This is a genomic window from Planococcus dechangensis, assembly GCF_042654465.1.
Lineage (GTDB): Bacteria > Bacillota > Bacilli > Bacillales_A > Planococcaceae > Planococcus > Planococcus dechangensis.
The window spans coordinates 681720-795822 of the sequence record NZ_JBHSGL010000005.1 but is presented as its reverse complement, the minus strand read 5'-3'; the positions used below and the strand labels follow the sequence as shown (position 1 = coordinate 795822).

At 46.3% G+C, this 114103-nt stretch carries 119 protein-coding genes and 1 tRNA gene (1 of these 120 running past the window's edge); 86 read left to right on the top strand and 34 right to left on the bottom strand.

What is annotated here, in order from left to right; translation table 11 throughout:
- Positions 1-55: 55 nt before the first annotated feature.
- Positions 56-625 (bottom strand): CYTH domain-containing protein, encoded by a 570-nt coding sequence (locus ACFO5U_RS07225; protein ID WP_377277959.1) that lies wholly within the window; start codon positions 623-625, stop codon positions 56-58.
- A gap of 264 nt (positions 626-889) precedes the next feature.
- On the opposite strand from ACFO5U_RS07225, the gene yjbM reads away from it, so the two are divergent.
- Genes yjbM through ACFO5U_RS07210 form a run of 3 tightly spaced genes read left to right on the top strand, consistent with a single transcriptional unit; the run spans position 890 to position 3253 of the window.
- Positions 890-1567, top strand: coding sequence for a GTP diphosphokinase (yjbM, locus tag ACFO5U_RS07220; protein ID WP_377277958.1), 678 nt, complete (start codon positions 890-892; stop codon positions 1565-1567).
- Entirely contained in the window at positions 1564-2373 is an 810-nt protein-coding gene (locus ACFO5U_RS07215) for an NAD kinase (protein ID WP_377277956.1), read from the top strand. Before yjbM ends, ACFO5U_RS07215 begins: the two co-directional genes overlap by 4 nt.
- A gap of 4 nt (positions 2374-2377) precedes the next feature.
- On the top strand, positions 2378-3253 hold the full coding sequence (locus ACFO5U_RS07210; protein ID WP_377277954.1) for an RluA family pseudouridine synthase: 876 nt from the start codon (positions 2378-2380) through the stop codon (positions 3251-3253).
- On the opposite strand, the gene prpE is transcribed toward ACFO5U_RS07210, so the two are convergent.
- A complete protein-coding gene (gene prpE / locus ACFO5U_RS07205; protein ID WP_377277952.1) occupies positions 3250-3987 on the bottom strand; it encodes a bis(5'-nucleosyl)-tetraphosphatase PrpE in 738 nt (245 codons plus the stop codon). The two genes, ACFO5U_RS07210 and prpE, sit on opposite strands and share 4 nt — an antisense overlap.
- Positions 3988-4125: 138 nt before the next feature.
- Here prpE and mgtE point away from each other — a divergent pair, with 138 nt between their 5' ends.
- Complete coding sequence (gene mgtE, locus ACFO5U_RS07200) at positions 4126-5448, top strand: magnesium transporter (protein WP_377279472.1); 1323 nt, start codon at positions 4126-4128, stop codon at positions 5446-5448.
- 106 nt (positions 5449-5554) lie between these two features.
- A complete protein-coding gene (gene fabI, locus ACFO5U_RS07195; RefSeq protein ID WP_377277950.1) occupies positions 5555-6325 on the top strand; it encodes an enoyl-ACP reductase FabI in 771 nt (256 codons plus the stop codon).
- 52 nt (positions 6326-6377) lie between these two features.
- Here the strand turns inward: fabI and ACFO5U_RS07190 are convergent, their stop codons facing one another.
- From ACFO5U_RS07190 to ACFO5U_RS07180, 3 genes are all read right to left on the bottom strand, one after another.
- The gene (locus tag ACFO5U_RS07190; protein ID WP_377277948.1) at positions 6378-6806 is read right to left on the bottom strand and encodes a GNAT family N-acetyltransferase; all 429 of its coding nucleotides are present in this window, start codon (positions 6804-6806) and stop codon (positions 6378-6380) included.
- Entirely contained in the window at positions 6807-7325 is a 519-nt protein-coding gene (locus ACFO5U_RS07185) for a YjcG family protein (RefSeq protein WP_377277946.1), read from the bottom strand. It lies immediately after the preceding gene.
- Between the two features lie 76 nt (positions 7326-7401).
- On the bottom strand, positions 7402-8124 hold the full coding sequence (locus ACFO5U_RS07180) for an alpha/beta hydrolase (RefSeq protein ID WP_377277945.1): 723 nt from the start codon (positions 8122-8124) through the stop codon (positions 7402-7404).
- Between the two features lie 103 nt (positions 8125-8227).
- Between ACFO5U_RS07180 and ACFO5U_RS07175 the strand changes: the two genes are divergently transcribed.
- From ACFO5U_RS07175 to ACFO5U_RS07160, 4 genes are all read left to right on the top strand, one after another.
- Entirely contained in the window at positions 8228-8812 is a 585-nt protein-coding gene (locus ACFO5U_RS07175) for a phosphatidylglycerophosphatase A family protein (protein WP_377277943.1), read from the top strand.
- 128 nt (positions 8813-8940) lie between these two features.
- Positions 8941-9921 (top strand): TAXI family TRAP transporter solute-binding subunit, encoded by a 981-nt coding sequence (locus ACFO5U_RS07170; RefSeq protein WP_377277941.1) that lies wholly within the window; start codon positions 8941-8943, stop codon positions 9919-9921.
- 76 nt (positions 9922-9997) lie between these two features.
- The gene (locus ACFO5U_RS07165) at positions 9998-10519 is read left to right on the top strand and encodes a DUF1850 domain-containing protein (protein WP_377277940.1); all 522 of its coding nucleotides are present in this window, start codon (positions 9998-10000) and stop codon (positions 10517-10519) included.
- Positions 10512-12545 (top strand): TRAP transporter permease, encoded by a 2034-nt coding sequence (locus tag ACFO5U_RS07160; protein WP_377277938.1) that lies wholly within the window; start codon positions 10512-10514, stop codon positions 12543-12545. Before ACFO5U_RS07165 ends, ACFO5U_RS07160 begins: the two co-directional genes overlap by 8 nt.
- A 101-nt stretch (positions 12546-12646) precedes the next feature.
- On the opposite strand, the gene ACFO5U_RS07155 is transcribed toward ACFO5U_RS07160, so the two are convergent.
- The 4 genes from ACFO5U_RS07155 to ACFO5U_RS07140 form a co-directional block, all read right to left on the bottom strand.
- Positions 12647-12719, bottom strand: a tRNA-Val gene (locus tag ACFO5U_RS07155).
- Positions 12720-12812: 93 nt separating this feature from the next.
- Complete coding sequence (locus tag ACFO5U_RS07150) at positions 12813-13325, bottom strand: hypothetical protein (RefSeq protein WP_377277936.1); 513 nt, start codon at positions 13323-13325, stop codon at positions 12813-12815.
- 14 nt (positions 13326-13339) lie between these two features.
- Positions 13340-14050, bottom strand: coding sequence for a thermonuclease family protein (locus ACFO5U_RS07145; protein ID WP_377277935.1), 711 nt, complete (start codon positions 14048-14050; stop codon positions 13340-13342).
- A gap of 135 nt (positions 14051-14185) precedes the next feature.
- Positions 14186-14335 (bottom strand): hypothetical protein, encoded by a 150-nt coding sequence (locus ACFO5U_RS07140; protein WP_377277933.1) that lies wholly within the window; start codon positions 14333-14335, stop codon positions 14186-14188.
- Between the two features lie 101 nt (positions 14336-14436).
- On the opposite strand from ACFO5U_RS07140, the gene ACFO5U_RS07135 reads away from it, so the two are divergent.
- From ACFO5U_RS07135 to ACFO5U_RS07110, 6 genes are all read left to right on the top strand, one after another.
- On the top strand, positions 14437-15360 hold the full coding sequence (locus tag ACFO5U_RS07135) for a Gfo/Idh/MocA family protein (protein WP_377277931.1): 924 nt from the start codon (positions 14437-14439) through the stop codon (positions 15358-15360).
- A 17-nt stretch (positions 15361-15377) separates the two neighbouring features.
- Positions 15378-16766, top strand: a complete 1389-nt coding sequence (locus ACFO5U_RS07130) for an aldehyde dehydrogenase (protein ID WP_377277930.1) — start codon at positions 15378-15380, stop codon at positions 16764-16766.
- A 67-nt stretch (positions 16767-16833) separates the two neighbouring features.
- Complete coding sequence (locus tag ACFO5U_RS07125) at positions 16834-17529, top strand: response regulator transcription factor (protein WP_377277928.1); 696 nt, start codon at positions 16834-16836, stop codon at positions 17527-17529.
- On the top strand, positions 17513-18880 hold the full coding sequence (locus tag ACFO5U_RS07120) for a sensor histidine kinase (protein ID WP_377277926.1): 1368 nt from the start codon (positions 17513-17515) through the stop codon (positions 18878-18880). Before ACFO5U_RS07125 ends, ACFO5U_RS07120 begins: the two co-directional genes overlap by 17 nt.
- Positions 18881-18882: 2 nt before the next feature.
- Complete coding sequence (locus tag ACFO5U_RS07115; RefSeq protein ID WP_377277924.1) at positions 18883-19608, top strand: PepSY domain-containing protein; 726 nt, start codon at positions 18883-18885, stop codon at positions 19606-19608.
- Positions 19609-19820: 212 nt separating this feature from the next.
- The gene (locus ACFO5U_RS07110; RefSeq protein ID WP_377277922.1) at positions 19821-20405 is read left to right on the top strand and encodes a PepSY domain-containing protein; all 585 of its coding nucleotides are present in this window, start codon (positions 19821-19823) and stop codon (positions 20403-20405) included.
- Positions 20406-20442: 37 nt separating this feature from the next.
- On the opposite strand, the gene ACFO5U_RS07105 is transcribed toward ACFO5U_RS07110, so the two are convergent.
- A complete protein-coding gene (locus tag ACFO5U_RS07105; protein WP_377277920.1) occupies positions 20443-22017 on the bottom strand; it encodes an ATP-binding protein in 1575 nt (524 codons plus the stop codon).
- Between the two features lie 103 nt (positions 22018-22120).
- Here ACFO5U_RS07105 and ACFO5U_RS07100 point away from each other — a divergent pair, with 103 nt between their 5' ends.
- The 9 genes from ACFO5U_RS07100 to ACFO5U_RS07060 all read left to right on the top strand — a co-directional run bounded on the left by ACFO5U_RS07100 (position 22121) and on the right by ACFO5U_RS07060 (position 35518).
- Positions 22121-23170 (top strand): M42 family metallopeptidase, encoded by a 1050-nt coding sequence (locus tag ACFO5U_RS07100; protein WP_377277919.1) that lies wholly within the window; start codon positions 22121-22123, stop codon positions 23168-23170.
- 17 nt (positions 23171-23187) lie between these two features.
- On the top strand, positions 23188-24651 hold the full coding sequence (locus ACFO5U_RS07095; RefSeq protein WP_377277917.1) for a UDP-N-acetylmuramoyl-L-alanyl-D-glutamate--2,6-diaminopimelate ligase: 1464 nt from the start codon (positions 23188-23190) through the stop codon (positions 24649-24651).
- A 175-nt stretch (positions 24652-24826) separates the two neighbouring features.
- A complete protein-coding gene (locus ACFO5U_RS07090; protein WP_377277915.1) occupies positions 24827-26395 on the top strand; it encodes a peptide chain release factor 3 in 1569 nt (522 codons plus the stop codon).
- Between the two features lie 168 nt (positions 26396-26563).
- Positions 26564-29650 (top strand): efflux RND transporter permease subunit, encoded by a 3087-nt coding sequence (locus tag ACFO5U_RS07085; RefSeq protein WP_377277913.1) that lies wholly within the window; start codon positions 26564-26566, stop codon positions 29648-29650.
- Between the two features lie 96 nt (positions 29651-29746).
- The gene (locus ACFO5U_RS07080; RefSeq protein ID WP_377277911.1) at positions 29747-30826 is read left to right on the top strand and encodes an SDR family oxidoreductase; all 1080 of its coding nucleotides are present in this window, start codon (positions 29747-29749) and stop codon (positions 30824-30826) included.
- Positions 30827-31275: 449 nt separating this feature from the next.
- A complete protein-coding gene (gene sigI, locus ACFO5U_RS07075; protein ID WP_377277909.1) occupies positions 31276-32016 on the top strand; it encodes an RNA polymerase sigma-I factor in 741 nt (246 codons plus the stop codon).
- Positions 32016-33389, top strand: a complete 1374-nt coding sequence (locus ACFO5U_RS07070; protein ID WP_377277908.1) for an anti-sigma-I factor RsgI family protein — start codon at positions 32016-32018, stop codon at positions 33387-33389. The genes sigI and ACFO5U_RS07070 overlap by 1 nt, the downstream gene beginning before the upstream one ends.
- Positions 33390-33643: 254 nt before the next feature.
- Positions 33644-34993, top strand: coding sequence for a TrkH family potassium uptake protein (locus tag ACFO5U_RS07065; protein ID WP_377277906.1), 1350 nt, complete (start codon positions 33644-33646; stop codon positions 34991-34993).
- Positions 34994-35074: 81 nt separating this feature from the next.
- On the top strand, positions 35075-35518 hold the full coding sequence (locus tag ACFO5U_RS07060) for a MarR family winged helix-turn-helix transcriptional regulator (protein WP_377277901.1): 444 nt from the start codon (positions 35075-35077) through the stop codon (positions 35516-35518).
- 302 nt (positions 35519-35820) lie between these two features.
- On the opposite strand, the gene ACFO5U_RS07055 is transcribed toward ACFO5U_RS07060, so the two are convergent.
- Positions 35821-36456 (bottom strand): hypothetical protein, encoded by a 636-nt coding sequence (locus ACFO5U_RS07055; protein ID WP_377277899.1) that lies wholly within the window; start codon positions 36454-36456, stop codon positions 35821-35823.
- 103 nt (positions 36457-36559) lie between these two features.
- Entirely contained in the window at positions 36560-37174 is a 615-nt protein-coding gene (locus ACFO5U_RS07050) for a CPBP family intramembrane glutamic endopeptidase (RefSeq protein WP_377277898.1), read from the bottom strand.
- Between the two features lie 137 nt (positions 37175-37311).
- On the opposite strand from ACFO5U_RS07050, the gene ACFO5U_RS07045 reads away from it, so the two are divergent.
- Both ACFO5U_RS07045 and ACFO5U_RS07040 read left to right on the top strand, forming a co-directional pair.
- Positions 37312-37500: a hypothetical protein gene (locus ACFO5U_RS07045; protein ID WP_377277896.1), complete on the top strand. Its 189-nt coding sequence runs from the start codon at positions 37312-37314 to the stop codon at positions 37498-37500.
- A gap of 181 nt (positions 37501-37681) precedes the next feature.
- Positions 37682-38551: an NAD(P)-dependent oxidoreductase gene (locus tag ACFO5U_RS07040; protein ID WP_377277894.1), complete on the top strand. Its 870-nt coding sequence runs from the start codon at positions 37682-37684 to the stop codon at positions 38549-38551.
- Positions 38552-38588: 37 nt separating this feature from the next.
- On the opposite strand, the gene ACFO5U_RS07035 is transcribed toward ACFO5U_RS07040, so the two are convergent.
- Positions 38589-39050, bottom strand: coding sequence for a YkyB family protein (locus ACFO5U_RS07035; RefSeq protein WP_377277892.1), 462 nt, complete (start codon positions 39048-39050; stop codon positions 38589-38591).
- A gap of 126 nt (positions 39051-39176) precedes the next feature.
- Here ACFO5U_RS07035 and fadH point away from each other — a divergent pair, with 126 nt between their 5' ends.
- The 6 genes from fadH (at position 39177) to ACFO5U_RS07005 (ending at position 44798) form a co-directional block, all read left to right on the top strand.
- Positions 39177-39944 (top strand): 2,4-dienoyl-CoA reductase, encoded by a 768-nt coding sequence (fadH, locus tag ACFO5U_RS07030; RefSeq protein WP_377277890.1) that lies wholly within the window; start codon positions 39177-39179, stop codon positions 39942-39944.
- A gap of 100 nt (positions 39945-40044) precedes the next feature.
- Positions 40045-40488 (top strand): cyclic-di-AMP-binding protein CbpB, encoded by a 444-nt coding sequence (gene cbpB / locus ACFO5U_RS07025; RefSeq protein WP_377277888.1) that lies wholly within the window; start codon positions 40045-40047, stop codon positions 40486-40488.
- A gap of 63 nt (positions 40489-40551) precedes the next feature.
- Positions 40552-42030, top strand: coding sequence for an MDR family MFS transporter (locus ACFO5U_RS07020; protein WP_377277887.1), 1479 nt, complete (start codon positions 40552-40554; stop codon positions 42028-42030).
- Complete coding sequence (locus ACFO5U_RS07015) at positions 42020-42895, top strand: LysR family transcriptional regulator (protein ID WP_377277885.1); 876 nt, start codon at positions 42020-42022, stop codon at positions 42893-42895. The genes ACFO5U_RS07020 and ACFO5U_RS07015 overlap by 11 nt, the downstream gene beginning before the upstream one ends.
- Positions 42896-42961: 66 nt before the next feature.
- Positions 42962-43675 carry a 2,3,4,5-tetrahydropyridine-2,6-dicarboxylate N-acetyltransferase gene (gene dapD / locus ACFO5U_RS07010; protein ID WP_377277884.1) on the top strand — a complete coding sequence of 238 codons (714 nt, stop codon included), beginning with the start codon at positions 42962-42964 and terminating at the stop codon, positions 43673-43675.
- 4 nt (positions 43676-43679) lie between these two features.
- Positions 43680-44798 (top strand): N-acetyldiaminopimelate deacetylase, encoded by a 1119-nt coding sequence (locus ACFO5U_RS07005; protein WP_377277882.1) that lies wholly within the window; start codon positions 43680-43682, stop codon positions 44796-44798.
- A gap of 53 nt (positions 44799-44851) precedes the next feature.
- On the opposite strand, the gene ACFO5U_RS07000 is transcribed toward ACFO5U_RS07005, so the two are convergent.
- The 6 genes from ACFO5U_RS07000 to ACFO5U_RS06975 form a co-directional block, all read right to left on the bottom strand.
- Complete coding sequence (locus tag ACFO5U_RS07000; RefSeq protein WP_377277880.1) at positions 44852-46042, bottom strand: MFS transporter; 1191 nt, start codon at positions 46040-46042, stop codon at positions 44852-44854.
- A gap of 107 nt (positions 46043-46149) precedes the next feature.
- Entirely contained in the window at positions 46150-47226 is a 1077-nt protein-coding gene (locus ACFO5U_RS06995; protein ID WP_377277879.1) for an ABC transporter substrate-binding protein, read from the bottom strand.
- Positions 47223-48029, bottom strand: a complete 807-nt coding sequence (locus ACFO5U_RS06990) for an ABC transporter permease (protein WP_377277877.1) — start codon at positions 48027-48029, stop codon at positions 47223-47225. Before ACFO5U_RS06990 ends, ACFO5U_RS06995 begins: the two co-directional genes overlap by 4 nt.
- Positions 48013-48837 carry an ABC transporter permease gene (locus tag ACFO5U_RS06985; protein ID WP_377277875.1) on the bottom strand — a complete coding sequence of 275 codons (825 nt, stop codon included), beginning with the start codon at positions 48835-48837 and terminating at the stop codon, positions 48013-48015. Before ACFO5U_RS06985 ends, ACFO5U_RS06990 begins: the two co-directional genes overlap by 17 nt.
- Complete coding sequence (locus tag ACFO5U_RS06980) at positions 48830-49933, bottom strand: ABC transporter ATP-binding protein (protein ID WP_377277873.1); 1104 nt, start codon at positions 49931-49933, stop codon at positions 48830-48832. The genes ACFO5U_RS06985 and ACFO5U_RS06980 overlap by 8 nt, the downstream gene beginning before the upstream one ends.
- 15 nt (positions 49934-49948) lie before the next feature.
- Complete coding sequence (locus tag ACFO5U_RS06975; protein WP_377277871.1) at positions 49949-50488, bottom strand: helix-turn-helix domain-containing protein; 540 nt, start codon at positions 50486-50488, stop codon at positions 49949-49951.
- Between the two features lie 319 nt (positions 50489-50807).
- On the opposite strand from ACFO5U_RS06975, the gene ACFO5U_RS06970 reads away from it, so the two are divergent.
- Together ACFO5U_RS06970 and ACFO5U_RS06965 are read left to right on the top strand one after the other, a co-directional pair.
- On the top strand, positions 50808-51104 hold the full coding sequence (locus ACFO5U_RS06970; RefSeq protein WP_377277869.1) for a hypothetical protein: 297 nt from the start codon (positions 50808-50810) through the stop codon (positions 51102-51104).
- Positions 51105-51172: 68 nt separating this feature from the next.
- On the top strand, positions 51173-51832 hold the full coding sequence (locus ACFO5U_RS06965) for a potassium channel family protein (RefSeq protein WP_377277868.1): 660 nt from the start codon (positions 51173-51175) through the stop codon (positions 51830-51832).
- A gap of 69 nt (positions 51833-51901) precedes the next feature.
- Here the strand turns inward: ACFO5U_RS06965 and rnjA are convergent, their stop codons facing one another.
- Together rnjA and ACFO5U_RS06955 are read right to left on the bottom strand one after the other, a co-directional pair.
- A complete protein-coding gene (rnjA, locus tag ACFO5U_RS06960) occupies positions 51902-53569 on the bottom strand; it encodes a ribonuclease J1 (protein ID WP_377277866.1) in 1668 nt (555 codons plus the stop codon).
- Positions 53566-53784, bottom strand: a complete 219-nt coding sequence (locus ACFO5U_RS06955) for a DNA-dependent RNA polymerase subunit epsilon (protein ID WP_377277864.1) — start codon at positions 53782-53784, stop codon at positions 53566-53568. The genes rnjA and ACFO5U_RS06955 overlap by 4 nt, the downstream gene beginning before the upstream one ends.
- Before the next feature lie 276 nt (positions 53785-54060).
- Between ACFO5U_RS06955 and ACFO5U_RS06950 the strand changes: the two genes are divergently transcribed.
- Positions 54061-54834 carry a Cof-type HAD-IIB family hydrolase gene (locus ACFO5U_RS06950; protein ID WP_377277862.1) on the top strand — a complete coding sequence of 258 codons (774 nt, stop codon included), beginning with the start codon at positions 54061-54063 and terminating at the stop codon, positions 54832-54834.
- Between the two features lie 77 nt (positions 54835-54911).
- On the opposite strand, the gene def is transcribed toward ACFO5U_RS06950, so the two are convergent.
- Positions 54912-55478 (bottom strand): peptide deformylase, encoded by a 567-nt coding sequence (gene def / locus ACFO5U_RS06945; RefSeq protein ID WP_377277860.1) that lies wholly within the window; start codon positions 55476-55478, stop codon positions 54912-54914.
- A 146-nt stretch (positions 55479-55624) separates the two neighbouring features.
- Here def and ACFO5U_RS06940 point away from each other — a divergent pair, with 146 nt between their 5' ends.
- From ACFO5U_RS06940 to ACFO5U_RS06915, 6 genes are all read left to right on the top strand, one after another.
- Positions 55625-56269, top strand: a complete 645-nt coding sequence (locus ACFO5U_RS06940) for a YkyA family protein (protein WP_377277858.1) — start codon at positions 55625-55627, stop codon at positions 56267-56269.
- Between the two features lie 254 nt (positions 56270-56523).
- Positions 56524-57636: a pyruvate dehydrogenase (acetyl-transferring) E1 component subunit alpha gene (gene pdhA / locus ACFO5U_RS06935; protein ID WP_377277857.1), complete on the top strand. Its 1113-nt coding sequence runs from the start codon at positions 56524-56526 to the stop codon at positions 57634-57636.
- A 3-nt stretch (positions 57637-57639) separates the two neighbouring features.
- The gene (locus ACFO5U_RS06930) at positions 57640-58617 is read left to right on the top strand and encodes an alpha-ketoacid dehydrogenase subunit beta (protein WP_377277855.1); all 978 of its coding nucleotides are present in this window, start codon (positions 57640-57642) and stop codon (positions 58615-58617) included.
- A 204-nt stretch (positions 58618-58821) separates the two neighbouring features.
- Positions 58822-60222: a dihydrolipoamide acetyltransferase family protein gene (locus ACFO5U_RS06925; protein WP_377277853.1), complete on the top strand. Its 1401-nt coding sequence runs from the start codon at positions 58822-58824 to the stop codon at positions 60220-60222.
- A gap of 5 nt (positions 60223-60227) precedes the next feature.
- Positions 60228-61637 carry a dihydrolipoyl dehydrogenase gene (gene lpdA / locus ACFO5U_RS06920; RefSeq protein ID WP_377277851.1) on the top strand — a complete coding sequence of 470 codons (1410 nt, stop codon included), beginning with the start codon at positions 60228-60230 and terminating at the stop codon, positions 61635-61637.
- Positions 61638-61730: 93 nt separating this feature from the next.
- A complete protein-coding gene (locus tag ACFO5U_RS06915) occupies positions 61731-62561 on the top strand; it encodes a polysaccharide deacetylase family protein (RefSeq protein ID WP_377277849.1) in 831 nt (276 codons plus the stop codon).
- 366 nt (positions 62562-62927) lie between these two features.
- Here ACFO5U_RS06915 and ACFO5U_RS06910 read toward each other — a convergent pair whose 3' ends face one another.
- Positions 62928-64397, bottom strand: coding sequence for an aminotransferase class I/II-fold pyridoxal phosphate-dependent enzyme (locus tag ACFO5U_RS06910; protein ID WP_377277847.1), 1470 nt, complete (start codon positions 64395-64397; stop codon positions 62928-62930).
- 191 nt (positions 64398-64588) lie between these two features.
- On the opposite strand from ACFO5U_RS06910, the gene ACFO5U_RS06905 reads away from it, so the two are divergent.
- Both ACFO5U_RS06905 and ACFO5U_RS06900 read left to right on the top strand, forming a co-directional pair.
- Complete coding sequence (locus ACFO5U_RS06905; protein WP_377277845.1) at positions 64589-65560, top strand: NAD(P)H-dependent flavin oxidoreductase; 972 nt, start codon at positions 64589-64591, stop codon at positions 65558-65560.
- Positions 65561-65569: 9 nt separating this feature from the next.
- Positions 65570-65842, top strand: a complete 273-nt coding sequence (locus tag ACFO5U_RS06900; RefSeq protein WP_377279471.1) for a UPF0223 family protein — start codon at positions 65570-65572, stop codon at positions 65840-65842.
- Positions 65843-65866: 24 nt separating this feature from the next.
- Here the strand turns inward: ACFO5U_RS06900 and ACFO5U_RS06895 are convergent, their stop codons facing one another.
- Positions 65867-66511 carry a YktB family protein gene (locus tag ACFO5U_RS06895; RefSeq protein ID WP_377277844.1) on the bottom strand — a complete coding sequence of 215 codons (645 nt, stop codon included), beginning with the start codon at positions 66509-66511 and terminating at the stop codon, positions 65867-65869.
- 156 nt (positions 66512-66667) lie between these two features.
- Between ACFO5U_RS06895 and ACFO5U_RS06890 the strand changes: the two genes are divergently transcribed.
- Positions 66668-66862 (top strand): hypothetical protein, encoded by a 195-nt coding sequence (locus ACFO5U_RS06890; RefSeq protein ID WP_377277843.1) that lies wholly within the window; start codon positions 66668-66670, stop codon positions 66860-66862.
- 90 nt (positions 66863-66952) lie between these two features.
- The gene (locus ACFO5U_RS06885) at positions 66953-67750 is read left to right on the top strand and encodes an inositol monophosphatase family protein (protein ID WP_377277841.1); all 798 of its coding nucleotides are present in this window, start codon (positions 66953-66955) and stop codon (positions 67748-67750) included.
- A 44-nt stretch (positions 67751-67794) separates the two neighbouring features.
- Here ACFO5U_RS06885 and ACFO5U_RS06880 read toward each other — a convergent pair whose 3' ends face one another.
- Positions 67795-68004 (bottom strand): YlaF family protein, encoded by a 210-nt coding sequence (locus tag ACFO5U_RS06880; protein ID WP_377277840.1) that lies wholly within the window; start codon positions 68002-68004, stop codon positions 67795-67797.
- Between the two features lie 107 nt (positions 68005-68111).
- On the opposite strand from ACFO5U_RS06880, the gene typA reads away from it, so the two are divergent.
- Positions 68112-69959, top strand: a complete 1848-nt coding sequence (gene typA / locus ACFO5U_RS06875; protein WP_377277838.1) for a translational GTPase TypA — start codon at positions 68112-68114, stop codon at positions 69957-69959.
- Positions 69960-69982: 23 nt separating this feature from the next.
- Complete coding sequence (locus tag ACFO5U_RS06870) at positions 69983-70312, top strand: YlaH-like family protein (protein ID WP_377277836.1); 330 nt, start codon at positions 69983-69985, stop codon at positions 70310-70312.
- Here ACFO5U_RS06870 and ACFO5U_RS06865 read toward each other — a convergent pair.
- From ACFO5U_RS06865 to ACFO5U_RS06855, 3 genes are read right to left on the bottom strand one after another with little or no spacing between them, the layout of a single operon-like run.
- A complete protein-coding gene (locus ACFO5U_RS06865) occupies positions 70306-70755 on the bottom strand; it encodes a hypothetical protein (RefSeq protein ID WP_377277834.1) in 450 nt (149 codons plus the stop codon). The genes ACFO5U_RS06870 and ACFO5U_RS06865 overlap by 7 nt on opposite strands.
- The gene (locus ACFO5U_RS06860) at positions 70755-70958 is read right to left on the bottom strand and encodes a YlaI family protein (protein ID WP_377277833.1); all 204 of its coding nucleotides are present in this window, start codon (positions 70956-70958) and stop codon (positions 70755-70757) included. The genes ACFO5U_RS06865 and ACFO5U_RS06860 overlap by 1 nt, the downstream gene beginning before the upstream one ends.
- Before the next feature lie 11 nt (positions 70959-70969).
- The gene (locus tag ACFO5U_RS06855; RefSeq protein ID WP_377277831.1) at positions 70970-71476 is read right to left on the bottom strand and encodes a peptidyl-prolyl cis-trans isomerase; all 507 of its coding nucleotides are present in this window, start codon (positions 71474-71476) and stop codon (positions 70970-70972) included.
- Between the two features lie 164 nt (positions 71477-71640).
- Here ACFO5U_RS06855 and ACFO5U_RS06850 point away from each other — a divergent pair, with 164 nt between their 5' ends.
- The 3 genes from ACFO5U_RS06850 (at position 71641) to pyc (ending at position 76614) form a co-directional block, all read left to right on the top strand.
- Positions 71641-71922: an Fpa/YlaN family protein gene (locus tag ACFO5U_RS06850; RefSeq protein WP_377277829.1), complete on the top strand. Its 282-nt coding sequence runs from the start codon at positions 71641-71643 to the stop codon at positions 71920-71922.
- Positions 71923-71991: 69 nt separating this feature from the next.
- Positions 71992-73158, top strand: coding sequence for an FtsW/RodA/SpoVE family cell cycle protein (locus ACFO5U_RS06845; RefSeq protein ID WP_377277827.1), 1167 nt, complete (start codon positions 71992-71994; stop codon positions 73156-73158).
- Positions 73159-73173: 15 nt separating this feature from the next.
- Positions 73174-76614 (top strand): pyruvate carboxylase, encoded by a 3441-nt coding sequence (gene pyc, locus ACFO5U_RS06840; RefSeq protein ID WP_377277825.1) that lies wholly within the window; start codon positions 73174-73176, stop codon positions 76612-76614.
- A 35-nt stretch (positions 76615-76649) separates the two neighbouring features.
- On the opposite strand, the gene ACFO5U_RS06835 is transcribed toward pyc, so the two are convergent.
- Positions 76650-77567, bottom strand: a complete 918-nt coding sequence (locus ACFO5U_RS06835) for a COX15/CtaA family protein (protein ID WP_377277824.1) — start codon at positions 77565-77567, stop codon at positions 76650-76652.
- Between the two features lie 347 nt (positions 77568-77914).
- On the opposite strand from ACFO5U_RS06835, the gene cyoE reads away from it, so the two are divergent.
- From cyoE to ACFO5U_RS06800, 7 genes are all read left to right on the top strand, one after another.
- Entirely contained in the window at positions 77915-78832 is a 918-nt protein-coding gene (gene cyoE, locus ACFO5U_RS06830) for a heme o synthase (RefSeq protein ID WP_377277823.1), read from the top strand.
- Positions 78833-78888: 56 nt separating this feature from the next.
- A complete protein-coding gene (gene coxB, locus ACFO5U_RS06825) occupies positions 78889-79983 on the top strand; it encodes a cytochrome c oxidase subunit II (protein WP_377277821.1) in 1095 nt (364 codons plus the stop codon).
- A 34-nt stretch (positions 79984-80017) separates the two neighbouring features.
- Positions 80018-81934, top strand: a complete 1917-nt coding sequence (locus ACFO5U_RS06820; protein ID WP_377277819.1) for a cytochrome c oxidase subunit I — start codon at positions 80018-80020, stop codon at positions 81932-81934.
- Positions 81921-82547 carry a cytochrome c oxidase subunit 3 gene (locus ACFO5U_RS06815; protein ID WP_377277817.1) on the top strand — a complete coding sequence of 209 codons (627 nt, stop codon included), beginning with the start codon at positions 81921-81923 and terminating at the stop codon, positions 82545-82547. Before ACFO5U_RS06820 ends, ACFO5U_RS06815 begins: the two co-directional genes overlap by 14 nt.
- A 1-nt stretch (position 82548) precedes the next feature.
- A complete protein-coding gene (ctaF, locus tag ACFO5U_RS06810; RefSeq protein WP_377277815.1) occupies positions 82549-82881 on the top strand; it encodes a cytochrome c oxidase subunit IVB in 333 nt (110 codons plus the stop codon).
- Positions 82882-83019: 138 nt separating this feature from the next.
- Entirely contained in the window at positions 83020-83943 is a 924-nt protein-coding gene (gene ctaG / locus ACFO5U_RS06805; RefSeq protein ID WP_377277813.1) for a cytochrome c oxidase assembly factor CtaG, read from the top strand.
- 24 nt (positions 83944-83967) lie between these two features.
- Positions 83968-84429, top strand: a complete 462-nt coding sequence (locus ACFO5U_RS06800; RefSeq protein WP_377277811.1) for a DUF420 domain-containing protein — start codon at positions 83968-83970, stop codon at positions 84427-84429.
- A gap of 55 nt (positions 84430-84484) precedes the next feature.
- On the opposite strand, the gene ytvI is transcribed toward ACFO5U_RS06800, so the two are convergent.
- Together ytvI and ACFO5U_RS06790 are read right to left on the bottom strand one after the other, a co-directional pair.
- Positions 84485-85543: a sporulation integral membrane protein YtvI gene (ytvI, locus tag ACFO5U_RS06795; protein ID WP_377277809.1), complete on the bottom strand. Its 1059-nt coding sequence runs from the start codon at positions 85541-85543 to the stop codon at positions 84485-84487.
- 92 nt (positions 85544-85635) lie between these two features.
- Positions 85636-86001 (bottom strand): YugN family protein, encoded by a 366-nt coding sequence (locus ACFO5U_RS06790; RefSeq protein WP_377277808.1) that lies wholly within the window; start codon positions 85999-86001, stop codon positions 85636-85638.
- A gap of 140 nt (positions 86002-86141) precedes the next feature.
- On the opposite strand from ACFO5U_RS06790, the gene ACFO5U_RS06785 reads away from it, so the two are divergent.
- Both ACFO5U_RS06785 and ACFO5U_RS06780 read left to right on the top strand, forming a co-directional pair.
- On the top strand, positions 86142-87206 hold the full coding sequence (locus tag ACFO5U_RS06785; RefSeq protein WP_377277806.1) for a CAP domain-containing protein: 1065 nt from the start codon (positions 86142-86144) through the stop codon (positions 87204-87206).
- Between the two features lie 110 nt (positions 87207-87316).
- A complete protein-coding gene (locus tag ACFO5U_RS06780) occupies positions 87317-87763 on the top strand; it encodes a YlbF/YmcA family competence regulator (RefSeq protein ID WP_377277804.1) in 447 nt (148 codons plus the stop codon).
- A 98-nt stretch (positions 87764-87861) separates the two neighbouring features.
- On the opposite strand, the gene ACFO5U_RS06775 is transcribed toward ACFO5U_RS06780, so the two are convergent.
- The gene (locus ACFO5U_RS06775) at positions 87862-88779 is read right to left on the bottom strand and encodes a glycerophosphodiester phosphodiesterase (protein WP_377277803.1); all 918 of its coding nucleotides are present in this window, start codon (positions 88777-88779) and stop codon (positions 87862-87864) included.
- A 127-nt stretch (positions 88780-88906) separates the two neighbouring features.
- Here ACFO5U_RS06775 and ACFO5U_RS06770 point away from each other — a divergent pair, with 127 nt between their 5' ends.
- The gene (locus tag ACFO5U_RS06770) at positions 88907-89179 is read left to right on the top strand and encodes a YlbG family protein (protein ID WP_215104733.1); all 273 of its coding nucleotides are present in this window, start codon (positions 88907-88909) and stop codon (positions 89177-89179) included.
- On the opposite strand, the gene ACFO5U_RS06765 is transcribed toward ACFO5U_RS06770, so the two are convergent.
- Complete coding sequence (locus tag ACFO5U_RS06765; protein ID WP_377277801.1) at positions 89180-89560, bottom strand: DUF7147 family protein; 381 nt, start codon at positions 89558-89560, stop codon at positions 89180-89182.
- Between the two features lie 84 nt (positions 89561-89644).
- Here ACFO5U_RS06765 and rsmD point away from each other — a divergent pair, with 84 nt between their 5' ends.
- The 3 genes from rsmD to ACFO5U_RS06750 are packed head-to-tail and all read left to right on the top strand — an operon-like array spanning position 89645 to position 91773.
- Positions 89645-90220: a 16S rRNA (guanine(966)-N(2))-methyltransferase RsmD gene (gene rsmD / locus ACFO5U_RS06760; protein WP_377277799.1), complete on the top strand. Its 576-nt coding sequence runs from the start codon at positions 89645-89647 to the stop codon at positions 90218-90220.
- Entirely contained in the window at positions 90213-90692 is a 480-nt protein-coding gene (gene coaD / locus ACFO5U_RS06755; protein WP_377277797.1) for a pantetheine-phosphate adenylyltransferase, read from the top strand. The genes rsmD and coaD overlap by 8 nt, the downstream gene beginning before the upstream one ends.
- Positions 90693-90747: 55 nt before the next feature.
- A complete protein-coding gene (locus ACFO5U_RS06750) occupies positions 90748-91773 on the top strand; it encodes a SepM family pheromone-processing serine protease (protein ID WP_377277795.1) in 1026 nt (341 codons plus the stop codon).
- On the opposite strand, the gene ACFO5U_RS06745 is transcribed toward ACFO5U_RS06750, so the two are convergent.
- Complete coding sequence (locus ACFO5U_RS06745; RefSeq protein ID WP_377277793.1) at positions 91746-92957, bottom strand: nucleotidyltransferase; 1212 nt, start codon at positions 92955-92957, stop codon at positions 91746-91748. The two genes, ACFO5U_RS06750 and ACFO5U_RS06745, sit on opposite strands and share 28 nt — an antisense overlap.
- A gap of 126 nt (positions 92958-93083) precedes the next feature.
- On the opposite strand from ACFO5U_RS06745, the gene ACFO5U_RS06740 reads away from it, so the two are divergent.
- The 23 genes from ACFO5U_RS06740 to ACFO5U_RS06630 form a co-directional block, all read left to right on the top strand.
- Positions 93084-93620 (top strand): YceD family protein, encoded by a 537-nt coding sequence (locus tag ACFO5U_RS06740; protein WP_377277791.1) that lies wholly within the window; start codon positions 93084-93086, stop codon positions 93618-93620.
- Between the two features lie 24 nt (positions 93621-93644).
- Positions 93645-93821 carry a 50S ribosomal protein L32 gene (rpmF, locus tag ACFO5U_RS06735; protein WP_377277789.1) on the top strand — a complete coding sequence of 59 codons (177 nt, stop codon included), beginning with the start codon at positions 93645-93647 and terminating at the stop codon, positions 93819-93821.
- Between the two features lie 99 nt (positions 93822-93920).
- Positions 93921-94673 (top strand): enoyl-CoA hydratase/isomerase family protein, encoded by a 753-nt coding sequence (locus tag ACFO5U_RS06730; protein WP_377277788.1) that lies wholly within the window; start codon positions 93921-93923, stop codon positions 94671-94673.
- Between the two features lie 166 nt (positions 94674-94839).
- Positions 94840-96189, top strand: a complete 1350-nt coding sequence (locus ACFO5U_RS06725) for an acetyl-CoA carboxylase biotin carboxylase subunit (RefSeq protein ID WP_377277786.1) — start codon at positions 94840-94842, stop codon at positions 96187-96189.
- On the top strand, positions 96186-96401 hold the full coding sequence (locus tag ACFO5U_RS06720) for a biotin/lipoyl-containing protein (protein ID WP_377277785.1): 216 nt from the start codon (positions 96186-96188) through the stop codon (positions 96399-96401). The genes ACFO5U_RS06725 and ACFO5U_RS06720 overlap by 4 nt, the downstream gene beginning before the upstream one ends.
- 28 nt (positions 96402-96429) lie before the next feature.
- Complete coding sequence (locus tag ACFO5U_RS06715) at positions 96430-97980, top strand: acyl-CoA carboxylase subunit beta (protein WP_377277783.1); 1551 nt, start codon at positions 96430-96432, stop codon at positions 97978-97980.
- Between the two features lie 108 nt (positions 97981-98088).
- Positions 98089-98946 carry a ketopantoate reductase family protein gene (locus tag ACFO5U_RS06710; protein WP_377277781.1) on the top strand — a complete coding sequence of 286 codons (858 nt, stop codon included), beginning with the start codon at positions 98089-98091 and terminating at the stop codon, positions 98944-98946.
- On the top strand, positions 98946-99326 hold the full coding sequence (locus ACFO5U_RS06705; RefSeq protein ID WP_377277780.1) for a DUF3397 family protein: 381 nt from the start codon (positions 98946-98948) through the stop codon (positions 99324-99326). The genes ACFO5U_RS06710 and ACFO5U_RS06705 overlap by 1 nt, the downstream gene beginning before the upstream one ends.
- A gap of 75 nt (positions 99327-99401) precedes the next feature.
- Entirely contained in the window at positions 99402-101021 is a 1620-nt protein-coding gene (bshC, locus tag ACFO5U_RS06700) for a bacillithiol biosynthesis cysteine-adding enzyme BshC (RefSeq protein ID WP_377277778.1), read from the top strand.
- A gap of 147 nt (positions 101022-101168) precedes the next feature.
- Positions 101169-101600 (top strand): division/cell wall cluster transcriptional repressor MraZ, encoded by a 432-nt coding sequence (mraZ, locus tag ACFO5U_RS06695; protein ID WP_377277777.1) that lies wholly within the window; start codon positions 101169-101171, stop codon positions 101598-101600.
- 21 nt (positions 101601-101621) lie between these two features.
- Positions 101622-102560 (top strand): 16S rRNA (cytosine(1402)-N(4))-methyltransferase RsmH, encoded by a 939-nt coding sequence (gene rsmH, locus ACFO5U_RS06690; RefSeq protein WP_377277775.1) that lies wholly within the window; start codon positions 101622-101624, stop codon positions 102558-102560.
- A gap of 12 nt (positions 102561-102572) precedes the next feature.
- Positions 102573-102932 (top strand): cell division protein FtsL, encoded by a 360-nt coding sequence (gene ftsL, locus ACFO5U_RS06685; protein ID WP_377277773.1) that lies wholly within the window; start codon positions 102573-102575, stop codon positions 102930-102932.
- Positions 102933-103003: 71 nt separating this feature from the next.
- Positions 103004-105289, top strand: coding sequence for a penicillin-binding transpeptidase domain-containing protein (locus ACFO5U_RS06680; protein WP_465264073.1), 2286 nt, complete (start codon positions 103004-103006; stop codon positions 105287-105289).
- 37 nt (positions 105290-105326) lie between these two features.
- Positions 105327-106295 (top strand): phospho-N-acetylmuramoyl-pentapeptide-transferase, encoded by a 969-nt coding sequence (gene mraY / locus ACFO5U_RS06675; protein WP_377277769.1) that lies wholly within the window; start codon positions 105327-105329, stop codon positions 106293-106295.
- A complete protein-coding gene (murD, locus tag ACFO5U_RS06670; RefSeq protein WP_377277767.1) occupies positions 106296-107657 on the top strand; it encodes a UDP-N-acetylmuramoyl-L-alanine--D-glutamate ligase in 1362 nt (453 codons plus the stop codon).
- A gap of 18 nt (positions 107658-107675) precedes the next feature.
- A complete protein-coding gene (locus ACFO5U_RS06665; RefSeq protein ID WP_377277765.1) occupies positions 107676-108458 on the top strand; it encodes a cell division protein FtsQ/DivIB in 783 nt (260 codons plus the stop codon).
- A complete protein-coding gene (locus ACFO5U_RS06660; RefSeq protein WP_377277764.1) occupies positions 108436-109158 on the top strand; it encodes a DUF881 domain-containing protein in 723 nt (240 codons plus the stop codon). The genes ACFO5U_RS06665 and ACFO5U_RS06660 overlap by 23 nt, the downstream gene beginning before the upstream one ends.
- An 18-nt stretch (positions 109159-109176) precedes the next feature.
- Positions 109177-109893, top strand: coding sequence for a DUF881 domain-containing protein (locus ACFO5U_RS06655; RefSeq protein WP_377277762.1), 717 nt, complete (start codon positions 109177-109179; stop codon positions 109891-109893).
- A 4-nt stretch (positions 109894-109897) separates the two neighbouring features.
- Entirely contained in the window at positions 109898-110260 is a 363-nt protein-coding gene (locus ACFO5U_RS06650; protein WP_377277760.1) for a small basic family protein, read from the top strand.
- A 104-nt stretch (positions 110261-110364) separates the two neighbouring features.
- On the top strand, positions 110365-111654 hold the full coding sequence (gene ftsA / locus ACFO5U_RS06645; protein ID WP_377277759.1) for a cell division protein FtsA: 1290 nt from the start codon (positions 110365-110367) through the stop codon (positions 111652-111654).
- A 59-nt stretch (positions 111655-111713) separates the two neighbouring features.
- On the top strand, positions 111714-112904 hold the full coding sequence (ftsZ, locus tag ACFO5U_RS06640; protein WP_377277758.1) for a cell division protein FtsZ: 1191 nt from the start codon (positions 111714-111716) through the stop codon (positions 112902-112904).
- A 202-nt stretch (positions 112905-113106) separates the two neighbouring features.
- The gene (locus ACFO5U_RS06635) at positions 113107-113778 is read left to right on the top strand and encodes a YggS family pyridoxal phosphate-dependent enzyme (RefSeq protein ID WP_377277756.1); all 672 of its coding nucleotides are present in this window, start codon (positions 113107-113109) and stop codon (positions 113776-113778) included.
- Positions 113775-114103, top strand: partial view of a cell division protein SepF gene (locus ACFO5U_RS06630; RefSeq protein WP_377277754.1) — the 5' portion only. The gene runs 199 nt beyond the window's last position; the window shows 329 of its 528 coding nt (coding positions 1-329); its start codon is at positions 113775-113777; the stop codon falls past the right edge of the window. Before ACFO5U_RS06635 ends, ACFO5U_RS06630 begins: the two co-directional genes overlap by 4 nt.

Here is a 114103-nt window from a genome sequence, read left to right as displayed (position 1 = left end):
CAACGCATGGTAAATATCTCAAACAAATCGCATATTGGACGTTTGGGTTGCTGCCTTAATATTGTTGTGCAGCCGCCATAAAACGGGCAATTTTTTTATCCGCAGGGCGAATGGGAATCGCCTTTTCTTTCAACAGCGTGAAAAAAGCTTCTTTGCCGGACGCTTCATCTGTAACTTCGTATTCCAGCTCGAAATCTTCAATGCCGCAATATTGAGAATGGTCGAGCACGAGGAGCCCGCCTGCATATTCAATTTCGGCGCGATAGGTAGTCAGCGATCCGATCAATTTCAGTGCAGCGGGAGATACGTTCAATTGTTCCAGTTCTGCACGGACCTCCGGGGCATCAAATTGCTTCCCTTTTAGAATGTCCTCAGCTTGTGCGGAAGTCAATTTATCGGTCGTTTCATAATTGCCGGCAGGAGCCGGAGTTTTAAGTGTGCATTCGTAATGTTCTTCTATCTGGCGGATACGTAATGCCGATTTTTTACCCCGCAGCTGAAAATCTGGTGTATCGAAATAATGGTTGGTTTGGCTGATCGGTGTTTTTTGCGTATCCGCTAGCAACTTCACATATTCTTCTTTTGTCAGCATGTTTTTAAATTCGATTTCGAGTTCTTTTGACATATGTTTACCCCTTTAATTCCGCTTTAACGAAGCGCAAAGATCCCACTTCAAATGTAAGTTCGAAAAAGCTTGATTGGTTTAGCCGAAGACCTATAGAGAACCAAAACACAAATATATATTCAAGATTAATTTCATTATCGGTTAGTTGGATGCAATCTGCAACGCATGGGCTTGCTGTGGTAAAATAACGGTATGAGAATTGAGACCCTGTAACGGGCAAGATTGCTTGATCGATACGGATCGGGTAGTAGGGGGGGATGGGGCATGGGGCAATGGAATCGGTTTTTAGCGCCTTATAAACAAGCTGTTGATGAAATGAAAGTGAAGTTCAAAGGAATGCGCAAGCAATTTGAAACGAATAATACCAATTCACCGATCGAGTTTGTCACCGGGCGCGTCAAGCCGCTGGCAAGCATATATGATAAAACTTTGGAAAAAGGCTTGCTGTTCGAACCCTCAGAAGAGTTAGCGCGCAATTTGCAAGATATTGCTGGATTGCGCATGATGTGCCAGTTTGTGGGGGATATTGAAACCGTAGTGGAGCTCCTGCGTCAGCGCAATGACTTGAGGATTGTAGAGGAAAAAGATTATATATCACAAGAGAAACAAAGCGGTTACCGGTCGTACCATGTCATCGTCGAATATCCGGTACAAACAATAGACGGCGAACAGCTGATTCTCGCCGAAATTCAAATCCGAACATTGGCAATGAATTTTTGGGCATCGATTGAGCATTCATTGAACTATAAATACAAAGGCGTGTTCCCGGAAGAAATCAAGCTCCGGCTGCAGCGTGCGGCAGAAGCGGCATTCCAATTAGATGAGGAGATGTCGCAGATCCGGGATGAAATCCAAGAAGCGCAGGCATATTTCTCAGAGTTTAAGGAGTCGCCTGGGACGAGGTTCCCGAACGATATGGAAGGAGGGCGAAAAAAATCATGAAATACTATATCATTTCCAGAAGTGATAAATTATCCGATCGATTAATGGCCGATGCCCGTACATACTTAGAGGATTTTGGAATGGAATGGGACGAAGAAAATCCACGGATCGTTTTGTCCATCGGCGGCGACGGCACCTTGCTTCACGCCTTCCACAAATATAAAGATCGCTTGGATTCAGTAGCTTTTGTCGGGATCCACACAGGTCATCTTGGTTTTTATGCAGACTGGAAACCGGTGGAAATGGAAAAGCTTGTCTTAGCGATTGCCAAAAAAGACTTTGAAGTCATCGATTATCCATTGCTTGAAGTCACGGTCAATTACCGCAATGACCAAGAGCCGTCGGTTTATTTGGCATTGAATGAGTCGACGGTCAAATCTCCAGATGTCACACTTGTCATGGATGTGTTTTTAAACGACAGTCATTTTGAGCGGTTCCGGGGAGATGGGCTGTGCATGTCGACCCCTTCAGGCAGCACTGCGTACAATAAAGCCCTTGGGGGAGCGATCATTCATCCCTCTTTGCCTGCCATGCAGTTGACGGAGATGGCATCAATTAACAACCGCGTGTTCCGGACGGTAGGTTCTCCGCTCGTATTGCCATCGCATCACCGCTGTACCTTGCTTCCTGTAAAAGCCCCTGATTTCATGGTGACAATTGATCATCTTCAAGTACTCGTGAAAGATGTAGAGTCTATTGAATACCGAGTGGCTAAAGAAAAAGTGCAATTTGCGCGTTTCCGTGCTTTTCCATTCTGGCGCCGCGTGCATGATTCATTCATTGACAGTGACTTATCGGAGGATTGACAGCATGAAAGCTTTTCAAGTTGACTTTACGGCAACAGAGCGCGTCCTTTTGCGAGACGCGCTCAAATCTTATGGCATTTCCAAAAGAACTTTGGCTTCTGTGAAATACAGCGGAGGCCATTTATTGGTCAATGGTTCGGAAGTGACGGTCAGGCATCCGCTTGAAATTGGGGATGCCGTGACCGTTGTTTTTCCGAAAGAAGCGAACGGCAAAGGATTAACTCCTGAGAAAGGCCCACTGTCGATCGTTTATGAGGATGAGGCGTTGCTGATTGTAGAAAAACCATCAGGCCAAAATACGATTCCTTCGCGCGACCAGCCGCTCGGCAGCCTGGCAAACTTTGTGGCAGGCCATTTCGAACGGCATGGCGTACCTTCTACGCTGCATATCGCCACACGTCTCGACAAAGACACCTCTGGGCTGGTGTGCATCGCCAAAAATCGCCATATTCATCATTTGCTCTCTATGCAGCAGCAGGAAAAGCGGATGAACCGTGGCTATGAAGCGCTCGTACACGGTGAAGTTGCCGAAAAAAAGGCGACCATTACGGCACCTATCGGACGTAAGGAAGGAAGCATCATCGAACGGGAAGTGAGGGCCGATGGGAAATTTGCGGAAACCGAAATGAAGCTAGTTGAGACAATAACGGGCGCAAGCCATATCCGCCTCAAACTGAATACAGGCAGAACCCATCAAATCCGCGTCCACATGGCCCATATCGGCCACCCGCTGCTAGGCGATGATCTTTACGGTGGTGGAGTAGATGTAATTGCAAGGCAAGCCCTGCATTGCACAGAACTGCAGCTGGATCATCCGATAACGGGTGAGCGCATGGCTTTCTCGTCTGCTTTGGCCGAAGACATGCAGAGATTGATTTAGTCGTATTGATGGAAGCGGTCTTCCTGGTAGGGCTGCTTTGACTCTACACTGAACAGTTGCACTTCCGGAAACCGCACTGCGCTTAGAGCACCCCCGAACACACAACCAGTATCGATATTTACGGTATTGTTTTTGAAATATGCTTTTTTGACGGGTGTATGGCCGTAAACAATCCATTGTTTGCCTTTATAGCTGCGAGCCCAATTGCCACGCACCGGCCGGCCATCCGGATGGTAGTTTCCGGTGATTTCCCCGTACAGCGCAAAAGTGATGATATGGCGGTTCAGCGTTTTGCCGATCATATCATGGCGAAGCCCGGCATGGACCACAATCAAGTCATGGGATAGCTGATGATAGAGTGGGAGTTCTTCGTAAAAACGGATATAGCGATCCCGAAACTTTTTCTGATCGGCGTTATCCAATTGGCGCCATTGCCCAACAGTGATTTCGAGCCCGTGCAGCAGTTCAACGCGGTTGCCTTTAAAAAAACGATATAGTTTATTGCAATGATTTCCGGGGGAATAGTAAAGGATGTTTTCATCTTGCATTTTAAACAGCAGCCGCAAGACAGCAAGTGAATCCGGTCCACGGTCCATGGCATCTCCGACAAAGGCGAGATGACGGCCATCTGGATGCAGCGGAATGCCGTTGTGGAATCGGTATCCGAGTTGGGCGATCAAGTCGATCAGCTCTTCAAAACACCCATGAATATCACCAATAACATCATATTTCAACTTTATCAGCTCCTATATATGCTTTGCTATGTTAATTGTAACGCATCGGTGAAAGGAAAAATGCTGAGAAGATTGAAAGGAGGGAGACGCAAGATGGAAGAAACTTTGATCCGCGACGAAGAACTAAACGAAGAATTGATGATCGAATTACTGCAACAAGGAAACGTCGAAGCATTCCGCGAAGAATTTTTGTCACACCATCCATATGACCAAGCAAGTTTTTATGAAAAAGCGGATGAAGGCACGAGGCAATTGCTCTATCAGTATCTCTCTCCGAAAGAAATGGCCGATATTTTTGAGGCCATCGAAGTGGATGATGACGAATACGAAGACATATTCAAAGAGATGGATACCCGCTATGCAGCGGATATTCTCGCGTATATGTTTACGGATGATGCAGTTGACGTACTCAATGAATTGAATAAAGATCAAGTCGCTAGCTATTTGACCATCATGGACAAGGAATCCTCCAAGCAAATTAAAGACTTGCTGCATTATGAGGAATATACTGCAGGGTCAATTATGACTACAGAGTATGTGGCGATACCGATGAATTCGACAGTTCGTTCAGCGATGAACATTTTGCGCAATGCAGCACCTAATGCAGAAACGATTTATTATGTTTTCGTCGTCGATGAAGATCGCCGTTTATCGGGCATTGTGACACTTCGCGATTTGATTGTCGCCGATGAAGATACCTTGATCGAGTCGATCATGAACGACCGTGTTGTCAGTGTTCAAGTGAGTGAAGATCAAGAAGAAGTCGCCCGCATGATCAAGGATTATGACTTTCTCGCTTTGCCGGTCGTCGATTTTCAGAATCATCTGCTCGGGATCATTACGGTAGATGACATCATCGATGTATTGGATGAAGAAGCATCTGATGACTACTCCAAGCTGGCTGCCGTGTCAGATATGGATACCTTTGACCGCGGCCCACTGACGGCGGCGAAAAAGCGTTTGCCTTGGTTAATTTTGCTGACATTTCTTGGGATGTTGACGGCGAATTTGATGGGCATGTTCGAAGCGACGCTCGACCAGGTGGCACTGCTTGCCGTATTTATCCCCTTAATTGCCGGAATGGCCGGCAACAGCGGGACACAAGCGCTTGCGGTTGCTGTTCGCGGGATTGCGACAGGTGATATAGAAGAAGAAAGCAAAATGAAACTATTGTTCCGTGAAGCGGGGACTGGCTTGATCACAGGCGTAGTATGCGGAATCGTCGTCATCGGTCTCGTCTATTTCTGGAAATCGGAACTGCTCATCGGCGTTCTAGTCGGCACTGCTGTTGCGAGCTCGATTTTTGTGGCTACACTTGCCGGTTCATTTATCCCATTGTTGATTCACCGGATGAAGATTGACCCGGCCGTCGCATCAGGACCATTTATCACCACTTTGAATGACATCATTTCCATTCTGATTTATTTAGGATTGGCGACTACATTTTTGTCGCAATTATAAACATCCACTCAATATTATTCTGAATGTAAATCAAGAAAGTGCAATTGCACTTTCTTTTTTTATGGGGTATTATTAGTACCAGGTAATAATAATAGGAGGTTGGAATATGTCGATTTCAATGAAAGATAAAACGTATGTCATTATGGGTGTGGCCAATAAACGGAGCATCGCATGGGGAATCGCTCGTGCACTTGATGAAGCAGGGGCAAATTTAATCTTTACATACGCAGGCGAGCGTTTCGAAAAATCCGTTCGCGATTTAGTCGCTACATTAGAGGGCAATCACGAGCAGATTTTGCCATGTGATGTGACAAGTGATGAAGATGTTGAAAAATGCTTTAACAACATTAAGGAAAGTGTCGGCAAAATCGACGGACTTGCGCATTGCATCGCATTCGCGAAAACGGAAGAACTATCCGGCGACTTTTCCGATACATCTCGCGACGGCTTTTTGCTCGCACATAATATCAGCTCGTATTCACTGACGATCGTTGCGAAACATGCTAAGCCGTTGATGGCAGAAGGCGGCAGCATCGTTGCGTTGACATACATCGGAGGCGAGCGCGTCATGCCGAACTATAATGTCATGGGTGTTGCAAAAGCATCACTTGAAATGTCCGTTCGTTATTTAGCGGCAGACCTCGGCAAGCACGGAATTCGTGTCAATGCGATTTCATCCGGTCCGATCCGTACATTGTCTTCTAAAGGCGTCAGTGATTTCAATTCGATTTTACGTGAAATCGAAGAAAAAGCACCTTTGCGACGCAACACGACACCTGAAGAAGTCGGCGACACGGCTGTCTTCCTATTCAGCAATATGTCGCGCGGCATCACAGGAGAAGTTCTCCACGTAGACAGCGGCTACCACGTCTTATAATTAGCAATCGAACGAAGAAAACCCTACTGAGCAAAGCTCAGTAGGGTTTTTGTTATAGCGTTTTTTCCATTTGGTGATGAGGGATGCCAGCGTCCATGAATTCTGGAGAAGTCACTTCATAACCCAGCTGCTCATAAAATGGAAGTGCGTGAGTTTGAGAATTCAGCTTGAGTCGGAAATAGCCGATCAAGCGAGCGTAGTCCTCGAGTTGTGTCATTAAGTCTGCACCGAAATTTTGGCCGCGGTACTCGGGTAGAACGCATACGCGTTCGACTTTTCCGACACCTTGTTCGTATTCGCGGATTCTAGCGGCGGCAATCGGCTGTTCTAATTCGTAGCCGACAAAATGCGTTGCGCTGTCATCATGCTCATCCATTTCGATATGCAATGGGACGCCTTGCTCATCGACAAAAACTTTCCGGCGAATATCAAAAGCCTGTTCTTTTTCCAGTTCGGTTTCAGCAATTTTGACTTTCTGCACTTATGATTCATCCCCTGTCAAACGGAATGTATCATAGACCGTCCAAGAACCATCTTCCAATTGATACAGCAAGTGGATGCGGTCGATGATTTCTTCATGGTCGATGCCTGCCATCTTCAGCTGGCCGTAAACATCGGCGTGCTCTGAATCGGACAGTTTTTGTGCAATCGTAATGTGCGGCACGAATGGGTGATTTGGCATCCCGCCTAAAAAATCAGAATGGAGGTCTTCATGGAGAGCCATCAATTCTTTTGATTGCTCGATTTTAAAGTACAATGCGTTTGTCACTGGAGAAAACGTGCTGACGCGTGTTGCATGGATGCGGAAGGGCTTTTGGCGCTTGGCGATTTTACTTAGCTCTTCGGCCATCACTTTCACTTCGTTGTCATCCGCTTCGAAAGGCCCTTTTAATGTAATATGGGGCGTAATCAATTCATAATGCGGATCGTAACGTTTCCGGTAAGAGTTCGCTAAATCTTGTAGTTTTTTGGATGGAAATGCTGCAATACCATATTTCATAATCAATAGACCTCCTCATCTAATAAATACTTTCCTCATTAATTATATCAAAATGTGTACCATGTTTCCTTAAGCCTTACATACCGAAATTCATCAGCAACGCACGCTTGAAATCGGGCTGCCAGTATTTCCAGGTATGGTCTCCGTTAAATTCTTCATAAAACAAGGAAAACCCTTTATTTTTCATCATTTCGTTCAATTCACGATTCGGGGTAAGGAAATCCGCCGTTTCTCCGTTCGTCAATTTAACCGCCGTTTCTTCGCTGCCGATCACATGATATACGGTGAATGAATTGGTCATCGGGAATTTCTCGACAGCTTCCATCATTTCCGGACCTACTTTCGGAGACTGCAAGATGACGCGCCCGAATATATTCGGGTATTTAAGTGCCGCCATCAAGGAAACTGTGGCTGCTAGCGAGTCTCCGATTAATGTACGGCCCATGCCTACTTGGTAGGTGGGATATTTTTCGTCGAGATAAGGCACCAGTTCATGAGCTAAAAAGCGTAAATAAGCGTGGTGTTGGTCTCCAGCCGGTTCGTATTTGCGGTTGCGGTCAGCTACACTTTTATAAGGAATACCGACAAAGATGATATTTTCAATTTCCTGGTTTTCGAGTAATTCGTCGATGACTCGCGGAGCTCTGCCCAACTGAAAATAATCTTTTCCGTCGCTGGCTATGACCAAGCTGTATTTATATAGTGGAGAATAATTTACCGGTAAATGAACCAGCAATTGCATTTCTTCTTGCAAGGCTTCGCTGTAGAGCGTGAAATCTTCTACGCTTCCTTTATTCATGATGTTGCCTCCTTCAAGATATTGTACAAAAATTGTAACATATTCCCCCCTGCAAGGTATAATAGGCAAGAAGACAATTTCAATAGAGAGAGGGGATCGCATAATGGATGGAGGACATTTCCGTGTGCATTCAGAAGAGGTCAATAAAGCGACACACGAAGCTTTAGAGAGAAGAGGCGTCACGAAAGAAGATATTGCTGAGATTGTTCTTGAGATGCAGCTGCCTTTTAATGAAGGGTTGACCTTGGCGCATTGTGTTGAGTCGGTCGAAAGTGTTTTGCGCAAACGCGAAATGCAGCATGCCTTGCTTGTCGGCATCGAATTGGATGAACTGGCAGAGCAAGGAAAACTATCCCAACCGCTTCAGCAAATTGTCGGTTCGGACGAAGGCTTGTTTGGTGTTGATGAAATGATCGGTTTAGGAGCAGTATTGACTTACGGCAGCATTGCGGTCACGACATTCGGCCATTTGGATAAAAACAAAACAGGAATCATTCATAAATTGGATACCAAATATGGCGAGCATGTCCATACGTTTTTGGATGACCTCGTTTCTAGTGTGGCTGCCTGTGCATCGGCACGTATTGCCCATAGAACCCGTGATTTGGAAGAAGAAGGAAGAAGCTTCGAAGATTTGAAACCAGAAGACACAACGCCGGAAACTCATGTCCCTGGAGCTGAGACTTAATAATTGGATTTCATTCCCATTATATTGATTTGAAAACGATTCCAATCCCAAAATTAAATTGACAGCTGGACAGAAAGTCATGGTATTATGAAGATTGAAAGAAAACAAAGATAAAGGGAGGCCGATTTATGTTAAACAAAAAGTTTGGATTCTACGCGACTGTCGCCTTGGCCGGATCCGTATTTCTAGCAGGTTGTGGAGATGACACTGCGACTGAAGGAGAAGGCGGCGGCGAAGCAAACGATCCTGAATTCATCAGTATTCTAACTGGCGGAACAACAGGAACGTACTATCCGCTAGGTGGAGCAATGGCGACGATCATCGAAAACGAAACAGGAGTCGACACAACAGCTGAAGTGTCTCAAGCTTCTGCGGCGAATATGACGGCCCTTGCTGATGGCACGGGGGAAATCGCTTTTGTGCAAACAGATACGGCTTTCTACGCATCTGAAGGTTCTAATATGTTCGAAGGTGAAGTAATCGACACCGTATCCGCTATCGGGGCTCTTTACCCAGAAACGATCCAAATCGTCACGACTGAAGGATCTGGTATTACTTCATTTGAAGATTTGGCAGGGAAATCAGTATCGGTTGGGGCACCTGGGTCAGGTACTTACATCAATGCTGAACAATTGCTTGAAATCCATGGCATGACGATGGATGATATCAATGCCCAAAACTTGGATTTTGGTGAATCTCAAGAGAGCTTACAGTCTGGCCAAGTACAAGCAGCATTCATCACTGCCGGTACGCCAACTGGTGCTGTTGAAAGTTTGAGTGCGACTGCTGATGTCAACATCGTGCCAGTAGAAGCAGAAAAAGCGGCTGAATTGATTGAAAAATACCCGTATTATGCTGAAGATGTCGTACCATCTGGTACATACGGCTTGACGGAAGATGTATCGACGGTTTCGGTGCTTGCTATGCTAGTCGTTCAAAATGATATTTCAGAAGATCTCGTTTATGATATTACAAAAGCAATCTATGAAAACACAGATCAAATCCAACATGCTAAGGCTGAATTCATCCAAGCAGAAACGGCTCTTGATGGAATCGGAATCGATATCCATCCTGGCGCACAACGTTACTTCGATGAAGTAAACCAATAAGATCTGATCAGAATAACTGGCGATAAAGCGCAAGCTTTATCGTCGTTATTTATTTTCCATCACTAGGAGGATCGACTTGCAGAACACATCCATTCGCAAAATCCTTCTCACAATAGCCGTCCTCATCCTTATCTGCTCCGCAATTATCTTTATCCCATACCAGAGACATTTTGTTTTCATCGATTCGGAAACAGGCGTGCTGGCAGCCCGGATTCCGGTCGTTGAAGAGCGTTTCAAAATTCGCTATACGCATTCTATCCATTTATCGGATGTTATCGAAAGCTATGAACTTAGTGCTGACGGGCAATTAATACTGACGGAACTGGAGTACGAAGATTTCAATATTGGTATGCCGTCGAATGCAGGAGAAGGAGAGCGCTTTGTCGAAAAAGACGGGAAATACTTTATACAGAACATGAAACGCGAGCTGCCTGAATTCCGATTGCTTATCGGTGATGTAGACGCAGAACTCGTTTTCCTAATCGCAGGACAGGAATTCGATTTAAAACAGAGCTTGGAAAGAGGCAAAATCTATACCTTCCGTGCAGAGCGCCTTTCCATTTATCAGCAATCAGAAGGAGTGAACATCTATGAGTGATAAACTATCGCCAGAAGAAAGAGAAGAGAAAAAACTTCCGCCAGAAGATGAGGGCTATATTTCTGAAGAGCAGCAAAAAGAAGTGCTTCAGAAGTATGATCCGGAGTCGAATACGCGGGATTTGTCCGGAATCATTAAGCATGTCGTATTTTATGGGCTTCTGGCTTTTGCGTTGTTTCAGCTATACACCGCCATATTCGGCCAGTATACGGCCTATATTCAACGTTCAATCCACCTAGGGTTCGCTTTGTCATTGATCTTCCTGCTGTTTCCGATGCGCCGCCGCAAAGGAGCCCGCCACAAAGTTGCCTGGTACGATTACTTACTTGCCTTATTGTCAGTCGGGGTCGGTGCTTATTGGCCGATCATGTACGATGATTTGGTCTTCCGCATTGGACGTGTCACTGACCTTGATTTGGCAGTGGGCATTCTAGCGGTTCTCTTAACTTTAGAGGCGACACGGCGTGCGGTCGGTATGCCAATTACGGTTATCGGCGTGCTGTTCCTGACTTATGGCTTTTTCGGTCCATATTTCCCGGGCTTTATGAGGCATCGGGGGCAGGATTTGGATTCGCTTATTCAATTGATGTTCTTTACGACAGATGGAATTCTGGGGACGCCGATTGGTGTCTCTGCGACCTTTATCTTTACATTCCTATTATTCGGTTCATTCCTTGTAAAAACAGGTGTCGGTCAGTATTTCAATGATCTTGCCGTCACCTTGGCAGGAAACTTGACCGGCGGGCCTGCAAAAGTAGCGATTTTCTCAAGTGCTTTGCAAGGGACCATTTCCGGAAGTTCGGTAGCGAACGTAGTAACATCCGGTTCCTACACGATTCCAATGATGAAAAAATTAGGATACAAAAAAGAATTTGCCGGTGGGGTTGAGGCAGCAGCTTCAACAGGCGGCCAGCTGATGCCACCGATTATGGGGGCGGCAGCGTTCTTGATGGTCGAATTTATCGGCGGTGTCACATATTGGGAAATCGCCAAAGCGGCGACAATACCGGCCTTGCTTTATTTCACTGGGGTTTGGATTATGACTCATTTCGAAGCAAAGCGCATCGGATTGAAAGGCCTTTCGAAAGAAGAGATGCCGAACCGCAAAGAGGTCTTGAAAAAGATTTATCTGTTAACACCGATTTTAGCAATCATCGTATTCTTGTTAATCGGTATTCCAACTATGCAAGCTGCTCTTTACGGTATTTTGTTGACTATTTTTGTCAGTGCTTTCAACAAAGAGACGCGACTCAGCTTTAAAGATATGATCCATGCGCTTGTGGATGGAGCTCGTACCGCACTAGCTGTTGCAGCTGCTACTGCAACGGCTGGTATCATCGTGGGTGTGGTCGTCAAAACAGGATTGGGCCTTGCGTTGGCGAACGGGCTAGTATCCGCTTCTGGCGGAAATGTACTATTAACCTTGTTCTTTACGATGCTAGCTGCGATCGTACTCGGAATGGGTTCACCGACGACAGCAAACTATGTTATTACTTCTACTATTGCGGCGCCAGCGATTATCACTTTATTGATGATCGATGAGCCGGCAGGTGCAGCAGTGCCGATCGTAGTCGCTTTGTCTGCCCACTTGTTCGTTTTCTACTTTGGTATCATTGCAGATATTACACCACCTGTTGCACTCGCGGCATTCGCAGCTTCCGGGATTTCCGGAGGGGAACCGATACGGACCGGGTTCAATGCAGCAAAACTTGCCATTGCGGCGTTCATCATTCCGTATATGTTTGTCTTATCACCAGAACTGTTGATGATCGATACGACTTGGCCTCAGATTATTTGGGTAGTGATCACCGCTGTGACCGGCATGATCGCTATCGGTGCGGGACTCATCGGTTATTGGTACCGCAAACTCAATTGGTTCGAGCGGATCATCACTTTCGTCACCGGTATTGCGTTGATCTACCCTGAAGGTTTTACAGATCTGATCGGTGCTGGAGTATTCATCGTATTGTTCGTCCTTCAGTGGCTGTCCAGAGATAAAAAGGCGCCAAAAGCACAAACTGCATAAAAAAGATGGGAGCCTATTGGCTTCCATCTTTTTTTATCCAAAAAAAAACCAGCCGGTGTAAACCGGCTGGTTTTTAGGAGCAATTCGCGATTGCTCTCGTATGATTCCTACTGGGCTCGAACCAGCGACCTCTACCCTGTCAAGGTAGCGCTCTCCCAGCTGAGCTAAGGAATCGCAATCTCAAGGACATTTATTATTATATATGGCACATGAGAAAAAGACAATAGCTTTTGTAAAAAAACTTTCGGTTTATCGAATAGAGTATTTTCAACTGTCCAAAAAAATGCTCCATTCAATAGTCGTCCTGCCACCTGCAACTGACCAGCATTCGATTGCGGCAATCGTTCCTTTGACTGGGGTAGCTTCCAATGCCAGCCTGGCGAATAACGGTCCCCAAAATGGAGCCTGGACCTGGTCGATCAACGGAATGTATGGTCTCCATAAAGCGGTAGGAGAAGAGGCGGTCAAAAATTGCCGACTGGCTAATTGCAATGCCTGAAATAGTTCTATCAATGCATGATCCGGATGCACCTGGAAATAAAAAAGACCCTGTTCTTTAGAAAATCCGATATCGGTAGCAGTGAAAAGGGGGTATCCGCTAATCTGCGCGACCGGTTGGATGGCTTGTTTCAAATGCAATGGAGAAGTTTTTTCATAAGCAATCAACGGGATATGGGGCAATTGCATTGCATTTTTGGGGTTTGGCACATAAAGTTGCTTCTGCAGTTTTTCAAGTTCGGACGAGCTATGATAATCAAGCCGTAATACGAGCAGTTGCATCCAATCCCTCCTCTTTATTGTCCTGCACTGAGGAATCCGGCATCGCGCGCTTGCTGCTCAGTACAGAACCATTGTTCCGGATTGGTCTGTTCATAGGAAGCAGTACCGGGCAAATGATAAATCTTATTGCCGCTTCTGTTGATATTGCCTTTAATTTGGCAGTCTTGGCTTGGAGCCACGGCATTGCCCGGCTGATAAGCATCTGAATTGAACCCGCGGTCAGTCGAATAGTTTTCAAACTCCCAAATGCCGATTTGTTGTTGTCTGGCATCAGCTTCCGCATCACGGAACTCGTCGACATAGCGGGTATTCGGGGGATAAATATAGGCGACGCGTGCAAATCCCTCTTCTAACAACTGTTCTTGGACACTTTCTCCATCTGCATAGAAATAACCGAGTAGACGGTCGTAATCATCGAAACGGCCGCCGACATCAAATTCGATTTCGACTTGGTTGGCGCTTTCGAGCAGTTGACGGTTGCGCTCTGTCGCCTCCTGGCCTAGCGGCTGTTCACCGTAACGCGGATGATTTGTTTCAGGTGTATCGACTAATAAATAACGCACTGTTGTTTCTTTTCCCTCGTATATGATTCTGACGGTATCACCGTCAATTACTTGGGTCACTTCGACAGGAATGCGGTCTTGTGTGCCGCTAGTGTCGGTTGCCCCAGGAATCGCACATCCCGACAACAATAATAAGCCGAGGAAAAGTAAAAATGCTTTCATAAGGATCCCTGCTTTCTAATTCGAATTATAGCGAAATGTCAACCAAGCAGCAATGCATTGTCCGCTGGCAAGTCAAAATAAAAACGCCTGTTCCGGCTGCTGCGGATCAAGCGTTTTGCTTATGTAACTGGACATTCACGAGGTTTGTGCTGCTTGGTCGGGCGTGGCTGCTGCGCCTAAATACAAAATGCTTTCCTCATTAGCGGTTCCAAGCTTTTCTTTATTGACGCCCAATTCAAGTGTTCCGGTAAAAATGGGTTCCCACCAGTGTGATTGTTCGTTCATGAAAATGCCTCCTCTATTTTTTTCCGAATGTAATTGTTTGACTATTCTATACCCTGGAAGGTTACACTTATAAACAAGGAATTAAAAAAGGGGCGATTGCTTTGATCACACTCGGAATTATTGGTGCCGGCATTGTTGGGGAACGAATCATCAAACAAACGATAGAAGAAGGCGGCGTAAACATTCAAGCGGTTTACGATACCGATACAAAAAGACTGAAATATATTGAAGATAAGTATAATTTGCCTGTGACAAACTCTTTGGATGAGCTGTTTCAAGCACCGATTGATTGGGTTTATATCGGTACGCCGCCGAAAAGTCACGCAGAATTGGCAGAAACCGCCGCAAGGAGAGGTTTACATGTGTTATGTGAAAAACCATTGGCGCATGACGCCGCAGCTGCAGAGGAAATGGCTGAATCGGCTATCAATAACCGAATCCAGACCGCAATGCATTTTCCGCTTATGTACTCTCCCATAGTCCGTGAAATGGCGCTGCTCATCAAAAGCGGCGCTATCGGCAAAATCCGCCGCGTCGAACTGCTTACCGTGTTTCCGGTATGGCCGAGAGCTTGGCAGCAAAATCCGTGGATCGCTTCACGCAGCCAAGGGGGCTTTGTACGTGAAGTGTTTCCGCATTATTTGCAATTGATGCACCGTCTGTTCGGTACATTAGAGATAGACTCGCATCAAGTAGATTATCCTGAAGATCCGGATAAATGTGAAACGGGCATTATCGCACACGGCAAAACTCAGCAAGGATCGCCATTTTTACTATCAGGATTGAGCGGAGTCGGCCAGCAAGAATCACTGCAATTCAAGGTGTATGGTGAAGAAGGCGTTCTGACGCTTGAAAATTGGTCGCGTTTGTATAAGGAAGATCAAGAGATAACACGTGAAGAAGTGAAAACGGAAAAAATTGTGCCATCGCTTTTTGCTGAAATGAAAGACCAATCGACGTTCCTTGTTGGATTTGATGAAGGGCTGGTCGTTCAGCGTTATATTGACCAATTACTAACAGACTAACATTAGGGGGATTACCTGTGAATTTCACTGCAAACGATGTTGAAGAAATGATCCATGAACAACACGGCTATTATTATACAGGAGCAACAAAATCGGTTGAGTTTCGCCAAACGCAGCTGGTGCGATTAAAATCAACCATCCAAAAACATGAAGATGACATCATCGAAGCGCTGCAATTGGATCTCGGGAAAAGCGAGTTTGAAGCATACGCGACGGAAGTCGGATTTGTACTTGATAGCATCGGCTATATGGCAAAGCATTTGGAAACATGGATGAAGCCTGAACAAGTAAAGACCCCGCTCCATCTACAGCCGGCCAAAAGCTTCGTCATGCGTGAACCATACGGCTCCGTCCTGGTTATCGGTCCTTTCAACTATCCTTTCCAACTAGTGATGGAACCGTTGGTCGGCGCACTGGCAGCCGGCAATTGCGCAATCGTCAAACCATCCGAAGCGACACCGAATGTCGCGCACGTCATTCGTAGGATACTAGAAGAAAGCTTTCCGCCGTATTACGTCAAAGTGGTCGAAGGGGAGCGTGAAGAAGTGAGCGCGTTGATCCATGCTTCTTTCGATTACATTTTCTTTACTGGCAGTGTACCAGTTGGAAAAGTGGTCATGAAAGCTGCATCAGAGCGTCTCACGCCGATTACGCTAGAACTAGGCGGCAAAAGCCCTGCAATCGTCGACCAGACCGCTAACTTGGAGCTTGCCGCCAAACGCATCGCCTGGGGAAAATTCATGAATACGGGACAAACGTGTGTGGCACCTGATTACCTCTGTGTGCACGAAGCGGTCAAAGAGCCGTTCATGAATATTCTCAAACAAACGATTGGCGATTTTTATGGGGAAAATGCACAAGACAGTCCAGATTACGGGCGCATCGTCAATGTGAAGCATCACGACCGCTTAACGGATATTTTGTTGAAAGAGCGTGACCATATCGTTTATGGCGGCGATTTTGACCGTTCAGACCGCTATATCGAACCAACCTTGCTGGACGGAATCCAGTGGGATAATCCATCGATGGAAGACGAATTATTCGGTCCTGTTTTGCCGGTAATCACGTACAATGATTTGCCCCTATTGATGCGCCAAATCCGTCAGCTGCCAAAACCGCTGTCTGCCTATCTGTTCTCGGAAAACGAGCGTGCCATCCGGTTCTTCTTGGATCAATTGCCGTTCGGCGGAGGATGTATCAATGATACGGTGTCGCATGTAGGCAGTGTTTACTTGCCGTTTGGCGGCGTCGGCCCATCCGGCATGAGTGCTTATCACGGAAAGACTAGCTTTGAGACATTCACACACGCCAAATCCATTGTCCGGAAATCGACGAAATTATCGACCAGCCTGACATTCCCGCCTTATAAAAACAAAGCGAAATGGGTGAGGACAGTATTGAAGTAAAAGCGGCCTTTAGGTCGCTTTTTTCTTTTGAGACCTGCTATTATAAGAAAAAAGGGGAGGGGCCCATATGACGGATCGCATATTGATCGTGGAAGATGAAAAAAGCATTGCTCGTGTTCTCGAGCTGGAACTCAAATTCGAGGGGTATGAAACCGCTGTCGCTTTGACGGGGTCGGAAGGTTTGATTAAATTCCGCGAACAGCAATGGGATTTGGTTTTATTGGATTTAATGTTGCCCGAAATCCATGGATTGGATGTGTTGAAGCGTATCCGTGCGGCGAACGCCACTTTGCCGGTCATTTTGCTGACAGCGAAAAACGATGTAAAAGACAAGGTCGCGGGCCTTGATCTGGGGGCAAATGACTATGTCACAAAACCGTTCGAAATCGAGGAATTGTTAGCGAGAATCCGCGCCAACTTACGGCCAAAGAGCCCGACTGACCAATATGTTCACCGTTTCGAACAACTTGAACTGAACGAAACCACACGGGAAGTGACACGCGGCACAAGGCATATTGAATTGACGCCGCGGGAATTCGATTTGCTGCTATATTTGATGCGCCACCCCAAGCAAGTGCTAGACCGCGAACAATTACTGAATGCGGTTTGGGGTTATGATTATTATGGGGATACGAATGTCATCGATGTTTATATCCGTTATTTACGCAAAAAAGTCGATTTCGGTGAAAATGAAACATATTTACAAACGGTTCGTGGCGTCGGCTATGTTCTAAAGGAGCAGCAGCATGAAGCTCAAAAATAAAATCCACTTATCTTCCACATTATTGATGTTCTTCGTATTGGCTATACTTGCGCTGGTCATTTATTTTTCATTCAGCAATTTGTCCTATAATACGGAAGTTGAACGCTTAAAATCGGAAGTGGAAGTGATGGTCACAACCTTCAATACAAACACAAGCCAAACACCAGACGATGTCTTGCGTGCGTATGTGCCGATAGACGGCTTGATCCAAGAAAAAAACCCCAGTGCGAATACTTTCAACCCCATTCAACGTCCCACTGTACAAGTCCAGTTTCCTTACGACGTTGAGGGAACCTCCGGAAGGTTGGCAATCGCTGGTGAGCAATTCGCTTATGTGACGACCCCTGTCATCTGGCCGAATGGCGAAGTGGTGGAATTGATCGTCGCACAATCGTTGAGGGAAGTAACGGCAAATCTTGCCACACTAAGGATTGTTCTTATATCGGTCAGTTTACTCGCAATGATTCCAATTTTTCTGTCGAGCGCTTTGCTTGGTCGCGTTTTGACGCGCCCGATCGAAGGGTTGACCGGAACGATGCAACGTATCCAGCGCGACGGCTCGTTCGAGAAGCTACCGGTGTCAGGCGATTACCGCGATGAATTGAGCCAAATGGGCGTTGCGTTTAATGAGATGATCGAATTGCTTGAAGAAAATTACAAGAAACAAGAAGAGTTTGTCTCCAATGCCTCCCACGAATTGAGAACACCGCTAACCGTTATTAGCAGCTCTGCCGATTTAATGCAGCGCAGAGGTGCGCAGGAGCCGGAGCTGCAGGAAGAGGCATTGAGTGCTATCCGCAATGAGAGCGAACGCATGCGGCAATTGATCGAACAATTGCTGCATATTGCCAGACGCAGTGAAGCGCAAATGGAATGGCAAAAAGTCAATTTATCACTTGTGCTCGATCAAGTCATGACCGCTATGAACGCTTCATACAACCGGGAATTCAAGCTGCAATTGGATGATAGTTCGTTGCCGGTGACGACCGATGTCCAGAAATTAAAACAGCTATTGTATATACTGTTGGATAATGCAAGAAAGTATAGCGAGGCATCGATCGAAATGCAGGCTGGAAAAAATGGTCAAGTGTTTGTGAAAATCAAAGATTACGGCGTCGGAATCCCGAAACAATCATTGCCTCATGTCTTTGAGCGCTTTTATCGTGTCGACAAGGCGAGGAGCCGTGAAACAGGTGGGTTCGGGCTCGGCCTTGCACTCGCAAAGGAACTGGCGGATTCGCTTCATATCGAACTGGAAATTGAAAGCATCGAACAATTAGGCACGACGGTTACCGTTGTTTTCTCAGAGAATTTTAATGTTCCCGAGTTACAATCGGAACAGGAGGGATGATCATGCGAAAATCTTGGGCTCTCAGCGCTGCAGCCATTGTCTTTTTGCTTATCGCCTTGACTTTTCTGTTGTTCCCGAAAACATCTGCAGAATCGGTAACGATCGAAGAAGCACAGGCTTCCATCGAACAGTTGTATGGGGGACAAGTCGATAAAGCCACGGCAACGGAAGAGTTTTATCAAATTGAATTTAATCGTAACGACGGCCGATATTTAGCGGCGGTCAATAGGGCGGACGGACAAGTCGCTTCATTGGAGTTAATAGAATCACAGGCTCCATCAAAAGTATTGACGGAAACGGAAGCGGTAGAGTTTGCGCAGGCTGCTGAATCCGGGGAAGTGGATGAAGTTCGCTATGTGCAGGAAAGCAATGCATATAATATTGAGCTGTTAAGCGATACGGAGAAGAAAATGATTATTGTCTCTGCTGTGGATGGGCAGATTATGGATGTCCAAAAAGAGGCGCGTGACATTGCGGCTGCACCTGAAAAACCGGCTGAACAACCTGAAGAGCCGGCTTCTGAACCCGAGCGCATCATCAGCCAAAACGCGGCGATTGCCATAGCCAAAGAAACCTTGAACGGCGAAGTGGACGATGTGGAATTTGTCCAGACGGATGATGGTGGTTATTATCTGGTGGAAATTGATGATGACGCGACAGATCGGGAAGCAAAAATCCAAATCCATGCGATTCGTGGAGAGACGATGACCGTGGAATGGGACGACTGAACGGATAGTGGTGAAAAGGACGGCGTTGAGAGCTCAAGAAACTGGCTTTCGGCACCGTCTTTTTTTGATCTTAAGCAGTCAATTCCAACTAGGCTTGTTGTAGGATTTATTGTGAAATGGAGTTATTCTCAGGAATTTCTCATCTTCGCTTAACGTTGCTTTAAGCTGCGCTGGATATGATAAATCCAATAAGAAAACAGGAGGAGAGAGGCATGAAAAAATTGATTTACATTCCAGCAGCAGCTATTTTGGCATTCGGAGGCATTGTGTTAGCAGATACAGGGGATTCGCCAGAGAGTTCACAAGCCGCGCCGGAATCAACAGTAAAGGCAGCCCCGCAAAATGAATTGCAGCGCTTTATCAGCTTTGAAGAAGCAAAAGAGATAGCCAAAACAAAAGCGCAAGGAAATGCAGTGGAGCTCAAACTCAGCGGCGATGACGAAGATCCACATTATTCTGTCGAGGTGAAGAAAAAAGAGACAGTGGACCAATTCCGAATCGATGCAAAGGACGGCGCGATTAGAAACGGGGAGTTACAACCGGAAGCAGCGAACAACAAGATACAACCGCAGCAGCATCGTGGAACGGTTTCCAAAAGCCAATTGATCGGAAAACAACAAGCTGTGGCAATAGCTCGGACAGTCGCCTCTGGAAAAGTCGATGATATAGAATTGGAGAAAGAACATGGCATGTTTATCTATGAGGTGGAATTCGAAGACGGAGATACCGATTACGAGGTGTATGTGGATGCCATCAACGGCACCGTTCATCATGTCGAAACCGACTTTGATGATTGAGAAAACCCTCCCGTTGGATCAAACGGGAGGGTTTCTGCTATTTATTGGTGAGAGGCAATGTAATAATAACGCGAGCACCCTGCTCTGGCCGATTTTCCACTGCTAAACTTCCTTCGTGCTCTTGGATGATTTTTTGAGAAATCAATAAACCGAGGCCAGTTCCGGTTGGTTTGGTTGTGTAAAACGGTTCGAACACACGCTCAATTAATTCCTCCGAAATGCCGTCACCTTCATCTTCAAAGCTGATGGTCAGCTTGTCTGCATCTAATAGCGTCGCATTGATCCAGATAGTGCCGCCATCATCCATAGCTTCGATCGCGTTTTTCAATACATTGATAAACACTTGTTTGAGGTGGTGTTCTTCTCCCACAGCATGGAACGGGCCGCCGTTGAAATCTGTTTTGACTACAATATTATGGACAGTGAATTCCGGCCCAAACAGGAAAATGCATTCATCGAGAATTTTTCCGACTTCGAGCGGTTTTCGTTCTGGCGCTTGCGGTTTTGCGAGTATGAGAAATTCGCTGATAATCAAATTGATGCGGTCGAGTTCTGATTGCATCAACGACGTATAGCTTGGATAGCGATGATTCGGGTCGTTGTGCATCATTTGCACAAAACCGGAAATGACAGTCATCGGGTTGCGGATTTCGTGAGCCACCCCAGCCGCAATTTCGCCAGCCATTTTAAGTTTTTCCGTTTGCAACAGCATCCGCTCGGTTTCCTTCCGGTAGCTGATATCCCTTGAGATAACGGATGTGGCAATCACTTTTCCACTGGCATCGAAAATCGGAGACAATGTAATTTGGGCCGGGAAGCGGGTGCCGTCTTTTTGGATATCTTCTGTTTCGAGTGTGAAACTTTCCCCGAGACGGACTTGCTCCGCGCGATGCTCAGCTGCTTGTGCGTGTTCAGGAGGATAGAGGGCAATTTTTTTGCCGAGACAGTCATCAGCAGCCCATCCGTATAATTGCTCGAAAGCCGGGTTGATTGCGATGATTCGGCCGTTAAAGTCAAAAACCGCGATCGCGTCTTTCGCTGCCTGGAAAAACAGGTCCAGATAGCCTTCTTTTGAAACGAGCGCTTTTTTCATGGAGGCATTGCGCAGTTCCAATTGCCGCCAATAATTGCTGAAGTATACACTGTGCAGAACAGCCAATAACATGATCAACGCAAAAAACATGACCATGGATACATGTATATACTCAAGCGAACTTGTTGTGGTAAAGCGGTCAAACACAAATGTCAGCAGCAGCACTTCAATCACGGTTAAGATGGACAATGCAATAATAGATAAAGTGTCGTTATATAGAGAAGCTGCGATAATCGGAATGATGAAATAGATAGCTGTTACAGCGGATAAAGATTCGAATTGGAGAATGAAAATATAGGCATTGATCGCAAATAGCACAGCTAAACGCAACCTGGCTGGAGGCAATTTCGTATAAAGTAAGGTGAAGAGTATCATATACGCAATCATACCGTAAATCGGCGCCACGATGGCTGCATTAATGTCGACGAAGAAATTTAGCGCTAAATGAGCCAGGCTTGAAAAGCCGAACAGGTGGATGAACAATTGATTGCGCTTGCGGTTTGTCAGGTAGCTATTCATAAATGCACCTCATCCAACTAAGAGTCACTCTCATCTTACTATAGTCGGGACTGTGCGAATATGGCTGTTTTTGATATGATTAAGAAATCAAGGAGTGATTAGATTGGCATATTCATGGAATGAGCAAGAAACTTTAGCGATTTTGGAGGAATTGGTCACGACGCCAAGCCCATCCGGCTATACGATGCAAGTCATGAAAAAAATCGAAAAATACTTTGACCAAATTCAAGTTCCATACATAACGACGAATAAAGGCGGCGTCATTGCAACGATCAAAGGGCAAGACGACGAGCGCCACCGCCTGTTGACCGCACACGTCGATACACTTGGCGCCATGGTGAAGGAAATCAAGCCGTCCGGCCGCCTCAAATTGTCGCTCGTCGGAGGCTTTAAATTCAACGCCATCGAAGGCGAGAATTGCCTGATTCACACGTCTACAGGTGCCGCGATCAGCGGCACCATCCTGCTCCATCAGACGACTGTCCATGTCTACCGGGATTCCGGTACGGCAGAGCGTACGGCCGATAATATGGAAGTGCGCCTGGACATGAAATGCGATTCAGCAGAACAAGTGCGTGCGCAAGGCATTGAAGTAGGCGACTTTATTTCGTTCGATCCCCGCTTTACGAAAACGGAATCAGGATTTGTGAAATCACGTCATTTGGATGATAAAGCGAGCACAGCGCTTGTGTTAGAGTTGGCTAAACATTTTTCCGGAAGTGATACTTTGCCGCACACGACTCATTTCTATATTTCCAATAATGAAGAAATCGGTTATGGCGGCAATTCCAATATTCCCGCCAAGACAGAAGAATATATCGCTGTCGATATGGGCGCAATCGGCGATGGACAAGCTTCAGATGAATATACTGTATCGATCTGTGCAAAAGATTCCAGCGGCCCTTATCATTACGGATTAACACGCCACTTGATCGCACTTGCCAAAAAGCAAGACATCGACTACAAAGTGGATATTTACCCGTATTACGGTTCGGATGCTTCCGCTGCGATCGGCGCAGGGGCAGACGTGAAACATGCATTGTTCGGGCCAGGGATCGAAGCATCCCATGCATACGAGCGGACACATGTCGATTCACTTAAAGCGACAGCTGAATTGCTTCATGCATATGCCAGTTCGCCGATCGGGTCATAACATTAGGAGGATTTCAGATGGACAGCAAGCAATTATTCGCAAACATTCCAATACTAACTATAGATGGCCAATTACCGGCTGAGGTTTCACATATCACGATGGATTCAAGAGCAATACAGGAAGGCTCGCTATTTGTCTGCATCAAAGGCTATACAGTCGACGGCCATGACTACGCCGAGCAGGCGGTTGCTAAAGGCGCAGCGGTCATTCTGGCGGAAACTCCGCTGAAGATCGAAGGAGCAACGGTTGTCACAGTTCCCGATACGACACGGGCGCTCGGCATCCTCGCAGTCCGCTTTTACGATTATCCGTCGAAGAAACTGAATATGATCGGCGTCACTGGCACGAACGGCAAAACGAGCGTTGCCGGCATGCTGCACGCCATGCTCATGGAGCTTGGGGAAAAATCGGCATTGACCGGGACTATCGGATTCAATTTGAACGGCGACTTGCACCCGTCAGCGAATACGACGAGCGATGTACTGACAACGCAGGAAATGATCAGCCGCGCCAATGATGAAGGTTGTTCCCATATGACGATGGAAGTATCGTCACATGGACTTGTGCTAGGGCGCTTATCCGGTGTCGAATTTGACACGGCCATCTTCACCAACCTGACGCATGACCATTTGGATTTCCATGGAACGATGGAAGAATATGGACACGCTAAAGGCTTGCTGTTTTCTCAGCTAGGCCAAGATCTTACAAAAAACAAACGGGCTATCTTGAATGCGGACGATAAATGGTCGGAAAAATTCGCTGCCATGACTCCGTTTCCAATTTATACGTATGGCATGAACGAAAATGCAATGTTTCATGCAAAAGAAGTACGCCTCGAAAAAGAAGGAACTTCTTTTATGCTCTATTGCCCGCAAGGAAGCTACCCGGTTTCAATGAAGCTGCTGGGACATTTCAACGTCTCTAACGCACTGGCAGCAACAGCTGCTTTAGTTGCTGAAGGCTATGCGATCGCAGATGTCATCAACGCTTTAGAAGCTATTCCTCCGGTTGAAGGGCGCATGCAAAAAGCGCAAATTGATGCACCGATTTCCGTGTTCATCGATTATGCCCATACACCGGATGCCATCGAAAAAGCAATTGCTGCAGTAGAAGATTTCAAAACAGGACGGGTAATTTTCCTAGTGGGCACCGGTGGAAACCGGGATAAGACGAAACGCCCGATCATGGCACAAAAAGCCTCTGTTGCGGACTATGTCGTCTTGACGACAGATGATCCGCGCTACGAGCCCTATGACAGCATTGTCACGGATTTGGCAGCAGGAATGTTGCATGACCGCTATGTTTGCGTCGGCGACCGTGAGCAAGCTGTGAGGCATGCAGTCCAGCAAGCTGAAGCTGGCGATATCATCATATTGGCAGGAAAAGGCCATGAAGATTACCAAATCATCGGAAATACGAAATACCCGCATAGCGACAAAGACATTGCAGAAGACGAAGCTCGCTTGAAGTTTGGATCATAAAAAGGCAATTGGCTAATGCGCAGAGTGAACTGGACGGAGAAAAATGCAGTATTTTTCTTCGTTCGTTTTTTTGTGCATAAGCCAAGTGTAGGATTCCGCAATTTCCGGCGATAATTCTTGTTTTTTGCAAAATCCTTCTCTAAGATGGAGAGAGGATATTAAAGGAGCGTATACAATGTCAGACCAATTAGAACATGCAATTGAAAGCAGAAGAACTTTTGCCATTATTTCTCACCCGGATGCCGGGAAAACGACTTTAACCGAAAAGCTTTTGCTGTTCGGAGGCGCAATTCGTGATGCCGGAACAGTTAAAGGAAAGAAATCCGGGAAATTCGCTACATCCGACTGGATGGAAATTGAAAAGCAGCGCGGAATTTCCGTTACTTCGTCCGTTATGCAATTCGATTATTCAGGACACCGTGTAAATATCCTGGATACGCCGGGCCACCAAGATTTCAGTGAAGACACGTACCGGACACTGATGGCCGTCGATAGCGCTGTCATGATTATCGATGTCGCTAAAGGCATCGAGGCACAAACCGTAAAATTATTCAAAGTGTGTAAAATGCGCGGTATTCCGATTTTTACATTCATCAACAAAATGGACCGTCAAGGCAAAGAACCACTGGAGTTAATGGAAGAATTGGAAGAAGTCCTTGGCATCCAATCGTATGCGATGAACTGGCCGATCGGCATGGGCAAAGAGTTTATGGGGATTTACGATCGCTATAACAAACGCATCGAGCCGTTTCGTTCTGAAGGCGGCCGTTTCATGGAGCTTGATGAAGAAGGCGGTTTGGCCGGCGAACATGAAATGACCAAAACATCTTATTATACCCAGGCATTGGAAGACATCGAGCTATTGGAAGAAGCCGGCAACGAGTTTTCCATCGACCGCGTAAAAAAAGGCGAGTTGACACCTGTATTCTTCGGTTCGGCATTAGCGAACTTCGGCGTTGAAACGTTCCTGGAGACTTATCTTCAGTTTGCACCGCCGCCGCAGCCGCGAATGACCGAAGAAGAAGATATCGTCGATCCGGTTGAAACGCCGTTTTCCGGCTTTGTCTTTAAAATACAAGCCAATATGAACCCGGCTCATCGCGACCGGATTGCATTTGTGCGAATTGTTTCAGGAAAGTTCGAGCGCGGCATGAACGTTACCTTGTCGCGGACAGGGAAGTCGATCAAGCTGTCACAGACCACTCAATTTTTGGCGGATGACCGTGAATTGGTTAATGAAGCCGTAGCAGGCGATATTATCGGCTTGCACGATGTCGGGAATTACCAGATTGGCGACACGATTACCAGCGGAAAGAAATTTCAGTTCGAAGCGCTGCCACAGTTTACACCAGAGCTGTTCATGAAAGTGACGGCGAAGAACGTCATGAAACAAAAGCATTTCCACAAAGGGATTTTGCAATTGGTGCAAGAAGGCGCCATCCAATACTATAAAACGCTGCACTTAGAAGAAGTTATTCTAGGTGCGGTCGGCCAGCTCCAGTTTGAAGTATTCGAGCACCGCATGAAAAATGAGTACAATGTGGATGTGAGAATGGAGCCTGTAGGCAATAAAATCGCACGCTGGATCGAAAATGAAGAAGACGTCAAAGAGTCAATGTCGAGCGGTCGTTCGATGCTTGTAAAAGACCGTTATGATAATTTAGTGTTCTTGTTCGAAAATGATTTTGCAACGCGTTGGTTCCAAGATAAAAATCCAGGAATTCGCTTATACAGCTTATTGTAAGACAAAACAACGTGCCTAAATGGCGCGTTGTTTTTTTATTGGATTTTTAAAAAATATACTCAGCATTAGGTAAAAAATGTCGTTCCTGTGAACAGCTGTCCTCAAGTTTGCGGTAGCGCTCTTTTTTTCTTATGATAAAGGGACCAGGCATAGAGAGGGATTGAACACATGAAGCTAAGCGATTTTTCCATCAAAAGACCGGTACTGACCATTGTCACCATGCTTTTGGTCATTATTTTAGGGGCGGTGTCGTTTCTCCGGATACCCGTTACTTTAATTCCTGAACTGAACCCTCCGATTGGGGTAGTCGTCACCAATTACCCAGGGGCAAGCCCAACTGAAGTAAACGAAAAAGTGACTAAGCCGTTGGAGGGGAACTTGGCGACATTGCCGGGCATTGAGTCGGTTCAATCCAGCAGTCAAGAAGGATCAAACTTCATTTTGCTGGAGTTCGGATGGGACACCGATATTGATGATGTCCAATCGGAAGTTACACAGCGTATTGCTCAAACACCGATTCCCGATGATTCGAATGATCCGCGATTTTTGAAATTCGATCCTTCACAATTCCCGATCATCCAATTGTCGCTGCGCGCCACTGATGCCGAGCAAGATGTCCGTGTGGTCGCAGAAGAGTTGGAAACTCAGCTGCGCCAGACCGATGGGGTCGCCAGTGTGAATATTTCTGGGTCGTTGATCGAAGATGTAACGATTCAACTGGACCAAGAGGAGCTGGAAGAGCGCGGATTGCAACAGTCGGATATTGTCCAGCTGATTCAGGCGAATAATATCTCGTTGCCAGGCGACCCGATCGAAACCGATGATGGCCGCAATTTGACGACGCGGATCGTCAGCACCTTAGAAAGTGTAGAAGATATTGAAAACCTGGTGGTGACGATTGATCCGCTCGAAGGAGATAACGTCACCGTTGCCGATGTAGCCGAAGTGGCGATTGCCGAACGCGAAACGAACAGCGAAACGCGTGCCAACGACGAACCGGCTGTGTTGCTGTCGGTGCTGCAGGAATCCGGAGCCAACACGGCGGACGTCTCCACCGCGTTTCAAGACCGCTTAGATGAATTGCTGACAGAAGAACGATTTTCATCTGTAGAAGCCGATGTCTTGTTCGACCAAGGGGATTACGTCAAACTGGCCATCAATAATATTGGGCAGACGTTGATTCTGGGCGGTATTTTTGCGATGCTGGTCCTGTTCTTTTTCCTTCGCGGAATCAAGAGCCCAATCATTATCGGCGTGGCGATTCCCTACTCTGTCATCGTGACATTTGTACTGATGTTTTTTGCGGATTTCGCGCTGAACATCTTGACGCTTGGTGCGCTGGCACTCGGCATCGGTATGCTCGTCGATAACGCCATCGTCGTCATCGAGAACATCGAGCGGCATTTGGCGATGGGCAAAAAGCCAAAAAAAGCGGCTTCAGATGGAGCAAGTGAAGTGGCAGGAGCGATAACTGCTTCCACACTAACGACCATTGCCGTATTCGTACCCGTTATTTTCATTTCCGGTTTGATCGGGGAAATTTTCTTTGAATTTGCTTTAACGATTTCCTTTAGCCTGATTGCCTCCCTGGCTGTCGCGTTGACCGTCATTCCGATGATGGCTTCGCGCATGCTCGGGCAAAAAGACGGAACGCCGAAGCCGGTAAGAGCTGATTCCAAAGGTGTGCTGCGCTTCGAGAAAAGCGTACTATGGGCATTGCGCCACCGGATCATCGTCCTTTTGACGGCACTCGCGTTTTTGGGAATCGGTGCCTATGGCGTCTCGCAAGTCGGAACCGAATTTTTGCCAGCGACAGATGAAGGGTTTGTCAGCGTATCCGTTGAACTAGAGAACGGGGCATCGACTTCAGCTACAGATGCCGTAGTCAACAGAATTGAAGAAAAGCTTCAAGCTGAACCCGATGTGGATGTCTATGTCAGTTTAATCGGATCGACTCAGCAAGGACAGGCGCAAGGCAACGCAGAATCCAATACTGCCGAAATTTACGTCAAACTGCTGCCGCTTGGCGAACGCGATCGATCGGTGTTTGAATTTGTCGATGAAGTACAACCAAGCGTTTTAGAAGAAATCGGTGAAGATGCTATGGTCAGCTTCAATTTACAAACAGCAGCCGGATCTACACCGAACACGCTCAGCTTTACAGTGACCGACACCGATAAGCCGCGCCTTGATCAAGCGGTCGAAGACATCAATGAAAAATTGGAAGCTTTGCCGGAGTTGGTCGAGTTGACGAATGACCGCCAAGAAACGATTGATGAGATTCAAATGACCATCAACCGTGAGGCAGCCACTGAAAACAATTTGCCGCCAGCCCAAATCGCGCAAACTGTCAATAACATCACACGCGGCGTGCTCGCCACGCAGCTTATCAATGAGCGGGACGAAGTGTTGAGCGTCTTCGTTTCGTATAGTGAAGAAGATCGCAATAGCCTGGAAAACTTGCGTGAGCTGACATTGCGCACTCCATCCGGCGCATTTGTTGAGTTACAAGATCTGGCGGATATCGAAATCGCCCAAGGGCCGGTATCGATTAGCCGTGTCGATCAGGCGGAGAGCGTCTCCTTTACGCTTCAATACCCTTCGAATAATACAATGGGCGACATTTCGTCATCCGTCGATGAAGCCATTGCAGAATTAGAACTGTCAGAACAGACCCTAGTATCATTCGGAGGCGACCGTGAGTTATTTGATGATGCAATCGATGATATGTTGTTAGCGGTTGTACTCGCAATCGTGCTCGTCTATATCGTGATGGCTGCACAGTTCGAATCGTTCAAATATCCGCTTGTGATCATGTTCACCGTGCCATTGATGGTCATCGGTGTATCGATTGCCCTATTCGTGACACAAACGCCGATCAGCATAACGGCAGTCATTGGGGTGCTGGTGCTCGTCGGTATCGTCGTCAATAACGGGATTGTCCTCGTCGACTATATCAATCAGCGGAAAGCAGCGGGATTGAGTTCGCTCGATGCGATCACGACAGCTGTACACGATCGCAGACGCCCGATTTTAATGACGGCGTTGACGACGATACTCGGTCTAATGCCGCTTGCAATCGGCATCGGTGAAGGAACAGAAATCAATCAACCGATGGGAATCGCCGTTATCGGGGGACTGATCAGTTCTACCTTCCTGTCATTGTATGTCGTTCCTGTGGTATATAGTATATTCGACCGTGAAACGCGTTGGATGAACAGCAAGAAACGAAAAGCCGAAAAAATGGAAAGTTAAGCGAACCTGTGCAGATTCTTCTGCACAGGTTTTTTGTCTAAAATTCCCCCTTTAACTATCCATTATTTAGTAGAATACAAGAAAGGGAGGGATTGGATGTATACAAATGTGTTTACAGGATTTCCAGGGTTTATTGCCACACGGTTGATGGAGGCATGCGGAAAAAAAGGGGCTAGGCTAGCCGCAATTGTTTTGGCTTCAGAAATGGAATCAGCTGAAGCTGCCGCACGGCGAATCGAAAAGCAGACAGGCTGCGAGAACATCCGCTTGCTGATGGGAGACATCACTCAAGAAGGCTTGGGATTATCGATACAGGACGCGTTGTTCCTGAAAGACCAAGAGCTGGTATTTTGGCATCTCGCTGCCATCTACGACTTGGCTGTGCCGCAAGAGATAGCGAAAAAAGTGAATGTGGAAGGCACTCAGCATGTAAATGATTTTGTTAAAACATTGAATGGCTTAAAGCGTTATATGTATTTTAGTACGGCCTATGTTGCAGGGAAGCGCGAAGGGCTCATTCTTGAGGATGAACTTGTCTGTCCCCCAGCATTTAAAAATCATTACGAAGAAACGAAATTTGAAGCGGAGCTACTCGTTGAAAACGTCAAGGCAGAAATTCCGGTCACCATCATACGGCCTGGAATTGTCAGAGGCCATTCGAAAACGGGGGAAACGTCCAAATTCGACGGTCCTTATTTCTTCATGAATATGATCAACCGCATGAAGCAGATGCCGCTTATACCTTATATCGGACATTCGAATGCGACCATCAATGTCGTGCCGATCGATTATATCCTGGATGCTTCCATTTATTTAAGCTCTTCACCTAGTGCGTCTGGGGCTACCGTCCATTTGACTGATCCAAACCCTCACCCTGTAGAGGAAGTCTACCGTGCGATGGTCCATGAGATGACGGGGACCTATCCTAAAGGGCGGCTGCCGAAAAAAATGGCTACTTTATCCATGTCGATTCCGGCCATCCGCAAATATCTCGGCGTAGAAGCAGAGACCTTGGATTACATGGATTGGCAGGCTGAGTTCGACACACGCCGTGCCGAGGCTTTGCTTGCGGGAAGCGGCATCGAATGTGCAGACTTTCTTGAGACGATGCCGGTGATGGTAGCGTTTTACCAACAACATAAAAATGATAAGAACTATCATGTTGCCATTAAATGAGCATAAATCAGTTCTTTGGAAAAGTGGTTATATGAGTAGCTGTCGATACGAATTCCTTTAGGCTAAAGGAATTGGTGGAAATCCAAAGATTCATAGACTTTAACCGATAAAGCTGGCTTGTTTGCAAGATCTTTGCCTGTTCTGTGGCATTGGTCTTTTTTTATTGTTAGTATGGCAAGGATGATTGTGTTTCTGCCGACCGAATTTGGATAAAAAGCTTTTATTCTGACCACTTCAGTGTTTTTTGCTGGCGGATTTTGAATGCGAAAAAGCCTTATGCAATCTGTGCGAGTGGCACGGCGACTTAAGTATATAGATAAATGGACGGACATATACAAGAGTCTGGCTTCGAATAGAATAAGGACTCGCGTCCCCTCATTCTTTTCAAGCACTGGATGGAAAGTTACAATGAAAAAAACAGGATTTGAAATGAGGTGAGTTGCATGCTTATGACAGCGATAAGCGGTTTGTTTGGGCAAGACTCTGGTTTGTCGTTGGAAGCGATGGTAAAACAGGCGCAGCAAGGGGATGAGGAAATACTAAACGACCTGCTCGCTTCACATATACCTTTCGTAAAAAAGACGGCAGCTCAAGTATGCAAACGGTTCATTGATGAACATCAAGATGAATTCAGTATTGCGCTCTCCGCGTTTCATGAAGCGGTCCGACAATATAGGCCAGGGCATGACGCATCTTTCCTGACGTTTGCCCATATGGTTATCAGGCGCCGCGTTATCGATCATATCCGAAAAGAAAGCAAACGGATCGAGATCAGCCATGATTTCACCGCATCTCCGAACGATGACCATTATAGCCGTGTCGGGGATTCAGCCTCGACTGGTCAGTATACTGCCGAACAGCAAAATGACAAGAGGCGAGAAGAAATCATTCGTTTCGAGAAGCTGCTTATCAATTACGGATTGTCGTTTCAAATGCTGGTGAAAATCTCTCCATCGCATGAAGACGCCAGAAGAAATGCCATGCAAATCGCGCAGCTGGTAGCGGAGACGGAAGATTATAAACAGTATTTGCTCGACAAGAAAAAACTCCCTGTCAAACAAATCGAAGACATGGTCCAAGTGTCGCGGAAAACGATTGAACGGAACCGAAAATACATAATTGCAATGGCGCTCTTATGGATGAGCGATTTACATTATCTAAAAGATTATTTAAAGGAGCGGTTAAACTAATGCGAATGCAAAAAGGCATATGTATTGAACTTGATGGAGACCGCTCTGTCTATATGCTTGCCGATGGCCGCTTTGTAACAGGAAGGCCTCAAGAAGGCACTGTGGTCGGAGAAGAAGCGTTCTTCGAATCTCTATCAAGCACTACAATGAAACGCCGCCGGGCAAGGATATTCACAATGCCGATCATTGCAACAGTCGCTATAGTGATGTTGATTTTCTCCACGTTCATGATGCCGGAACAAGAAGCGTACGGCTACGTCCAGGTGGAATCCAATCCAGGAATAGAACTCGCTTTAAATGATGAACGTCAGGTGATTTCACTACGGGAGCTGAATGCGGACGGCCGTCGATTGATCGAACAACTGGATAAATGGGAAAATGGCACATTAGAAGATGTCTTGAAAAATGTACTTGCCTTATCGATCAGCGATGATACGGAACAAGTGACGATTACGACAGTACAGGAACAAGGAGATACCAAGACCATTTCCACAGTAGAGCAAATCACATTGGCGGCTTTGACCGACAATGCGGACAAAACACTTCATATCCACTTAAAAGAAGCCAACAAAAAACAATGGCGGCTAGCGAAGGAGCAGCAAGTGCCTGTTGGGCAATTTGCTAAGAACAACAAAACCTATTCTTCTCCGGCATTTGAGGACAATAAAGTTCAACCGGCACGAAACGAGGATGAAGATATTGAAAAAGCGGATGGTGATGGCGAAAGCGGTCAAGCGGATAAAACTGAACAAGAAAACCCGGATGTAGAGTCGAAAGATGCACAACCAGGTAACCCTTCATCTGCCAAGCCATTCAACGAAACGAAAGATACGAACGATCTCCAGCCGGTTCCTGTAGAAAAACCGAAACCCGCTGCACCAAAAGAAAATAATAGTAACAAGCATGAATCCAAGCCGCAAGCTCCAGCCACGAAAAAAGATGATGCTCAGCCTGCAAAGCCTTCACCCGAACAACCGAAAAAACCAAATGCAGGAACAGGTAGCAACTCAGCCCCTAAAAAAACAGAAACTGTACCTAGCAAAAAAGAAAGTCCAGCTGAGCATAAAAGCAGTGGAGGCCAGAAAGCACCTCAGTCAAACAAGGATAATAAACAAAAAGACCAGCAGCAAGACAAACCGCAAGACCGACCGAAAGACAAGCAAAGTAATAGCGGCAACAACGATACAAAAGGAAAAAACACAAGCGAGGAAAACAAAACAAAAAATCAACAAAACAATGCACCGCCAAAAAGCGGGCAGCTTGACGACGGCAAAGGGGAACAGAACAAAAATGGCTCCTCATCGATTCCTTCCGATGGAAAAGCTGATACTCCGTATCCTGGAAAGAAAACAGGGAAAGATGATGTGCAATAAACCGGGTTCTTTTTTTTGATAGTGAAATCTTCAGCATGACTTTGATGCAAGTCGTTTATTCTTTAGTGGACGCGGCAACTGCGTTTTTCTTAAGAATAAGCGATTTTTTTAAAGCCAAAATATGAATGATTTCAACTGTCTTGCTTTGCGCGGTTTTAAGGGAATCGCTATCTATTTCAAAATAGCTCTTTTCTTTTCCACTTTCTTTACATAGAATGAGAAGAGAGTTACTTGCGGAAAGGAATTTTACGCCTATGATCAAATCAGTTCAACGGGTCCGAAACCTCACACCTGCACAGGCAATCGTAGCGTATTATTTCGTAGCGATTGCTTTTTCCTTTTTGCTCTTGAGGCTTCCAGGAGTGCTTCAGCCGGGTGTCAGCATGACATATATCGATACACTGTTCACCGCCGTCAGCGCCGTCAGCGTGACCGGCCTTACCGTCATAGATGTATCGCAAACACTGTCTGTTTTCGGAATCATCATCTTGATGCTCATCTTGCAGTTCGGCGGCATCGGCATCATGTCGATCGGGACATTTTTCTGGATATTGCTCGGCAAACGGATCGGCCTTAGAGAACGGCAATTGATCATGGTCGACCATAACCAGTCGAGCATGGCCGGAGTCGTCAAATTGATTACGGAAATCGTCAAAATCCTGTTGCTCATCGAAGCGATCGGAGCCCTGATTCTAACAGTCTATTTTACACAGTATTTCTACAGTTTCAGTGAAGCGCTTCTGCACGGCGTATTCGGTTCAGTCACAGCGACGACGAACGGCGGCTTTGATATCACAGGGGCGTCGTTGCAGCCGTATGTGGACGACTATTTTGTCCAGATCGTCAATATGCTGCTGATCATTCTTGGCGCCATCGGTTTTCCGGTGTTAATCGAGCTGAAGGAATTTTTGTCGAATGAGACGAAGAATTTTCGCTTTTCCCTGTTTACAAAAATCACGACGAGCATTTTTGGCATGTTGTTGGTTGTCGGCACAGTCGGTATTTTGATTTTGGAATCGGTCAATGCTTTCAAAGGGATGTCCTGGCATCAGACCCTTTTTGGAGCATTATTCCATTCTGTTTCCTCCAGGTCCGGAGGGCTTGTCACAATCGACATTACACAATTCAGTGATGCGACCAATGTTTTTATGAGTGCATTGATGTTTATCGGCGCCTCGCCTAGTTCAGCGGGCGGGGGGATCCGGACGACGACTTTTGCCATCGCCATCCTGTTTTTGATTAACTTTGCACGCGGCAAAAATACGATACAAATTTTCAATAGGGAAATCGAATTGATCGACGTATTCCGTTCGTTTGCGGTAATTTTCCTTGCTGTTGCAATGGTACTGTTTTCCACAATGGCTTTGATCATCACCGAGCCTAACGCTTCAATCGTGGAAATCATATTTGAAATCACCTCAGCATTTGGTACATGCGGTATGTCGCTCGGTTTGACGAGTGATTTGTCAACAACTGGAAAAATTATCGTCATGGTTTTGATGTTCGTGGGGCGTGTCGGTCTCATTTCCTTCCTGTTCACAATCGGCGGAAAAACCGACCCGACGAAATTCCATTATCCAAAAGAGCGTGTCATCATCGGATAAGTCGACTGTACGTGCTATTAGGCAGTCAAAAAGATATAATCAAGATAATTGAGCATCTAAAGCGGAAGTGAGTGAAACAAAATGAATGAAGACATTAAACAGTCATTAAAACTATTCATCGTTTTGTCGAGAGCACATAAAGCCATCTCGGAACAAACGAACCATTTCTTTCAAGAGAACGGAGTGAATCCAACAGAATTTGCCGTGCTGGAATTGCTTTACCATAAAGGGCGTCAGCCGCTTCAGAAAATCGGTGGCAAAATTTTGCTAGCGAGCGGATCGATTACGTATGTCATCGATAAATTGGAAAAACGCCAATTTATCACACGCGTCAACTGTCCGAGCGACCGCCGCATCACGTATGCAGAAATCACTGACGAAGGAAAAGCATTTATGGCTGAAATTTTCCCGGCGCATGAACAAAAACTGCATGATCTGACAGCTGTGTTGTCTCCGGAAGAAAAAGAGCAAGCAATCGAATTGATGAAAAAGCTCGGCTTGTCGATAAAAGATTTGTCCTATTAAAAAAAGATCCTCCGCATTGGCGGAGGATCTTTTCAGGCTGTCGAGAAACTCCAGAAAATCGTATTTTCCGAAGCTTACCGCTCGCTTTCCGTGGGGCGGGAATCGAGCCTCCTCGTCACTTTGTTCCTGCGGGGTCTCTCAAACCCGCTAGTCCCACAGGAGTCGAGCGAACGCTTCTCCAAATACTTAGACAGATCATCGATTTTTGATGCAGAATAACGACTACTATTTTTAGATGTTCAGCGGATTATAGACTTCTTCAACACTCTGAAAAGATCCTCCGCATTGGCGGAGGATCTTTTTTATTTTTGCATGCGTTCGATCGTTTGCGCCATCTCGATAAAATCATCTCGCGCTTCAACCGTGCTGTGGTCAAATATGGTTACGCGGACGATGATGTTGTCGCCTTCAAAAGCGATACCCGTCACATGCCCTTCTGCCGTTTCCACTTCAAATGCTGCGGATTGGCTATAGGACGAGCCGTCGAATCCAGTAAACTCTTGAACTTCAGCATCCGGGTTGGATGCTTGAACGGTGTCTTTAGTGTTTGCCGCTAAGTCTTCAAAGCTGATGTCACTTGGATAATACGTTTCGATGCGCATGAATACGGCATCGTTTTCTTCAAGGAACACAATGTCGCGATTCGGCTCTTCAGCGGTGAAAGCATAGCCATCGAGTACATACAGTTGATACGCTTGCTGGTCACTCATTGTCAGTTCCCCGTCAGGTACAGCATGGCTGTCACCGGATGTGGCTTCTGAATCATCCGGCTCTTCGGTTGTATCGTCTTCTTGTGTATCGCTATCATTCGTTTCTTCGGGAGTTTCCACTGGATTTACAGCCTCTGGTTTTTCTTCTGCCAGGTCGGCCGTTCCGCAGCCTGCCAAGAGAATTCCAGCTGTAAGAATCGCTGGAGCGAATAAAATATTCTTTTTCATGAATCAAATTCCTCCTTCCGATTTTTCCATTAGACGACTAAAGGATAAAAACGTTTCAATATAATTGAAGATTAAGGAATTGATGAGAAAGCCAGGAGTAGTTTCAAACGGGTAATGGGAAAACCAAAAACAGCATAATCAAGATGATAAGGTGTGTGATGATCAATAATGGCATGCTGCGTTTCCATTCGTAAAGAACGCCAAGCGATGCTCCAGTCAAGATACCGGCAATAACTGCTGGCCAAAATCCGCTAAAGGATAAGGCTGCACCGAAGAGCAGCGAAGCGCTTAAAATCGCGAGCGGCAACTTCATATACTTTTTCAATTGCTGCTGGATAAACCCTCTCCAGAAAATTTCTTCCCCCGGCACGATGATGAACATCAATAATAAATAATGCCAAATGCTGGTCGGAGCAAAAATAGTCTGCAATGCTGAAACAGGGGCTTGGACATTGAACGGCAAAACGTCAAGCAAGCGATAACCGATTGCAAGCATTGCATAAAGCAGTGTGCCGAATAAGACGCCGTAAAGCAGCGACTGCCAAGTTTTCAGTTGATCGAACACCGAATAGCTGATGATGGCGATCGACATCAATACTAAAATGGTGAAAGTGTACATATACCAAAAGACGGCTGTATTTTCAAAGGCGAGCTGATATAAATATAGCGAAAGCGGCAAAAGCCAAAGGAGCGGATGGCGCTTGAAAAAACTTAACATAAAAATCCTCCTAAAAATGCGTTGGCACAATGCCTAATTTGAACCTATGCTTGAAGCGGGTGGACGGGAAAGGTATAGTCCGTATAGTATTATAACAGAAGCATTTTGACAAAACGAAAGGAAAAGGGGAACATTTCATGACTGATTATTCGAATGAGCTGGATCGATTGAGAACAGGAGAGCTGCAAATCCTAAAAGTTCCAAAAGAAGAATTTTTGGAATTTCGCAAAGCATTGATTGAACAGGAAGATTTTAAGCATTTTCGCGGCACTGCCTACCATCATGGCTTGACTGAATACGAATATACAGAACATCCTTCAAAATAAATTTCAAAAAAAGGTTTACTGTCTGTTTACAGCGGGCATAGTATACTTGAACACAGCAACATTCTCATTTCCCCCTTTTGTGGTCGGCCCATTATGGACCGGCCTCTTTTTTTTGTTTAAAAAGAAGAGTGAATAGACTGACGATTTTTGCTACTATAGAAGTATCAAGGGAGGCAATTACATGAAAATTGGATTTATCGGTACAGGTGTCATGGGAAATAGCATTGGAGGTCATTTGCTCGACGGGGGACATGAACTGTCCATCTATACGAGAACGGCCTCAAAAGCGGAAGACTTGCTGTCAAAAGGGGCGGTCTGGAAAAGCAATACTCAAGAGCTGGCAAAGTCAGCCCAAGTGATTTTTACGATGGTCGGCTATCCGTCAGATGTCGAAGAAGTGTATTTTGGTTCAAACGGCTTGTTGGAACATGCAGAAAAAGGCGTTATTTTCGTTGATTTGACGACTTCACAACCGAAATTGGCACAAAAAATAGCACAAGCTGCAAAGGATAAAGAAATGCACGCTTTAGATGCCCCGGTTTCCGGAGGCGATATCGGTGCGAAAAACGGGGTCTTATCCGTTATGGTCGGAGGCGCAGAGCCGATTTTCAACGAACTATTGCCCCTATTCCGCTTGTTTGCAGAAAATATCATCCACCAAGGGCCGGCAGGGGCCGGACAACATACGAAAATGTGCAATCAGATCAATATCGCCAATAATATGCTGGGGGTCTGCGAATCGCTTATTTACGCAAAAAAAGCCGGCTTGGACCCGGAAAAAGTATTGCGTTCGATTACCACTGGTGCAGCAGGCTCGTGGTCGTTGTCGAATTTGGCGCCGAAAATGATCGAAGGCGATTTCCGTCCCGGCTTTTATATTAAGCATTTCATCAAAGACATGAAAATTGCGGTTCAAGAAGCTGAGCAATGGGGGCTTGAGCTGCCTGGGCTGAAACTGTCTCTTGGCATCTACGAAGAATTAGAACGCGCCGGAGACGGGAATCTGGGCACGCAAGCTTTGATCCGTCATTTTGACTTTGCCGAAAAATGAGCAAATAAAAACGGCAGCTGTTCCGCTGCCGGGTAAGTTAATCGAAATAAGACTTTTTAGGTGTATAGAAGCGGTCCATATCTTTTGGCTCGTAGCGTTTAGAAAGTGCTGACATGGTGGGCTTAACTTCTTTCGGCTCGAGCCCAGTAAAGTTTCGCAGTACTTCCTTGGCATGTTTTAAATTCATGCGGCTCGGGGGATTGCGATACGTTTCATCCAAGTCGCCCAAATGCTGGAGCGTATGGAAATCTTCTTTTCGAGGCAGCATGTGGAAATAGTAATCGCCGCATTTCACGAGGACGGATGATTGTTGTTGGCTTTTTCGGGGATTTTTGCTGAAGTGCAGGCCTAGTTTCTGTGCCCGATTCTGATGGATCAATAAATGCAGCGCTTCTTTTTTCAAGGCATATAAATATTGGTTGTCTGTGGCGGTTTTGGCGTGGCGGTTCACAGTGAATATGGCCTGTGCGATTTCCGAATCCTTGTACATCGAGGACATGGGCTCATTCCTTTCGCAGTAATAGGGTGATCAATTACAAGTATCATATCAAAATTTTCAGTTACTGTACATAAACCGGAATCTATTGCAGCATGGCGCTGACGAAAACGACAAGGGGATGTTGGAATGTTGAACGAACAAACAATTATTGTTACAGGGGGATCCAGTGGGATGGGGTTTCATATGGCACAGAAATTTGCGCAGGAAGGCGCAAATGTCGTCATTACCGGACGGGATATGGAGAAACTCAACGAAGCTTTGACGAAATTATCCGGCTTGCGCGGTAAGGTGGAAGTGTTCCAAATGGATGTCCGCGAGCCGGAACATGCCAAAGCGATGGTGAATTTCGCACATGAAAAATTCGGCAGGATCGACGGCCTTGTCAACAATGCGGCAGGCAACTTCATTGTCCATGCAGAAAAGTTGTCACCGAACGGTTGGCGCTCTGTTATCGACATCGTATTGAATGGCACGTTTTTCTGCTCGCACGCTGTCGGGAACTACTGGATTGAAAATGGCACAAAAGGGAATATACTTAATATGCTAGCTACGTATGCTTGGAATGCGGGAGCAGGTGTTGCACACTCCGCTGCTGCCAAAGCCGGTGTCATGTCGTTGACACGGACATTGGCTGTAGAGTGGGGAACGCAATACGGGATCCGCGTCAATGGGATTGCCCCAGGCCCTATTGAACGGACAGGCGGTGCAGATAAACTTTTCGAGTCTGAGGAAGCGAAAGACAGAACATTGAAATCTGTGCCGTTAGGGCGGCTCGGGAAACCTGAGGAAATAGCCGAGCTTGCAGCGTTTATCATGTCTGATAAAGCATCGTATATGAATGGGGAAATTGTGACTTTAGACGGCGGCCAGTGGTTGAACAAATTTCCTTTTTAAGCCAAATCACCCAATTAAATAGTTTCGGGATTCGTGTTATGTTATGATGTAATCGAAGTGTTTTGGCATCAGACGATTCGATGCAAAAGGAGTAGAGCACATGATTTCATTACCGAGCAAAGATTTTTTAGAAACCCCGATTGAAGAATTTGTCATCTCGTCCGAAAAGGTAGCACATGTTCAAATCGGCAATAGCGCCGAGCATGCTTTATTAGTTTTGACGAAGACCGGCTATTCAGCCATCCCGGTTTTGGATGCAAAGTACCGGTTTCACGGCTTGATCAATGCCCAGCGCATCACTGATGCCATTCTAGGAATGGATCACATAGAATACGAAAAACTTGGGGATATCCGAGTCGAAGAAATTATGCAAACCGACCTGCCGCGCATCCACTTGCATGAACGGTTCCAAAAAGCATTGGATTTGGTGATCGATCAGAACTTCCTTTGTGTAGTCGATGACGACGGAATGTTCATGGGAATATTAACGAGACGCATCGTTTTGAAGCAATTGAAAAAACAGCTTTATCAATTTAAGCGGTAACCATCAAAAAAAAGGCCTCATCCATTGGGGCTTTTTTTTCTGTCTGCTGAAAGAAGGGATTTCATGGAACAAGCTAAACGCCCTTTGATATTGATCGCCGTCATGCTCGCAATGTTCGTCGCTGCGGTTGAGGCGACGATTGTCTCGACTGCTATGCCAAGCATTGCTGCAGACCTCGGTGGATTTTCAAAATACAGCTGGGTCTTTTCAGCCTATTTGCTGATGAGTACCGTCACCGTTTTGTTATACGGAAAACTTGCCGATATACTGGGCAGAAAGCCGGTTTTCGCATTCGGCATGCTATTGTTTCTGATAGGATCATGGCTTTGTGGCCTGGCTGATTCGATGGATCAATTGATTGCGTTCCGCTTTATCCAGGGAGCAGGTGCGGGGGCGATCATGCCGATCGCCTCAACGATCGTCGGTGATATCTACTCAGCAGAAGAGCGCGCGAAAATCCAAGGCTATTTATCAAGTGTGTGGGGTATTTCCGCTGTGGCCGGGCCGGCAATCGGCGGCGTCCTCGTCGCCACTATCGGCTGGCAATATGTATTTTGGGTTAATTTGCCGCTTGGAGTTTTATCGCTACTGGGCATCATGATTTATTTAAAAGAACCGGCAAGAAATAAACGCACAAAAATCGATTACAAAGGCGCTGTATTGCTGACGGTTGCATTGAGTACGATTTTATACTTGCTCATCGAGGGCGGCGTATCATTTGACTGGATGTCAGTGCCTTCTTTGCTGCTAGCGACGCTCGGCGCATTGTTTATGTACGGCTTCATCAAAGCGGAGCGCGTATCAAACGATCCGATGATGCCTTTTGAAATTTGGCGCAATCGGGCCATCTTGTATGCCAATTTGGTTTCCTTGGCTACAGGTATTATATTGATCGGCATTTCGAGCTATTTGCCGGCCTATGTTACCGGTGTCATGGAACAGCCTGCCGCAATCGCTGGCTTCACGCTAACGGCGATGTCAATCGGCTGGCCAATTGCTTCCGTACTGTCCGGAAGGCTCTTGATCAGCATCGGCTATTTTAGGACTTCACTTTTGGGGGCTTTATTTTTAATTGTCGGAACGACACTTTTTGTTTTGATGCGCCCTGAGTTCGGCCCGTTATGGGCTGGGATGTCGAGCTTTTTGATCGGTGCCGGAATGGGATTGACGAGCACTGCGTTCATTGTGTCGATCCAATCGGCCGTGTCGTATGATAAGCGTGGCGCTGCTACGGCTTCCAATATGTTTATGCGCAATCTCGGCAGTACCATAGGCGTTGCGCTATTGGGCAGCATTTTAAACAGCTCCTTATTGAAATATTTCAATGAAAACGATAGCAACCTGACTTTGGAATCGGTCAATGCGATTTTAAGTGCAGGCAGCAGGAGCGGCTTGCCTGATGAAGAACGGATGATGTTACAAGAGGCATTGGAGTTAGGCTTGCGAAATGTCTACAGCCTGACATTTCTCTGTGCACTGCTGAGTTTTATGCTCATATTCGGTTTGCGTGGATTAAAAGGAGTGAAACCCGATGTCAAATGAAGAAATGGTCATCAAAATATTGGCCGAAGAAGGAAATATGCGCAAAGCGTCAGAACGGCTGTTTTTGTCACAGCCCGCATTGTCGCAGCGGCTGCAATCGATCGAAAAAGAGTGGGGACAGCAATTGTTCGTCCGGTCGCAAAAAGGATTGACGCCGACGCCAGCGGGGGAGCTGGTCATCCAATATGCCAATGAAGCGGTGCAGCGAAAAGAGGAAGTTTTCGAGCAGCTCCACACATTGAGTGAAAAGGTCCATGGTACCTTGAAAATTGCCTGTGCATCAATCATTGGCCAAAACTGGCTGCCGAAAGTACTGAAAGATTTTGTTACGCTGTATCCGGAAGCCAAAGTACAATTGATCACCGGTTGGAGTTCGGAAATCGTCCGCTCGCTCTATGACGGAGAGGCACATATCGGCATCGTGCGCGGGCAAACCGATTGGAAAGGTACGAAAATCCACTTGTTTAAAGACACCTTGTATTTAGTCGATAAAGAAATTCAGTCACTCGATGAAGTGATGGAAACAGAGCGGCCATTTATCCAGTTCAAGAGCGATTCGACCTATTACGAAGAAATTCAACAATGGTGGCAAAAGCACTTTGCTTACAGCCCCAAGCGCCAAATAACCGTAGACCAGATTGAAACGTGCAAACAGATGGCGGTCAACGGCATCGGTTACGCGATATTGCCTGCCATTACGCTGACGGGGACAGAAGACGTCCATACAATGCCTTTGACGACCAGCGAGCATGAGTTGGAGCTGACGCGGGATACGTGGTTGATCGGTTACGAATCGTCATTTCAGCTGCGGCAAGTGGAAGCCTTTGTCGATATAGTCAAAAAACATGCCACTCTGTTAAGCTAAAGGATGAATTATTATACAAAATCAGATATAATAACACCATTACATAATAGAAAGAGGTTTTGATCAATGGAACAGATGGATGCAAATCAAATTATTTCGTACATACAGAATGCGAAGAAATCGACGCCGGTAAAAGTTTATGTTAAAGGAGAAGGCATAGCAGCGCTGAACTTTGGCGAAGGTTCGAAAGTATTTGGCGAAGGCAACCACGCAACTGTTTTTGGCGAATGGTCGGAAGTGGAAAAAGCACTCGAGCAGCATGCATCAGTCATCGAAGATTCAGTAGTGGAAAACGACCGCAGAAATTCCGCGATTCCGATGCTTGATTTGAAGAACATCAACAGCCGCATCGAACCAGGTGCATTTATCCGAGAAAATGTAGAAATCGGCAATAACTGCATCATCATGATGGGTGCGGTCATTAACATCGGTTCTGTTATCGGCGATGGCACAATGATCGATATGGGCGTCATTATGGGTGGTCGTGCGACAGTAGGGAAAAATTGCCACATCGGAGCTGGCGCAGTACTCGCTGGCGTTATCGAACCGGCATCTGCTACACCAGTAATCGTTGAAGATGATGTCATGATCGGTGCCAACGCCGTTGTGTTGGAAGGCGTACGCATCGGCAAAGGATCTGTAGTCGCGGCTGGAGCGGTCGTCATTGAAGACGTGCCGGAAAATGCCGTTGTCGGCGGGACACCTGCGCGTGTATTGAAATTGATGGATGACAAAACCCGTTCGAAAACCGAAATCAAACAAGAGCTTCGCCAGCTGTAAGAAGATGATGGACCTTATTCAAGTCAGAAGAGAGCTTCATCAAATTCCAGAGCTTGGCTTTCAGGAAGTGAAAACACAGCGCTTTTTGAAAAACATCATTTCTGATATGGCAAACGATCGTGTCGAAGTGGCAGAGTGGCGCACCGGCTTGATCGTTAAAGTCAGCGGCATAAAGCCAAAACGGACGTTCGGCTGGCGTACCGACATCGACGGGCTGCCGATCCAAGAAGCGACCGGCTTGCCGTTTGCCTCGCAGCATGAAGGATTGATGCATGCGTGCGGACATGATATCCATATGGCGATTGCAATCGGTTTGCTCGAACGGCTCATCAAAGAGCCGATCGGGGACGATGTGGTAATCTTGTTCCAGCCGGCAGAAGAAGGCCCAGGCGGCGCAGAGCCGCTATTAGCTTGGCTGGATCAGCAACGTCCCGACCTTTTGCCGGACCAAATTTTTGCGCTTCACATCGCACCTGAATTGGCGCTGGGAACGGTTGCCACCAAGCCGGGCTTGTTGTTTGCAAACACTTCTGAGCTGTTTATCGACTTGCACGGCAAAGGCGGGCATGCTGCTTTTCCTCATCATACGCGCGACATGGCGGTGGCAGCTGCGGCATTGCTGATGCAATTGCAGACAATTGTCAGCCGCAATGTCGATCCCATGGACTCAGCGGTGCTGACGGTTGGAAAACTGACAGCGGGCACAGTACAAAACATCATTGCGGAAAACGCCCGTCTCGAAGGCACCATCCGGACCTTGACACCCGATTCGATGATGCGCGTAAAAAAGCGTATTGAGGCATTGTGCCGTTCAATCGAAGAAGGGCATGAATGCAGCGTAACGATCGATTACGGAGCAAGCTACCGCCAAGTCGACAACGACCCGGAGCTTGCGGAATCCTTTTTGGCTTTTGCATCCCAGTCTCAGGAAATCACCGCAATCCGCGCTGAAGCCGCGATGACCGGTGAGGATTTCGGCTACTTTACTGAACGCTTGCCTGGGCTGATGTTTTGGGCCGGCGTCGGTTCTGAGTTTGGGTTGCACCATGCAAAGCTCGTACCCGATGAAAAGGTTTTGGAGCTCATGCCTGATTTTCTCTATAATTATTTCAACTCATTATAAAAAAGAAGCTGGCCGCAACTGCGGCCAGCTTCTTTTTATGTGGCAACTCATGCTCAGCTGCGGCTTTCCTGTAGCAGCACTTTCTTTTTCAACGACCAGCTCGAAGCAATGAAGAAGCAAACGAGCAGGATGAGTGTACCCGCGATATACGGAAAACTCATATCGATATCAAACAGCACGCCGGCAAGTGCCGGCCCGATCATATTGCCAAGGCTCATATAAGCGTTGTTCATACCGGCTGCGTATCCTTGGGAATCTCCAGCCAGTTTGGAAATCAGCGTGTTGATGGCGGGACGCAGCAATGAGGCTGCGGTAAAAAAGATGGCCGAGACGAACAGGATGGTCCAAAACGTGTTGACAAACAAGATGCCGATCATGGCAGCTGCTGAGACGAGCAAATTGACGAGAATGACGCGCATCTCGCCGAAGCGCTTGAACAAGCTGTCGATAACGAATGTTTGCACAACAACGCCGACAAAGCCGCCAACGGTAATGACGACCGAAATTTTTTTCGGTGTAAACTGGAATTGTTTATCGACATATAAGGCGATCGTCGACTGGAAATTCGAAAGTCCGAAAGCAAAGATGAACATAACGATGAGCATCACAAAATAAGGGGTATAGACGGATCGCTTCATTTGCTGGTATAAGTTCTCACGTTTGTAATCTACCGCTTGGACGGTCGGTTTGACATTCGGCAAGGCAAAATACGACAGCAATGCTGCCAATAAAGCGACTGCAGTTGCGACATAGAATGGAAACTGCAAGCTGACTTCCGAAAGAAAGCCCCCAATGCCCGGCCCGATCATAAATCCGAGCGACATCGACGCACCGAGATAGCCCATCCCTTTGCCGCGTTCTTCATAAGTCGTAATATCCGCAACGAATGCCATCATCGGCGGGATCAGGAATGCTCCACCGACACCGCTGAAAAAGCGGGCAAGGTAAAGAATCCATAGTTCGCTGGCCATGCCGAACAGCAGTTGCGACAAGCCGAAAACGACAAGCCCGAAGATAATTAGGTTTTTTCGTCCGTATTTGTCGGACAGCTCACCGGACAGTGGAGAGAACAAGAACTGAGCAAATGCGAAAGTGGCAATCAATGTACCGAGCGCCTGTCCTGCGACGCCGAATGTGTCCAAATAGGCAGGCATGATTGGAATGATCAGGCCAATGCCGCTCATGGCGATGAACATATTGAACATGAGAATGTATAAGGCAAATTTAGTTGATTTTACGGCCATAAGCCAGACCTTCTCTCATTATTGTTTCGTGTGACTAAATTTTAGCATAAAGAACTTAATTACTATACCTTATTTAAATAGAAAAAAACAGGCAGAAGCTCTGCCTGTCATTTTTCCATATCCATTTTGAATTCCAAAAACAACTCATTGTAGACGCCGAGCATTTCGAGCCCTAGATTTTCATACACTTCCAGGCGATCGCGCATTTCTTCGGTTGGATAAAAACGCTCATCTTCCGTCACTTCCGGGTCCATCAGAGCAAGTCCCGCTTTGTTCGGGGACGAATAGCCGACATAATCCGCATTTTGTGCAGCAACTTCCGCATCGAGCATGAAATTGATGAACTCATGGGCACCGTCTACGTTATCGGCAGTAGAAGGGATGATCATATTATCGAACCATAGATTGGATCCTTCCTCAGGCACTGCGTAATCAATGTCTTCATTGATCCACATCATGTCTGCTGCCTGGCCGGACCATGTAACGGCGACAGCCGCTTCTTCGCGGCGCATCATCTCGACGATTTCATCACCGATGATCGCTTTGACATTCGGGCCCAGTGTTTTCAACTTATCGGTCGCTTCACGCAACTCTGCCATGTCAGTGGAATTCAGCGAATAGCCAAGGCTGTTCAATCCGAGACCGATCACTTCACGGGCACTATCGACTAGAATCACTTCCTGATTCAGTGTTGGATCCCACAGATCATCCCAGCTTTCGAATGTCTGTCCTTCAAGAAGGGTCGGGTTATAAGCGATGCCGACGGTTCCCCAGAAATAGGGAATTGAAAATTCATTCCCTTCATCAAATGGCAGATCCAGAAAATAGGGATCGATGTTTTCGAGATTCGGGATTTTGCTATGGTCAATCGGCACCAGTAAATCCGATTCCTTCATTTTTTCGATGGCATATTCAGATGGCATCGCCACATCATAAGAAGTCCCGCCTTGTTGGATCTTCGTCATCATCGCTTCATTGGAAGCAAAGGTTTCGTAGACGATTTGGATGCCGGTTTCTTCTTCGAATTGGGCAATCAAATCCGGATCGATATATTCACCCCAATTGTAGACGGAGATAGACCCGCTGCCGGTCGTGGCGGAGCTTGATTCGAGTAGATGGACGGCATAAAAGAGGATGGCAGAAATCACCACAATGACTGCACTCGCTTTGATTATGTCTTTCATGGTCGCGTTCCTCCTATCCCGGCATTCGTCGCTGACCGTTGATTAAAGAAATAATAGCCGAGCACCAGACCGAGCGTGACAAGGAAAATCAATGCAGAAAGGGCGTTGATCGTCAGCGTGATTCCTGCTCGCGCCATTGAATAGATCTCAACGGATAAAGTGGCAAAGCCATTTCCTGTAACGAAAAACGTCACCGCAAAATCGTCGAGCGAATACGTCAGCGCCAGGAAGAACCCTGCAAAAATACCCGGCTTGATGTAAGGGATGATGACACGTGTCAAAATGTCCCGTTGCGACGCACCGAGGTCGGTTGCGGCATCGATCAACGATGAGCTCATTTCCTGCAGTTTCGGCAAAACCATGATGACGACAATCGGTATGCTGAATGCGATATGAGATACGAGGACAGAGGCAAAACCAAGCTTGACACCGATCATCGTAAAGAGAATTAAGAATGATGCACCGATAATGACGTCAGGGCTGACGATCAATACCGTATTCAAAGATAAAACGGCGTTGCGTATTTTCCGATTACGCAGGAATATGATACCGATTGCCCCGAGCACGCCGATGGTGGTCGAAATGAGTGCCGACAATAAGGCGACGATGACTGTATTCAAGACAATGATGAGCAAGCGGCTATCGTTGAATACAGCTGCATAATGCTCCAACGTGAAATCTTCAAAACCGGACATCGTGCCGCCGCTATTGAATGAATAAAAAATCAAGTAGAAGATGGGGGCATAGAGAATAAAAAAGACGGATGCCAAATAAATTCTAGCCGGCTTACTTAGTTTTCCCATTCAATGCGCCCCCTCTCTCTTTCTGGCCAGTCAGCAGCATAATGATGATCATGAAGAGGATCAAAAAGACTGCGATGGTCGATCCCATGCCCCAATTCTGGGTCACAAGAAATTGCTGTTCAATGGCAGTACCGAGTGTGATGACTTTGTTTCCTGCTATGAGGCGGGTAATGACAAACAGCGACAATGCGGGAATAAAGACGACTTGCACACCGGATTTGACCCCATTGACCGCCAGCGGGAAAATGACGCGGCGGAATGTGGTCCACTGCGAAGCGCCTAAGTCACGGGAAGCATCGATCAACGCTGGATTGATCTTGTCGAGCGCATTGAATATTGGCAGTACCATAAACGGAATGAAAATATAAACCGAAACAAAGACAAAGCTGAAATCCGTAAAGAGGATTTGCAGCGGACTGGCACCGAAAAACTGGATCAATTGATTGGCCGGGCCGTACAAGCCGAAAATACCGATGAATGCATATGCTTTTAGGAGCAAGTTGATCCAAGAAGGGATGATGATCAATAGCAGCCATAATTCCTTATGCTTTGTTTTCGTCAGCCAATAGGCAGTCGGATAGGCGATAAACAAGGTAATGAGCGTAATCAGAAACGCATACCAAAATGAACTAAGCGTCATGCGGAAATAAGTTGACGAAAAGAAATTCGCGTAATTGTCCAATGTGAAATTACCGGACAAGTCCTGAAACGAAAAATAAACGACAAGTGCTATTGGCGCGATGACAAACAGCACAATCCATAAATAATAGGGGACCAGATACCAGGGGCGCTGTTGTTTATTAGCCATTTGGCTGCGCTCCGTATGATTCAAGGCGCGCATCGAATGCTTCCTCAGATTCATTCAAACGCATGACATGGATGGCCTCTGGGTCAAAATCAAGACCGATTTGTGAGCCGACCTCTACGCGCTTCGTTGAATGGACGAGCCATTCGTTGCCGGTTTCGTCGTAAGTGGAAATCTCAAAATGTACACCGCGAAACAATTGGCTATCGACATGAACGGCCATTTTGCCGTTCTCAGGTTTGGTGATTTCGAGATCTTCCGGACGGATTACGATTTCCACTTGTTCGTTAGGCGATAAGCCTTGGTCGACGCATTCAAATTCTTTATTGGCGAACTTGACGCGATAATCGGCCACCATGGTGCCTTCGACAATATTGGATTCCCCGATAAAGTCCGCAACAAAACGGTTGATCGGTTCATCATAAATATCCATCGGCGTGCCGGTTTGCTGAATTTCACCGGCATTCATGACCATGATCTCATCAGACATCGCCAGTGCTTCTTCCTGGTCATGGGTGACAAAAACAAAGGTTTTGCCGAGGCGCTGCTGCATTTCGCGAAGTTCGTATTGCATTTCTGTGCGCAATTTCAGATCGAGCGCCGACAGTGGTTCATCCAGCAAAATCACTTCCGGGTCATTGACGATGGCACGAGCAATCGCTACACGTTGTCGCTGCCCGCCGGACATTTCGTGGACCTCCCTGTTTTCGTAACCACTCAAATTGACAAATGCCAGCGCTTCTTTGACCCGGCGTTCGACTTCTGCCTTCTTGATTTTTTTGATGCGCAAACCAAATGCAACATTCTCGAAAACATTCAAATGAGGGAACAATGCATAATCTTGAAACACCGTATTCACTTGACGTTCGTTCGCCGGCAAGCTGTTCACTTTTTTTCCTTTAATGTAAATATCGCCGCTCGTCGGCTGGTTAAAGCCGGCAATCAAGCGTAAAATCGTTGTTTTGCCGCAGCCGGAAGGGCCGAGCAACGTATAGAATTTGCCCTTTTCCATTTCAAAGCTAATATTGTTCAATACATTGCCCACGCCTTCAAAAGTCTGGACTACGTTTTCAAAGCGGATGATCGTTTGATCAGTCATATTATTCCTCCTGGATTATAAATAAGATTTTGTCGCTACGATAATCATTTCCGCCCGTTCGGCAGAAGGATTCAATAAGGTATGTTCATGATCGGCACTATAATAGATGGAATCGCCGGCATCAGCAATATAAGAGCGGCTGCCGATATCAAGCTGAACCCGGCCTTTTAGCACATACACAAAAGTTTCGCTGGTCGACGGTTCGAAGGTTTTAAATGTTCCGGTTTCGCTAAGTGTCAAATAAACCGGCTCCATTTCTTTTTTATTCGATGTGGGGACGAGCCAATCGATTTCGTAGCCAGCTTCCCTGTCAATATGCACCGTATGGTCTTCTTCTTTGAAAACAAGTTTAGCTTCTTCTGTATCTGTAAAAAATTCCTTCGGTGTGGTGCCGAGCACTTCTAGAAGAGAGAACAGTGTTTCAATGGAAGGGGAATTCATATCTCTTTCCAATTGTGAAATAAACCCTTTGCTCAAATCAGTACGAGATCCGAGTTCTTCCTGGGTCAATTCATTTTTCAAGCGCAGCGTTTTGATTTTCTTGCCGATTTTCATGCAGTCTCCTCGATTCTCGTAGAATAAGCTAAAGCGATAAAAGGTTAGTTTATCATCCATTGAGTCCACTAGTGTTTAGTAAAAATACACTTAAAGTTTAGTTAAAGTATTTATTCATTATACAAAACATGGAATAGAATTCAAGTGAAAAAAATTTGTGAAAAATAATCCGAATCTATTGCAATCGGCTATAGCTATAACTATTATAGAGAAAGTGCGTAAGTCATTAAGTCTCTAAAGACTGACATAGAAGTTTCGGTTGTGCAGTTTCAGCAATGCAGGGTATGCAATAGCCCAACCACCAACGGGAGTGATCAACATGAACGAAAAGATGAATTTTTTCCTTGACCCAAAAAATCGAGTGGCCCAAAAACCATCAATCATGAATTATAAACAAGATGAAAAAGGGCTTTATTTAGTAGCGAATAAGAAGTTTATCAATTGGATGGATGTCCACACTTTTTGCCATTCGTGCATGGACCCGCTGACTTTCGACAATGAATTCGATGCGAGCTATTGTGCAAGCTGTAATGAGTGGCGTGAAGAACGCTGCAGCGATATCAGTTGTGAATATTGTGAAAATCGCCCTAAGCGGCCGCTCGACCCCCGCAAATAAGCGGGGCTTTTTTTATGGGCGAAAGAAGGATATGATAAAAGAGAGAACAAACAGGATGGGGGATCACAATGAAGAAAGAGTTTGTAGTTATTGGCCTTGGGCGTTTTGGCGGAAGCATCGTGCGGGAATTGATCGAACAAGGTGCTGATGTCATGGCGATTGATAAAGACCATGAGCGCGTGGATGAATTTGCATCGATCGCCACACAAGCTGTGGTTGCCGATACAACAGACGAATCGGTGCTGAAATCCCTCGGGGTGCGGAATTTTGAGCATGTGATTGTAGCGATAGGTGAAAACATCCAAGCGAGCATTTTGACGACATTGATGCTTAAGGAAATCGGAGTGAAGAAGATTACAGTCAAAGCCCAAAATGATTACCATGCCAAAGTGCTGAACAAAATCGGAGCTGACAAAGTGGTGCACCCGGAGCGTGATATGGGCATCCGCATTGCACACAACATTTTGTCGAATAACGTATTGGACTATCTCGAATTATCGGATGAGCATTCAATCATGGAAATCAAAGCGAATGAAAAGCTGGCCGGTTATACATTGATTGAATTGGACATACGGGCCAAATATGGCATCAATATCGTCGCCATCAAAAGAGGGGATGACATCATCGTTTCGCCGCAGGCCGATATGGATATCGAACGGGAAGATATTTTGATTATTATTGGTTCCGATGCGGATATCAATCGTTTTGAGAAGAAAGTGATGAATTAACAAGAGCTGCCGGTTTGCCGGCAGCTTTTTTCTATGGATAAAAAAAAGAAGCCGCAATGGGCTTCTTTTTTATACTTCCATGATAACAGGCAAAATCATTGGGCGGCGTTTTGTTTTTTCGTACAAATATGGCCCGAGAACATCCGAAATATCGGTTTTCAGTTCTGCCCAGTCAGTATTTTTACTGTGGATCTTTTTGTTCAAGTGACGGTTCAGCATTTGCTGTGCCTCATAGATCATCGTGCCGGATTCTCGCATATAGACAAATCCGCGTGAAATGAGGTCAGGACCTGAAACCATGCGGCTTTTCTTTTTATCGATGCTGACGACGACAATGACCAGTCCTTCTTCAGACAAGACACGGCGATCACGCAAGACGATATTGCCGATGTCGCCGATACCGCTTCCGTCGATATAGACATCACCCGAAGGGATACGGCCAGCAACAGAGGCTTCGTTTTCTCCAAGCGCCAAGACATCGCCATTTTCCATGATGAAGGTATTCTCACGCGGAACGTCGCAATCGACTGCAAGTTCAGCGTGTTGAGCCTGCATCCGATATTCACCGTGGATCGGCATGAAGAATTTTGGTTTGATCAAGCGTAGCATCAGTTTATTTTCTTCTTGGGAACCATGTCCAGAGGTATGGATATCATTCATAGCCCCGTGGATAACGTCAGCTCCTGCACGGAACAATAAGTTAATCGTCCGGTTGACGCTGCTCGTATTGCCCGGAATCGGGGAAGACGAGAAGACGACCGTATCGTTCGGCTGAATCTGGATTTGTCGGTGGGTACCGTTAGCGATCCGAGACAGTGCGGCCATCGGTTCGCCTTGTGAGCCAGTACAAAGAATGACCACTTTGTCTGCCGGCATGCGGTTCAAAGTTTGTGTATCGATGAATGCATCTTCCGGAACGGTAATATAGCCGAGTTCACGGCCGATCGTCATTGCATTGTCCATGCTGCGGCCGAATACTGCAATCTTCCGGCCTTGTCGAACGGCTTCTTCTGTCACTTGCTGCAGACGATAGATGTTGGAAGCGAAGGTCGCAAAGATCAAGCGGCCTTCCACTTTGCGCATGATTTCCTTGATCGTTTCGCCGACTTTGCGTTCGGACATGGTAAAGTTAGGAATTTCAGCGTTGGTCGAGTCAGAAAGCAGGCATAAGACGCCTTCGCTGCCGATTTGAGCCATTTTCAATAAATTCGCGGGCTCGCCGACTGGTGTAAAGTCGAATTTGAAATCCCCTGTGTGGACGATGCTGCCAGGTGGTGTTTTAACGACCACTCCGAAAGAATCTGGAATGCTATGTGTGGTGCCAAAGAAACTTACCGAAGTCTTGCGGAATTTGATGACGTCTTCCTCAGCGATTTCGATCATTGTCGTTTGACGCAGCAAACCGTGCTCTTCAAGTTTTTTGCGCAATAAGCCAAGTGCCAACTTGCCGCCATAAACAGGCATATTCACTTGTTTAAGTAGATAAGGGATGCCGCCGATATGGTCTTCATGGCCGTGCGTGATGAATAGGCCTTTGATTTTATCGGCGTTTTTGACTAAATAAGTGTAGTCCGGGATGACATAGTCGATTCCGAGCAAATCGTCTTCCGGAAATTTGATGCCGGCATCAATCAGGATGATTTCATCCTGGAACTGGACACCATAAGTATTTTTGCCGATTTCGCCAAGTCCGCCGAGCGCGAAAACAGCAGTCTGATCATTTTTTACGAATTTCATTGGGCGTCAAGCGTCTCCACATGATAGTCTTGGGAAGCTTGCTCATATTCGAGGTGCTGGCCTTCTAAAAGTTGGACCAGCTCGACGTTGTAATTGCGATCCTTCAGGTGGTGACGGACTTCCCGCTCGGTGGAAGCTTCTACGTACAAGCTTTTCGTGTTTTCTCTTACTGGTACTTCAAAACGGTTTTCCTGGTAATAAACTTTAAAAATCATAGTTTGCTCTCCTTTTACACGCTCAATATAAATGCACTTTCTTTATATTATCATGTCATTGTTTTAAAATAAAGAATAGCCCTCCTATTTATATAAGAAGGGCCAAAACTTTATGCTATCTTCTTTTTGTTCATAATGCCGTTGAGCTGTCTGAGTAGTCTGCGTTTCAACCGTTTCAGCATGGCCCACCACTCCTTATGTATAGTATACTGTTTTTTCTGACAAATGCAAAGAGGGTGTTTGGAAAATCCACCCCAAAAGATTGGAGATTGAAGTATGTCGAAATTATTATTATTGGATATCGATGGCACTTTGCTCGATACGAACAAGCAATTGCCGGGAGCGACCAAACAAGCGTTGATCCGTGCACGAGCCAATGGCCATCAGCTGGCGATCGCGACAGGCCGTGCGCCTTTCATGATCGGCTCGCTATTGGAGGAATTGGCGATCGATACGTATATCACGTTTAATGGACAATATATTGCCTATGAAAACAAAGCGATACACAAACAAGCAATTGAACCGGACATATTGGAGCGTGTGATGGATTTTGCCGATCAGCGCGACCATCCGCTCGTGTTCTTGAATGAACACAAAATGGTATCTTCTATTGACTTTCATCCGGATATTGATGAAAGCATCAAAAGTTTGAAATTCCCACATCCTGAAATGGATAAAGAGTTTCACCGGAGCAATGATGTTTACCAGGCGCTGGTATTTTGCGAAGAGCACGAAGAACGGCAATACCACCAAGCGTTCCAAAATGTCGACTTCGTCCGCTGGCACCGCGTATCATGCGACATCCTGCCAAAAGGCGGCAGCAAAGCACTAGGAATCAAACACCTCATAAAATCTACAGGACATCGTTTAGAAGATACCATCGCGTTCGGTGATGGCTTGAATGATTTGCAAATGATGGAAGTAGCCGGCTATAGCGTGGCCATGGCAAATGGCCACGAAGAAACGAAAAAGCGCGCAGACCATATCACTAGCCATGTAGATGACGGCGGGCTGGCGAAAGCTTTCGATTTTCTCGGACTGAGCCGCTAAGAGCAACAGGAGACTATCCATATTCAATTCGGAATGCACTAAAAAACCTCGTTCAGCATTTGCTGAACGAGGTTTTGTTATTCGACGGTCACGCGGTCGATGGCGACGGCGTTTTCCACTTCGTGGAACGGATCTTTTGGATTGATATGATCGTAGAACATAATGCCATTCAAATGATCCAGTTCATGCTGAAAGGCGATAGCTGGTAGGCCTTTTAAGCGCATCTTGAATTCCTTGCCGTCCAGGTCAAAGCCTTTGACGGTGATGCGGGCATAGCGCGGAACATAACCAGGGACGGAACGATCAACGGATAGGCAACCCTCGCCGCTCGATAAATAAGCTTTTTCGACCGAATGGCTGACGATTTTCGGATTGACCGCCACCAAGCTCAAGTTTTCACCGGACTGTTCGTCGAAATGAAGAGCGAATATGCGTTTCGACACATTAATTTGAGGAGCAGCGATGCCGACGCCTGGGCGCAAGTCGTACTTTTCCATCAGTTCATCGTCTTGACTGTTCTTGACGTATTGCAAAAGTTCCTCACCGAGCTTGCGGTCATCTGCGGAAAGCGGAATCTGAAGCTCCTGTGCTTTTTGTCTGAGGGTGGGATGCCCTTCACGTATGATATCTTTCATTAAAATCACTTATGTTCATCCTTTCATGATGCCCTCTTGTAGTTTTATTGTAACGTATGAAAGTAAATTTGAAAAAAGAAAATGCCTTAGCTTTTATTGTATTTTGAAGATATTCATTCTATAGTTAAAACATGGAAATCAAGGGGGACTTTATTGTGAAGAAAATAGTTATAGCCACTGCTTTCACTGGGATTCTTTTACTGTCTGCGTGTTCGGGAACCTCAACAGAAGAGCAATTGAATGAAATTCTGGAGTCGACGTTTGATGAAGAGGCAGGGTACCGGGATGTTCAAAGCGAGTTGCAAAAGCGGGAACAAAATGAACAGCAATTGTTCGAGTCGATGATGGCTTTGACAAAAGAGCAACAGGCGGAAGTCGAGGAGCTTTCGCAAGAAGCGATAGTATCCGCGGATGAACGGTTGGAGTTACTCGAAACTGAGCGCGAATCGATGCAAAACGCTGCGGAAGAATTCCAAAGCATGGATCAGTTGATTGAAGAAGCGGACGAAGAAAGCTTGAAGGCGGATCTTGTGGCATTGAAAGAACAGATGGAAGCGCGCTTTGACAAACATAGCGACTTCACAGATGCTTATCAATCGCTTATAGAGCATCAGCGTGAACTCTATGCAATGATAGCCGAAGAAGACATGGACCTCGAAAGGCTTCAAAGCAAAACCGACGAAGTGAACGAGCAAAATGACCTTGTTCAAGAAGCGGTGACCGCGTTCAATGAACAGACCGAGCAGTTCAATGAACTGAAAAATGACACAGCCCGAAAAATCGAAGAGGAAAATAACTGAGCAGCCCATTCGGTTGCTTTTTTCTGTGCTATAAAAGAATAGTCTGAATTCAATGTATTATAATACAGTTCGAAAATTTTTATAGTACAGTTTGAATCATTTTTAAGAATCCGGAAAACGGGTATATACGTATAATGTATAGTTCTTCTATGATTGACCATGTAAATGTGGTGGCGTATACTGAGTAGGAATGTCTTGATTGTATCAATGAGCTAGTATAAAAATTTTAATACAGATAAAGGAGAGTTGCTTTTATGGCTGCGAAAAAGAATCAGCAATTCGATCCAGTAGAAACTTTGCATGCGATCGAAGAAAAGTTTGAAATGGTTCAAGTATTGAACGAAGAAGGCGAGATAGTAAACAAGGATTACGATCCGAACCTATCCGATGAGCAATTGGAAGAATTGATGAGACGCATGGTTTACACACGTATTTTGGATCAGCGATCGATTTCATTAAACCGCCAAGGGCGTCTTGGTTTTTACGCCCCGACTGCCGGACAGGAAGCTTCTCAATTAGCTTCGCATTTTGCATTGGAAAAAGAAGACTTCATCTTGCCTGGTTACCGTGACGTTCCACAATTGATCTGGCACGGATGGCCATTGCATCAAGCGTTCTTGTTCTCCCGTGGGCATTTCAAAGGGAACCAAATGGCTGAAGGTTTGAACATCTTGCCACCACAAATCATCATCGGCGCACAGTTTATTCAAGCAGCCGGTGTTGCGCTCGGTATGCAAAAACGCAAAAAAGAAGCAGTTGCAGTTACGTATACAGGCGACGGCGGATCTTCACAAGGTGATTTCTACGAAGGCATTAACTTTGCTGGAGCATTCCGTGCACCCGCGATCTTTATTGTACAGAACAACCAGTTCGCTATTTCAACACCGCGTGAATTGCAGACTTCAGCAAAAACGATTGCACAAAAAGCAGTTTCTGCAGGGATTCCGGGCGTTCTCGTTGACGGCATGGACCCGTTGGCCGTATTCGCAGTTACACGTGATGCACGCGAGCGTGCCGTAAAAGGCGAAGGCCCGACATTGATCGAAACGATGTGCTACCGCTACGGACCGCATACGATGGCAGGGGATGATCCAACACGCTACCGTACTTCCGACATCGACAGCGAATGGGAGAAAAAAGACCCGATCGTGCGGTTCCGCAAATACCTTGAAGCAAAAGGCTTGTGGAATGAAGAAAAAGAGAACGAAGTGATCGAAAAAGCAAAAGAAGAAATCAAAGCGGCCATCAAAGAAGCAGACGGCACGCCGAAGCAAAAAGTATCCGACCTTCTCGGAATTATGTACGAGGAAGTTCCATTCAATGTTCAGGAACAGCTCGATATCTATAAAGCAAAGGAGTCGAAGTAAGCCATGGCACAAATGACGATGATCCAAGCGATTACGGACGCTCTGAAAACAGAAATGCAAAACGATGAAAATGTTCTTGTTTTCGGTGAAGACGTAGGAAATAATGGCGGAGTATTCCGCGCAACTGAAGGTTTGCAGAAAGAATTCGGTGAAGACCGCGTATTCGATACGCCACTTGCTGAATCAGGAATCGGCGGTTTGGCGATCGGGCTTGCATTGCAAGGCTATCGCCCAGTTCCAGAAATCCAGTTTTTCGGCTTTGTTTTCGAAGTGATGGACTCTATCAGCGGACAAATGGCACGCATGCGTTACCGCAGCGGCGGGACTTTGACTTCTCCGGTGACAATCCGTTCTCCATTCGGCGGCGGCGTCCACACGCCGGAAATGCATGCTGATTCCCTTGAAGGGCTCATGACTTCACAGCCCGGCTTGAAAGTAGTTATTCCGTCAACACCATATGATGCGAAAGGATTGTTGATTTCTGCAATCCGCGACAACGACCCTGTCATCTTCTTGGAGCATATGAAACTATATCGTTCATTCCGCCAAGAGGTGCCGGAAGAAGAATATACAATTCCACTCGGCAAAGCTGATGTGAAGCGCGAAGGAACGGATCTTTCCATCATTACTTACGGCGCGATGGTGCAAGAAAGCATCAAGGCGGCAGAAGAGTTGGAAAAAGACGGCCATTCCGTTGAAGTCATCGATTTGCGTACGGTTCAACCACTTGATATTGAAGCGATCATTGCTTCTGTTGAAAAAACAAACCGCGCAATCGTTGTGCAGGAAGCACAAAAACAAGCAGGCATTGCAGCGAACGTCGTAGCTGAAATCAATGACCGCGCGATTCTGAGCTTAGAAGCGCCTGTACTCCGTGTAACAGCGCCGGACTCTGTCTTCCCATTCTCCCAAGCTGAGCAAGTTTGGCTTCCGAATGCAAAGGATATAGTAGAAACAGCGAACAAAGTGCTGAACTTCTAATTAACAATTAAGAGCAGAAATGTTCTTTACTTTGAGTACTAAAGTTTTAAACGCAATGAATCCAATCGATCGAACCGCAAGGCAAGGCCGCTTCAGTCTATAAATCTGGAGCAGCCTCGGCTTTACGGCCAGTCGATGAATAGATCTACAGCAACATTTCATATGGTGCGCCGTATCGAATGTACATTAGAAAGGGTGACTAGCATGGCTTTTGAATTTCGTTTGCCGGATATCGGTGAAGGTATCCACGAAGGTGAAATAGTAAAATGGTTCGTCAAGGCCGGAGATACGATCGAAGAAGACGACATTCTGTGCGAAGTGCAGAACGACAAAGCGGTCGTAGAAATTCCGTCCCCTGTATCAGGAACAGTTGAAGAAGTGCTTGTAGAAGAAGGCACTGTCGCAATCGTCGGCGATGTATTGGTGAAAATCGATGCGCCGGATGCAGATGATGTCCACTTTAAAGGCGGCAAGGATGAGGAAGAGAAGCCTGCCCCTGATGCAACAGAAGACAAGCAAGAAGAAACGACAGAAGAGCTAGTTCAATCAGGTACAGGAGAAGCTGGCCAGGATGTAGATAAAGAACCGGCACCGGATAGCAAGCCGCAAGGCGATACCGGAGCAGGAGCGCAGCCGCAAGTAGATGAAGCAGACAGCGACCCGAACAAACGCGTGATCGCGATGCCGTCTGTGCGCAAATTTGCACGTGAAAAAGACGTCGATATTAAAAAAGTCAAAGGGTCCGGTGACAACGGGCGTATCATGAAACAAGATATCGAAGCGTTCTTAGACGGCGGGCAACAGCAAGAAGAGCCAGCTGCAGCACAAGAAGCAGCTCAGAAAGAGGAAGCAGCGCAAGAAGAAACTCAACAAGCGCCATCAAAACCGTCTCTAGAAGGCGAGTTCCCGGAAACGCGTGAAAAAATGTCTGGCATACGCAAAGCGATTGCCAAGGCGATGGTCCATTCGAAACATACCGCTCCACACGTTGCGCTAATGGACGAAGTCGATGTGACAGAACTTGTTGCGCACCGCAAAAAGTTCAAAGACATCGCAGCGGAAAAAGAAATCAAGTTGACGTATTTGCCATACGTGGTCAAAGCTTTGGTCAGCACATTGCGTGAATTCCCGGCACTTAATACTTCTTTCGATGACGAAACAAGTGAAGTCATCCAGAAGCATTATTACAACATCGGCATCGCTGCAGATACCGAAAAAGGTTTAATGGTTCCAGTTATTAAAAATGCTGACCGTAAGTCTGTCTTCGCGATTTCAGATGAAATCAACCAGCTTGCAACCAAAGCTCGTGATGGAAAACTGTCAGCTGCTGAAATGAAAGGCGCGTCATGTTCGATCACGAATATCGGTTCTGCAGGCGGCCAGTGGTTCACGCCAGTCATCAACCATCCGGAAGTCGCGATTTTGGGCATCGGGCGCATTGCTGAAAAACCAGTAGTGAAAAATGGTGAAATTGTAGCGGCTCCTGTGTTAGCATTATCTTTGAGCTTCGATCACCGCATGATCGACGGAGCAACCGCACAACACGCATTAAATCACATCAAGCGTTTGTTAAGTGAACCAGAATTACTATTAATGGAGGCGTAAAACTTATGGTAGTAGGAGATTTTCCAATCGAAACAGACACGCTCGTCATCGGCTCAGGCCCTGGCGGCTATGTCGCAGCTATCCGTGCAGCACAAACAGGCCAGAAAGTTACCATCGTTGAAAAAGAATACATCGGCGGCGTTTGCTTAAACGTCGGCTGTATCCCTTCAAAAGCAATGATTTCAGTTGGCCACCGTTTTGAAGAGGCACAGCATTCAGATGATATGGGTATTGTTGCTAAAGAGGTTTCATTGAACTTCGAAAAAGCACAAGCATTCAAAAATAGTGTCGTCAAGAAATTGACTGGCGGCGTTGAATCTTTGCTTAAAGGCAATAAAGTGGAAATCGTCCGCGGCGAAGCTTATTTCGTAGACGAAAACACAGTCCGCATCATGGATGCTGATTCTGCACAAACGTATAAGTTCAAAAACGCTATTATCGCAACGGGTTCACGCCCAGTTGAAATTCCAACATTCAAATACTCAGAGCGCGTCATCGATTCAACAGGTGCACTTGCTTTGAAAGAAGTTCCGAAAAAGCTTGTCGTCATCGGCGGCGGTTATATCGGAACTGAGCTTGGAACTGCTTATGCTAACATGGGTGCTGAAGTGACGATTCTTGAAGGAGCTCCAGATATCCTTGCTGGCTTCGAAAAGCAAATGACGGCAATCGTCAAAAAAGGCTTGAAGAAAAAAGGCGTTGAAGTCATCACTAAAGCGTCTGCTAAAGGCGTAGAAGAAACAGATGCCGGTGTATCCGTTTCCTACGAAGCAGGCGGCGAAGAGAAAACAATCGACGCTGATTATGTATTGGTAACTGTCGGCCGCCGTCCGAACACGGATGAAATGGGCCTTGAAGAGCTCAACATCAAAATGGGCGAGCGCGGGCTTATTGAAGTCGACAAGCAATGCCGTACAAGCATCCCAAGTATTTATGCAATCGGTGATGTTGTTGCTGGACTTCAATTGGCACATAAAGCATCATATGAAGGTAAAATCGCTGCAGAAGCGATTGCCGGCGAGAAATCAGAAGTCGATTATTTGGCGATCCCAGCGGTTTGCTTTACAGATCCTGAACTTGCAAGCGTCGGGTTGACTGAAGAGCAAGCTAAAGAAGAAGGTTTTGAAGTGACAGCGGCGAAATTCCCATTCGGCGCAAACGGCCGTGCTTTGTCACTGAACGCTGCAGATGGCTTCGTGAAACTTGTTTCTCGTAAAGAAGATGGCTTGTTGCTTGGCGGACAAATCGTCGGAGCAGGTGCTTCTGATATGGTGGCAGAAATCGGTTTAGCGATTGAAGCGGGCATGACGGTAGAAGACATCGCAATGACGATTCACGCTCACCCGACGTTGGCTGAAATTACAATGGAAGCTGCGGAAGTAGCTCTTGGCACACCGATTCACATCATTAAATAATAGTATCTATAAAGGGCCGCAGAAAATGCGGTCCTTTTTTTTATGCTATTAGTTGTTTATCTATGATAAAATTTACCAAAAAGGGGGAGAAGTATGAAAAAGCGAAATTGGCTGATGCCAGCGTGTGCAGTTCTTTTCCTTAGCGCATGTACTGAGGATGAACAGGCAGAAGAACAGCCTACATCAGAAGAGTCGCCGGCGGCTGAAGCGAGCGAAAGCGAAACTGCAGAAGAAGCGGTAGAAGACGAGGAAGTAATTGACCAAGCTGAAGAAGAAGCAGCTGTTGAGGTGAGTTACCGTTTGAATCCCCAAAACTCCAAGTTGGAACCGATCGATGAGGCAGACGAGCAAGTGGTGCTAATGACGATCGATGATGCACCAAGTACATGTGCGCTGGAAATGGCAAACGTTTTAAAGGAATACGATGTACCAGCTATTTTCTTTGTGAATGGGCATTTCCTTTCTACACAAGAAGAACAGGAAATATTGGCGGAAATTCATGAAATGGGCTTTGCCATCGGCAACCATACAAATACACACGTGAACTTGAAGCAATCTTCAGAAGCAGTCCAGGAGCAGGAAATCGTCTTGTTGAATGAAACAGTGGAAGCGATAATCGGCGAAGCCCCGCGCTTTTTCCGAGCACCGTTTGGCGTCAATACGGAATACAGCAATGCGCTAGTAGAAGAGCTCGGGATGGTGCGCATGAACTGGACTTACGGCTATGATTTCATGCAGGGCTATATGGAAAAAGAGGCTTTGGCGGATATCATGGTCAATGCTCCCGAACTTAATAATGGCGGCAATCTATTGATGCACGACCGGGAATGGACGAAAGAGGCTTTGCCGGACATCATCGACGGCTTGAGGGATAAGGGTTTTGATTTTGTCGACCCCGATGAAATCAAAGGAGTCCATCCATAAAAAAGGTTCCGGCATTCGCCGGAACCTTTTTTATGGATGTCGAGAAAGTGAAGAAGTCGTATTTTCCGAAGCTTATCACTCGGTTTCCGTGGGCGGGAATCGAGCCTCCTCGCCCGCTATCGAAACCCTTGTGCTCCCACATCTGCGAAGCAGATGCGTCGCAAATGAATGTGCTCAGCACTGCTTCGCTCATTCATTGCCTGCGGGGTCTCTCAAACCCGCTATTCCCGCAGGAGTCGAGCAAAAGCTTCTCCAAATACTAAGACAGGTCATTCAGAGTTGAGTGTTGAAAAATCATCATTTCTTTTGATTTTTAGTGGATCATAGACTTTTTCAATATTAGTATTTTGTGAGAGCTCATTCACTTTAACGGAATGCGTGATGTTCTTTAATGACATGCAAAGTTTGCAGAGAATCATCTTCCGGACCTTGCACCGGCAAACCGGCAGCAATATTGGTATGGATATAGGAGATGTTTTCCTCTGTAATAATTTCCCCTGGAATGAAAATCGGGATGCCGGGCGGATAAATCATGATGAATTCAGCGGAAATCCTGCCGACAGCTTGATTTATTGGAACAATTTCCGTATCGGCATAAAATGCATCACGAGGAGTCATCGCAAGGCGCGGAATATCCGGCAACAAGACGATAGGTTCCACTACGGTATTTTCTGACTCTAGCGCATCGCTCATCCGTTGCAAGGCATTGACCAGCAAATTGATTTCCTTGCGGCTGTCCCCGAGCGTGACGAGGCAGAGAATATTGTATAAGTCGGATAGTTCAATTTCGATATTGGCGTTTTCCCGCAGCCATTCTTCTGCTTGGTGTCCAGTGATGCCCAAATTTTTGACGCTGATCAAAAGCTTAGTCGGGTCCATGTCATAGGTCGCAGAAGAATTCAGCAATTCTTTTCCGACGCAGTGCAGATGCTGGATTTTATTGATGCGTTTTCGGGCGTCTTGCGCCAAACGGATGGTTTGATCGATCAAATCAAATCCGTGGATCGCCAATTGTCTGCGCGCTGTATCGAGTGATGCCAAAATTGGATAGGATGTGGAAGTGGTCGTCAGCATAGACAAAGTCGCTTGGACCCGCTTTGGTGACACTAAGCCTTCCCGGACATTCAGGACAGAGCTTTGTGTCATCGAGCCGCCCAGTTTGTGGACGGAGGTTGCGGCCATATCCGCTCCGGCCGACATAGCTGAGACCGGCAGTGACTTGTGAAAATGAATGTGGACGCCATGAGCTTCGTCGACCAATACCGGGATATCTTTGGCATGTGCGATATCGACAATTCGCGTCAAATCCGCTGCAACACCAAAATACGTAGGGTTGATGACAAGAACCGCTTTGGCATCCGGGTATTCGTCCAGTGCTTTTTCTACGGATTCCGGTGAAATGCCGTGTGAAATCCCGAGTTCAGGATCAACTTCAGGGTGGATAAATACCGGAATAGCTCCTGCAAACACAATCGCCGACATGATCGATTTATGGACATTGCGCGGCACTAGAATTTTATCGTTCGGACCGACGACACTTAAAATCATCGTCATAATGGCGCCGCTTGTTCCTTGTACAGAAAAGAACGTATAATCTGCACCGAATGCTTGAGCGGCGAGTTCCTGCGCTTGTTTGATGGCGCCTTTTGGGGAATGCAAATCATCAAGTGGAGCGATGTTGATAAGATCTATCGATAAGATATTGTCGCCGACAAACTCCCGGAATGCGGGGTCGACGCCTTGGCCTTTTTTATGGCCTGGAATGTGAAATTGTATAGGATGCCGATTTCGATGCTTCAATAATGCATCAAAAAGCGGAGTTTCGAGTTGGGACAATGGGACGTGCACCTCACTTTATTAAAATGAAAACAAGAGAAATTATAGCATGTGAACGATGTTGTTACTATACATATAGTTATGGGGCGCCAGTATTTTTCTCATGGCAGAGCAGGTGAGGCGGTGTGTAAAAGGAATTTCGCAGCCCGTAGCGAATAGGAAACAAGAGAACAAAAAAAAGGAGTGGAATTATGGCGTTTAAAACAAGAATTACAGAACTGCTTGGCATTGATTATCCGATCATCCAAGGAGGCCTGGCATACTTGGCTTATGCAGAACTTGCAGCTGCCGTCTCGAATGCTGGCGGCTTGGGGCAGATTACAGCGATGAGTTTGCCGGGACCGGATGAGTTGCGTAAAGAGATCCATAAAGTCCGCGAATTGACGGACCGGCCGTTTGGCGTGAATTTTGCAATCGGTGACCACGGCAGGTCTTTTTCACATATGCTAGATGTTGCAATCGAAGAAAATGTGCCGGTCGTCTCCATGACTGGCGGCAACCCAACACCGATTTTCGAACAATTAGAAGGTACTTCAATCAAGAAATTGGTGTTGGTGGCTGCGAGACGGCAAGCAGAAAAAGCCGAGCAGCTCGGTGCTGATGCGGTCATGGTTGTCGGGCACGAAGGTGGTGGGCATCTTGGCCGTGATGATATCGGCACAATGGTGCTTATTCCGCAAGTAGTCGACGCGGTGTCGATCCCAGTCATCGCCTCCGGAGGCATCGGCGATGGACGCGGCTGGATGGCGGCGCACGCACTCGGTGCTGAAGGAATTGAAATGGGTACGCGCTTTATCGCCACAAAAGAATGCGTCCATGCTTCACAACTCTACAAGCAACACTTAATTGACAGCACAGAAAACGATACCGTAATTATTAAGCGCAGCATCGGCGCACCGGCAAGAACGCTGTCGAATACATGGACCGACCGAATTTTGGCAGTCGAAAAAGAAACGCCGACTTATGAAGCGCTGAAGGAATATATTAGCGGATCGGCCAATAAGCGTTATATTTATGATGGTGACGCAGAACATGGCTTTGGCTGGGCTGGTCAAGTAACAGGGCTGATCCACGATGTGCCAACTGTCCAGGAGCTGTTCGATCGTATGGTCAAGCAAGCGCAGGACATCGGTACACGTTGGGTGAATATCCAAGGAAAGTAGGCGAGAATGATGGATTATTCATATCCATTTTCCATCGACTGGACGACGGACGAAATCGTCGATGTCGTGGAATTTTTTCAAGCAATCGAAAATGCATATGAAAAAGGCATTAAGCGGGAAGAATTAATGGAAAAATACCGGAAATTCAAGAAAGTAGTTCCTTCAATGGCAGAAGAGAAAACATACTTCCGTGATTTTGAAGAACAAAGCGGCTATGGAAGCTATCAAGTCATCAAACGGATGAAAGCGGGCTCTGGAGACGAAATGATCCGCATCAAATGAACGTGAAATGAAAAAAACCGGCGTTCAGCGAGGAACGGCGGTTTTTTCGTTGACTTCGAGCAAGTTCCGATAAATTGGCAGCAAATCGCGGAATGTTTCTTCGGTAAATGCATAAAAGCCGTTTTTATCGAGCGATAACGCATCAGCTTTCGGCAAATGGCGTCCAATGACCAGTTCGCCTTTTTTGACGTCGCGCAGGCGGATCAGCAATTTTTCGATGCCTTCTTCACCGAGCGACTCAATCTCATCAGCATCAGGTTTCATATGGTCGCCTGATAGGACAAAGTTCTTCGGCAGCTCATTTAAAGCGTCGAGCTTAATGAGTTTACTCGCCATTTCCGGTTTTCCTGGAGCTTCGTATATGACAGCAAGTATAACAAACACATGGCTTTTCCATAATCCGATCTGGAAGTGGGGAACTGCTTTGTACCCACGTTTGTAAGGAGCGAATGCCACCCAGCTATCATTTGGAGGGTTTACGGTGCGGCGCATATGCTTCGCTACATGAGGGAAAAATTCATCTCCGGTTTCTCCAGAGAAATAAGCCGAGAAGTCTTGCCCTAGCTGTTCGAATTTCGGCCGCACATAGGTCGTTAATGCTTCCATTCGTGCTTCGAGGCCTTCAGTTTCAAAAACATCGAAATCCTGCTCTGTCCAATATGAATTCATCATCATTTCCTCCTTCATTTACAGCATCAATCTTTAGTTTAACGAAGTTTGGAAAGAAAGAATATAAATACGTTTCTAGTATTTAAAAATGGGGTAAAGGAGATTAACAAACATCATTGGCGGAATATTCCGGTAATGTGGGAAGGGGTGCTCAGTATGAAGCAGATGATTCAAGTTATTCGAAAGGCAGATGTAGAGAAGGAATACGTCAACACGCTGAAATTGGAATTGGATTACGAATTGGCCACCTTGTATGATGCAATGCAGCAAAACGACGACGCCCAAAAAATGAAGAGCAAGAAGCGGCTTGCTGAAATACAGGTAGAACTGGAGGCCCTTCATGCGCTGTAAACAATCATCCATACCTTAAAGGCATCTGCTGGCAAAAGACAGCGGATGCTTTTTTCGTTATACTGAAGAGAAATGAGGGGGAAATTGCACATGGATCAGCACGCAATGGATCGTTACATAAAATCAATGATAAAAGAGGCGGGCCACCGTATCCGAAATTCATTTCTCAGTGATATTTCGGTCGACACAAAAGCCCACGCCAATGATTTGGTCACCAATGTGGATAAAGAAGTGGAACAATTTTTCATTCGCCACATCCGCGAAGATTTTCCAACACACCGCGTCTTCGGGGAAGAAGGTTTCGGAGATAATATCGAGGAACTGAGCGGCACGGTTTGGCTGCTCGACCCGATTGATGGGACGATGAACTTTGTACATCAACGGCGCAACTTCGCCATTTCGCTTGGCATCTATGAAGATGGCGTTGGGAAAATGGGCTATATTTATGATGTTGTCAACGATGATCTTTATCATGCGATCGAAGGCGGCGGAGCCTATTATAATGATGAACGGTTGATGCCGCTTTTTGAAACGGCCATCAACGAATCGATTATCGGCATGAATGCAATGTGGGCAACACCGAACCGCTTTGTTGACCACGAAGCCACGATCCGCCTCGTACATGACGTGCGTGGCATGCGCTCATACGGCTCGGCTGCGCTCGAGCTTGCCTATCTAGCTAGCGGACGCATCGACGCATACATCTCGATGCGGCTGGCGCCTTGGGACATTGCGGGCGGCATGGTCATGGCCAAAGAGGTAGGTGCTGTCGCGAGTACATTTTCCGGTGGGCCGATCAATCTATTAGAATCGGATACGTTCGTGGCAGCAAACCCATCCATTCATGGCAAGTTAATCAACGAATATATCAAACCAAAACATCCATAGAAGAAAAGAAAAAGAGGCGGATTTTTCCGCCTCTTTTTTTGGAGTTAAAGGACTCCGGCCTCACGCATTTCTTTTTTACGTTTAAATCCGAGCCCCATGACTGCGAGCAATAATAAGATCGAAAGGGCGATGCCCGGCATGCTGCGCAATGCGACTGCGACACCGATGAGCACCATTGCAGCAATGGCAGCAAGTGAATAAAGCACAAAAACCCATTTGATATTGTGCCACGATTCTATGATCGCTTGTTTCATTCCATCTAACCTCCTGCGTACAAGAAAATAAAATCGTAGGGTTTTTCCCCTATATGTGCTATACTAGCACAGTTATAGGCTCGAAAAAAGAATATTGGAGTGAAAGTATGACTAACCTTAGAAACGATTTACGTAACATTGCAATTATCGCACACGTTGACCACGGCAAAACGACATTGGTGGATCAGTTGCTTCAGCAATCCGGAATCTTCCGATCAAACGAACATGTTGATGAGCGGGCGATGGACTCAAACGACATTGAAAGAGAACGCGGAATTACGATTCTTGCTAAAAACACCGCGATTCAATATAAAGACGCTAAAATCAACATTTTGGATACTCCAGGACATGCCGACTTCGGCGGTGAAGTGGAACGTATCATGAAAATGGTTGATGGTGTTTTGCTTGTTGTTGATGCTTATGAAGGCTGCATGCCGCAAACACGCTTTGTTCTTAAAAAAGCGCTAGAGCAAAACTTGAAGCCGATTGTAGTTGTCAACAAAATTGACCGCGATTTCGCGCGTCCAGATGAAGTTGTTGATGAAGTCATCGAATTGTTCATCGAACTAGAAGCAAACGACGACCAGTTGGAATTCCCGGTCATTTTCGCTTCCGGCATGAACGGAACTGCCAGCCTTTCATCTGATCCAGCTGATCAGGAAGAAACGATGCAGGTCATTTACGATGCAATTATGGACCACGTTCCAGCACCGATCGATAACCGTGAAGAGCCGCTGCAATTCCAAGTAGCGCTTCTTGACTACAGCGATTATGTTGGGCGTATCGGAATCGGCCGCGTCTTCCGCGGGACGATTGAAGTTGGACAATCCGTTTCATTGATGAAATTGGACGGCTCCATTAAAAACTTCCGCGTCACTAAAATCCATGGCTTTATGGGATTGAAGCGCGTTGAAATCCAAAAAGCTGAAGCTGGCGACTTGATTGCCATCTCCGGAATGGAAGATATCAACGTTGGTGAAACGGTGACACCGCAAGACCATCAAGAAGCATTGCCAATCCTTCGCATCGACGAACCGACGCTGCAGATGACATTCCTTGTCAACAACAGCCCGTTTGCCGGTAAAGAAGGAAAATGGATCACTTCCCGTAAAATCCAGGAACGTTTGGATGCGCAGTTGCAAACTGACGTCTCTTTGCGTGTAGACCCTACGGATTCTCCGGATGCATGGGTAGTTTCAGGCCGCGGCGAGTTGCACTTGTCAATCCTGATCGAAAACATGCGCCGTGAAGGTTTCGAGCTACAGGTTTCAAAACCTGAAGTAATCGTTCGCATGGTGGACGGAGTTCGCTGTGAACCTGTCGAGCGCGTACAAGTTGACGTTCCAGAAGAATACACTGGCGCTATCATCGAATCATTGGGTGAGCGCAAAGGTGAAATGCTGGATATGGTCAATAACGGAAGCGGACAAGTCCGTCTTGTGTTCAACGTCCCTGCACGTGGATTGATCGGTTATACAACTGAATTCTTGACACAAACTCGTGGATACGGAATCATCAACCATACGTTTGATAGCTACCAGCCAGTAGCTTCAGGTCGAGTTGGCGGACGTCGCCAAGGCGTACTTGTATCAATGGAACGCGGAAAGTCTTCAACTTATGGGTTGATGGGCATCGAAGACCGTGGAACTTCATTTGTTGATGTTGGTACTGAAATTTATGAAGGCATGATTGTCGGCGAACATAACCGCGACAGCGATTTGACGGTCAATATCGTTAAGATCAAAGCTGCGACAAACATCCGTTCAGCAAACAAAGACCAGACGACAACAATGAAAAAACGTCGCGTTATGAGTTTGGAAGAAGCTCTTGAGTATTTGAACGATGATGAGTATTGCGAAATTACTCCTGAATCCGTTCGCTTGCGCAAGAAAATTCTTGATAAAAACGAACGCGAACGTGCTCAGAAGAAAAAGAAAGTAGCCATCGAAGAATAAACAAGCGGAAGGATGTATAATCTGTGGACGAACAGTCTTTTGTCTTTGAGAATATGTATCCGGTAGCCCGGGTTCTTTATCAGAACTTGCCGAGTTATGAAATGGCTGGATATGCGCTTTTTGCGGTCATCTTCATCTTGTCGGCAATCGTCTATAAACTGGGCTTTGCCAAAAATTTGTCACTTGGAAAAAATGCAGCAATCGCCTTGTTTTTAGCTATCGGCGGATTAGGCTTAACGTTTTTAGCCTTTTTCCTGCCCGTAGTTGAAGGCCTGGTCATTGCAGCATTGATTCTTGTTCTCTATAAAATTCGCCTTTGGCGCGAAAAACGCGAAAACGCTGCTTCTCATTGAGAAGCAGCGTTTTTGCGTTCAAATGTTTTGTAAAGGATCGGCAGTAATAGTGCATATGTCAGATGAGCGAGTATCCAATAGAGGAAAGCCCCCATATCGGTCGGCTCAGGCACATCGGCTTCGACGGCAAGCATCGATAGCGGGAAAAACAATACATAAGTCGGCAAGGTTAACACAAGGCTTAATATAGTCAATTGCCCAAATGTGTAGTTGCGACGCTTGGCCAGATAAACGTAGACGATTCCGATGATCAAGGAAATGATCAAATGGAAAACAAATTCTGTCAGCTCCGACCAGTTTACTTGATTGATAAGTGGGATGAAGTCTATGTTCAATAACAATTCATAATTACGGACACCGGTCACTGCCTGCATCCACTTCAACAGCAATCCAAGGATGAGGCCGCTCCAGAATCCAATCCACAGTCCCTTTAAAATTTTCATTAAAAATCATCCTCAATGCTGCGCGAGCTGCGGAAGAAATGGAACGAGCCTGTGGCGAGGCGTTCTTCGGTCCGCTTGGCAATCCGGTCGTGGCATTCTTGGCACATATGCGTGTGAATCGGCCGGTTGCGCAGTCGTTTCGCTTGCAGCGTGTCTTCTTCTAGCTCTTCAATTTTATCGCAGATGACGCATTGTACGCGCATAGCGGCTCCTCCTATTCGACTCGGATCGCGTGGATATGTGTAATCGGCTGATCGACATTCGAGCCATCAGGCAAAAGAATATGAACCGGCCCATCTTCGCGAAGCGGCTTTCCTTGTTCACTGAATTTGAAAATCAATTGTTTGGCGTGCTCGATCGGGAAAACATGTTCTCCGGATTCCGTTTCGAAAACAACTTTAGAGGCACTTTCGGCAGGCTCTGCGTTTTCAAGGAATGGTTGGAAGCGCATGCCGAATGTTCCTGTAAGCATTGCTTGTTTTTCATGTCGCTTGTATTTCTTTTCGGAGTTCAATGTCGGCGGCACAGTGGCGCCTTCCATGATTTCACGCGACCAATGTTCGCCCATCCCGCGTTTGTAATCTTCGAGTTCATCTTTTTCGACTTGCTCTTCAGTGAAGTAGGTTTGAAGATCGAGTTTCCGGTCGTCAAAAATCCACACGGTCGGATCCAAAGTTAGTTTGTATGTGACTTCGCCTTTGAACGGTATGATGAATTCCATAAGTAAAACCCTCCATTATAGTATCTCTCTACATCAGTATACCTGTTCATGCGCAATTCCCAAAGGGTTTAATCCTTATAGGAAGAGACTTGCAATTTGATGAAGTTAAAGATACACTTTATACAGGCTAATGGAGCAGAAATACGAGTGATGGGGGAGTCCTCATGGAACATACAGAAGAACAGACTTATCAACAAAAAGCGCTGGAACTCCTTAAAGCTGATGCAGAGAAAATAGAGCAATTAATCAAAGTGCAGATGGACCATCTGACCTTGCCTTCCTGCCCTTTATATGAAGAAGTTCTTGATACGCAAATGTTTGGCTTGTCACGGGAAATCGATTTTGCAGTTAAGCTTGGCTTAATCGAACGTGAAACCGGAAAAAATTTAATGGATACGCTGGAGAAGGAATTATCCGTTCTTCACGAAGCGTATACAAATAAATGACCCAAAACTCAAACGATTCCTGTTTGAGTTTTTTTACTAATGAATCTAATTGAATGAGGGAAAAAACCAATGAAATCCTACATCAAGAAATACGCGAAGTACATTGATTATCCATTATTATTTACTTATCTTGCATTGACCATTTTTGGCCTGATCATGATCTATTCCTCTAGCATGGCATGGTCTGTCAACTACTACAACGATTCACCGGATCGCTTTTACATACAGCAATTGATTAACTTGGCGATTGCCTATCCTGTATTTTTAATGGCCGCCATTTTCCCTTATAAGCATTTCAAGAAAAAATGGATGATGGCGACTGTGCTAGGCGTCATCTTCACAGGACTTATCCTTGTTCATTTCATCGGATTTGCTGCAGGCGGCGCGAGAAGCTGGATCAGTCTCGGCTTCGTCAACATCCAGCCCTCCGAAGTTGCTAAAGTCGGCATCATCTTTTATTTGGCAGGTGTATTTTCTAATAAATACCGGAACGGTTCGATCAATAAATTGAACGAATCGATTTTTCCGCCCGTCATCATTTTAACGGGTGTGCTGCTATTGGTCTTTCTTGAGCCGGACCTTGGCTCGATGGTCATTATTGGTGCGGTTGGGCTGTCAGTCATGGCGGCATCAGGTGTGCGTTTAAAGCCCTTCATTAAACTCGCAGGGATGGTCGTTGCCGCTGCAGCGGTCTTTATTGTGCCAATGATGCTTTTTGCGCGAGATTTGATCTTTACCGAAAAGCGGATGGGGCGCATTGATGCTTTTTTCAACCCTTTCTCGGATGAGCTTGGTTTCGGCTTCCAAATCGTCAATGGCTATTTAGCAATCGGCTCAGGGGGGCTGGGCGGACTTGGGCTTGGCCAGTCGATCCAGAAGCTTGGTTATTTGCCGGAACCGCATACGGATTTCATCATGTCGGTCATTGCCGAAGAACTCGGTGTTTTTGGAGTGTGCTTTGTAATCGGCGGTCTAGGTTTCATCGTGCTGCGTGGATTATGGATTGCCATGACGACGACAGATCCGCTCGCTCGCATGCTTGCAGCTGGAGTCGCAAGCATGATCGGCATCCAATCTTTCGTCAATTTGGGTGGGCTGTCAGGAATTATTCCTCTGACAGGCGTCACTCTTCCTTTTATAAGCTATGGCGGAACGTCCGTAATTTTGTTATCGTTAGCTATGGGAGTATTACTGAATGTTTCCATGTTCAATAAATACGAAAAAACGAAAAAGTAAAGGGTGTGCGACAGAGTGAGAGAGATTAAAAAAATCTTGGTAGCCAACCGCGGAGAGATCGCAATTCGGATCTTCCGCGCCTGTACAGAACTGAATCTTCGGACAGTTGCGATTTATTCGCAGGAAGACAGCGGCTCGTTTCATCGTTACAAAGCTGACGAATCGTATTTAGTCGGCAAAGGCAAGAAGCCGATCGATGCTTATTTGGACATTGAAGACATTATTCGAATTGCAAAAGATACCGATGTTGACGCCATTCACCCAGGATACGGGTTTTTGTCGGAAAACGTCCATTTTGCACGGCGCTGTGAAGAAGAAGGCATCATCTTCATCGGCCCGACATCCCGCCATCTTGATATGTTCGGGGACAAGGTCAAAGCACGCGAACAGGCAATTGCTGCAGGTATTCCGGTTATTCCTGGAACGGACGGCCCTGTCGAATCACTCGAGGAAGTTGAGGCATTCAGCAAAGAAGCCGGCTTCCCATTGATGATCAAAGCGTCCCTTGGCGGCGGCGGGCGCGGTATGCGTATCGTCAAAGAACATAGTGAGCTAGCATCTGCATATGAACGGGCAAAATCCGAAGCAAAAGCTGCATTCGGTTCTGATGAAATGTATGTAGAAAAGTTCGTAGACAAACCAAAGCATATCGAGGTGCAGATTTTAGGGGATGCAGAAGGCAATATCATTCACTTATATGAACGAGATTGTTCGATTCAGCGTCGTCACCAAAAAGTTGTAGAAATAGCTCCTTCTAATTCAATCAGTGAAAGCCTGCGCAACGAAATTTGCGATGCGGCAGTGAAACTGATGAGAAACATTGATTACATAAATGCCGGGACTGTGGAATTTCTGGTGGCTGGAGATGAGTTCTATTTCATCGAAGTCAACCCTCGTATCCAAGTAGAGCACACGATTACGGAAATGGTTACAGGAATCGATATTGTCCATGCCCAAATCAACATCGCGCGCGGACATGCGCTGCATAGCGAAGCGATCAATATTCCGAAGCAAGAGGATATCCCATTGTTTGGGTTCGCCATCCAATCGCGTGTGACGACAGAAGATCCGTTGAACGATTTCATGCCGGATGCAGGGCGGTTGATGGTGTATCGCTCAGGAGGCGGGTTCGGTGTCCGGTTGGATGCCGGAAACGGTTTCCAAGGAGCCGTTATTTCGCCATATTATGATTCTTTACTCGTAAAAGTATCTACATGGGCAACCACATTCAAAGAAGCCGCGGCTAAAATGGACCGCAACTTGCAGGAATTCCGGATTCGCGGCATCAAAACAAATATCCCGTTTCTTGAAAATGTAGTAAAACATAAAAACTTCATCAATGGAGATTTTGACACTAGCTTTATCGACAGTACGCCAGAATTGTTCATTTTCCCAGTGCGCCAAGACCGCGGAACCAAATTGCTCAGCTATATCGGCAATGTCACGGTCAACGGCTTCCCAGGGATCGAAAAGAAAAAGAAGCCGATCCATGCCGCACCACGCAAGCCTGAGATCGATATCATCACGGAAGTTCCTAAAGGCACGAAGCAAATCCTTGATGAGCGGGGCCCTGAAGGCTTGTCAAAATGGATCCTTGAACAGGAAGATGTATTGTTGACCGATACGACATTGCGCGATGCCCATCAATCTCTGCTCGCGACACGCATGCGTTCGCATGATATGTTTGCCGTAGCTAAAGAAACCGCACGCCTTCAAAGCGATTTGTTCTCTATGGAAATGTGGGGCGGGGCGACATTTGATGTATCCTACCGCTTTTTGAAAGAAGATCCGTGGCAGCGTCTCATCAAATTGCGCGAAGATGTTCCGAACGTCTTGTTCCAGATGTTGTTCCGCGGAGCGAATGCGGTTGGATACAAAAACTATCCAGATAACGTCATCCGTGAATTCGCAAGGACTTCAGCGGATGCCGGGATCGATGTTTTCCGCATTTTCGACAGCTTGAACTGGATTAAAGGCATGGAAGTTGCGATCGATGAAGTGCGGAACTCTGGAAAAGTCGCAGAAGCGGCCATTTGCTATACGGGCGACATCCTCGATCCGAGCCGTGACAAATACACGGTGCAATACTATAAAGATATGGCGAAAGAACTCGAAGCTGCAGGCGCACATATTTTGGCCATCAAGGACATGGCCGGCTTATTGAAGCCTGAGGCGGCATATCGCCTTGTTTCAGAATTAAAAGATACTGTGTCATTGCCGATCCATCTGCATACGCACGATACGAGCGGCAACGGCATCTACCTATATTCGAAAGCCATCGAAGCGGGCGTCGACATTGTCGATACGGCTCTTGGCACAATGGCGGGACTTACTTCGCAGCCGAGCGCAAACTCTTTGTATTACGCAATGAGCGGCGGCAAGCGAAAAGTCCGTGCCGACATTCAGTCACTTGAGACGATGTCGCATTACTGGGAAGATGTCCGCAAGTATTATTCGGATTTCGAAAGCGGCATGAACAGCCCACATTCCGAAATCTATGTGCACGAAATGCCTGGAGGGCAGTACAGCAACTTGCAGCAGCAAGCGAAAGCAGTCGGCCTCGGCATGCGCTGGGAAGCCGTGAAGGAAATGTATTCACGTGTCAACTTATTATTCGGCGATGTTGTGAAGGTAACTCCTTCCTCAAAAGTCGTGGGAGATATGGCTCTGTTCATGGTTCAAAACGAATTGGACGAACACACAGTGCTGACGCGCGGCGAAAACATCGATTTCCCTGAATCGGTCATTGAATTTTTCGAAGGCTATATCGGACAGCCTCATGGCGGATTCCCGAAAGAGCTGCAAAAGGTCGTCTTGAAAGAACGCAAGCCAATTACGGTGCGTCCAGGTGAATTATTGGAACCTGCAGATTTTGAAGACATCGAAAAGAAATTATTCGATCGCCTGCAGCGTCCGGTGACCAGCCATGAAGTGCTGGCCTATGCGCTTTATCCAAAAGTGTTCGAGGAATACACGGTCACCAACCAAACTTTCGGTGACGTGTCTGTCCTGGATACATTGACATTCCTTTACGGGATGCGCCTCGGTGAGGAAATCGAAGTCGATATCGAAAAAGGGAAAACATTGATGATCAAACTTGTGTCTGTCGGAGAACCGCAAAAAGATGGCACGCGCATCATCTATTTCGAATTGAACGGACAGCCTCGCGAAGTGAGCATACAGGATATGACAGTGGAAACGGATCAATCGGCGAAACCAAAAGCCGACCCGACAAAAGAAAACCATATTGCAGCAACTATGCCTGGCACCGTGCTTAAAGTCATCGGTGAAAAAGGCTTGAAGGTTAAACGCGGCGACCATTTGCTGGTTACCGAAGCGATGAAAATGGAAACGACCGTACAAGCTCCATTCGACGGCACCATCCAGGAAATTTATGTGGCTGCTGGAGACGGCATTTCCACAGGAGACTTGTTGATCGAAATGGAAACAAAATAAAAAAATTCCGGTGCGAAGTTCGCACCGGAATTTTTTTATTTACTTTTAATGAATTTACTTCTTGAGACGAGCAGGACCATATAGCACAGCAAACCGAACAGCATTGAAATCAGCAGGGAATGCATCAATGCAACAGCCAAGTTCAGTTTCGTCAAAACGACGAGCATTCCAGTTGTTGCCTGCAGCATGACTATGATGAAAGCGATTATCCAGCCCCAATAAATGACGCGTTGGTCGCGGTAATGGCGATAAACATGAAGGGCGATGATGCCGAGCCAGATAACGATGAGCGCAGCAGCAAAACGGTGGCCCATCTGGACCCATTCATACATATTGTTAGGAAGAGCAAACTGGTCGTTGCGGCATAGTGGCCAATCGGAACAAATCAAACTTGAATCTGTATGGCGGACCAGAGCACCCGTGTAAACTACGATATAGGAATATAAAGTGACGCCGATGGTATGGAATCTCAATTTGCGCCCGATCTGGACACGGTCAGCATCGAACTTCCGGTCGACCTCGAATACCAGCAAAGTCAATAGCAGAACAGCTGCAAAGGAAATCAGTGAAATCCCAAAGTGAAGCGCGAGAATAAAGTCGCCTTGCCCCCAAAGTACTTGGGCTGCCCCGATCAATGCTTGAAGCACGAGGAAGAACACAGCCATGATCGCGAGGAATTTCGTTTCCCGCACATGTCCAAACTTACGCCATGCCCATACGGCTAAAATGACGATCAAGATGCCGACAACACCTGTCACCAAACGGTGCGAAAATTCAATCAGCACTTCTGCCGTAATCTCACGCGGAATCAGATTGCCGTTACAATCTGGCCAATTGCGCCCGCAGCCTAAGCCACTGTCGGTTTTTGTAACGAGCGCCCCGCCGAGGAGGATGAGCAGCATGCCGACAGTCGCAAGTACGCCGAACACTTTTATATAAATGTTACTTTTCAATATGCCACCTACTTTTTTTAGAAAAACTTTTATCTTTGTATATAACCTGCATATTCGATGATAGCGAAACTACGTTTAAAATACAACGAGAAATCAGCGTTCGCCTAAACTTTCAAGATTTGGACATAATAACTGAGACCTTCACAAACTGTTCAAAAACAAGGTTTTTTCTATCTTAAAATAACGAGGTGGCTACTGTATGATTAGAGATGGATATTAAGTAAGACCAATTGCGTGAAATCATCATTTATATCAGGAAATTTCAGTAATATGTAGAAATAGCTCTGGAATTTAGATATAGTTATGATTAGCGGAATATGCTTACAACTTTGAAAGGAGGGAGTTATATGTCAAACGGCCGATCTTTGCCTGCAGAACCGACTGATGCAGTGGAAGCGAGTACGTTCACAAAAGATTTTTTGGCACTCATTAAAATTGGAATTGTGAATTCTAATTTAATTACAGTTTTCACAGGGCTTTGGCTCGCGTTCCAGTTTTCAGGAACGAACTTTCTTGACCATCTGGACATTCTCGTTTACACACTCGTCGGTTCGGCATTGATTATAGCGGGATCTGCGGCGATGAATAATTACATCGACACGGATATCGATCCACTGATGGCTAGCAAAAGGTCTCGCCCAACGGTTACGGGCAGATTTAAGCCATCTGCTGTCTTGGCACTCGCCATTTCTTTCATTGTTATAGGCGAACTCTTTTTGTTTTCCGCTTCTGTTTCAGCAGGCCTATTCGGAATAGCCGGCATTCTCGCATATGTCGTCTTGTACTCGATGTGGTCGAAAAGAAGGCATGTCGGAAATACGATCGTCGGCAGCATCTCCGGTGCCATCCCGCCACTTATCGGTTGGGCTGCGGTGGAGCCGACGCTCGGTATGGGCGCATGGGCATTATTCCTTATTATGTTCATCTGGCAACCGCCGCATTTTTATGCGCTAGCGATGAAACGGACGGAGGAGTATCGGGCTGCTAATATCCCGATGCTGCCGGTGGTCAAAGGGTTCCACCGGACAAAAAAATCGATGCTAGCATGGGTTTTACTGCTGTTTCCATTACCGTTTTTGCTAACGGAATTGGGAATTGGCTTCATTATCTTAGCCACTGCTTTGAATATCGGATGGCTGGTTCTGGCAATCCGGGGCTTCAGTGTGGCGGATGATTTGAAATGGGCGAAAAAAATGTTCATCTATTCGTTGAACTACATGACGATTCTATTCGTATCGATGATTATTTTTGCAGTATTCGTCTAAATTTCGTTTCACTTACTTATGTAAAACATTTTATTCAGAGAGGGGTATGAAAAGCTATGATGAAAGGACCTAAAAACTGGCGCCTTTTCGCATTGATGACCGCATTGCTCGTATTTCTTTCCGGATGCGGGCGCGAAGAAATTTCGACGCTGATACCAGCTGGTAAAGTCGCACAAGACCAATTCAACTTGTTGATCTTGTCTTCTATTGTCATGTTGTTTGTCATCATCGTCGTTACGATCATCTATGTATTGGCAATTGTGAAATTCCGCCGTTCAAAAGTCGGGGAGGATATGATCCCTGAACAAGTCGAAGGAAGTGCGCGTCTTGAGTTTATCTGGACTGCAATTCCGATCGTTTTGCTTTTGATCCTCGCTGTCCCTACAGTTTATTCCACATTCGACTTGGCAGATGTCACGGCGATGGATGCACAAACTGAAGAAGGCGATGCCGAGAACTTGACGGTCAACGTCACAGGCAAGCTTTACTGGTGGGAATTCGAATATCCTGAACAAGGAATCATCACAGCACAAGAGCTTGTTGTTCCAACAGGAGAGCGCGTTTACTTCAATTTAATTGCAGCAGACGTTAAACACTCTTTCTGGATCCCTTCCGTCGGCGGTAAGCTCGACGTCAACCCAGAAAACGTCAACACATTCTACTTGGAATTCGACCGTGAATCAGCAGAGCTGGATAACGGCGTATTTTACGGCAAATGTGCTGAGCTTTGCGGACCATCACATGCTTTGATGGACTTTAAAGTGAAATCGCTTAATCGCGAAGACTTCGATACTTGGGTAGCTGCTATGCAGGAAGAAGAACCAGCGGCAGTTGAAGGCGATCTAGCACAGCAAGGTGAAGAACTATTTGGTACCGATGGCCTTAGCTGTATTGCTTGCCACGCTACTGGCGGAGTTGGAGCAACACCTGGTCAAGGACCAAACCTTGCAACATTCGGAGACCGCAACACGGTCGCTGGCTTCATGGACCACGATGAAGAAACTTTGAAAAAATGGATTGCTGATCCTCAGCAATACAAGCCGGGCAACTTGATGCCGGATGCAGCTTCGCTTAATAATGGTGAAGAATTAACAGACCAAGAATTAAGTGCACTTGCAGCTTACTTGATGGGCTTGAAAAAGGAAGAATAAAAGAGTCAAAGCTTAAAAAAGGAGGTAAACTATTGTGAGTTCTAACGCTCAAAAAACGGGTTTCGGCGCTACAATATGGGATTTCATTACAACAGTAGACCATAAGAAAATCGCCATCCTCTACTTGATCTCCGGCGGATTTTTCTTCCTAGTCGGCGGCGTAGAAGCGATGTTGATCCGGATTCAGTTGATGAAAGCCGGAAATGATTTTCTCAGTGCCGGAACATATAACGAAGTTTTAACGATGCACGGTACGACCATGATTTTCCTGGCAGCGATGCCGATTTTATTAGCATTTATGAACGCCGTCGCGCCATTGCAAATCGGTGCGCGTGACGTTGCTTTCCCATTCCTGAACTCACTTGGGTTCTGGCTATTCTTCTTCGGTGGTGTGTTCTTGAACCTTTCGTGGTTCATGGGCGGAGCGCCGGATGCAGGATGGACAAACTATGCTTCCTTGGCACTCGCTTCTGAAGGCCACGGAATCGACTTTTATTCACTCGGGTTAACGATATCCGGTTTCGGTAGTTTGATTGCCGGAATTAACTTCCTGGTTACAATCATCAACATGCGCGCGCCGGGTATGACTTATATGAGAATGCCGTTGTTCACATGGACGACATTTGTGGCATCTGCCTTGATTCTCTTGGCATTCCCTCCACTAACTGTCGCTATCTTCTTCATGGTATTCGACCGTTTGTTCGGAGCAAACTTCTTTGATGTCACGATGGGCGGTAACACCATCATCTGGGAGCATTTCTTCTGGATCTTTGGACACCCTGAAGTATATATCTTGATTTTGCCAGCATTCGGTATTTTCTCTGAAATCTTTGCGATATTCTCTCGCAAGCGCCTGTTCGGTTATACGGCACTTGTGTTCGCGACAATTTTGATCGGTTTCTACGGCTTTATGGTATGGGCTCACCACATGTTCACAACGGGTCTTGGGCCAACTGCAAACGCAGTATTCGCCTTGGCTACGATGATCATTGCTGTACCTACAGGAATTAAGATCTTTAACTGGCTATTGACGATTTGGGGCGGAAGCATTTCCTTTACAGTCCCAATGATTTACGCAGTAGCATTTATTCCATCATTTGTAGCGGGTGGGGTAACTGGTGTTATGCAGGCAATCGCGCCGCTTGATTACCAGCTTCACGATTCATACTTTATCGTTGCTCACTTCCACTACGTAATCGTCGGTGGTGTTGTGCTCGCACTTTTGGCAGGTACGCATTTGTACTGGCCGAAAATGTTCGGTACGATGTTGAGCGAGAAGCTCGGAAAGTGGACATTCTGGTTGTTCTTCATCGGATTCCATATGACATTCTTTATCCAGCATTTCCTTGGCCTTATGGGTATGCCTCGCCGTGTTTACACGTTCGGAGCCGACCAAGGCTGGGATCTGTTTAACGCCATCAGCTCATTCGGAGCCTTGTTCATGGCAGCTGGTGTCATCATTCTCTTGGTCAACATCGTTCTGACGTCTATCAAAAATGAGCGCGTCGGAAATGACCCATGGGGCGACGGACGTACGCTTGAATGGGCAATTCCTTCACCACCGCCATTTTATAACTTTGCTCAAACACCGCTTGTCCGCGGACTTGATCCATACTGGATCGAGAAAATGGAAGGCAATAAAGAAGGTATGGTTTACGCTGAACCGCTTGGCGACATCCACATGCCGAATAACTCGTTTATTCCTTTTGTAATTTCCTTAGGTATGTTCATTGCATCATTTGGTGCTTTGTATCACCTCGACGGCGACAAAGCTTGGGCATTGCCGGTATTGATCATCGGTCTTGGAATCACTTTCGGTTCGATGCTAGTCCGTTCATTGAAAGATGATCTTGGCTACTATGTAACAAAAGAAGAGTTGATTGCAGACCAAGAACGCATTCACAGAGAAGCACAAGCGCGGGAAGGAGGCAAAAACGGTGGACTTAAATAAGCGATATACCCCACAAACTTGGCCGGATCATCCTGAAACGGCAACGCTCGAAGGAAAGAACAAGTTCGTTGGTTTCTGGTTGCTGCTAGCTGCTGAAACAGTCACCTTCGCCTCTCTCTTTGCAACATATTTGGCATTAAAAGACAAAGGGCCGAGCGGAATGGAATTTACCGCAGCCGGATTGTTCGAACTACCACTGGTCTTTGCAATGACGATGATTCTTTTGACTTCATCCTTGACGAGTGTTTACGCGATTTACCATATGAAAAACCATAATTTCAAAGCGATGCAAGCTTGGCTTGGAATAACCGTCCTTCTTGGTTTGGTGTTCCTTGGTTTGGAAATTTATGAGTTTAACCATTACGTTCATCTCGGTTTTGGTTTTACCAACAGTGCATTTAGTTCCGCCTTCTATGTGTTGGTCGGAACGCACGGAGCCCACGTTGCGTTCGGTCTTAGCTGGTTTATCGCCCTAATGCTCCGCAACGCCAAGCGCGGCCTGAACATGTACAACGCACCGAAGTTCTACCTTGCAGCTCTATACTGGCATTTCATTGACGTAGTATGGGTGTTCATCTTCACTGTAGTCTATCTGATGGGAGTGGTCGGTTAATATGGCACACGATACTCATGATATTCATAGATCTAGAGCAGAATATGAATTTGTAAAGCGTAAAAGAGCTACTGAAATGCGCGGCCAGTTAACGTCATTTGCAATGATGATTTTCTTGACGTTGATCGCGTTCACGCTAGTGGCTGCGGAGTTCTCTCCGTACTTTATCGTGCCGATTCTTTTGTTATTGGCAGCGATTCAAGTAGTACTGCAGCTTTATCACTTTATGCATATGAGCAACAAAGGACACGGCATGATGGCTTTCTTCATGTTCAGTGGCATGTTCGTTGCTTTCTTGACTGTCCTTGCGATGGTTACAATTGTATGGTGGTAAGTTCAAAAACTCCGGACACTCTGTGTCCGGAGTTTTTTTATATACAAACGGGAACGGGAAATGTCATGATTCGTTCATTGATATAGCAGGATAACCCCTATATAATGAGGTTACTTAAGGAAAAGGAGGTACGGTCTAATGCCAATCAGTATTTTCGGCTTCGAAGCTTTATGGAGCCCCTGGTATTTTGGATTTCTCGTACTCGTCACGTTGCTCTATTTTGGGGTTACTGTAAAATGGAGAGATAAATTTGCCGATAATGAACCCTTGCAGCCGAAGCAAGCAGTTTTGTTCGTCTCGGGGATATTGTTGCTATACATTCTCAAAGGTTCTCCTATCGACCTGATGGGGCATATCATTTTTACGATGCACATGGTGCAGATGGCTTTTCTATTACTATTAGTGCCGCCGCTATTGATTATGGGGATTCCAGCTTATGTATGGCGGGCCTTCATTGAATTGCCGGTTGTGAAGCCTTTGTTTATGTTTTTTACAAAACCGATGCTGGCATTATTGTTATTTAGTTTATTTTTCTCGCTATACCATTTGCCGCTCGTTTTTGACTTCGTAAAACAAGACGTACTCATTCATGGGTTGGTCAGTAATTTATTATTTGTTTCCGCCATCCTCTATTGGTGGCCGATTGTCAATAACCTGGAAGGCATGCATAAATTCCATGGCTTGAAAAAGTTGAGCTATTTGTTCGGGCTGAGTGTCTTGATGACTCCTGCTTGTGCGTTGATCATCTTCAGCACAGGTCCATTTTATGCAACTTATTCGGACGGGGAAGCTTGGCTTCAGGCCATGGCGCTTTGTGTGCCAGCTGGAACTCTGGCACAGCTCAATTTGACCGGTCCTGAACTATTCACTAATATGTCGACGATCGAAGATCAACGAACAGGCGGCATCGTGATGAAAGTCATCCAGGAATTGGTATTCACAGTTTTCATTTGGCTTGTATTCCACGAATGGCTGAAAAACGAAACGGCCAATGCGGACGACATCACCGCAAAAGTTTTGCAAGACCGTAAAGATATGGCGTATCACAGACATAACGGGTAATGACCCAAAAGGAGTTTATTTGAAATGAATTTGCCGCTTTTGCCAACTATCAGTACGTTTTTCATCGTCCTCAGCGCCATTCTTGTGGCGATCGGGTGGAACTTGATCCGAAAGCGCCGTATTGAAGCGCATAAAAAAGTAATGCTCGGTGCCGGTGCAGCCGCATTGACATTTTTCATCATCTACGTTTCGCGCACAGTGTTTGTCGGAAACACAGCTTTCGGCGGTCCTGATGAATACAAAATATACTATACAGTGTTCCTTATTTTTCATATAACACTTGCGACAATCGGAGCAGTCATGGGGCTTCTGACAATCTTCTGGGGATTGAAGAACCGTTTGGACAAACATCGCAAAATCGGGCCGTTTACAAGTGTCGTTTGGTTTTTCACAGCGATTACAGGCGTGATGGTCTATTTATTGCTTTATGTAATTTACGAAGGCGGGCACACGACCTCCGTGTTCAAAGCCATACTCGGCAACTAAAACAAGAAAAGGCACAGAGCCATTTGGCTCTGTGCCTTTTTCTATAAAGGGGATATTAAAGTTTAAACTCCATTTTGATGATACCTGCTTCACGTGCGGATGTGAACAGGATGACTAACAGCGGTCCGACGAAAAATCCGAGGAATCCGATTAATTGTAGGCCGATGAACATGGCAATCAATGTCGCAAGCGGAGACAAGCCGATTTGTGTACCCATGACTTTCGGTTCAACGGTCCTGCGTATAACGAGGAGTACGAGCGCTAAGATGGCGAGCTGCGTTCCTTGGACGATGTCTCCGACGATGAACTGATAGATAAACCATGGCGTCAACACAATGATCGAACCTAGTATTGGGATGAAATCAATGATCCAAATAACGAACGACATTACTAATGCATATTCAGGCGCTATAAATAATAATGCGATAAAGCTGACCGCGAAAATAATCAAACTGACAAGGAATTGAGCCTTTAAAAACCCAAAGACGACATTGTTCAAACGGGCGCTCATAAAGCGCACTTTCTCTGCAGTCGATTCCTTCAGCCGATTGAACAATGTCCCTTTCAAGTCCATCAGGTCAAGCATGAACAAGAACAAAGCAATCAAGAAAACGATAAAGCTGACAAGGAATGATGGGATGCCAGTCAAAAGGTTCGTGACGGTGTCGTAATTGACGAAAGTCAGAACCCAGTCGCGTATACCTTCGACAAATGCGATCATTTCGGTTTCGAATGAACTGACAACTTCTACCGGCATTTCAGCTGTCGAGCGGAAAAAGAATTCCTCGACATCTCCCCACATGATTGATAAGGAATTTGTGTATTCTGGAACCATTTTAGAGAATTGGATAATTTGACCAACCAACTGCGTGATGATCCAATAAACGCTTGCTGACGCGATGAAGAGAAATAGGATGAAAACAGTGATGACAGCACTTTTTCGTTGCCATTTAAACCTTCTCTGCACGAATTTTACAAAAGGTTCGAGAAAGATGGCGGTAAGCAAAGCGATGATCAACGGGACAGCTACTGGCAATATGTATATCGAGATAAGAATAAAGGCAGCAACGACCAGGATGATGGTTGCCAACTTTTTATTAAACCACTTGCCCACAATTAACCTCCTTCACTAAACATTTTCAAACTTATTTTAAAGAAAGCAATTGTTGTAAAAAAACCGCAGTTCGCTTTGAACTGCGGAAATTTTTATGCTTTAATTTCGAACTCGGCTACTTCTTTTTTCACAGCCGCTAAGATTTCAGCGCATGTTTTCAAAAGGTGGTCCGGGAAGTGCTCATCTTCGCCATACTCGACACCGTGTGGGTAATAATGTTTGCCGATCATCGGCTTCAAGACGCGGACAGTTGCATCATTAGCGTCAATGTCACCATCGATAGCATAAGCGAAAACGCGCAAATAATAAGTGCCTTCACGCACGATGAATTTACGGTCATAAGTAACGCGCTCGTAATCCCACTGACCTTCTTTTGTCAACCCTTGCTGATTCATAGCGTGCTCAAGCAATGTGACATCTACTTCGATGTTCTCTAGTCCTGTATTTTCAAAATACATGGAATCTCCTCCTCTATAACAAAAAAAGACTGAATGCTCCTTTAATAATAGATCATAATTACAGCACATGCAATGGCTAGATTGTGTCAGAATGCAGGCGACTGTTATAATAAAAGAAACAGGTGTCGGGAGCTGATCGATTGAAGGACTTATTGCGCATCATGATATTTCTCGCCATTGTCCTGATCGGGCTATTTTATTTAGATCCATCGATCAGCGAAAACGAATTGCTGGAAGCCCCAAGGCCGGCAGACCCTTTACCTTCTGATAACTTGACTGAAAACGTATTGGACGTCGATCGGCCTGTTTCAGGTTTATCGACCTATATCGGAAGGTCAACCGATGAATGGCTGGCAGATCGCGGCAAGCCGGACCGCATCGAGCCGTCTGCCTATGCATATGAATGGTGGGTCTACGATGCTTCCTATTCCAATTATGTGCTGGTCGGTGTAAAGGAAGGTCATATAGCTCAAGTGTTCGCTGCAGGAGAATCGACTGATGTCGCGCCTTATTCAATAGGGCAGCCCTTGGACGAATTATACCGGTTTACCATCGTCCAAAATGAAGTGACCGTGAAATACGGCACAAATACGTATACATTCAACTTGAGCCAGGAGGATATGGATAAGCGCATTCTCGTCAGTTTTGACGAAGTCCACGCGCAATTGTACATCGATTCAGAGGACCTTCAATTGGAGGCGGTGCGCTTTATGGATGCGGAAACGCTGATTCGCCACCAGCCTTACGATATGATGTATGCGGGTGATTTGCTTGTGACACCGCGGCCTTCTTCTACCTTGCAGCGTTCGATCGATGAAGCAAATGCCAAGCAATTGATCGATTTGACGAATGTCTACCGTCTGCGCCATCAGCGTTCACCGCTTTCCGAAAATCGCGGAGTCAGCATATTGTCCAAAAAAACAAGCGAAGAAATGGCACGTATGGAGTTTACTTCTATAGAACTGGAGATAGAGGATCTTGAAGCGAGGCTGCAAAATGCGGACATCCAATTTGAACAAGCGGCAATCAATACAGCTTCACGCTATTACGACGCTGCTGAAACAGTTCATGGCTGGTTTAATTCCCCAAGCCACCGCAGCACATTGCTAGGCAGGCAATATAATCAAATGGGTGTAGGGGTGTTCGGTAGCTATTATAGCCAAATCTTGCTGAAGCAAGACCTAGACACATTCAAAAGCCAGTAAGCCGAAAGATTTTACTAACTGGAGCTGGCAAGCTCCCCCGGATTGAAGCGAATGCTGTATGATTCCATAAAAAATTCTGCTATGATGTAACGGTAGAGGAGGAATGCGCATTGATCATGACCTATGAATGGGTTGTAGTAACTGACTCTGCAGACGAGCTGAGTGAAATGATTCTTCAATCAGAACAATCAGCGAAATATCGCAAAGCTTATGACTCTGTCTATAGCGATAAAGTGTTGGCGCGTGAAATTCATGAATTCGCCAAGCTGAAGGAACTCTACGAAGAAGTGCAGCGCTTCGGCAAATATCACCCCGATTACAAACGGGTGATGAAGCAGATTCGCGTAGATAAACGGCAGCTTGATTTGAATGACAAAGTGGCGGCACTGCGTCTTGCAGAAAATGAGTTGCAGGATTTAATAGATCAAGTCAGCTTTATTATCGGCCGTTCTGTATCCGAAGCAGTCAAAATCCCATCAAGTAATCCGTTCTTTTCTTCGGATTCTTCTTGCGGCAGCGGCTGCGGTACAGGCGGCGGCTGTTCTTGTTCCGCTTAATATAGAAAGGAAGCGCAGCTTTGGTTGCGCTTCTTTTTATTTTCCATATAAACAGAAAAAACCAGCGCGAGCTAAACCGCGCTGGTTTTAGTTGTTCTTTATTGTTGATTGTCTTCAACGGCCGCAATCAACTTGACGGCAATATCCGGGCGATCGGTGATGATGCCCTTGGCGCCATTTGCTATCAGTTTTTCCATCGCATCCTGTTCATCGATGACCCAGTAATGCACAGGAATATTCAGGCGGTCTAAAAAACCGATGAAGCGCGGCGAATCGAGACGGAAAATCGAATGCTTGACGGGCAGCTGGAAAACGTCCGCCCGCGGTGCATATAGATGGCCGAATTGGCTGTTGAACGAAGTGAACGCCTTGCGCACTTCGTTTTCGCCAGCACCAAGAGCTACACGATTTTGTGCATATAAATTAAAGCGGTCAACTTGTTCGTCGAAAAAGCTTGTAACGACGACGCGGTCCTGCGCATTTACAGACTCAATCAAGCGCCAAAGTTTTGAAGGGATTAAGCTTCCTTCATACGTATCGGGTGCATCTTTAATATCGATATTGATGTACATTTGTGGAAACTTCTCCAGCAATTCGCTCAGCAAGACGACAGTTTCGCCTTTACCTCGGTAAGAATGTACACCGTTCTCGTCGACAAAATGATAACCGAAATCGAGCGCTCGCAGCTCTTCGAGCGTCATTTCTGCGACGCGTCCTGCCGAATCGGATGTCCGGTCTACAAACTCATCGTGAAAAACGAGTATTTCTTCATCATTGGTCATGCGGATGTCAATTTCAAATCCGTGCACGCCCAGTTCAGCTGCTTTATCAAAAGCTGCCATTGTGTGCTCTGGTGCAAGTGAGCTGCCGCCACGATGGGCGAGGACAATTGGGTGGTCGTAGCTGAAGACAGCTTTTTGCGGACGTGTTTGCGGTCCGGACAATGCTTTAGAGCCGGCCCAAGCGGCAGCGCCGACTGCAGCTGCTGCAAGCCCGATTTTTGTTTTCTTCCCCATATATGTATAACCCCCTGTTTTTGGTAGTATTCACATTATAGCCGAACGATAGACTTGCTGTCAGTTTATTCGGTTGCGGCTTTTTTTGATCCTATGGTATTCTAGAGTTTAGAAAAGAGGGATAGATATGCATGATCGCCAAGGTCTGATTGTCTATGTGCATCAGCTAAAACAAGCGAAATCGCTGCGGAAGTATGGACATGTCCATTTTATTTCCCGCAAATTGAAATATGTCGTCGTTTATATGGACCAAGACAAAATCGAGAGCACAAAAGAAAAACTCTCGAAATTGCCTTATGTGAAAAAAGTGCTGGAATCCCAGCGGCCATTTTTGAAGACCGAGTACGAAAATGCCAAGCCCGACAAAGCGAAAGAATACGATTATAAAATCGGCCTGTGATTACTGCATCGGCGGAATATAATGGTTGAGCCTGAGAATGGCGGTGAGATGCCCGAAATAAAGTTTCGGGTCTGCATATTGTGCAGAGTTTTTTACGTCCATACGGATCGGTATGGCCCCGAGTTGCTCTACCGCTTGTTCAAACAATGCCAGCCGCTTAGAGCCATCCGGAATGCCTTCGCGGCATAAATAGATCGGCATGAAGTTTCCTTCGGCTGCAGGCTGAAACGCCGCAGCGATCGATACGACCGTTTTGTCGTCTGCTGTTTTCGAAGCGAAAACAAATCCATGCATAAAGCGGTCTTTATTGCTCTCCATTAATTGGCGAAGTTCATAAATGTCGCCGTATCCTTCTCCAAGTTCGATAAAACGTTGTATCATAATAAGACACGTCCTTTCCAGAATTCATTCTACCATTCTGATGGGCAAATGCAGTACTAAAATGACAAAGTAAGAGGCGATAGCATGCGTGTAGTAGCTGGGCAAGCAAAAGGCTTGCCTTTGAAAGCGGTTCCGGGCAAAACGACCAGACCGACGACCGACAAAGTAAAAGAATCCATTTTCAATATGATCGGCCCTTTTTTCGATGGCGGCACTGCTGTTGATTTATTTGCAGGGAGCGGGGGCTTAGGTATCGAAGCACTGAGCCGAGGCATTGAGCATGCGGTGTTTACCGACAAAGACAAAAAAGCGATCGACACGATCCAAGCAAACTTGCAGAAAACGAAAATGGAAGACCAGGCACAAGTATACCGGGCGGACGCTGAGCGGGCATTAAAAGCGATGAAGAAAAATGGGGTAAGCGCACGCCTGCTATTCTTAGACCCGCCGTATCATATGGAAAAAGCGTACGGGTTGATGGAACGTGCAGCAGAAATCGGTTTACTGGAAGAAGGGGCAATTGTCGTTTGTGAACACGACCGCGATATTGAGCTTCCGGATGAAACCGAACATTGCATCCGTTTCAAAAAGGAATTATATGGAAATACCGTCATTTCAATTTACCGTTACCAAGGGGAAGAGGGAGAACGCATTGACTAAAATTGCTGTAGTTCCGGGGAGTTTTGATCCCATCACGATGGGTCATTTGGATATCGTCAAACGCGCATCTGCGATTTTCGATGAGGTCAAAGTAGTGGTCATGAACAATTCATCGAAAAATCCGTTGTTTGACGTGCACGAACGAATTGCATTAATTACTGAAGTGACCAAAACAATACCGAATGTTACGGTCGATTCATTCGCTGGTTTATTAATCGATTATGCCGTAGAAGTAAAAGCCAACGCGGTCATTCGGGGATTGCGTGCCGTATCGGATTTTGAATACGAAATGCAGATTACATCGATGAACCGCTTCTTGAATGAAGACATCGAAACTTTGTTCATGGTCTCGAATAACCAGTATTCGTTCCTCAGCTCCAGCATCGTCAAAGAAGTGGCGAAGTACCATGGGACGATTACGGGGCTTGTGCCGGATGCGGTAGAGCAAGCATTAATAGAAAAGTTCAAATAAGTCACGTGTCACGTGGCTTTTTGTTGTGCTTCGGCAGCAAAGGAGAGGATAGCCGATGAAAAATAAGAAACTATGGTTTTTCGTGCTGGTGATGGCAGTTGTAGTGTTCGTTAGTTCCTATCGGCTGGATGCGTATATTTCCCGTCCTGGCGATGCTTATGAACTGTCACCGTTCGTGGAAGTGGAAGGCAGGGATGATGACGATGAAGGAACGCTTAGTTTGATGACGGTCACCATGTTTAATGCGACTCCTGCATTGTATATAATGGCCCAATTCCAAGAAGGCTACAAAATACTGGATCCCCATCAAGTAAGAAGCCCTCATGAAAGCGATGAAGAGTATAACGTCCGTCAATTAAAACTGATGTCGGATTCCCAAGTCAATGCGCTGCAAGTGGCATTCGAGCAGGCACAACTGCCTTATGAAGTCTCCAGCAACGGCGTGTTCATCATGAACGTGCTAGAAGACGGTGCGGCAGCAGGGCTGTTGTCTCCAGGGGACCGCCTGCTTGAAATCGACGGGCAGAACTACGGTTCGATAGAGGAGTTTCTCGACTATTTAAGCACAAAACAAGTCGGCGACGAAGTGGAATTGTTGATCGAACGCGATGAGCGCCGGCTCAACCAGTCCATTACACTGGCACCGCTGCCGACAGAGCCGGAGCGGCCAGGGATCGGCATTTCATTTGTGGAAGACAAAGACATCGAAACCACACCGAAAGTCAACATCGACTCAGAAGCGATCGGCGGCCCTTCTGCTGGCCTGATGTTCACACTGGAAATTCTCAATCAATTATTGGATGAAGACATCACACAAGGCTATGACATCGCAGGCACCGGAACGATGGAAAGTGACGGGACCGTCGGGCGCATCGGCGGCATCGATCAAAAAATCATCGCCGCAGATCGTGCGGGAATCGATATATTCTTTGCCCCGGACGATTCACCGGAGTCCGGACTGCCGAGCAATTATGAAGTGGCGCTTGAAACCGCCGAAGAGATTGGAACAGAAATGGAGATTGTCCCCGTGACAGACATCGAGTCGGTACTGGATTATTTAGCCGAGTTGCCCCCGATGTAAATAGGCGGTGTCGTATATTCTTTTTTCAAAGATGAAGCGCCGATTGCTTGAAGATACAGTGCTGATGCTTGGATATCCAGCTGTCCCATAGCTCCTTTCAGATCCGCAGCGCGGCTGATGACGGGAAGCGGGATAGCTTTTTTTTGTTCATGCAAATAATTGCGTCCGGCTTTGTTCATGCCGAGCAGACGTATGTATTCAGGTTGTCCGTTTGTTAATGATTGTTTAGTATAGCCGGTGAAAATGTGCGTCAGCATGCGTTGTATGCGCGTACGCGTGTAGCGTTTGCTTTTGACGCGACTGATGAAGCTTTCAAAATCGCCAGCTTGCTTTGCGGCATCATAAATAAGGTTTTCAATGCCTTCTGTCACATCGGCAAACCGGGCAAGTGCTGTTGGCCCTTCGCGCAAAATGGTAAAGCGCAGCAGTGGATAAAGTTGTTCCCAACCGACAAAGCCATTTTGCTCGGCATGAAAACGTTCCAGCAGCTGGATGCTTGCCTGCGGCAAATAAGCCGATAGCTGTTCGATGCTCTCTCCTTCGAAAAAGGCATTGCGGATTCCGGTCGCACTGGCAATGCTTACACCGCGTTGCAGTGGATCGTGAAAGCCGGCGACGATGCGTTGGATGGTCAAGGGCCTCATCGCGCTCTTGGAGGCGTGGGCAGCTTCTACGTAATGATAGCCGAGAATATTATTGGGCATTGTTAAATCTACAAAACCTTCAAGGCCATGCGTCAGGCTCAAATAGGCATCGTTCAGTGCTTTCGGGTAGCTGATGCCGGTCTGGACCCGTTCTTGGATCAATCTGTCATAAGCTTGCCGGTTAGCCTCCAGCAACTCCAAACTATTGACAAAGGGTTCGATCTCGCCTTGTTCGCTGCCGAAGCAAAATGATTCGCATTGCAGCGCATCTAGCAGCGTGATCGCCCCGCGCGCAAATTCGGAAGCTTGCGCGGTGGCGAACACATAGGGCAATTCGATTACAAGGTCGACACCGCCACGAAGCGCCATTTCCGTGCGGGTCCATTTATCGGCGAATGCCGGCTCGCCGCGCTGGAGAAATTGGCCGCTCATGACTGCCACCACAACATCAGCGCCTGATAGTTGTTTCGCTTGGTTGACATGGTGGAAATGGCCATTATGGAACGGGTTATATTCGACGACGATTCCTGTTGCTTTCAATGTATGGCCTCCTTTTGTTATGATAGTTCTAGTATAGCGGTGAGCGAATTAGAGTGACAAGATTTTTTCTTGACATCGTTTGTTCTACATTATATAATCAACTTTGTTGTCTTGAGGTGATTACTTATGAAAATAGCGATTCAACAGCTACAAAAGTATCGTAAAGACGGGATGCCAATTGACGAGTTTGTTCAATTGGATGAGGTGAAGTCACGCAATAGCGATATTCGCGCGATATCCCCTGTCCATGTCACAGGACACTGTACGATTGGCTCGCAACAAATGACTTGCATGCTTCATCTTGAAGGGACGCTTACGCTGCCCTGCGCTAGAACTTGGGAAGACGTTGAATTCCCGATCAGTATCGATACGGTGGAAATCTTCAACTGGTCCGAAAAAGGGCAAGAAGAAGGCGACGATGAATACGTCCACGCGGTAACGACCGAAGTCATTGATCTTCGGCCGATTTTAGAAGAATTGATCGCACTTGAAGTGCCGATTCAGGTATTCAAGGAAAACTCGGAACAATCCGTCATCAAAGGCGGCAAGGACTGGGATTATTTGACGGACGAAGAAGTTCAAGCCGAGAAGGAACAAGCACAATCAAAACCGGATCCAAGACTGGCTGATTTAGCCAAGTATTTCGATCAGACAGATGAATAGAATCACTGTAAGGAGGTGTCACCAATGGCAGTACCGTTCAGAAGAACATCCAAAACCGCTAAAAGAAAACGCCGTACACATTTCAAATTGTCAGTGCCGGGCATGGTAAGTTGCCCAAGCTGTGGCGAAAGTAAATTGGCTCACCATGTCTGCAAAGCATGTGGATCATACAAAGGGAAAGAAGTAGTAGCAAGCAAATAAAACAGTATTTGCTGCAAAAAAGGTTATCTGGAGACCATGGCTCCCGATAACCTTTTTCTCTTGCCTAAAAACAGGTAGAATAGAGCCAGAGGTGATTTAATGGCGTACCGAATCGATATAACAGATCAAATCATGACCTTCACCATCGACCGCCCGCATATCCGCAATGCGGTCAATAGCGAAGTGATGGAAGGCTTAGAACAACTGGCGTTGCGTGCTAACCATGAAGACATCCGTGTTGTCGTCATTACAGCATCCGGAGACCAAGCTTTCTGTTCAGGCGGGGATCTGTCCGTCTTTCACGAACTGAAAACGGAGCAGCAAGCTTGGCCGATGCTCAACCGGATGGGGCAGGCGCTTTATGCCATCAAGACATTGCCGGTGCCGGTTGTAGCACTCGTCAACGGCACGGCAGTCGGCGGCGGCTGTGAAATTGCCACAGCATGCGACTACCGGCTCGTCCGCAAGCATGCCAAATGTGGATTTATCCAAGGCACACTTGCCATCACCAGCGGCTGGGGCGGGGGCACTTATCTTTTTGAAGCCTTGCCGCATGACGCGGCATTAAAGATGCTCAGTGATGCACGCGCATATTCGGCAGAGGAATTGCTGGCAAACGGTTGGGCAAGTGCCATCATCGAAGAAGACCGTGATGTCGACCATTTTTTCGCATCGATGAAACGGGTGTTGCCGTCCGTTCATCGCGCCTATAAAGCGATGGCCCTCCGTAAATGGCAAGCCACGAACTTGAAAGAGCGCGTCGACCAGGAAATTCGACAATGTGCAGTGTTATGGGCAGAACCGGCCCACCACATGGCAGTCGATGGATTTTTGAACAAAAACAAAAAGTGAGCGCTGACGCGTTCGCTTTTTAATTTCAGGAAAAACAGCGTAGAGGTAAATTGATGACGAATGAGTAGACGGAACATTATGGAAAAATATTTATATGAATAGTTGAAATCGCTTACAAAATTCGTATATGCTAGAGGAGGGAGAAAACATAGGGGGTATTTCATAGATGAAGAAAATCCTGATTGCCAACCGAGGCGAAATTGCACGGCGCATCATCCGCACTTGCAACCGCCTCGGCATCGAAACAATCGCTATCCATTCTGAGGCGGATGGGGAACTGCCATACGTAAGTGAAGCGACTGAAGCGGCAGCGATCGGTCCAAATCCGGTCGCGCAATCTTATTTGCAAGCAGACAAAATCATTGAAGAAGCATTAAAACGCAATGCACAAGCCGTTCATCCAGGCTACGGCTTGTTGAGTGAAAATGCCGGCTTTGCACGCAAAGTGCAAGAAGCGGGATTGATCTTTATCGGCCCGGCGCCTGAAATCATTGAAACCATGGGTGATAAGCTCGGCTCAAGACGTACCATGATGGATGCTGGAGTCCCGGTTGTACCGGGAACAACCGAAGGGGTGCAAGACGTTGCTGCTGCCATCGAGGCGGCACAGGAAATCGGCTATCCGCTCATGTTGAAGGCTAGTGCTGGAGGCGGCGGCATCGGCATGGTGCTGTGTGAAAATGAGCAAGCGCTCACTCAACAGTTTGACTCGGTGAAAAACCGAGCGAAAGCCTATTTTGGAGACGACATCGTCTACTTGGAAAAATTCATCGCAAATGCACGCCATATCGAAGTGCAGATTTTTGGGGATGAACACGGCAATATCGTTCATTTGTTCGAGCGCAATTGTTCTGTGCAGCGGCGCAACCAGAAAGTCATCGAAGAATCGCCGTCGCCGGACTTGCCGGAATCCGCGCGTCAACAATTATGCGAAGCAGCTGTGAAGGCGGGACGTGCGGTCGGATATACGAATGCAGGGACGGTTGAATTCATTGTCGATGAAAATAACGACTTTTATTTCCTTGAAATGAATACGCGTTTGCAAGTGGAACATCCGATAACCGAAGAAGTGACCGGTGTCGACCTTGTGGAATGGCAAGTAAATGTTTCGCGCGGTGAAGCATTGCCGTCCCAAGAGACCATCCAAACAACGGGGCATTCAATTGAATACCGCGTGTATGCAGAAGATCCAAAAACTTTTTTCCCATCGCCAGGCACATTATCCAGCCTCCAATGGGGACCCGGGGCGCGCATTGAAACCGGCTATGAAGAGGGTAATAAAGTGACGCCTTTTTACGATCCGATGATCGCCAAAGTCATCTTGACGGGTGCGACCCGTGAAGAGGTGCTGGAAAAATCAAGGAAGTTTTTCAACGAAACTGCTATCGAAGGCGTTAAAACCAATTTGCCACTATTCGATAAATTCATCGAATCCATTCCATTCATTGAAGGAAATTACGCCACGGCGGTTTTAGCGCAGTGGCTTAAACAACAAAAGGAGGAAAAAACAGTATGAAACAATTAACAGCAACGATGGCCGGAACGGTCTTGAACATTACAGTAGCGCAAGGGGATTCTGTATCAGCTGGCCAGACGGTCATGACTTTGGAGTCGATGAAAATGGAGATTCCTGTAGAAGCGGAATTCGGCGGGCAAGTAGAAGCAGTCAATGTGGAAGTAGGCAGCTTTGTCAACGAAGGGGACACATTGGTGACGCTCGGCGAATAAGGCATTTGAATCCAAAGGGGTGGAAGAAATGACGAAAACGACTGAAACGACAGGATACAATACAAGGCTCGAAGAAAAGCTTTCCAAGATTTTCGCAGGCGGCCAAGAGAAATACCATGAAAAACTGAAAGAAAGCAATAAACTTTTTGTCCGAGACCGGCTCAATTTATTATTTGATGACGGCGATTATATCGAAGACGGCCGTTTCGCCAATGTCGAAGCGGGAGATCTACCGGCTGATGGCGTCGTAACGGCTATCGGTAAAGTGAACGGCGAGACGGTTTGCGTCATGGCCAACGATTCTACAGTAAAAGCAGGTTCTTGGGGTTCGCGGACGGTCGAGAAAATTATCCGCATTCAAGAAACCGCTGAGAAGATGCAAGTTCCGATGCTCTACTTGGTCGACTCTGCGGGAGCTCGGATCACCGATCAATTGGACATGTTCCCGAACCGCCGCGGCGCCGGACGCATTTTCCATAACCAAGTCCGCATGTCCGGAATGGTCCCGCAAGTATGCTTATTATTCGGGCCATCCGCTGCGGGCGGCGCTTATATCCCGGCATTTTGCGATATTGTCATCATGGTAGAAGGCAACGCATCGATGTATTTAGGCTCTCCGCGCATGGCGGAAAAAGTCATCGGCGAAAAAGTCACGCTTGAAGAAATGGGCGGGGCCCGCATGCACTGCACCGTCAGCGGTGTGGGTGATGTGTTGGTCTCTACTGAAGAAGAAGCGATTGCAGAAGCGCGTCGTTATATGGCGTTTTTCCCGGCGAATTTTGCAAGCAAGCCGGAACGAGTAGAGGCGAAAGTGAAGAAAGCGGGACGCAGCTTGGAGGAAATTATTCCGGAAAACCAAAACGCGCCGTTTGATATGTATGAGTTGATAGACCAATTGATCGACGAAGGCAGTTTCTTCGACATCAAAAAGCTTTTTGCTCCGGAATTGATCACCGGTCTTGCACGCATTGACGGCCAAGCTGTCGGCATCCTCGCCAATCAGCCGAAAGTCAAAGGCGGCGTATTGTTCGGAGATTCTGCGGACAAAGGGGCGAAGTTCATCAACATCTGTGATGCGTTCTCGATTCCACTTCTATTCCTTGCAGACGTCCCTGGCTTCATGATCGGAACGAAAGTGGAGCGTGCCGGCATCATCCGCCACGGCGCCAAGTTCATTTCAGCCATGAGTACCGCATCAGTGCCGAAAATTTCCGTGGTGGTCCGAAAAGCTTACGGCGCTGGATTGTATGCGATGGCAGGGCCTGCATTCGAGCCTGATGTCTGCATCGCCTTGCCAACAGCGCAAATCGCCGTTATGGGGCCGGAAGCAGCAGTCAACGCGGTTTATTCGAATAAAATCGAAGCGATTGAAGATCCGAAAGAGCGATTAGCCTATGTTCAGAAAAAACACCAGGAATATAAAGAAGAAATCGATATTTACCGCTTGGCTTCGGAACTGATCGTTGATGAAATTGTGGCTCCATATGCACTTCGGGATGAATTGTCCAAGCGGCTTTCCATCTATGCCACAAAAGATTTGCCATTGCCTTATCGAAAACATCCGATTGTTCCTGTATAATAAGTTTAGACGTGGAGTCTGCCTCATAAGGCAGGCTTCTTTTTTAGCAAACGCCGTGCAGTTATGTGCGTCTGTTAAATACGATTGCTTAATTTAGGAGGGATTTCCATGGAATTCGCAGTCATTGGCGGGAATGCGCAAGCACTTCTGCTTGCGCACCTATTACAAAAAGATGGCAACGTACAACTTGTCGTGACCGATGAGGCACAAGCAACTGCCATTAGCGAGCGAGGTCTTGTATGCGGAAATGACCGTCAAGAAATTCCTGTTTATTCCGATATTGAACAGGTAAATCCGGATGCTTACATTTTTATCGCGGTTCATTCAGAACAACTGCCGCCGATTTTGAAGTTACTTAAAATTAGGCGCCCAGGGAACCCGCTCATCTTTGTCCAGCAAGGCATGCTTTATTTGGAGAAAGCCCGTTTGTTGGCGCATCGCCAAATTGCTGCGGCAACACTTGACACAGATGTGGTCAAAGTCAGCAAGCACGAAATCAGGTTTTCCAAGCAGCCCTTGCTCGAGATGGGCTTGATTAAAGGCGAGGCCTCCCAATTTGCCCAGTTGCCAAGCTTAAACCATGTGCAGGTCGAGTGGATGGAGAATCTCGAAGAGCGGTTATTCGAGCGTTTGTTGCGAGACAGCCTCATCAATCCGCTCACAGCGCTTATGCAAATTAAAAAAGGGCGTTTGCTGACTGACCCAAATGCCTATGAATTGTTCCGCAATCTATACAATGAGTTGTATTTGGCATTTCCGGAAATCGAAACGTTGCAGCCAATCGAACACGTTGCTGCCTATTGCGCTTCGCGCCCTGAAGAAATATCATCTATGCTGGCCGACCGTTTAGCCGGCGATTTTATGGATGTTGATGGATTGATGCTCTATATTTTGCAGACTTCCAAATTGGAATTGCCCTTATTTAAATCATTTTATCATTTGCTAAAAACGGTGGAGGCTAATTGATGGACTGGCTGAATACGATAGGGAATATTCTGCTTTACTTGCCATTTCTCATTTTCTTGTTCGTCTATGCTATCAGCTATAAAGCAAAACAACGGAAAGCATTGGGCATTGCAGCAGACGCGACAGCTTTTTTACTGTTTTTTTCCGTTCCTGCCTCAATCAGTTTGCTGTTCGGCGTCCAAACTCAGCCCATTATTTTGCTGTTTGCGCTATTATTCGCTATTTTCCTGTTGTTCCGTGAATGGAAGACGACGAAAGAAATTGAAGTTATCAAGTTTTTCCGTAAGTTATGGCGCTTTTACTTCTTGGCACTTGCTGCGCTGTATGCCATCACCTGGCTGGTCGGCTCTGTCTATTTAGCGATCCAAACATTTCGCTAAGCGGATTTTTTCTCAAGTAATCCACCTTTTGTTATAGTAGTCTTTGAATGTAAAGCGAAAAGGGGATTCCACTTCATGAAATTAGAAGAGAAATACATAGCGCCGTCCTCACAATTGATGGCTGATTATACAAACGGGGATGACAGCATCCTTCGATATTTTTCCTATGCACCTTCTTTAGAACAAGCACAAAAACGGCTGCAATCATTGGCTGAACATCCTGTTGATAGAAAACAAGTTAGCAGTATTATAGAAGCCTATATGAACGGGTTCGGTTTGTCTGAAACCGCACGTGAAAACCTTCAACAGTTTGAACAGGGCGCGCCTGTAGTAGTGACCGGCCAGCAGGCAGGATTGCTGACAGGCCCTTTGTACACTGTACATAAAGCGATTTCAACGATTTTATTGGCAAAACAAGCAACAGATGAGCTCCAAACACCGGTAGTGCCGCTTTTTTGGATTGCTGGGGAAGATCATGACTTGGCAGAAATCGCGCATGTCTACAGGGAAACCAATGGGCGGATAGAAAAGCTCAACTATCCTCATGCGAAATTCGGAAAAAGTGCCGCTTCGCAGGCGCCTTTGGATTATGAGGAAGTTTCGGCATTCATCGAGGAGTATTTCCGCAGCCTGCCTGAAACTTCACATACGAAGCAGGTACACGGCCTGGTATTCAGCCATCTGCGTCAAGCCAAGACATTTACGGAATTTTTCGCATCATTGCTCAACCACTTTTTCCAACAAGAAGGCCTATTGTTTATCGATGCAGCAAATAAGCAATTGCGCGCATACGAATCGCAATTCTTTTGTCGAATGATCGAGAACAGCAAAGCAATTGCCGAGTCTGTCGTAAAAGTGGAAAGCTCGCTTCAAAACTCCGGCTATACGGCAGGAATCGACGCAAAAGAAGAGGCAGCGCATTTATTCCTGACCATCGAAGGCGAACGTTTGTTACTGGAGCGGAACAGCGATAGCTTTATCGTGAAAAATACGGCGTTACGCTACACAGAGGCCGAACTATTGGAGATTGCGCGCACTGAACCAGAGCGTTTAAGCAATAATGTCGTCACCCGTCCGTTGATGCAAGATTTGGTGTTCCCGGTTTTGGCTTTTGTCGGAGGACCTGGTGAAATTGCTTATTGGGCAGCGTTAAAAGAAGCATTTGAATTGATGGGCATGGAAATGCCGATCGTCATGCCCCGGCTTAGCGTCAGCTTGATCGACCGGCGGACGGCAGCACTTCTTGATAAGCAACAGCTAAGTTTTGAAGATGTCGTAGCAGAACGGAAAATACCGCAATTGCGCAATCAATTGATGGAGTCGATCCGTGATATCGAAACCGAAAAGAAGATAGACAAAGTCCAACAGCAGCTGACGGCAGAATACGACGAATTGATGGAGCGATTTGCAAATGTCAGTGCCGGGCTCAAACCGCTCGTCGAAAAAAACTTGCGCATCCATTTGGACCAATTGGCATTTTTAAAAAACAAGCTACAGGATGAAATCGCGATTCAAAACAGTACACAGTTCAATCAACTTGCGGCAATCGAAAATGCCCTGCTGCCGGAATCCGGATGGCAAGAGCGTATATACAATCCGATTCCTTATTTCAACCAATACGGTGTGGGGTTGGTGGAAGACTTGCTTGCGCTGCCGATGAGCTATGATAAAACACATAAAATTGTCATACTTTAAATTGGAAAAGCCTGCATATGCAGGCTTTTTTTGTGTGAAGTAAACTTCTTGAGATGAAATGCTGTAACAATAGTGAAATATTTCAAAAACAAGTGGTGGCATGTGGGGGAATGTGGTACATTAATTATAATAAGTGGGGTGAAAGGCATGTTCATGGGCGAATTTCAACACAATGTTGATGCAAAGGGCAGATTGATTGTCCCTGCAAAATACCGTGACTTGCTTGGTGAGCAGTTCGTCATCACCAGAGGCCTTGATCAATGCTTATTTGGTTATCCAATGAATGAATGGAATAAAATTGAAGAGAAACTTAAAGAAATGCCTGTAACAAAGAAAGATGCACGTGCATTTACACGTTTTTTCTTTTCAGGAGCCCAAGAAGTGGAACTTGATAAGCAAGGACGCGTCAATATACCTGGGCCACTTTTAAATTATGCGAAAATCGATAAAGAATGTGTTATTTTAGGTGTCTCGAACCGCTTTGAAATTTGGGCGAAAGATGCATGGGAGGCATATTTTGAAGAATCCGAAGAATCCTTTAACGAAATTGCTGAAAACTTAACTGACTTTGATTTTTAATATACGAACGGGGGGACTGGGTTGTTCAATCACACTACAGTTTTGCTGCATGAAACTGTCGATGGGCTGAACATTCGTCCTGATGGCATCTATGTAGATTGCACGCTCGGCGGAGCAGGCCATAGTGAATATTTGGTTCAGCAATTGTCCGACCAAGGGCATTTGTACTGCTTTGATCAAGACGTGACAGCAATCGCGCATGCAAAAGAGAAACTGAAAGAATATTTACATAAAATTACATTTATTCATGCTAACTTTAAAGATATAAAAGAAGAACTGAACCGGCTGGGCGTTGAAAAAGTGGATGGTATACTGTACGACCTCGGCGTCTCTTCGCCGCAGCTCGATACACCGGAACGAGGATTCAGCTATCATCACGATGCACCACTCGATATGCGTATGGACCAAAGTGCGGAATTAAGCGCTTACCATGTCGTCAACGAATGGCGTTTTGAGGATTTGGTACGTATTTTTTATCGCTACGGAGAAGAAAAGTTTTCAAAGCAAATTGCCCGTAAAATCGAAGCTGCAAGAGAAAAGCATCCGATTGAAACGACAGCTCAGCTGGTGGAATGCATTAAAGAAGGCATACCAGCTCCGGCAAGACGCACAGGCGGACATCCTGCCAAGCGTGTATTCCAGGCCATCCGTATCGCAGTGAATGATGAGCTTGGCGCAGCCGAGACATCGTTGCAAGACGCACTGGAGCTGCTCGCTGAAGGCGGCAGGATCAGCGTTATCACTTTTCACTCTTTGGAAGACCGCTTGACGAAAGCGCTTTTCAAAGAAGTGTCATCACTGCCGGAACTGCCTCCGAATTTACCGGTCATTCCTGAAGGCCTAGAGCCGAAATTCAAACTTATTACACGTAAGCCGATTCTGCCGTCTGAGGAAGAACTGGCCCACAACAATCGTTCGCGTTCCGCTAAGCTGCGGATTGCGGAAAAAATCAAATCCTAAGGACGTGTTTAAATGGCGTTGAATGCGAGACCTCAAACCCACATCCAACAGCCGGCCGTTCCTCAAAATCCGAGTAGACAGCCGGCCAGAAAAAAAGCTCGAATAACAAAAGGTGAAAAAATCTTATATACGGCATTCCTCACGGTGTGTATTCTATGCGCATTGCTCGTATTGCAAAACCAGTCGACAATTCAAGCTTCGACGCAGGAAATCCAAACAATTGAAAATTCTATCAATGAAACGATGAGACAAAATACCGATTTGTCCGTGCAAGTAAGTGAACTGTCTTCATATGAGCGCATTTGGTCGAAAGCCAAGGATTACGGCCTACAATTAAATGAGCGCAATGTAAAGGTAGTGCCTGGACAATGAAGAAAAAGTTTCGTTTTCAAGGGGGAGCCTTTCTGCTATTTTTGTTATTTGCAGGGCTCTTTTTCCTTTTAATGGCCAGAATAATCACAATTCAAGCGACGGGCAAAGTAGAAGGGCAGGAATTGGCTGCACGCGCAGCAGCTAAATACAGCCAAGAAGAAGTGTTGACGGCCGAACGAGGTAAAATTATCGACCGCAACGGCGAAGTGATTGCAGAAGACACGTTAACTTACAAATTAGTGGCGGTGTTGGAGGAATCGATGACGACGAATCCTGAAAAACCGAACCACGTAATCGATGCCGAGGAAACAGCGGCGTACTTGTCTGAACAGTTGGGTGCGCCGAAAGAAGAACTGTTAAGCATTTTGGAGAACGGAATGGAAAAAAACCGACACCAGGTGGAGTTCGGCGTAGCTGGACGCGAAATCAGCCATACGCAAATGCTTGAAATGCAAGAACGGGATTTGCCTGGCCTATTGTTCGTCAAGGATTTAAAACGCCTTTATCCAAATGGTGTCTTCGCTTCACATTTGATCGGGTTTGCGATGAAAGAAGAAGACGAAGACGGATTGGTCAGAACTACCGGTAAAATGGGGCTCGAATCGATTCATGACGAAGTTCTAACTGGTCAAAATGGTAAGATGGAATTTGATACGGATAAATGGGGATACTTGTTGCCGAATAGCCAAGAAGTTGTTACGCCCGCTATTGATGGATCGAACCTTCAATTGACATTGGACCGGACAATCCAAAACTTCCTCGAGGATGCCATGTCAAGCGTGCAGGAAGAATACAACCCGACACGCATGATAGCGTTAATTGCAGATCCTGATACGGGTGAAATTCTCGGCATGTCTCAGCGTCCGACCTTCAACCCGAACACAAGGGAAGGCTTGTCGGACAACTGGTTGAACGAGAGCATCGAATTGACGATCGAACCCGGTTCGCCGATGAAAATGTTTACTGTAGCTGCCGCGATGGAAGAAGGCAAATGGGATCCGAATGCTTATTACGACTCGGGTACATATACTCTGCTCGACCGAACGATCGGCGACCATAACAGCGGACGCGGCTGGGGAAGCATCACGTTTCTTGAAGGGTTCCAGCGCTCCTCGAACGTATCGATGGGCTATTTGCTGGAACGATTGGGACCGGATATGTTTATGAACTATGTCGATGCGTTTGGCTTCGGCGAGAAAACTGGCATTGATTTGCCGAATGAAGCAGCCGGACAGATTCTGAATCAATACCCGATCAACAAATTAACAACTGCTTACGGGCAAGGGTCAACCGTTACACCGATTCAAATGATCCAGGCAGCCACAGCTATTGCTGGAGACGGCACGATGATGAAACCGTATATCATCGACCAAATTAAAAATCCGGATACAAATGAAGTTACGGTTAAGTCTGAGCCGGAAGAAGCCGGTAAGCCGATTTCGCCGGAAACTGCTGATGAAATGCGCAAATTGATGGCATCTACAGTTACAGCGGAAGCGGGATCTGCGAAAGGTTTTGCGCTTCAGGATTACACAGTGGCAGGAAAAACCGGCACCGCACAAGTTCCTGGGCAAGACGGCCGCTATATGACCGGCAGCAATAATTATTTGTTCTCTTTCCTCGGCATGGCGCCTGCGGAAGATCCGGAGCTGTTGATCTATATTGGTGTGCAGCAACCTCAATTGCCGGCTGATGAATACGGATCCGTTCCGGTATCGAAAATCTTTACCTCTGTAATGGAAAATAGTTTGAAATACCTGAACATCGCACCGGAAAACTCGATAGAAGCCAAGACAGTTCCGGTTGAAGATTATACCGGCATGCCGCTGGAGCAAGTAATTGCTGATGTGACAGCCAAGGGCTTAAATCCAGTAGTCACGGGAGAAAACACAGAAGTGAGCAATCAGTATCCTCAAGGCGGTGAAGCCTTGGTCGCTGGCGAGAATATTATTTTGAGAACGGGCGGTGAAACAGCCATCCCTGACTTTACAGGATGGTCGAAACGCGAATTGCTCGCTTATCAAACACTCAGCGGATTGCCGTTGGAAATTGCGGGACATGGTTTTGCCATGACGCAAAGTGTCACAGAAGGTGCAACACCAGCTACTGGAGAATCCGTCATCATCGAATTGCAGCCGCCGGAGATATTCTATCCTCACCAGGCACAAAGCAGTGATGAAGAGGAAGTTCCATCCGATGAAACATCGGAGACACCGGAAACATCGGAAACACCGGAAACATCGGAAACACCCGAAACACCCGAAACACCCGAAACACCCGAAACACCCGAAACACCCGAAACACCCGAAACACCCGAAACACCCGAAACACCCGAAACACCATCAGATAACGAATAATTGAACGAGTCAACTCGTCTTTAAAGGAGCTCTATAAATGGAAGGTATGCACATAATTGGGTTTGTGGGTGCATTAATATTAACTGTAGTATTGATGCCGCTCTTTATTCCCTTATTGAAACGTATGAAATTTGGTCAAAGCATTCGAGAAGAAGGGCCGCAATCCCATATGAAAAAAACCGGGACCCCAACGATGGGCGGTCTGGTTTTCCTCATTTCCATCGTTGTGACAGTTTTGCTCGTCGCAGCATTTAATAAACAATTAACAACACAAGTGGTCATTCTCTTAATTGTGCTATTCGGTTATGGCTTGATTGGGTTTTTGGATGATTTCATCAAAGTAGTCGTGAAACGCAATCTTGGATTGACTTCACTGCAAAAATTAATCGCGCAAATCATCATTGCCGTATTATCATTTTTCTTACTGCGTGCAAACGGTTTTGACACAGCACTCGGAATTCCGTTTACCGATGCGTCGATCGAACTCGGCTGGGTATATGTACTATTTATCGTCTTCTGGCTGGTCGGCTTCTCGAATGCCGTCAACTTGACAGATGGCTTGGACGGACTGGTCGCAGGAACTGCCACCATCGCTTTTGGGGCTTTCGGAATTTTGGCGCTCACACAACAGCAGATGGGCATCGCTTTGTTCACGTTCGCTGTGGCAGGGGGGCTTCTTGGATTCTTGGTGTTCAATAAATATCCGGCCAAAGTCTTTATGGGCGACACCGGGTCATTGGCACTCGGCGGCGCGCTGGCTATGGTGTCGATCTTATTGAAGCAGGAATTGCTTTTATTATTGATTGGTCTCGTATTCGTAATCGAAACAGCATCAGTGATTTTACAAGTCGGCAGCTTTAAGTTGCGGAAAAAGCGAATATTCAAAATGAGCCCGATTCACCATCATTTTGAACTGGTCGGTTGGTCCGAATGGAAAGTTGTTGGCGTATTTTGGGGCGTTGGTTTGATCAGCGCCGCTTTAGCCATTGTATTGGAGGTCATGTAAATGAAAGAATTGCCGCAATTACATCAAAAAAAAGTTCTAGTGCTCGGCCTGGCGAAAAGCGGTTATACAGCTGCACGTTTACTGCATAAGCTTGGGGCATTTGTAACTGTCAATGATTCCAAGCCTTTTGAAGAAAATCCGGAAGCGCAAGATTTGCTGAATCTTGGGGTCACCGTTATTTGCGGCCGCCATCCGGAAGATTTATTGGATGAAGGGTTCGAATTGGTCATTAAAAACCCCGGAATTCCGTACCGCAACCACCTAATTCAAAAAGCATTGGAAAAAGGCATCTCTGTATGGACTGAAATCGAACTTGCTTACCGTATTAGCGAAGCACCTTTCATCGGCATCACTGGCTCGAACGGCAAAACAACGACGACCACTCTTTTGTTCCATATGCTGAACCAAGACGATAAGTCCCCTCTTATTGCCGGGAACATCGGCACAGTAGCTTGCGGTGTAGCAGAAAAAGCAGTTTCAGACAATGTCATCGTTACAGAGCTGTCTTCTTTTCAGCTCAAGGGAACTGAAACCTTCCGTCCGCACATTGCGATTATTACCAATTTATACGAGGCACATTTGGATTACCACGGATCACTCGATGATTACTTGGAATCCAAAAAGAAAATTACCCAAAATCAAACAGAGGCCGACTATTTTATTTACAATGCGGATCAACAAATACTCGCCGATCATGCCAAAACACTAAAAGCACAGCTGGTGCCGTTCACTTTGAAAGGCAAGACCGACCAACATATCAGTGCTGACGGGGAATATATTTATTGGCAGGGAGAACCGCTAATTGAACGCAAGCGCATCATGCTTGCAGGAGAGCACAACCTCGAAAACATTTTGGCGGCAACTGCAGCGGCATTGATTTGGGGCGGAACGAAAGAAACGATTAACCGGGTGTTGACTTCATTCACAGGCGTCAAGCACCGTTCCCAGTTTGTCGACGAATGGCAGGGCCGTCGATTTTATAATGATTCCAAAGCGACAAATGCTTTAGCAACGAAAAGCGCTTTAGAAGCATTTCCAGGAAACATCATTCTATTGGCTGGCGGTTTAGAACGCGAGCATTCACTTGAAGAAATGCGGCCATTTATGGACCGTGTCAAGGGATTGGTTACTTTCGGTGAAACGGCACAACGCTTCTCAACGTTTGCCGAGTCTTGCAATGTTCCAACGACAACTGCTGGAATGATGGATGATGCAGTGGAAAAAGCGATCGCGCTGTCACAGCCAGGGGATATCATTCTCTTGTCTCCGGCTTGCGCGAGTTGGGACCAATACGAGAGTTTCGAAGTCCGTGGCGATGCATTTATTGCTGCGGTTCAAAAACACACAGAAGCGAACGAATAATACGAAGGAGCGGCGGTTATGGACAAAGTTATAGACATCGAAGAACGCATTCCAACGCTCCGGGAGCGGCGAAGAAAAAGGACAAACCGCAAATTTGCTGCATTGCTGTTTATTTTCGTAACTTTGCTGCTAGTGCTGTTATATAGCCAGTCCACTTACAGTGAAATTCAGTCAATTGAAGTCAATGGTGCAGAATTATTCGATGGAGAAAGCTATAAACAAGCGAGCACACTGCAAATCGGAGATTCGATGTGGTCGTTTAACAGCGATGAAATTGAAGGGCTCCTTGAAACATTGGTGTGGGTGGAATCAGCATCTGTGCAGAAAAAATGGCTGACTTCAGTCGAGGTTGAGATTGAAGAATTTGTTGAAATGGGTTACTTGGACCAAGGCAATAATTATCAGGTGGTACTGTCGAATGGGGTCGTGCTAAACCAACCAGTCTCCAATATTGAAGGACCTATATTTTCGAATTTTGAAGATGAAGCGAAACGGGAAGCTCTTGTGGAACAGCTAGTCAATACCGAACCGGAAGTGCAAAACCTCATATCGCAAATAATTCTAGACCCTGAGGAAGAAAGGGCAGATTATATAACGATTTACATGAATGATGGCAACGAAATTAAAGCGATCCTGTCGACATTGGCGGAAAAGATCAATTATTACCCGTCTGTCACAGCACAGCTTGAAGATCAAAAAGGGGTCATTGATATGGAAGTCGGCATATACTTCCGATCATTTAATGATGTCTTCGGATTGCCGGAAGCGGGTGTGGAGCTTGAAGATGCCCAAGAAGAATAAGCGTAAAAGCATTAGTAAATCCATCATCTTCTCATTAGTGTTTCTTGTGCTTGGATTTATTATGGCTTATTCGTATAGCTTATCGAATCAGCGCGAAGCACAAAGCGAATTTACCGGCGGCACTTTTTTTGAACAGAAAGAGCAGTATCGTGAAGAACTGATTGACCAGCAAGAGCGCAATAAAGAATTGAGGGAAGAAATATCCCGCAAGCAAGAAGCAGTGCAAGAATTCGAGCGCTCTGTAACGGATGGCCAAGAAAATTATACGGCATATGCCCGGGAAGCAGAACAACTGCGACGCTTCCTCGGGCTTGTTCCGGTTAAGGGCAGCGGCTTGAAGGTCACATTGCATGACGGGGACTATAATGCAGATGCCGCCAATCCGAACGATTATATTGTTCATGAAAGCCATGTGTTCCAGGTGATCAATGAACTGTATATCTCAGGTGCGCAAGCGATTGCGGTCAATGGACAGCGCTTGCACGGCAATTCCAATATCGTTTGCACAGGGCCCGTCATCATGGTCGATGGGGTGCAGCATCCTGCCCCGTTCACCATTGAAGCGATCGGCAGCCCAGAGGTTTTATCTGCTTCGATGCAACTAACAGGGGGCGTCCAAGACCAGCTGGTTAATGATAATATTGTAGTGACACTTGATGAAGGCCTGGATATTCACATGTCGGCCTTGTTGTCGGAATAGCAAACAGGAGGACGTGCAATGAAAAAGCGAATTATCAGCCGTTTTACTGTGATCCTCTTTGTCATCGGCTTTATGGTTGCTACACAATATAATACGATTAATACCGTGGACCAGCGCGATACGCGCGATACATGGGAAATCCGCCAAGAGCTCTCGAGGGAAAAGCAAATTCATTCAGAGCTGTTATTAGAAATCGGGTCTTTGGACGAGACGCTCGGAAAATATACAGGAAAAGCAGCAGAAGATCCTGAAAGTATTTTGCAAGAAACGGTCGAAGAGCTGAGGAATTTGGCTGGCCTTACAGAAGTTACGGGACCTGGCATTACACTTGAAGTGCGGCCGTCGCTTGAAGCGGTTGCCATGGGAACTGAAATCACCGAAATTCCACCCGATCTGTTAGTGAGACTGGTCAATGAAGTCAATCGCTTTAACGGCATTGAAATGGCGATCAGCGGACAGCGCATCGTCAATACGACAGCGATTCGTGATATTAATGGCTACACGACAGTTAACGGTGAACGGATTTCAACACCGCCATTCGCAATAGCCATTACATCAGGCAGCATGGAAGAGACTCGAAAATTATTCAGCCATTTGACCGCTTCTGAAATGCACGACGATTTTTACATAGACGATTTGACAATAGCCATTTCGGAACCGCAAGAGCAACTGACGCTCCCACCTTTTGATGGGGACTTGAACACAACACACCTTGAAGCACTGGAGGAGGAATAAATTTATGTGGATTTCAATCCTTGGGCTGCTTCTCGGCATTTCACTCGGCTTGCTGACTGACATTCAAATTCCACCGGAATACGCCAGTTACTTGTCCATCGCAGTTTTGGCGTCGCTAGACACATTGTTTGGCGGCATACGTGCGCATTTGCAGCAAGTGTACGACGATAAAGTATTCGTCTCCGGATTTTTCTTTAATATTGCACTAGCTGCAGGGCTCGCTTTTCTTGGCGTCCATCTCGGCGTCGATTTGTATTTGGCGGCGATTTTCGCTTTCGGGGTGCGCTTGTTCCAGAATATCGCGGTGATCCGTCGGCTATTGCTGGCAAAATGGACTGAAAAAAAGAGCGTAAGTGAAGCAAATTGAGCAATTGCAGGAAAATTTTCTAAGTTTCGCTATTTTACTTAGACAAGGTGTGTCTTTTACAATAGAATGTAATATAGAGAAGTTTTAAAGGGAGGTGCCACGAGTTGAGTCAATCAGAATTATATGTCAGTTTAGATATCGGGTCTTCCTCCGTCAAAGTATTGATCGGGGAAATGACCAATAAGTCGTTGCACGTCATCGGCGTAGGCAACGTCAAGTCCAGTGGAATTAAAAAAGGCGCGATTGTTGATATAGATGCAACAGTGCAGTCCATCAAAAAAGCAGTCGATCAGGCAGAGCGCATGATCGGCAAAGAAATTCACGAAGTAGTGCTGGGCATTCCAGCCAACCAAGTGGCCTTGCAGCCCGTCAAAGGAATCGTGGCGGTCAATAGCGAAAACCGTGAAATCACAGATGAAGATCTTGAGCGAGTGCTTGAAGCAGCACAAGTTATGTCGATTCCACCAGAGCGTGAGCTCGTCAACATCATTCCGGAAGAATATGTCGTAGACCACCTGGGTGAAATTAAAGATCCTCGAGGCATGATCGGCATCCGTCTTGAAATGGATGGTACAATGGTGACGACTTCCAAAACCGTTCTCCACAATGTACTGCGTTGTGTAGAGCGTGCTGGCCTCGAAATCCGTGAGATTTATGTACAGCCTTTAGTAGCAGGAAGCTATGCATTGACTGAAGACGAGAAAAACCATGGAACTGCCTGCATCGATATCGGCGGCGGTTCAACATCGATTGCAGTTTTCCGTGATGGTTATCTTCGTGCAGCATCGGTCATTCCTGTCGGCGGTGACCATGTAACGAAAGACTTGTCGATCGTCTTGAAAACCCCGACAGAACAGGCAGAAAAAATTAAGCTGGAACACGGCCATGCGTTTTTTGATGATGCATCCGAGGAAGAAGTATTTGAAGTGCCTGTTATCGGTTCAGATTCCAGGGAACAATATAGCCAAAAATACATATCTGAAATAATCGGAGTTCGCATGGAAGAACTATTCGAATTGATTTTGGATGAGTTATATCGTCTCGGCATTGAAGAATTGCCAGGCGGTGTCGTGTTGACTGGGGGCATGGCGAAAATGGATGGGCTTCCAGAGCTTGCACGCAGCATCCTTCAAAGCCGCGTTCGTTTGTTTACACCGGAATTCATCGGTGTTCGCGAACCACAATACACGACAGCAGTGGGCTTGATCCAATACGCATATGCTGAAGATTTGTTCTATGGCAATGTCGGCCACAGCTCAGCCGCTGCCCATTCTCCTAAAGCGGAACATGTGGAGCAGCAGCCGAAAAAGCAAAAACAGCCAAAGCAACCGAAACAGGACAACGAAGGCGTCGTAAGCAAAGCTAAAAAAATGTTTGATCGTTTTTTTGAATAAAATCATCATTGTGTCCGGCTTATATTCTAAAAGCTGAGCAATCTTAGGAGGAAAACAGAATGTTGGAATTTGATACAAATATCGATGCATTAGCCATAATAAAAGTCATTGGTGTCGGTGGCGGCGGTAATAATGCTGTTAACCGTATGATCGAGCACGGAGTACAAGGCGTTGATTTTATCGCTGTCAACACTGATGCGCAAGCATTGAACTTATCCAAAGCGGAAACTCGCTTGCAAATTGGCGGAAAATTGACGCGTGGCCTTGGTGCCGGCGCTAACCCTGATGTTGGCAAAAAAGCGGCTGAAGAAAGCAAAGAACAGATCGAAGAAGCCTTGCGCGGAGCGGATATGGTTTTCGTTACTGCCGGCATGGGCGGCGGGACAGGAACTGGAGCAGCTCCAGTTATCGCTGGCATCGCTAAAGAACTTGGCGCTTTGACAGTTGGGGTCGTTACACGTCCGTTTACGTTTGAAGGGCGCAAGCGCTCAACTCAAGCGATCGGCGGAATTGCAACGATGAAAGAATCGGTTGATACATTGATCGTTATTCCAAATGACCGTCTACTTGAAATTGTCGACAAAAACACACCAATGCTTGAAGCTTTCCGTGAAGCGGATAATGTCTTGCGCCAAGGTGTTCAAGGGATTTCCGACTTGATCGCAGTTCCTGGTCTCATCAACCTTGACTTTGCAGATGTGAAAACAATTATGTCGAACAAAGGCTCTGCCCTTATGGGAATCGGCGTCTCTTCAGGCGAAAACCGTGCAGCCGAAGCTGCTAAAAAAGCAGTTTCCAGCCCGTTGCTGGAAGTTTCAGTTGACGGTGCTAAAGGGGTTCTGATGAACATCACTGGCGGTTCTAACTTGAGCTTGTATGAAGTCCAAGAAGCTGCCGACATCGTGGCATCCGCTTCTGATGAAGAAGTGAACATGATCTTCGGTTCCGTCATAAACGACAACTTGAAAGATGAAATCGTTGTAACGGTAATCGCTACCGGGTTCAACGAAGAAACATTGAACCCAGCAGGACGTGCACCGCGCGGGTCTGGATTGAACGCTAACCGCATTCAATCCATCCAGCAGCAAAATCCGGCACCTTCCATCCGTGAAGCGCGCCGCGAGGAACAATCCCAGCGTCGCGAAGAGCAGGCTCCTTATTACAACCAAGAGCCTCAGCGCCAGGATAAGCAAAGCGAAGATGCGCTGGATATTCCGACATTCTTGCGCAATAGACAGAAACGTCGTTAATTGAAAAAACGGCTGCCAAATTGGCAGCTGTTTTTTTTGTTTGGAAACCTATTTAAACCATCACTAAATGGCAAACTGTGTCAAGGACGTTCTTTTATTTCGCAAAAATGGACAGCTACATTGATTTCATGCATAGCTCAATTGATAATTTGTCCTTGTCTTGGTACAATAAATTGAACGTCTATAGAAAAGTTGTGAGCAGATGAAAGCGATTAAATCGAAGTTTGAAGAAATGACCAATAAATTAAATAAAGTCAGAAGCGGCATTGAAATCGTCGCGGTCACGAAACAAGTGGGAACAGTGACTACTCAAGAAGCGGTGGACGCAGGCATTCGACATATCGGGGAAAACCGTCCCGAAGGGTTGAAGCATAAGCGCAGTGAAGTCAAAGGCGATGTAGCCTGGCATTATATTGGTGCACTTCAGTCTCGTAAAGTCAAAGAAGTAATTGATTCTATCGATTATTTGCACTCGCTAGACCGTATGAGCTTGGCGAAAGAGATTCAAAAGCGCGCCAGCAAGCGAGTGAAATGTTTTGTTCAAGTGAATGTTTCGGGGGAAGACTCAAAAAGCGGATTTGCTCCGGAACAAGTGAGGCCATTTGTCGAATCGCTGAAAGATTTCGACAAAATTGAAATTGTCGGTTTGATGACAATGGCACCGAACACTGATGATGAGAACGTATTGCGCGCTACTTTTAAAGGATTAAAAACACTTCAACGTCAAATTGCAGAAAAACAATGGCAACACGCCCCTTGTACAGAGTTGTCTATGGGCATGTCCAATGATTATCTGATCGCTGCCGATGAAGGGGCGACATTTGTCCGTGTCGGCACGGCGTTGGTGGGATCGGAAAGCGAGGCACAACGATGAGCATGAAAGATAAATTCAAGAACTTTTTCTATCTGGATGAATACGAAGAAGAACCTGTTCAGGAGGACCGCAAACAGCGTCCTGTCCAGCGTTATGAAAAACCTTCAGCAGCAGCTGCTGTAGAAGCGCAGACGAAAGTGCAAAAAGCACCTAAAGCACCAAAAACCGTAAGGACACCAAAACCAATGAAAGAACGCCGTGAAAATATGGAGGAACCTACAGTGCAGAACATTGTCAATTTACAGAACTCATCATCTTCATCGAAAGTCAGCTTGGCCGAACCGCGTGTTTATGCAGAAGCACAAGATATCGCGGAAAGCCTTAA

Excerpts from the sequence above, each read along its gene's own strand:
- ACFO5U_RS07225 (WP_377277959.1), bottom strand. The coding sequence starts at position 625 with ATGTCAAAAGAACTCGAAATCGAATTTAAAAACATGCTGACAAAAGAA.
- yjbM (WP_377277958.1), top strand. The coding sequence starts at position 890 with ATGGGGCAATGGAATCGGTTTTTAGCGCCTTATAAACAAGCTGTTGAT.
- ACFO5U_RS07215 (WP_377277956.1), top strand. The coding sequence starts at position 1,564 with ATGAAATACTATATCATTTCCAGAAGTGATAAATTATCCGATCGATTA.
- ACFO5U_RS07210 (WP_377277954.1), top strand. The coding sequence starts at position 2,378 with ATGAAAGCTTTTCAAGTTGACTTTACGGCAACAGAGCGCGTCCTTTTG.
- mgtE (WP_377279472.1), top strand. The coding sequence starts at position 4,126 with ATGATCGAATTACTGCAACAAGGAAACGTCGAAGCATTCCGCGAAGAA.
- fabI (WP_377277950.1), top strand. The coding sequence starts at position 5,555 with ATGTCGATTTCAATGAAAGATAAAACGTATGTCATTATGGGTGTGGCC.
- ACFO5U_RS07185 (WP_377277946.1), bottom strand. The coding sequence starts at position 7,325 with ATGAAATATGGTATTGCAGCATTTCCATCCAAAAAACTACAAGATTTA.
- ACFO5U_RS07180 (WP_377277945.1), bottom strand. The coding sequence starts at position 8,124 with ATGAATAAAGGAAGCGTAGAAGATTTCACGCTCTACAGCGAAGCCTTG.
- ACFO5U_RS07175 (WP_377277943.1), top strand. The coding sequence starts at position 8,228 with ATGGATGGAGGACATTTCCGTGTGCATTCAGAAGAGGTCAATAAAGCG.
- ACFO5U_RS07170 (WP_377277941.1), top strand. The coding sequence starts at position 8,941 with ATGTTAAACAAAAAGTTTGGATTCTACGCGACTGTCGCCTTGGCCGGA.
- ACFO5U_RS07160 (WP_377277938.1), top strand. The coding sequence starts at position 10,512 with ATGAGTGATAAACTATCGCCAGAAGAAAGAGAAGAGAAAAAACTTCCG.
- ACFO5U_RS07150 (WP_377277936.1), bottom strand. The coding sequence starts at position 13,325 with ATGCAACTGCTCGTATTACGGCTTGATTATCATAGCTCGTCCGAACTT.
- ACFO5U_RS07145 (WP_377277935.1), bottom strand. The coding sequence starts at position 14,050 with ATGAAAGCATTTTTACTTTTCCTCGGCTTATTATTGTTGTCGGGATGT.
- ACFO5U_RS07140 (WP_377277933.1), bottom strand. The coding sequence starts at position 14,335 with ATGAACGAACAATCACACTGGTGGGAACCCATTTTTACCGGAACACTT.
- ACFO5U_RS07125 (WP_377277928.1), top strand. The coding sequence starts at position 16,834 with ATGACGGATCGCATATTGATCGTGGAAGATGAAAAAAGCATTGCTCGT.
- ACFO5U_RS07120 (WP_377277926.1), top strand. The coding sequence starts at position 17,513 with ATGAAGCTCAAAAATAAAATCCACTTATCTTCCACATTATTGATGTTC.
- ACFO5U_RS07115 (WP_377277924.1), top strand. The coding sequence starts at position 18,883 with ATGCGAAAATCTTGGGCTCTCAGCGCTGCAGCCATTGTCTTTTTGCTT.
- ACFO5U_RS07110 (WP_377277922.1), top strand. The coding sequence starts at position 19,821 with ATGAAAAAATTGATTTACATTCCAGCAGCAGCTATTTTGGCATTCGGA.
- ACFO5U_RS07105 (WP_377277920.1), bottom strand. The coding sequence starts at position 22,017 with ATGAATAGCTACCTGACAAACCGCAAGCGCAATCAATTGTTCATCCAC.
- ACFO5U_RS07095 (WP_377277917.1), top strand. The coding sequence starts at position 23,188 with ATGGACAGCAAGCAATTATTCGCAAACATTCCAATACTAACTATAGAT.
- ACFO5U_RS07090 (WP_377277915.1), top strand. The coding sequence starts at position 24,827 with ATGTCAGACCAATTAGAACATGCAATTGAAAGCAGAAGAACTTTTGCC.
- ACFO5U_RS07085 (WP_377277913.1), top strand. The coding sequence starts at position 26,564 with ATGAAGCTAAGCGATTTTTCCATCAAAAGACCGGTACTGACCATTGTC.
- ACFO5U_RS07080 (WP_377277911.1), top strand. The coding sequence starts at position 29,747 with ATGTATACAAATGTGTTTACAGGATTTCCAGGGTTTATTGCCACACGG.
- sigI (WP_377277909.1), top strand. The coding sequence starts at position 31,276 with ATGACAGCGATAAGCGGTTTGTTTGGGCAAGACTCTGGTTTGTCGTTG.
- ACFO5U_RS07070 (WP_377277908.1), top strand. The coding sequence starts at position 32,016 with ATGCGAATGCAAAAAGGCATATGTATTGAACTTGATGGAGACCGCTCT.
- ACFO5U_RS07065 (WP_377277906.1), top strand. The coding sequence starts at position 33,644 with ATGATCAAATCAGTTCAACGGGTCCGAAACCTCACACCTGCACAGGCA.
- ACFO5U_RS07060 (WP_377277901.1), top strand. The coding sequence starts at position 35,075 with ATGAATGAAGACATTAAACAGTCATTAAAACTATTCATCGTTTTGTCG.
- ACFO5U_RS07055 (WP_377277899.1), bottom strand. The coding sequence starts at position 36,456 with ATGAAAAAGAATATTTTATTCGCTCCAGCGATTCTTACAGCTGGAATT.
- ACFO5U_RS07050 (WP_377277898.1), bottom strand. The coding sequence starts at position 37,174 with ATGTTAAGTTTTTTCAAGCGCCATCCGCTCCTTTGGCTTTTGCCGCTT.
- ACFO5U_RS07045 (WP_377277896.1), top strand. The coding sequence starts at position 37,312 with ATGACTGATTATTCGAATGAGCTGGATCGATTGAGAACAGGAGAGCTG.
- ACFO5U_RS07040 (WP_377277894.1), top strand. The coding sequence starts at position 37,682 with ATGAAAATTGGATTTATCGGTACAGGTGTCATGGGAAATAGCATTGGA.
- ACFO5U_RS07035 (WP_377277892.1), bottom strand. The coding sequence starts at position 39,050 with ATGTCCTCGATGTACAAGGATTCGGAAATCGCACAGGCCATATTCACT.
- fadH (WP_377277890.1), top strand. The coding sequence starts at position 39,177 with ATGTTGAACGAACAAACAATTATTGTTACAGGGGGATCCAGTGGGATG.
- cbpB (WP_377277888.1), top strand. The coding sequence starts at position 40,045 with ATGATTTCATTACCGAGCAAAGATTTTTTAGAAACCCCGATTGAAGAA.
- ACFO5U_RS07020 (WP_377277887.1), top strand. The coding sequence starts at position 40,552 with ATGGAACAAGCTAAACGCCCTTTGATATTGATCGCCGTCATGCTCGCA.
- ACFO5U_RS07015 (WP_377277885.1), top strand. The coding sequence starts at position 42,020 with ATGTCAAATGAAGAAATGGTCATCAAAATATTGGCCGAAGAAGGAAAT.
- dapD (WP_377277884.1), top strand. The coding sequence starts at position 42,962 with ATGGAACAGATGGATGCAAATCAAATTATTTCGTACATACAGAATGCG.
- ACFO5U_RS07005 (WP_377277882.1), top strand. The coding sequence starts at position 43,680 with ATGATGGACCTTATTCAAGTCAGAAGAGAGCTTCATCAAATTCCAGAG.
- ACFO5U_RS07000 (WP_377277880.1), bottom strand. The coding sequence starts at position 46,042 with ATGGCCGTAAAATCAACTAAATTTGCCTTATACATTCTCATGTTCAAT.
- ACFO5U_RS06995 (WP_377277879.1), bottom strand. The coding sequence starts at position 47,226 with ATGAAAGACATAATCAAAGCGAGTGCAGTCATTGTGGTGATTTCTGCC.
- ACFO5U_RS06990 (WP_377277877.1), bottom strand. The coding sequence starts at position 48,029 with ATGGGAAAACTAAGTAAGCCGGCTAGAATTTATTTGGCATCCGTCTTT.
- ACFO5U_RS06985 (WP_377277875.1), bottom strand. The coding sequence starts at position 48,837 with ATGGCTAATAAACAACAGCGCCCCTGGTATCTGGTCCCCTATTATTTA.
- ACFO5U_RS06980 (WP_377277873.1), bottom strand. The coding sequence starts at position 49,933 with ATGACTGATCAAACGATCATCCGCTTTGAAAACGTAGTCCAGACTTTT.
- ACFO5U_RS06975 (WP_377277871.1), bottom strand. The coding sequence starts at position 50,488 with ATGAAAATCGGCAAGAAAATCAAAACGCTGCGCTTGAAAAATGAATTG.
- ACFO5U_RS06970 (WP_377277869.1), top strand. The coding sequence starts at position 50,808 with ATGAACGAAAAGATGAATTTTTTCCTTGACCCAAAAAATCGAGTGGCC.
- ACFO5U_RS06965 (WP_377277868.1), top strand. The coding sequence starts at position 51,173 with ATGAAGAAAGAGTTTGTAGTTATTGGCCTTGGGCGTTTTGGCGGAAGC.
- rnjA (WP_377277866.1), bottom strand. The coding sequence starts at position 53,569 with ATGAAATTCGTAAAAAATGATCAGACTGCTGTTTTCGCGCTCGGCGGA.
- ACFO5U_RS06955 (WP_377277864.1), bottom strand. The coding sequence starts at position 53,784 with ATGATTTTTAAAGTTTATTACCAGGAAAACCGTTTTGAAGTACCAGTA.
- ACFO5U_RS06950 (WP_377277862.1), top strand. The coding sequence starts at position 54,061 with ATGTCGAAATTATTATTATTGGATATCGATGGCACTTTGCTCGATACG.
- pdhA (WP_377277857.1), top strand. The coding sequence starts at position 56,524 with ATGGCTGCGAAAAAGAATCAGCAATTCGATCCAGTAGAAACTTTGCAT.
- ACFO5U_RS06930 (WP_377277855.1), top strand. The coding sequence starts at position 57,640 with ATGGCACAAATGACGATGATCCAAGCGATTACGGACGCTCTGAAAACA.
- ACFO5U_RS06925 (WP_377277853.1), top strand. The coding sequence starts at position 58,822 with ATGGCTTTTGAATTTCGTTTGCCGGATATCGGTGAAGGTATCCACGAA.
- lpdA (WP_377277851.1), top strand. The coding sequence starts at position 60,228 with ATGGTAGTAGGAGATTTTCCAATCGAAACAGACACGCTCGTCATCGGC.
- ACFO5U_RS06915 (WP_377277849.1), top strand. The coding sequence starts at position 61,731 with ATGAAAAAGCGAAATTGGCTGATGCCAGCGTGTGCAGTTCTTTTCCTT.
- ACFO5U_RS06905 (WP_377277845.1), top strand. The coding sequence starts at position 64,589 with ATGGCGTTTAAAACAAGAATTACAGAACTGCTTGGCATTGATTATCCG.
- ACFO5U_RS06900 (WP_377279471.1), top strand. The coding sequence starts at position 65,570 with ATGGATTATTCATATCCATTTTCCATCGACTGGACGACGGACGAAATC.
- ACFO5U_RS06895 (WP_377277844.1), bottom strand. The coding sequence starts at position 66,511 with ATGAATTCATATTGGACAGAGCAGGATTTCGATGTTTTTGAAACTGAA.
- ACFO5U_RS06890 (WP_377277843.1), top strand. The coding sequence starts at position 66,668 with ATGAAGCAGATGATTCAAGTTATTCGAAAGGCAGATGTAGAGAAGGAA.
- ACFO5U_RS06885 (WP_377277841.1), top strand. The coding sequence starts at position 66,953 with ATGGATCAGCACGCAATGGATCGTTACATAAAATCAATGATAAAAGAG.
- ACFO5U_RS06880 (WP_377277840.1), bottom strand. The coding sequence starts at position 68,004 with ATGAAACAAGCGATCATAGAATCGTGGCACAATATCAAATGGGTTTTT.
- typA (WP_377277838.1), top strand. The coding sequence starts at position 68,112 with ATGACTAACCTTAGAAACGATTTACGTAACATTGCAATTATCGCACAC.
- ACFO5U_RS06865 (WP_377277834.1), bottom strand. The coding sequence starts at position 70,755 with ATGAAAATTTTAAAGGGACTGTGGATTGGATTCTGGAGCGGCCTCATC.
- ACFO5U_RS06860 (WP_377277833.1), bottom strand. The coding sequence starts at position 70,958 with ATGCGCGTACAATGCGTCATCTGCGATAAAATTGAAGAGCTAGAAGAA.
- ACFO5U_RS06855 (WP_377277831.1), bottom strand. The coding sequence starts at position 71,476 with ATGGAATTCATCATACCGTTCAAAGGCGAAGTCACATACAAACTAACT.
- ACFO5U_RS06850 (WP_377277829.1), top strand. The coding sequence starts at position 71,641 with ATGGAACATACAGAAGAACAGACTTATCAACAAAAAGCGCTGGAACTC.
- ACFO5U_RS06845 (WP_377277827.1), top strand. The coding sequence starts at position 71,992 with ATGAAATCCTACATCAAGAAATACGCGAAGTACATTGATTATCCATTA.
- cyoE (WP_377277823.1), top strand. The coding sequence starts at position 77,915 with ATGTCAAACGGCCGATCTTTGCCTGCAGAACCGACTGATGCAGTGGAA.
- coxB (WP_377277821.1), top strand. The coding sequence starts at position 78,889 with ATGATGAAAGGACCTAAAAACTGGCGCCTTTTCGCATTGATGACCGCA.
- ctaF (WP_377277815.1), top strand. The coding sequence starts at position 82,549 with ATGGCACACGATACTCATGATATTCATAGATCTAGAGCAGAATATGAA.
- ctaG (WP_377277813.1), top strand. The coding sequence starts at position 83,020 with ATGCCAATCAGTATTTTCGGCTTCGAAGCTTTATGGAGCCCCTGGTAT.
- ACFO5U_RS06800 (WP_377277811.1), top strand. The coding sequence starts at position 83,968 with ATGAATTTGCCGCTTTTGCCAACTATCAGTACGTTTTTCATCGTCCTC.
- ACFO5U_RS06790 (WP_377277808.1), bottom strand. The coding sequence starts at position 86,001 with ATGTATTTTGAAAATACAGGACTAGAGAACATCGAAGTAGATGTCACA.
- ACFO5U_RS06775 (WP_377277803.1), bottom strand. The coding sequence starts at position 88,779 with ATGGGGAAGAAAACAAAAATCGGGCTTGCAGCAGCTGCAGTCGGCGCT.
- ACFO5U_RS06770 (WP_215104733.1), top strand. The coding sequence starts at position 88,907 with ATGCATGATCGCCAAGGTCTGATTGTCTATGTGCATCAGCTAAAACAA.
- ACFO5U_RS06765 (WP_377277801.1), bottom strand. The coding sequence starts at position 89,560 with ATGATACAACGTTTTATCGAACTTGGAGAAGGATACGGCGACATTTAT.
- rsmD (WP_377277799.1), top strand. The coding sequence starts at position 89,645 with ATGCGTGTAGTAGCTGGGCAAGCAAAAGGCTTGCCTTTGAAAGCGGTT.
- ACFO5U_RS06750 (WP_377277795.1), top strand. The coding sequence starts at position 90,748 with ATGAAAAATAAGAAACTATGGTTTTTCGTGCTGGTGATGGCAGTTGTA.
- ACFO5U_RS06740 (WP_377277791.1), top strand. The coding sequence starts at position 93,084 with ATGAAAATAGCGATTCAACAGCTACAAAAGTATCGTAAAGACGGGATG.
- rpmF (WP_377277789.1), top strand. The coding sequence starts at position 93,645 with ATGGCAGTACCGTTCAGAAGAACATCCAAAACCGCTAAAAGAAAACGC.
- ACFO5U_RS06730 (WP_377277788.1), top strand. The coding sequence starts at position 93,921 with ATGGCGTACCGAATCGATATAACAGATCAAATCATGACCTTCACCATC.
- ACFO5U_RS06725 (WP_377277786.1), top strand. The coding sequence starts at position 94,840 with ATGAAGAAAATCCTGATTGCCAACCGAGGCGAAATTGCACGGCGCATC.
- ACFO5U_RS06720 (WP_377277785.1), top strand. The coding sequence starts at position 96,186 with ATGAAACAATTAACAGCAACGATGGCCGGAACGGTCTTGAACATTACA.
- ACFO5U_RS06715 (WP_377277783.1), top strand. The coding sequence starts at position 96,430 with ATGACGAAAACGACTGAAACGACAGGATACAATACAAGGCTCGAAGAA.
- ACFO5U_RS06710 (WP_377277781.1), top strand. The coding sequence starts at position 98,089 with ATGGAATTCGCAGTCATTGGCGGGAATGCGCAAGCACTTCTGCTTGCG.
- ACFO5U_RS06705 (WP_377277780.1), top strand. The coding sequence starts at position 98,946 with ATGGACTGGCTGAATACGATAGGGAATATTCTGCTTTACTTGCCATTT.
- bshC (WP_377277778.1), top strand. The coding sequence starts at position 99,402 with ATGAAATTAGAAGAGAAATACATAGCGCCGTCCTCACAATTGATGGCT.
- mraZ (WP_377277777.1), top strand. The coding sequence starts at position 101,169 with ATGTTCATGGGCGAATTTCAACACAATGTTGATGCAAAGGGCAGATTG.
- ftsL (WP_377277773.1), top strand. The coding sequence starts at position 102,573 with ATGGCGTTGAATGCGAGACCTCAAACCCACATCCAACAGCCGGCCGTT.
- ACFO5U_RS06680 (WP_465264073.1), top strand. The coding sequence starts at position 103,004 with ATGGCCAGAATAATCACAATTCAAGCGACGGGCAAAGTAGAAGGGCAG.
- mraY (WP_377277769.1), top strand. The coding sequence starts at position 105,327 with ATGGAAGGTATGCACATAATTGGGTTTGTGGGTGCATTAATATTAACT.
- murD (WP_377277767.1), top strand. The coding sequence starts at position 106,296 with ATGAAAGAATTGCCGCAATTACATCAAAAAAAAGTTCTAGTGCTCGGC.
- ACFO5U_RS06665 (WP_377277765.1), top strand. The coding sequence starts at position 107,676 with ATGGACAAAGTTATAGACATCGAAGAACGCATTCCAACGCTCCGGGAG.
- ACFO5U_RS06655 (WP_377277762.1), top strand. The coding sequence starts at position 109,177 with ATGAAAAAGCGAATTATCAGCCGTTTTACTGTGATCCTCTTTGTCATC.
- ACFO5U_RS06650 (WP_377277760.1), top strand. The coding sequence starts at position 109,898 with ATGTGGATTTCAATCCTTGGGCTGCTTCTCGGCATTTCACTCGGCTTG.
- ftsZ (WP_377277758.1), top strand. The coding sequence starts at position 111,714 with ATGTTGGAATTTGATACAAATATCGATGCATTAGCCATAATAAAAGTC.
- ACFO5U_RS06635 (WP_377277756.1), top strand. The coding sequence starts at position 113,107 with ATGAAAGCGATTAAATCGAAGTTTGAAGAAATGACCAATAAATTAAAT.